This window comes from Pseudomonas sp. PIC25 (assembly GCF_002286785.1).
Lineage (GTDB): Bacteria > Pseudomonadota > Gammaproteobacteria > Pseudomonadales > Pseudomonadaceae > Pseudomonas_M.
The window spans coordinates 1-81,754 of the sequence record NZ_MUJY01000142.1 but is presented as its reverse complement, the minus strand read 5'-3'; the positions used below and the strand labels follow the sequence as shown (position 1 = coordinate 81,754).

The 81,754-nt window shown below is 64.8% G+C and carries 87 protein-coding genes; 31 read left to right on the top strand and 56 right to left on the bottom strand.

Translation table 11 applies throughout. The features are described 5' to 3' along the window. Window positions 1-210: 210 nt before the first annotated feature. The 11 genes from BZL41_RS18015 to BZL41_RS17970 all read right to left on the bottom strand — a co-directional run bounded on the left by BZL41_RS18015 (window position 211) and on the right by BZL41_RS17970 (window position 13,660). Complete coding sequence (locus tag BZL41_RS18015) at window positions 211-615, bottom strand: VOC family protein (RefSeq protein ID WP_095600580.1); 405 nt, start codon at window positions 613-615, stop codon at window positions 211-213. A 224-nt stretch (window positions 616-839) separates the two neighbouring features. Next, window positions 840-1,829: a GTP 3',8-cyclase MoaA gene (gene moaA / locus BZL41_RS18010; protein ID WP_095600579.1), complete on the bottom strand. Its 990-nt coding sequence runs from the start codon at window positions 1,827-1,829 to the stop codon at window positions 840-842. A 38-nt stretch (window positions 1,830-1,867) separates the two neighbouring features. Then, window positions 1,868-2,815 carry a peptidylprolyl isomerase gene (locus BZL41_RS18005; protein WP_095600578.1) on the bottom strand — a complete coding sequence of 316 codons (948 nt, stop codon included), beginning with the start codon at window positions 2,813-2,815 and terminating at the stop codon, window positions 1,868-1,870. A gap of 67 nt (window positions 2,816-2,882) precedes the next feature. Further along, the gene (locus BZL41_RS28610; RefSeq protein ID WP_168191030.1) at window positions 2,883-3,041 is read right to left on the bottom strand and encodes a hypothetical protein; all 159 of its coding nucleotides are present in this window, start codon (window positions 3,039-3,041) and stop codon (window positions 2,883-2,885) included. A gap of 70 nt (window positions 3,042-3,111) precedes the next feature. Then, window positions 3,112-3,915, bottom strand: a complete 804-nt coding sequence (narI, locus tag BZL41_RS18000; protein WP_095600577.1) for a respiratory nitrate reductase subunit gamma — start codon at window positions 3,913-3,915, stop codon at window positions 3,112-3,114. Beyond that, window positions 3,908-4,663 carry a nitrate reductase molybdenum cofactor assembly chaperone gene (narJ, locus tag BZL41_RS17995; RefSeq protein ID WP_095600576.1) on the bottom strand — a complete coding sequence of 252 codons (756 nt, stop codon included), beginning with the start codon at window positions 4,661-4,663 and terminating at the stop codon, window positions 3,908-3,910. The genes narI and narJ overlap by 8 nt, the downstream gene beginning before the upstream one ends. Before the next feature lie 2 nt (window positions 4,664-4,665). Further along, complete coding sequence (gene narH, locus BZL41_RS17990) at window positions 4,666-6,204, bottom strand: nitrate reductase subunit beta (protein WP_095600575.1); 1,539 nt, start codon at window positions 6,202-6,204, stop codon at window positions 4,666-4,668. Window positions 6,205-6,215: 11 nt separating this feature from the next. After that, window positions 6,216-9,986, bottom strand: coding sequence for a nitrate reductase subunit alpha (locus BZL41_RS17985; protein ID WP_095600574.1), 3,771 nt, complete (start codon window positions 9,984-9,986; stop codon window positions 6,216-6,218). A 74-nt stretch (window positions 9,987-10,060) separates the two neighbouring features. Further along, window positions 10,061-11,548, bottom strand: a complete 1,488-nt coding sequence (locus tag BZL41_RS17980; protein ID WP_095600573.1) for an MFS transporter — start codon at window positions 11,546-11,548, stop codon at window positions 10,061-10,063. 29 nt (window positions 11,549-11,577) lie between these two features. Further along, window positions 11,578-12,036, bottom strand: coding sequence for a universal stress protein (locus tag BZL41_RS17975; protein ID WP_095600572.1), 459 nt, complete (start codon window positions 12,034-12,036; stop codon window positions 11,578-11,580). Between the two features lie 22 nt (window positions 12,037-12,058). Then, complete coding sequence (locus BZL41_RS17970) at window positions 12,059-13,660, bottom strand: antiporter (protein ID WP_095600571.1); 1,602 nt, start codon at window positions 13,658-13,660, stop codon at window positions 12,059-12,061. A gap of 332 nt (window positions 13,661-13,992) precedes the next feature. Here BZL41_RS17970 and BZL41_RS17965 point away from each other — a divergent pair, with 332 nt between their 5' ends. The 5 genes from BZL41_RS17965 to BZL41_RS17945 all read left to right on the top strand — a co-directional run bounded on the left by BZL41_RS17965 (window position 13,993) and on the right by BZL41_RS17945 (window position 19,168). Next, window positions 13,993-15,876, top strand: coding sequence for a histidine kinase (locus BZL41_RS17965; RefSeq protein ID WP_256578192.1), 1,884 nt, complete (start codon window positions 13,993-13,995; stop codon window positions 15,874-15,876). A 19-nt stretch (window positions 15,877-15,895) separates the two neighbouring features. Further along, complete coding sequence (gene narL / locus BZL41_RS17960) at window positions 15,896-16,549, top strand: two-component system response regulator NarL (protein ID WP_095600570.1); 654 nt, start codon at window positions 15,896-15,898, stop codon at window positions 16,547-16,549. A gap of 93 nt (window positions 16,550-16,642) precedes the next feature. Continuing rightward, window positions 16,643-17,026 carry a putative zinc-binding protein gene (locus BZL41_RS17955; RefSeq protein ID WP_095600569.1) on the top strand — a complete coding sequence of 128 codons (384 nt, stop codon included), beginning with the start codon at window positions 16,643-16,645 and terminating at the stop codon, window positions 17,024-17,026. Window positions 17,027-17,227: 201 nt separating this feature from the next. Further along, complete coding sequence (locus BZL41_RS17950; protein WP_095600568.1) at window positions 17,228-18,013, top strand: dienelactone hydrolase family protein; 786 nt, start codon at window positions 17,228-17,230, stop codon at window positions 18,011-18,013. A gap of 432 nt (window positions 18,014-18,445) precedes the next feature. Continuing rightward, window positions 18,446-19,168, top strand: a complete 723-nt coding sequence (locus tag BZL41_RS17945) for a 4'-phosphopantetheinyl transferase (RefSeq protein WP_095600567.1) — start codon at window positions 18,446-18,448, stop codon at window positions 19,166-19,168. 234 nt (window positions 19,169-19,402) lie between these two features. On the opposite strand, the gene BZL41_RS17940 is transcribed toward BZL41_RS17945, so the two are convergent. Then, the gene (locus BZL41_RS17940) at window positions 19,403-19,651 is read right to left on the bottom strand and encodes a hypothetical protein (RefSeq protein WP_095600566.1); all 249 of its coding nucleotides are present in this window, start codon (window positions 19,649-19,651) and stop codon (window positions 19,403-19,405) included. A gap of 140 nt (window positions 19,652-19,791) precedes the next feature. Here BZL41_RS17940 and BZL41_RS17935 point away from each other — a divergent pair, with 140 nt between their 5' ends. Together BZL41_RS17935 and BZL41_RS17930 are read left to right on the top strand one after the other, a co-directional pair. Beyond that, a complete protein-coding gene (locus tag BZL41_RS17935) occupies window positions 19,792-20,535 on the top strand; it encodes a polysaccharide deacetylase family protein (RefSeq protein ID WP_095600565.1) in 744 nt (247 codons plus the stop codon). Between the two features lie 85 nt (window positions 20,536-20,620). Beyond that, entirely contained in the window at window positions 20,621-20,869 is a 249-nt protein-coding gene (locus BZL41_RS17930; RefSeq protein ID WP_256578191.1) for a hypothetical protein, read from the top strand. Window positions 20,870-20,874: 5 nt separating this feature from the next. Here BZL41_RS17930 and dgt read toward each other — a convergent pair whose 3' ends face one another. Beyond that, complete coding sequence (gene dgt / locus BZL41_RS17925; protein WP_095600564.1) at window positions 20,875-22,368, bottom strand: dGTPase; 1,494 nt, start codon at window positions 22,366-22,368, stop codon at window positions 20,875-20,877. Between the two features lie 207 nt (window positions 22,369-22,575). Here dgt and BZL41_RS17920 point away from each other — a divergent pair, with 207 nt between their 5' ends. From BZL41_RS17920 to BZL41_RS17910, 4 genes are all read left to right on the top strand, one after another. After that, window positions 22,576-23,793 carry an esterase-like activity of phytase family protein gene (locus tag BZL41_RS17920; protein WP_095600563.1) on the top strand — a complete coding sequence of 406 codons (1,218 nt, stop codon included), beginning with the start codon at window positions 22,576-22,578 and terminating at the stop codon, window positions 23,791-23,793. Between the two features lie 115 nt (window positions 23,794-23,908). Further along, window positions 23,909-24,079, top strand: a complete 171-nt coding sequence (locus tag BZL41_RS28605) for a hypothetical protein (RefSeq protein WP_168191029.1) — start codon at window positions 23,909-23,911, stop codon at window positions 24,077-24,079. Window positions 24,080-24,186: 107 nt separating this feature from the next. Next, window positions 24,187-24,465, top strand: coding sequence for a VF_A0006 family four-cysteine protein (locus BZL41_RS17915; protein WP_084338040.1), 279 nt, complete (start codon window positions 24,187-24,189; stop codon window positions 24,463-24,465). Window positions 24,466-24,746: 281 nt separating this feature from the next. Next, the gene (locus BZL41_RS17910; RefSeq protein WP_095600562.1) at window positions 24,747-25,301 is read left to right on the top strand and encodes a hypothetical protein; all 555 of its coding nucleotides are present in this window, start codon (window positions 24,747-24,749) and stop codon (window positions 25,299-25,301) included. A gap of 39 nt (window positions 25,302-25,340) precedes the next feature. Here the strand turns inward: BZL41_RS17910 and BZL41_RS17905 are convergent, their stop codons facing one another. Then, entirely contained in the window at window positions 25,341-26,897 is a 1,557-nt protein-coding gene (locus BZL41_RS17905) for an FAD-dependent oxidoreductase (protein WP_218224564.1), read from the bottom strand. 303 nt (window positions 26,898-27,200) lie between these two features. Between BZL41_RS17905 and BZL41_RS17900 the strand changes: the two genes are divergently transcribed. Together BZL41_RS17900 and BZL41_RS17895 are read left to right on the top strand one after the other, a co-directional pair. Beyond that, complete coding sequence (locus BZL41_RS17900) at window positions 27,201-27,410, top strand: cold-shock protein (protein WP_084338034.1); 210 nt, start codon at window positions 27,201-27,203, stop codon at window positions 27,408-27,410. Between the two features lie 83 nt (window positions 27,411-27,493). Beyond that, complete coding sequence (locus BZL41_RS17895) at window positions 27,494-27,673, top strand: hypothetical protein (protein ID WP_084338032.1); 180 nt, start codon at window positions 27,494-27,496, stop codon at window positions 27,671-27,673. 54 nt (window positions 27,674-27,727) lie between these two features. Here BZL41_RS17895 and BZL41_RS17890 read toward each other — a convergent pair whose 3' ends face one another. The 5 genes from BZL41_RS17890 to BZL41_RS17870 form a co-directional block, all read right to left on the bottom strand. Next, window positions 27,728-29,245, bottom strand: coding sequence for a M4 family metallopeptidase (locus BZL41_RS17890; protein ID WP_095600560.1), 1,518 nt, complete (start codon window positions 29,243-29,245; stop codon window positions 27,728-27,730). Between the two features lie 799 nt (window positions 29,246-30,044). Next, window positions 30,045-30,320 carry a DUF3509 domain-containing protein gene (locus BZL41_RS17885; protein ID WP_095600559.1) on the bottom strand — a complete coding sequence of 92 codons (276 nt, stop codon included), beginning with the start codon at window positions 30,318-30,320 and terminating at the stop codon, window positions 30,045-30,047. 263 nt (window positions 30,321-30,583) lie between these two features. After that, a complete protein-coding gene (locus BZL41_RS17880) occupies window positions 30,584-31,315 on the bottom strand; it encodes a DUF3618 domain-containing protein (protein ID WP_095600558.1) in 732 nt (243 codons plus the stop codon). Continuing rightward, the gene (locus BZL41_RS17875; RefSeq protein WP_095600557.1) at window positions 31,315-31,755 is read right to left on the bottom strand and encodes a phage holin family protein; all 441 of its coding nucleotides are present in this window, start codon (window positions 31,753-31,755) and stop codon (window positions 31,315-31,317) included. The genes BZL41_RS17880 and BZL41_RS17875 overlap by 1 nt, the downstream gene beginning before the upstream one ends. Continuing rightward, a complete protein-coding gene (locus tag BZL41_RS17870; RefSeq protein ID WP_095600556.1) occupies window positions 31,755-32,387 on the bottom strand; it encodes a hypothetical protein in 633 nt (210 codons plus the stop codon). The genes BZL41_RS17875 and BZL41_RS17870 overlap by 1 nt, the downstream gene beginning before the upstream one ends. 221 nt (window positions 32,388-32,608) lie before the next feature. On the opposite strand from BZL41_RS17870, the gene BZL41_RS17865 reads away from it, so the two are divergent. Continuing rightward, the gene (locus BZL41_RS17865; protein ID WP_095600555.1) at window positions 32,609-32,821 is read left to right on the top strand and encodes a DUF2945 domain-containing protein; all 213 of its coding nucleotides are present in this window, start codon (window positions 32,609-32,611) and stop codon (window positions 32,819-32,821) included. Beyond that, window positions 32,818-33,393: a DUF488 family protein gene (locus BZL41_RS17860; protein WP_256578190.1), complete on the top strand. Its 576-nt coding sequence runs from the start codon at window positions 32,818-32,820 to the stop codon at window positions 33,391-33,393. Before BZL41_RS17865 ends, BZL41_RS17860 begins: the two co-directional genes overlap by 4 nt. 3 nt (window positions 33,394-33,396) lie before the next feature. Here the strand turns inward: BZL41_RS17860 and BZL41_RS17855 are convergent, their stop codons facing one another. Continuing rightward, window positions 33,397-34,233 carry a S1 RNA-binding domain-containing protein gene (locus BZL41_RS17855; protein ID WP_095600554.1) on the bottom strand — a complete coding sequence of 279 codons (837 nt, stop codon included), beginning with the start codon at window positions 34,231-34,233 and terminating at the stop codon, window positions 33,397-33,399. A 395-nt stretch (window positions 34,234-34,628) separates the two neighbouring features. Between BZL41_RS17855 and BZL41_RS17850 the strand changes: the two genes are divergently transcribed. Next, window positions 34,629-35,345, top strand: a complete 717-nt coding sequence (locus BZL41_RS17850; protein WP_095600553.1) for a TorF family putative porin — start codon at window positions 34,629-34,631, stop codon at window positions 35,343-35,345. Window positions 35,346-35,432: 87 nt separating this feature from the next. Next, on the top strand, window positions 35,433-37,349 hold the full coding sequence (locus BZL41_RS17845) for a sodium:solute symporter family protein (protein ID WP_095600552.1): 1,917 nt from the start codon (window positions 35,433-35,435) through the stop codon (window positions 37,347-37,349). A 131-nt stretch (window positions 37,350-37,480) separates the two neighbouring features. Here the strand turns inward: BZL41_RS17845 and BZL41_RS17840 are convergent, their stop codons facing one another. Further along, window positions 37,481-38,635 (bottom strand): PQQ-dependent sugar dehydrogenase, encoded by a 1,155-nt coding sequence (locus tag BZL41_RS17840; RefSeq protein ID WP_095600551.1) that lies wholly within the window; start codon window positions 38,633-38,635, stop codon window positions 37,481-37,483. A gap of 148 nt (window positions 38,636-38,783) precedes the next feature. On the opposite strand from BZL41_RS17840, the gene BZL41_RS17835 reads away from it, so the two are divergent. After that, the gene (locus BZL41_RS17835) at window positions 38,784-39,494 is read left to right on the top strand and encodes an rRNA pseudouridine synthase (protein WP_095600550.1); all 711 of its coding nucleotides are present in this window, start codon (window positions 38,784-38,786) and stop codon (window positions 39,492-39,494) included. 3 nt (window positions 39,495-39,497) lie between these two features. Here BZL41_RS17835 and BZL41_RS17830 read toward each other — a convergent pair whose 3' ends face one another. After that, window positions 39,498-39,821, bottom strand: coding sequence for a protealysin inhibitor emfourin (locus tag BZL41_RS17830; RefSeq protein ID WP_095600549.1), 324 nt, complete (start codon window positions 39,819-39,821; stop codon window positions 39,498-39,500). Next, on the bottom strand, window positions 39,818-40,894 hold the full coding sequence (locus tag BZL41_RS17825; RefSeq protein ID WP_095600548.1) for a M4 family metallopeptidase: 1,077 nt from the start codon (window positions 40,892-40,894) through the stop codon (window positions 39,818-39,820). The genes BZL41_RS17830 and BZL41_RS17825 overlap by 4 nt, the downstream gene beginning before the upstream one ends. A gap of 165 nt (window positions 40,895-41,059) precedes the next feature. Between BZL41_RS17825 and BZL41_RS17820 the strand changes: the two genes are divergently transcribed. Further along, window positions 41,060-42,238: a GGDEF domain-containing protein gene (locus tag BZL41_RS17820; protein WP_095600584.1), complete on the top strand. Its 1,179-nt coding sequence runs from the start codon at window positions 41,060-41,062 to the stop codon at window positions 42,236-42,238. Window positions 42,239-42,243: 5 nt separating this feature from the next. Here the strand turns inward: BZL41_RS17820 and BZL41_RS17815 are convergent, their stop codons facing one another. Continuing rightward, window positions 42,244-43,146: an NAD(P)/FAD-dependent oxidoreductase gene (locus BZL41_RS17815; protein WP_095600547.1), complete on the bottom strand. Its 903-nt coding sequence runs from the start codon at window positions 43,144-43,146 to the stop codon at window positions 42,244-42,246. A 124-nt stretch (window positions 43,147-43,270) separates the two neighbouring features. On the opposite strand from BZL41_RS17815, the gene BZL41_RS17810 reads away from it, so the two are divergent. Beyond that, window positions 43,271-43,798 (top strand): hypothetical protein, encoded by a 528-nt coding sequence (locus tag BZL41_RS17810; protein WP_095600546.1) that lies wholly within the window; start codon window positions 43,271-43,273, stop codon window positions 43,796-43,798. 12 nt (window positions 43,799-43,810) lie between these two features. On the opposite strand, the gene BZL41_RS17805 is transcribed toward BZL41_RS17810, so the two are convergent. Continuing rightward, window positions 43,811-43,990, bottom strand: coding sequence for a hypothetical protein (locus BZL41_RS17805; protein ID WP_095600545.1), 180 nt, complete (start codon window positions 43,988-43,990; stop codon window positions 43,811-43,813). A gap of 227 nt (window positions 43,991-44,217) precedes the next feature. Here BZL41_RS17805 and BZL41_RS17800 point away from each other — a divergent pair, with 227 nt between their 5' ends. Then, entirely contained in the window at window positions 44,218-45,099 is an 882-nt protein-coding gene (locus tag BZL41_RS17800) for a DUF6279 family lipoprotein (RefSeq protein ID WP_095600544.1), read from the top strand. Between the two features lie 264 nt (window positions 45,100-45,363). Here the strand turns inward: BZL41_RS17800 and BZL41_RS17795 are convergent, their stop codons facing one another. The 14 genes from BZL41_RS17795 to flgB all read right to left on the bottom strand — a co-directional run bounded on the left by BZL41_RS17795 (window position 45,364) and on the right by flgB (window position 57,441). Beyond that, window positions 45,364-45,729, bottom strand: a complete 366-nt coding sequence (locus BZL41_RS17795; protein ID WP_095600543.1) for a histone-like nucleoid-structuring protein, MvaT/MvaU family — start codon at window positions 45,727-45,729, stop codon at window positions 45,364-45,366. Window positions 45,730-46,136: 407 nt separating this feature from the next. Further along, window positions 46,137-46,472, bottom strand: a complete 336-nt coding sequence (locus BZL41_RS17790) for a tryptophan synthase subunit beta (protein WP_084337995.1) — start codon at window positions 46,470-46,472, stop codon at window positions 46,137-46,139. Between the two features lie 240 nt (window positions 46,473-46,712). Beyond that, the gene (locus BZL41_RS17785) at window positions 46,713-47,753 is read right to left on the bottom strand and encodes a hypothetical protein (protein ID WP_095600542.1); all 1,041 of its coding nucleotides are present in this window, start codon (window positions 47,751-47,753) and stop codon (window positions 46,713-46,715) included. A gap of 157 nt (window positions 47,754-47,910) precedes the next feature. Then, on the bottom strand, window positions 47,911-48,825 hold the full coding sequence (flgL, locus tag BZL41_RS17780; protein ID WP_095600541.1) for a flagellar hook-associated protein FlgL: 915 nt from the start codon (window positions 48,823-48,825) through the stop codon (window positions 47,911-47,913). 27 nt (window positions 48,826-48,852) lie between these two features. Next, window positions 48,853-50,220 carry a flagellar hook-associated protein FlgK gene (gene flgK / locus BZL41_RS17775; RefSeq protein WP_095600540.1) on the bottom strand — a complete coding sequence of 456 codons (1,368 nt, stop codon included), beginning with the start codon at window positions 50,218-50,220 and terminating at the stop codon, window positions 48,853-48,855. Next, window positions 50,217-51,413 (bottom strand): transglycosylase SLT domain-containing protein, encoded by a 1,197-nt coding sequence (locus BZL41_RS17770; protein WP_095600539.1) that lies wholly within the window; start codon window positions 51,411-51,413, stop codon window positions 50,217-50,219. Before BZL41_RS17770 ends, flgK begins: the two co-directional genes overlap by 4 nt. Window positions 51,414-51,424: 11 nt before the next feature. Then, window positions 51,425-52,528 carry a flagellar basal body P-ring protein FlgI gene (locus BZL41_RS17765; protein ID WP_095600538.1) on the bottom strand — a complete coding sequence of 368 codons (1,104 nt, stop codon included), beginning with the start codon at window positions 52,526-52,528 and terminating at the stop codon, window positions 51,425-51,427. Between the two features lie 12 nt (window positions 52,529-52,540). Further along, window positions 52,541-53,203 carry a flagellar basal body L-ring protein FlgH gene (gene flgH / locus BZL41_RS17760; protein WP_174706182.1) on the bottom strand — a complete coding sequence of 221 codons (663 nt, stop codon included), beginning with the start codon at window positions 53,201-53,203 and terminating at the stop codon, window positions 52,541-52,543. 8 nt (window positions 53,204-53,211) lie between these two features. Continuing rightward, on the bottom strand, window positions 53,212-53,997 hold the full coding sequence (flgG, locus tag BZL41_RS17755) for a flagellar basal-body rod protein FlgG (protein ID WP_095600537.1): 786 nt from the start codon (window positions 53,995-53,997) through the stop codon (window positions 53,212-53,214). A gap of 16 nt (window positions 53,998-54,013) precedes the next feature. Then, a complete protein-coding gene (locus tag BZL41_RS17750) occupies window positions 54,014-54,745 on the bottom strand; it encodes a flagellar basal body rod protein FlgF (RefSeq protein WP_095600536.1) in 732 nt (243 codons plus the stop codon). 8 nt (window positions 54,746-54,753) lie between these two features. Next, the gene (flgE, locus tag BZL41_RS17745) at window positions 54,754-55,941 is read right to left on the bottom strand and encodes a flagellar hook protein FlgE (RefSeq protein WP_095600535.1); all 1,188 of its coding nucleotides are present in this window, start codon (window positions 55,939-55,941) and stop codon (window positions 54,754-54,756) included. A gap of 21 nt (window positions 55,942-55,962) precedes the next feature. Then, entirely contained in the window at window positions 55,963-56,643 is a 681-nt protein-coding gene (gene flgD, locus BZL41_RS17740) for a flagellar hook assembly protein FlgD (protein ID WP_095600534.1), read from the bottom strand. Continuing rightward, window positions 56,643-57,071, bottom strand: a complete 429-nt coding sequence (flgC, locus tag BZL41_RS17735; RefSeq protein ID WP_084337976.1) for a flagellar basal body rod protein FlgC — start codon at window positions 57,069-57,071, stop codon at window positions 56,643-56,645. The genes flgD and flgC overlap by 1 nt, the downstream gene beginning before the upstream one ends. Window positions 57,072-57,075: 4 nt before the next feature. Continuing rightward, complete coding sequence (gene flgB / locus BZL41_RS17730) at window positions 57,076-57,441, bottom strand: flagellar basal body rod protein FlgB (RefSeq protein ID WP_095600533.1); 366 nt, start codon at window positions 57,439-57,441, stop codon at window positions 57,076-57,078. Window positions 57,442-57,489: 48 nt separating this feature from the next. Between flgB and flgA the strand changes: the two genes are divergently transcribed. The 4 genes from flgA to BZL41_RS17710 all read left to right on the top strand — a co-directional run bounded on the left by flgA (window position 57,490) and on the right by BZL41_RS17710 (window position 61,548). After that, a complete protein-coding gene (gene flgA / locus BZL41_RS17725; protein ID WP_256578189.1) occupies window positions 57,490-58,332 on the top strand; it encodes a flagellar basal body P-ring formation chaperone FlgA in 843 nt (280 codons plus the stop codon). A 673-nt stretch (window positions 58,333-59,005) separates the two neighbouring features. Next, the gene (lafA, locus tag BZL41_RS17720) at window positions 59,006-59,884 is read left to right on the top strand and encodes a lateral flagellin LafA (RefSeq protein WP_095600532.1); all 879 of its coding nucleotides are present in this window, start codon (window positions 59,006-59,008) and stop codon (window positions 59,882-59,884) included. 372 nt (window positions 59,885-60,256) lie between these two features. After that, entirely contained in the window at window positions 60,257-61,096 is an 840-nt protein-coding gene (locus BZL41_RS17715) for a winged helix-turn-helix domain-containing protein (protein ID WP_095600531.1), read from the top strand. Further along, window positions 61,093-61,548 carry a hypothetical protein gene (locus tag BZL41_RS17710; protein WP_095600530.1) on the top strand — a complete coding sequence of 152 codons (456 nt, stop codon included), beginning with the start codon at window positions 61,093-61,095 and terminating at the stop codon, window positions 61,546-61,548. The genes BZL41_RS17715 and BZL41_RS17710 overlap by 4 nt, the downstream gene beginning before the upstream one ends. A gap of 235 nt (window positions 61,549-61,783) precedes the next feature. Here the strand turns inward: BZL41_RS17710 and BZL41_RS17705 are convergent, their stop codons facing one another. The 8 genes from BZL41_RS17705 to fliD all read right to left on the bottom strand — a co-directional run bounded on the left by BZL41_RS17705 (window position 61,784) and on the right by fliD (window position 68,015). Further along, on the bottom strand, window positions 61,784-62,725 hold the full coding sequence (locus BZL41_RS17705) for an OmpA family protein (protein ID WP_095600529.1): 942 nt from the start codon (window positions 62,723-62,725) through the stop codon (window positions 61,784-61,786). Further along, window positions 62,722-63,594 carry a flagellar motor stator protein MotA gene (motA, locus tag BZL41_RS17700; RefSeq protein ID WP_084337964.1) on the bottom strand — a complete coding sequence of 291 codons (873 nt, stop codon included), beginning with the start codon at window positions 63,592-63,594 and terminating at the stop codon, window positions 62,722-62,724. The genes BZL41_RS17705 and motA overlap by 4 nt, the downstream gene beginning before the upstream one ends. Before the next feature lie 2 nt (window positions 63,595-63,596). Beyond that, window positions 63,597-64,331: a FliA/WhiG family RNA polymerase sigma factor gene (locus BZL41_RS17695; protein WP_095600528.1), complete on the bottom strand. Its 735-nt coding sequence runs from the start codon at window positions 64,329-64,331 to the stop codon at window positions 63,597-63,599. Window positions 64,332-64,340: 9 nt separating this feature from the next. Next, the gene (locus tag BZL41_RS17690) at window positions 64,341-64,820 is read right to left on the bottom strand and encodes a flagellar basal body-associated FliL family protein (protein WP_095600527.1); all 480 of its coding nucleotides are present in this window, start codon (window positions 64,818-64,820) and stop codon (window positions 64,341-64,343) included. 63 nt (window positions 64,821-64,883) lie between these two features. Continuing rightward, window positions 64,884-65,993: a flagellar hook-length control protein FliK gene (locus tag BZL41_RS17685; RefSeq protein ID WP_095600526.1), complete on the bottom strand. Its 1,110-nt coding sequence runs from the start codon at window positions 65,991-65,993 to the stop codon at window positions 64,884-64,886. Between the two features lie 3 nt (window positions 65,994-65,996). Next, the gene (locus tag BZL41_RS17680; RefSeq protein WP_095600525.1) at window positions 65,997-66,308 is read right to left on the bottom strand and encodes a hypothetical protein; all 312 of its coding nucleotides are present in this window, start codon (window positions 66,306-66,308) and stop codon (window positions 65,997-65,999) included. Then, window positions 66,292-66,690 carry a flagellar export chaperone FliS gene (gene fliS / locus BZL41_RS17675; protein ID WP_095600524.1) on the bottom strand — a complete coding sequence of 133 codons (399 nt, stop codon included), beginning with the start codon at window positions 66,688-66,690 and terminating at the stop codon, window positions 66,292-66,294. Before fliS ends, BZL41_RS17680 begins: the two co-directional genes overlap by 17 nt. Beyond that, complete coding sequence (gene fliD / locus BZL41_RS17670) at window positions 66,687-68,015, bottom strand: flagellar filament capping protein FliD (protein ID WP_095600523.1); 1,329 nt, start codon at window positions 68,013-68,015, stop codon at window positions 66,687-66,689. Before fliD ends, fliS begins: the two co-directional genes overlap by 4 nt. Window positions 68,016-68,371: 356 nt before the next feature. Here fliD and BZL41_RS17665 point away from each other — a divergent pair, with 356 nt between their 5' ends. From BZL41_RS17665 to BZL41_RS17655, 3 genes are read left to right on the top strand one after another with little or no spacing between them, the layout of a single operon-like run. After that, window positions 68,372-69,979, top strand: coding sequence for a DUF2235 domain-containing protein (locus BZL41_RS17665; protein WP_095600522.1), 1,608 nt, complete (start codon window positions 68,372-68,374; stop codon window positions 69,977-69,979). Continuing rightward, the gene (locus BZL41_RS17660; RefSeq protein WP_095600521.1) at window positions 69,976-70,626 is read left to right on the top strand and encodes a DUF2931 family protein; all 651 of its coding nucleotides are present in this window, start codon (window positions 69,976-69,978) and stop codon (window positions 70,624-70,626) included. Before BZL41_RS17665 ends, BZL41_RS17660 begins: the two co-directional genes overlap by 4 nt. 5 nt (window positions 70,627-70,631) lie before the next feature. Continuing rightward, on the top strand, window positions 70,632-71,282 hold the full coding sequence (locus BZL41_RS17655) for a DUF2931 family protein (protein ID WP_095600520.1): 651 nt from the start codon (window positions 70,632-70,634) through the stop codon (window positions 71,280-71,282). 15 nt (window positions 71,283-71,297) lie between these two features. On the opposite strand, the gene flgN is transcribed toward BZL41_RS17655, so the two are convergent. From flgN to BZL41_RS17610, 9 genes are all read right to left on the bottom strand, one after another. Then, entirely contained in the window at window positions 71,298-71,738 is a 441-nt protein-coding gene (gene flgN / locus BZL41_RS17650) for a flagellar protein FlgN (RefSeq protein WP_095600519.1), read from the bottom strand. Continuing rightward, window positions 71,735-72,016: a flagellar biosynthesis anti-sigma factor FlgM gene (gene flgM, locus BZL41_RS17645; RefSeq protein WP_095600518.1), complete on the bottom strand. Its 282-nt coding sequence runs from the start codon at window positions 72,014-72,016 to the stop codon at window positions 71,735-71,737. Before flgM ends, flgN begins: the two co-directional genes overlap by 4 nt. Window positions 72,017-72,143: 127 nt before the next feature. Then, complete coding sequence (locus BZL41_RS17640; RefSeq protein WP_095600581.1) at window positions 72,144-72,587, bottom strand: flagellar FliJ family protein; 444 nt, start codon at window positions 72,585-72,587, stop codon at window positions 72,144-72,146. A 2-nt stretch (window positions 72,588-72,589) separates the two neighbouring features. Further along, window positions 72,590-73,915 (bottom strand): flagellar protein export ATPase FliI, encoded by a 1,326-nt coding sequence (gene fliI, locus BZL41_RS17635; RefSeq protein ID WP_095600517.1) that lies wholly within the window; start codon window positions 73,913-73,915, stop codon window positions 72,590-72,592. A gap of 2 nt (window positions 73,916-73,917) precedes the next feature. Continuing rightward, the gene (fliH, locus tag BZL41_RS17630; RefSeq protein WP_095600516.1) at window positions 73,918-74,610 is read right to left on the bottom strand and encodes a flagellar assembly protein FliH; all 693 of its coding nucleotides are present in this window, start codon (window positions 74,608-74,610) and stop codon (window positions 73,918-73,920) included. Between the two features lie 11 nt (window positions 74,611-74,621). Further along, window positions 74,622-75,686: a FliG C-terminal domain-containing protein gene (locus BZL41_RS17625; protein ID WP_095600515.1), complete on the bottom strand. Its 1,065-nt coding sequence runs from the start codon at window positions 75,684-75,686 to the stop codon at window positions 74,622-74,624. Continuing rightward, window positions 75,658-77,346 (bottom strand): flagellar basal-body MS-ring/collar protein FliF, encoded by a 1,689-nt coding sequence (gene fliF, locus BZL41_RS17620; protein ID WP_095600514.1) that lies wholly within the window; start codon window positions 77,344-77,346, stop codon window positions 75,658-75,660. The genes BZL41_RS17625 and fliF overlap by 29 nt, the downstream gene beginning before the upstream one ends. Before the next feature lie 20 nt (window positions 77,347-77,366). Beyond that, on the bottom strand, window positions 77,367-77,699 hold the full coding sequence (locus tag BZL41_RS17615; RefSeq protein ID WP_095600513.1) for a flagellar hook-basal body complex protein FliE: 333 nt from the start codon (window positions 77,697-77,699) through the stop codon (window positions 77,367-77,369). Window positions 77,700-77,716: 17 nt separating this feature from the next. Continuing rightward, window positions 77,717-79,108: a sigma-54 dependent transcriptional regulator gene (locus tag BZL41_RS17610; protein WP_095600512.1), complete on the bottom strand. Its 1,392-nt coding sequence runs from the start codon at window positions 79,106-79,108 to the stop codon at window positions 77,717-77,719. A 527-nt stretch (window positions 79,109-79,635) separates the two neighbouring features. Here BZL41_RS17610 and BZL41_RS17605 point away from each other — a divergent pair. The 3 genes from BZL41_RS17605 to fliP are packed head-to-tail and all read left to right on the top strand — an operon-like array spanning window position 79,636 to window position 81,598. Continuing rightward, a complete protein-coding gene (locus tag BZL41_RS17605; protein WP_095600511.1) occupies window positions 79,636-80,478 on the top strand; it encodes a FliM/FliN family flagellar motor switch protein in 843 nt (280 codons plus the stop codon). Then, window positions 80,475-80,843 (top strand): flagellar motor switch protein FliN, encoded by a 369-nt coding sequence (gene fliN, locus BZL41_RS17600; protein WP_095600510.1) that lies wholly within the window; start codon window positions 80,475-80,477, stop codon window positions 80,841-80,843. The genes BZL41_RS17605 and fliN overlap by 4 nt, the downstream gene beginning before the upstream one ends. Then, entirely contained in the window at window positions 80,840-81,598 is a 759-nt protein-coding gene (gene fliP, locus BZL41_RS17595) for a flagellar type III secretion system pore protein FliP (RefSeq protein ID WP_095600509.1), read from the top strand. The genes fliN and fliP overlap by 4 nt, the downstream gene beginning before the upstream one ends. Window positions 81,599-81,754: the final 156 nt, after the last annotated feature.

Here is an 81,754-nt window from a genome sequence, read left to right as displayed (position 1 = left end):
TCGCGATAGCCGACAGGCCGCTTCGCGGATAAATCCGCTCCTACAGGTGCGGGCCACACCAACCCGCTTTTCGTAGGAGCCAGCTCTGCTGGCGAAGCTTCTACGCAGACCCATTCGTGAGCAAGCTCGCTCCTACACAAGCATCGGACCTTCCTGTGGGAGCGAATTCATTCGCGATAGCCGACAGGCCGCTTCGTGGATAAATCCGCTCTACGACATCGAGGTGTCGTCAGGTTGGCGTGCGTAGCTGACGGTGAGCAGTTCCCAATGATGCCCGTCCGGCTCGTTCCAGTAGACGATGCGACCGCCGTGTTCGGTGTCGATCTGCCGGTCGACCGGGCCGTGGACGTGGCTGCGGTAGTCGATACCCATGGCGTGGATGCGGGCGAGGATGGCGTCGAAATCGTCTTCGGTGACGCGGAAGCAGAAATGCAGCCGGGGGAAAAATCCGCTCCATTCGTCGAAGTCGAGGGTCAGGCCGTCGTTCAGGTAGACGGGCACGAAGGGGCCTACGCCGGTTTCCGACCAAGGAACCCCGAGCAGCCCGGCCAATAACTTTGCCGACGCCCGCTTGTCATGAGCCGGCACCATGAGGTGATCGAGGTGAATGGCCACGGGCGTTTCCTCCTCGGGGTGGATACGTTTCAGTCTAGAAAAGACTCAGCCCAGCAAGACGGCGCCTGCACGCTCCGATGACTCGATGCGACCAACGGTGCCCATGGCGTGGCCTCGCCTGGTCGAATGAATTCGACCCTACCGGGTTACCGTTCTCACCGCCCCTTGGATCGCCCGAAAAAAAGCCGCCTCACGGCGGCCAAACGTCAGGGAGAACCGCCCGGTTATCCGCCGCTGGCATTCATGAAGCGCAGCACCTGCACTTCGCCCGCGGAGGAAAATTCGTGTCGCAGCGGCTTGCGCTGCAAGGCGCCATGGATGGCGTCGATGATCGGTATGTCGCTGGTGGGATGGCGGCGCAGCAGGCCACGCAGGTCGATGGAGTTCTCATGGCCAAGACACAGCAGCAGCCGGCCTTCCACGGTCAGACGCAAGCGGTTGCAGGTGGCGCAGAAGTTGTGCGAGTGCGGTGAGATGAAACCGACGCGGGTCTGCGGGTGTTCCAGCAGGCGCACGTAGCGGGCCGGACCGCCACTCTGTTCGGCGCTGTCGATCAGCGCGTGGCGCTCGGCGATCAGGGCGCGCACTTCGTCGCTGGAGCAGAAGCTCTCGCCGCGGTCGCGGCCGACCGCGCCCAGGGGCATTTCTTCGATGAAGCTGATGTCCAGGCCATTGGCCACGGCGTAGTCCACCAGGGCCGGCACCTCGTCGGCGTTGCGGCCCTTCATCACCACGCAGTTGAGCTTGATCCGCTCGAAGCCGGCTTCCCGCGCCGCGTCGATGCCGGCCAGCACCTGGCGCAGGTCGCCGGTGCGGGTGATGGCACGGAAGCGCTCCGGGTCGAGGCTGTCCAGGCTGATGTTGAGGCGCTTGAGGCCGGCCTTGGCCAGCGGCCGGGCCAGCTTGCCGAGCTGCGAGCCGTTGCTGGTCATCACCAGTTCGCGCAGGCCGGGCAAGGCGGCGATGCGTTCGCAGAGGCCGACGATGCCCTTGCGCACCAGCGGCTCGCCGCCGGTGAGGCGGATTTTCTTCACGCCCAGGCCGACGAAGATTCTCGCCACCCGCTCCAGCTCCTCCAGCGCCAGCACCTGCTGGCGCGGCAGGAAGGTCATGTCTTCGGCCATGCAATAGACACAGCGGAAATCGCAGCGGTCGGTCACCGACAGGCGCAGGTAATCAATCTGGCGGTTGTGGGCATCGAGTAGTGAGGCCATGGAAATGTCTCGCCTGGTTATGAGCGGCAAGCTGCTTTTTATTGCAGGAGCGGCGAATCCGCACCCTGCAAATGGATACCTTCGATATCGGCCGCACCGATCAATCCCTTGATGTACTGGGCGACGCCGATCTGCCAGACGCGCTGGTTCAGTTCGTTGCGGATCGCTGTGGCGACCGCCTCGTAGGGCAGTTGCTCGCCGTCGATGCGCTGGTCCACCGTCACCAGGTGGAAGCCGTAGCGGCTTTCCAGCGGCTGCGGGCAGAGACCGGCAGGCAGGCGGAACAACTGGCGTTCGAACTCGGGCACGGTCTGGCCCTTGCTGATCTGCCCCAGCGCCCCGCCCTGCTCCTTCGACGGACAGGCCGAGTGCTGCCGGGCGAGTTCGGCGAAGCGCTGCGGTGCTTGCAACAACGCCTCGAGCAGACCGAGTGCCAGCTCGCGGGTCTCGCCACGGGCGTCGGCATCGTCCGCCGGGCAAGCCAGCAGGATGTGCCGCGCGGCCACCAACGGCGCGCTGCGGAAACGCTGGCTGTTGCTGTAGTAGAACTGCCGGCAGGCGACGTCATCGGCCAGCGGCAATTGCACCTCCTGTTCGATCAGGCAGCGGGTGGCCGCCTCTTCCTCGCTTTCCCCGGCCTCGGGCCGCACCAACAGGCCCAGCTCGCCGATGCGCTGTTGCAGCAGCTCGCGCACCACCAGCGCCTGGGTCGCCAGATAGACCGCCTCGTCGCGGCTGTCGGCCGGGTGGTATTGCAGCTCCTGGGCGATGGCTTCCGGCGCGATGGCCACGCCGTTCACCCGTACCCGCGGCCATTCCTGCTCGCTGCTGGCGATCAGTTCCGGCCCCGCGGCGGGCGCGGCTTCGACCGCCGGCTCGAGCAGCACTTCGCGCACCACCGGCGTCTGAGCCGGGACCTCGACCGCAGGCTGATGCCCGCCACAGCCCCCCTGCCCCGCATTCGCGCCACCACATCCGCATGCCATGACCTTTACCTCTCACCTGTGAATTCTTGGCCAGGTGAAGGGCATTGCCGCTTCACCTGTTTCGCCGTTACTGCTCCGAGCCCGGCTCGGTTTCCTGCGCTTGTTCTTCCTGGGCCGGCTCCGGCACCACTTCCTGCACCGCCGGGGCCTCGGCCGCTTCGGTCACGGGCTTCTGCCCGCCGCAGCCGCCCTGCCCGCCGTTACCACCACCACATCCACATGCCATGACTGCATTCCTCTTCGTTGAAGTGATCGAGCGGGGCGGATCAGAAACGCCTCATCCACCCCTTCGTGACTCAGTTGATGCTGTCCCGTACCAGGGTCGGGGCCGGGGCGTAGCCCGGTTCGGCACTTTCCACGCGCTCGTCGCGACGCGCCATGACCGGACGCGGCGCCACCGGGCGGGAGCCCTTCTGGCGGACGATCTGATAGCGCCGGCCCAGGTACCACACCGGTGCGCTGACGATGTGCACCAGGCGAGTGAAGGGGAACAGCACGAACAGGGTCAGGCCGAGGAACACGTGGAGCTTGTAGACCAGGCTGACCGGCGCGATGGCGGCGGCGGCGGCCACCGGATCGAGGGTCACGGTGGACTGCGCCCAGTTGGCCAGCATCACCATCACCGAACCGTCGAGATGGCCGGTGGAGGCGACGATGGTCAGCAGGCCGAGCACCAGCTGCGCCAGCAGGACGAACAGGATCAGGATGTCGCTGGGGTTGGAGTTGGCCCGCACCCGCGCATCGCCGAGACGGCGCTTGATCAGCATCAGCAGCCCGATCAGGCAGAGAGTGCCGAAGAAGCCGCCGGAAACCATCGCCAGCAGTTGCTTGTTGGCGGTGCTGATCACCGAGTGGTACAGCGCCTCGGGGGTCAGCAGGCCGACGAAGTGGCCGGCGAGGATGAACAGCACGCCGACGTGGAACAGATTGCTGGCGATGCGCATATAGCGCTGCTCGGCCGCCGTGCGGTTGAAGATCTGGCTGGAGCCGGCCTTCCAACTGTACTGGGACAGGTCGAAGCGCGCCCAGCTACCGATCAGGCAGATGGCCAGGGCGATGTAGGGATAGACCCCGAACAGCAGGAAATTCAACTTAGACATTACGCACCTCCTGGGCCAGCGCGGCGGCCTGCCCGTCATGCTTGAAATCCACCCAGTGCAGCGGCACCGCGCTTTCCTCGCGGGCCTTGCCCGGCCCCATGGCCATGGAGCTGCAGCGCTCCTGCTGGCTGGCCTGGAGGAAGTTCACCTGCTCTTCTTCCCAGACCTTGTCGAGGGCCTCCAGGGAGTCGTCGCGGGTTTCCCCGGCGACCTGCTCGCGCAGTTCGGCCAGGGTTTCCTCCAGCGGCTGGCCGGCGATCTGCAGCAGCGCGCGGAAGCACGCGGCGTAGGGGCTTTCGCGCTCCTCCAGGCGCGCCGCCAGCAAGGCCAGCAGATGCGCCACGTCGGCCAGACCCTCGCGGGCCACGAGGTCGTCGCGGGTCGCCAGGTATTCCAGGTACAGCGGGATGTAGTCCGGCAGCTCGCGCACATCGATGGCGAAACCGGCTTCGGTGTACTGCGCCATCAGGTCGACCATGGCCTGGCCACGGTCGCGGGACTCGCCGTGCACGTGCTCGAACAGCAGCAGGGACAGCGCGCGGCCCTTGTCGAACAGCTCGCTGTAGCGCTCCTGCACGTCCATCAGGTCGCCGTCGGCCAGCTCGTCGAGCAGACCGACCAGCGCAGTGCGCTGGGTCGGGCTGATCTCGCGGGCCACGGTGATGACGCCGGCCAGCTCGTCGCGGTTGTCGCGCAGCAGCTCGCCGGGGTAGTCCAGCAGCAGGGAGATGACTTTCAGGATGCGCATGCTCAGTCCTCCCACAACTGGACGGTCTTGATGATGTCGCGGCGGTTGGCCTTCTTCGCGCCGAACATGTTGGTGTCCGAGGCGCCGGAGCAGCCGCTGCCGAAGCTGAAGCCGCAGCCGGAGCGCTCGGCGAAGGCGTCGCTCATGGCCTCTTCGCGGTGGGCGGAAGGGATCACGTAGCGGTCTTCGTAGTTGGCGATGGCGAGATAGCGGTACATGTCCTCCACCTCGGCGACACTCAGGCCGACCTCGTCCAGCACCGCGAGGTCCTGGCGTCCTTCCACCTGCTCGGCGCGCTTGTAGGCACGCATCGCCAGCATGCGCTTGAGGGCACGCTTGACCGGCTTCTCGTCGCCTGCGGTGAGCAGGTTGGCCAGGTAACGCAGCGGGATACGCAGGCTGTCCACGTCCGGCAGCACGCCGTTCATGGCCACCTGGCCGGACGCTGCGGCGTTCTGGATCGGCGACAGCGGCGGCACGTACCAGACCATCGGCAGGGTGCGGTATTCCGGGTGCAGCGGCAGGGCCAGCTTCCAGTCCACCGCCATCTTGTACACCGGCGACTTCTGCGCGGCGTCGATCACCGACTGCGGCACGCCGTCGGCCAGGGCCTGGGCGATGACCTTCGGATCGTGCGGGTCGAGGAAGATTTCCAACTGCTTCTCGTAAAGGTCCTGCTCGCTGGCGGTGCTCGCCACTTCATGGATGCGGTCGGCATCGTAGAGCAGCACGCCGAGGTAGCGGATGCGGCCCACGCAGGTCTCGGCGCAGACGGTCGGCATGCCGGCCTCGATGCGCGGGAAGCAGAAGATGCACTTCTCGGACTTACCGCTCTTCCAGTTGAAGTAAATCTTCTTGTACGGGCAGCCGCTGATGCACATCCGCCAGCCGCGGCACTTCTCCTGGTCGATGAGGACGATGCCGTCCTCTTCGCGTTTGTAGATCGCACCGCTCGGGCAGGAGGCCGCGCACGCCGGGTTGAGACAGTGCTCGCACAGGCGCGGCAGGTACATCATGAAAGTGTTTTCGTACTCGCCGTAGATGTCCGCCTGGACCTTGTCGAAGTTCTTGTCCTTGCGACGTTTGGCGAATTCGGTACCGAGGATTTCCTCCCAGTTCGGGCCCCACTCGATCTTTTCCATGCGCTGTCCGGAGATCAGCGAACGCGGCCGGGCCACCGGCTGGTGCTGGCCGAGCGGCGCGGTGTGGAGGTTCTGGTAGTCGAAGTCGAACGGCTCGTAGTAGTCGTCGATGGTCGGCAGGTCCGGGTTGGCGAAGATGTTCGCCAGCACGCGGAACTTGCCGCCGATCTTCGGGTTGATCGAGCCATCCGGGTTGCGCACCCAGCCGCCCTTCCACTTCTCCTGGTTCTCCCACTCCTTCGGATAACCGATGCCGGGCTTGGTCTCGACGTTGTTGAACCAGGCGTATTCCATGCCTTCGCGGCTGGTCCAGACGTTCTTGCAGGTGATCGAGCAGGTATGGCAACCGATGCACTTGTCCAGGTTCAGGACCATGCCCACTTGTGAACGAATCTTCATGGCCTTACTCCTCAGATATCTTGCGGCAGGGGTTGCGGCAGGGCGTCGCCGCCCAGGCCACCGACGTCGGTGCCGTCGAGCCAGTCGACCTTGGCCATCTTGCGCACCACGACGAACTCGTCGCGGTTGCAGCCGACCGTGCCGTAGTAGTTGAAGCCATACGCCTGCTGGGCGTAGCCGCCGATCATGTGGGTGGGCTTGAGCACCACGCGGGTCACCGAGTTGTGGTGGCCGCCGCGGGTCTTGGTGCTTTCCGCGCCGGGCACGTTCACGATGCGTTCCTGGGCGTGGTACATCAGCACCATGCCTTCCTTGACCCGCTGGCTGACCACCGCGCGGGCGGTCAGGGCGCCGTTGGCGTTGAAGCACTCGATCCAGTCGTTGTCCTCGATGCCGACCTTCTTCGCGTCGACTTCGGAGATCCAGACGATGGGCCCGCCCCGGCTGAGGGTGAGCATGATCAGGTTGTCGGTGTACGTGCTGTGGATGCCCCACTTCTGGTGCGGGGTGATCCAGTTGAGGACGATCTCCGGGTTGCCGTTGGACTTCTTGCCCTTCACGTAATCCACGGTGCGGGTGTTGATCGGCGGCCGGTAGCTCATCATCTGCTCGCCGAATGCCTGCATCCACGGGTGGTCCTGGAAGAACTGCTGGCGACCGGTGAGGGTGCGCCACGGGATGTATTCGTGGACGTTGGTGTAGCCGGCGTTGTAGCTGACGTGCTCGTCTTCCAGACCGGACCAGGTCGGGCTGGAGATGATCTTGCGCGGCTGCGCCTGGATGTCGCGGAAGCGGATCGCCTCGTGCTCCTTCGGCAGCGCCAGGTGGCTGTGGTCGCGGCCGGTGAACTCGGACAGCGCTTCCCAGGCCTTGACCGCCACGTGGCCGTTGGTTTCCGGCGCCAGGGAGAGAATGACCTCCGCCGCGTCGATGGCCGACTCGATCTTCGGCCGACCCTGGCTGACGCCCTCCTCGCGCACTTTGTAGTTCAGCTCGCCGAGGAACTTCACTTCTTCGTCGGTGTTCCAGTTGATGCCCTTGCCGCCATTGCCCAGCTTCTCCAGTAGCGGGCCGAGGGAGGTGAACTTCTTGTAGGTGTTGGGATAGTCGCGCTCGACCACGGTCATGTTCGGGCAGTTCTTGCCCGGCTGCGGGTCGACGCCCGCGGTCTTCCAGTCGCTGCCGCCGAACGGCTGGGCCAGTTCGCCGGGGCTGTCATGCAGCAGCGGCACGGTGACCAGGTCCTGCTCCACGCCCAGGTGGCCGCGCGCCATGGCCGAGAAGGACTTGGCGATGCCCTTGTAGATTTCCCAGTCGGAACGCGCTTCCCAGGCCGGGTCGATGGCGGCCGACAGCGGGTGGATGAAGGGGTGCATGTCCGAGGTGTTCATGTCGTCCTTCTCGTACCAGGTGGCGGTCGGCAGGACGATGTCGGAGTACACGCAGGTGCTGGACATGCGGAAGTCCAGGGTGGTGACCAGATCGAGCTTGCCAATGGCGCCCTCGTCCACCCACTCGGCTTCGTTCGGCTTGAAGCCGCCGCGCTTGCCGAGGTCTTCGTTCATCACGCCGTTCCTGGTGCCCAGCAGGTACTTGAGCATGTACTCGTGGCCCTTGCCCGAGGAACCGAGCAGGTTGGAACGCCAGACGAACATGTTGCGCGGGAAGTTATCCGGGTTGTCCGGCTGCTCGCAGGCAAAGCGCAGCGAACCGTCCTTCAGCGACTTCACCACGTAGTCCACCGGCGACATCCCGGCAGCGGCGGCGTCGCGGGTGATCTGCAGCGGGTTGCGGTTCAACTGCGGTGCGCTCGGCAACCAGCCGGCGCGCTCGGCGCGGATGTTGTAGTCGAGCATGTGCTCGGGGAACTGCGATTTGTCGGCCAGCGGCGAGAGCACTTCGTGGATGCTCATCTTCTCGTGGCGCCACTGCGAGCTGTGGTTGTAGAAGAAGCTGGTGCCGTTCATCTGCCGCGACGGACGGCTCCAGTCCAGGCCAAAGGCCAGGGGCAGCCAGCCGCACTGCGGACGCAGTTTTTCCTGGCCGACGTAGTGGGCCCAGCCGCCGCCGGTCTGGCCGACGCAACCGCAGAGCATGAGCATGTTGATCAGCCCGCGGTAGTTCATGTCCATGTGGTACCAGTGGTTCATCGCCGCACCGACGATGATCATGGAACGGCCACGGGTCTTGTCGGCGTTGTCGGCGAATTCGCGGGCGATCTGGATCGCCTTCTCGCGCGCCACGCCGGTGATCTTTTCCTGCCAGGCCGGGGTGCCGGGGACGCTGGCGTCGTCGTAGCTCTTGGCGACGTTGGCGCCGCCCAGGCCACGGTCGATGGCCAGGTTGCCGGCCATCAGGTCGAACACGGTGGCGACCTTGGCACTGCTGCCGTCGGCCAGGGTGATCGAGCGCACCGGCACGCGACGCAGCTGGATGGCCTCGCCTTCGGCGTGCTGGAAGTGTTCGTGGTGGATGCCGCCGAAATACGGGAAGGCCACCTCGGCCACTTCGCCGCCATCGATCTGGCTCAGCTTGAGATCGACCTCGCGGCCCTCACCGCCCTCCTTCGCCTCGATGTTCCACTTGCCCTTCTCGCCCCAGCGGTAGCCGATGGAGCCCTGCGGCGACACCAGTTCGCCCGTGGCGGCATCGACGGCGATGGTCTTCCACTCGGGATTGTTGGCCTGGCCGAGGTTGTCGGCGAGGTCGGAGGCGCGCAGGAAGCGGTCGGCGACGAAGGCGCCGTCCTTCTCGATCAGACGCACCAGCACCGGCAGGTCGGTGTAGCGCTTGGCGTAGTCGGTGAAGTAGGCGCTCGGCTTCTCCAGGTGGAATTCCTTGAAGATGACATGGGCGAAGGCCTGTGCCAGCGCCGCGTCGGTACCCTGCTTCGGGTTGAGCCAGAGGTCGGTGAGCTTGGCCACCTCGGAGTAGTCCGGGGTGATGGCCACGGTCTTGGTGCCCTTGTAGCGCACCTCGGTGAAGAAGTGGGCGTCCGGGGTCCGCGTCTGCGGAACGTTGGAGCCCCAGGCGATGATGTAGTTGGAGTTGTACCAGTCGGCCGATTCCGGCACGTCGGTCTGCTCGCCCCAGACTTGCGGCGAGGCCGGCGGCAGGTCGCAGTACCAGTCGTAGAAGGACAGGCACACGCCACCGATCAGCGACAGGTAGCGGCTACCCGCGGCGTAGCTGACCATGGACATCGCCGGGATCGGCGAGAAGCCGACCACGCGGTCCGGGCCATACTGCTTGACGGTGTAGACGTTGGCGGCGGCGATGATCTCGTTGACCTCATCCCAGCTGGAGCGGATGAAGCCGCCCATGCCGCGCTTGCTCTTGTAGGACTCGGCCTTGGCCTTGTCTTCGACGATGCTGGCCCAGGCTTCCACCGGTGCCAGGGTGCGGCGCGCCTCGCGCCACAGCTTGAGCAGCGGCTTGCGCACCTTCGGGTACTTCAAGCGGTTGGCGCTGTAGATGTACCAGCTGTAGCTGGCGCCGCGCGGGCAGCCACGTGGCTCGTGGTTGGGCAGGTCGTTGCGGGTACGCGGGTAGTCGGTCTGCTGGGTTTCCCAGGTGATCAGGCCGTTCTTCACGTAGATCTTCCAGGAGCACGACCCGGTGCAGTTCACCCCGTGGGTGGAGCGCACGATCTTGTCGTACTGCCAGCGCGAACGGTAGACGTTCTCCCAGTCGCGGGATTCGATACGGGTCTCGCCGTGGCCGTCGGCGAACTCGCCCTGCTTCCTCTTGAAGAAGCGCAGTTGATCGAGCAAGTGGCTCATTTTCTTCTCCTCTCGGCGCCGATCTGGCGGCGCCCGGTTCTCATCAGGTTCGGTGGTCGGGTCCGGTGCTTGTGTCAGTGAACGCGTTCAGCCCTCATCTCGAGTTCGCGGTCCACGGAGGACACGAAGTAGTCTTCGGAAAACGCCCCCTCGGGCTCCTTCAGCCAGAAGAAGCACACGGCGAAGCTGATGAAGGCGCCGGTGGCGATGATGAAAAAGAACTGCGAGGGCGTGACGAAGGTGTACAGGGTCAGGTAGAAGACCGCGCCGACGTTGCCGTAGGCCCCCGCCATGCCGGCGATCTGCCCGGTGATGCGGCGCTTGATCGACGGCACGATGCCGAAGGTGGCGCCCTCCGCACCCTGCACGAACATCGAGCAAGCCACGGTGATGGCCACCGCCACGATCAGCGGCCAGCTCTGGTTCATCAGGCCCATCAGGGCGAAGCCGCAGCCGATGCCGAGCATGTAGGCAAGCATCACGAAGCGGCGATTGCCAAAGCGGTCGGAGACCAGCCCGCCCATGGGCCGCGCGATCAGGTTGACGAAGGCAAAGGACGCGGCGATGAAGCCGGCAGCGGTGGGCGACAGGCTCCAGGTCTGTTCGAAGAACATCGGCAGCATGGAAACCACTGCCAGCTCCGCGCCGAAGTTGGCGAAGTAGGTGGTGTTCAGCGCGGCGACGCTGTTGAAGGGGTACTTGTCGTCCTCCGGCACGCCCTTTTTCAGGATCGGCAGGTTGACCCGCAGGATCTGCACGATCTGGTAGACCACCACCAGGGCGATCACCGCATAGCAGACCAGCGCGCCTTCGGCGGACAGGTAGCCGAGCCCCTGGATGCGCCACACCAGCACGGCGAGGATGCCGATCATGGGGATGGTGAAGAGGATCAGCTTGACCATGTCGCCCCAGGTGCTGACTTCCATGGCGCTGGCCTTGCGCGGCTTGCGGTGCACCGAGCCGGCCGGGCCGTCGGTGATCGCGAACCAGTAGTAGACGCCGTAGATCGCCATGATCGCGGCGGTGGTGGCGATCGCGTAGCGCCAGCCTTCCGGGCCGCCGAAGATGTGCAGGGCGATGGCCGGCAAGCTCATGGCGGCGGCGGCGGAACCGAAGTTGCCCCATCCGGCGTAGAAGCCCTCGGCGAAGCCGATGTCCTTCGGCTTGAACCAGAGCGCGGTCATGTGGATGCCGACCACGAAGCTGGCGCCGATGGAGCTGAGCAGCAGGCGCGCCACCAGCAACTGGGTGCGGCTGTCGCCGAAGGCGAAGGCGAACGCCGGCAGCGCCATGACCACCATCAGCACCGAGAACACCCGGCGCGGGCCCCACTTGTCCAGGGCCATGCCCACCAGGATGCGCGCGGGGATGGTCATCGCCACGTTGGCGATGGCGAACAGGCGCAGGTCCTCGGGCTTCAACCAGTTCACCGTCTTCAGCATGCTGGTGGCCAGCGGAGCCATGTTGAACCAGACGAAGAAGCAGATGTAGAAGGCGATCCAGGTCAGGTGCAGGGCCTTGATTTCAGGCCGCCGGTACTGGAACAGGTCAGAAACTTTCATGTTCGACTACTCCTCGAACGCAGGACGGATCACGGGCAGGCCTGGATCAGCACGGGACAGGGCGCGCGCCGGGCGAGGAAGGCGCTGACGCTGCCGAAGGTCATGTAATCCAGCTCATCGACGAACAGGTTCAGCGAGCGTGTCAGCAGCCCGCCGTCCGGCTCGTGGCTGTGGCGGGCGATCACCAGCATGTCGGGCTTCTTGGTCTCGGCAGCCTTGAGCAGCATCTTCCGGGCGTCGCCTTCGGCCAGGACCACCTCGGCGTCGTAGCCGCGATGGCCGACGCGGACGGCGGCCTCGCGGAGGAACTGCTGGAACTCGGCGCGGGCACGCTCGTAGTTCTCCTGGTTGGCGTCGCTGGAGTCGCGCGGCTCTTCCACCACGCCGACCAGGATCACCAGCGGCTTGAGCGGGCCGAACAGGTCCAGCGTGTTCTCCAGCGCCAACCGGGCGTTACGCGAGTTGTCGTAGGCGAGCATGATTTTCATGGTGTCTCTCCGGTCGGCGGGATCAGGGGTTGCGCACATAGGCATTGCGGCGCAGGTAGAACCACCAGTTGAGGACCAGGCACAGCGCGTAGAACACCGCGAAGCCGTACATCGCCACTTCCGGAGTGCCAGCCTTGATCTGGCCACCGATCACCACCGGCGCGACGAAGCTGCCGTAGGCCGCCACCGCCGAGGTCCAGCCGAGTACCGGGCCGGCCTTTTCGCGGTCGTAGATCACACCGATGGTGCGGAAGGTGGAGCCGTTGCCGATCCCGGAGGCGGCGAACAGCACCAGGAACAGGCCGAGGAATGGGAAGAAGTACTGCTCCGGCTGGGCCGAGCCATAGGCCTGCTGGAGCACATAGCCGAGGGCAACGGAGGCGATTACCATCACCACCGAGATGGCCTGGGTGACGATGGAACCGCCCACCTTGTCGGCGATCCAGCCGCCCACCGGACGGATCAGGGCGCCGATGAACGGGCCGATCCAGGCGTAGGTCAGCGCGCTCGGCGCATTGGGGTTGAGCACGCGGGTCACGGTGCCGTCGGCGCCCACTTCGTTGACGAAGCCGAAGATCACGGTGATCGACAGCGGCAGCGCCATGGAGAAGCCGATGAAGGAACCGAAGGTGAGGATGTACAGCACGCTCAGCGCCCAGGTGTGCTTGTCCGAGAAGATCGCGAACTGGCGCTTGATGTTCGGCTGGATGCTGCCCGGCAGCAGGCGCAGCAGGCCGAGGGTGGCGAGGATGATCAGCGCCAGCGCGGCCCACATGTTCAGCACGCCGAGGCCGAACGGCGCCGGCATATACAGGTACAGGCCGATACCGGCGGTGAGGAAGCCGACGCCATAGAGGCCGACGATCTTGCCGAAAGCGCCCAGCGGATGGCCGGGGTTGGGGGTGATCGGTTGCAGGTTGTTCAACCCGAACCAGCCGGCGAAGGCCAGCGGGATCAGAAATACCAGCCAGATCCAGCCGGCGTTCTGGATGTAGGTCTCGGCACCGGCCGGGATACGGCCGATCAGGGTGCCGCTGTCCTTCAGCAGTGCCATGGGCTCGCCGGCCGCAGCGCCGAACAGGCCGACGGTCATCACCAGCGGGATGAGAATCTGCATGGAGGTCACGCCGAAGTTACCCAGCCCGGCGTTCAGGCCCAGCGCCAGGCCCTGCTGGTTCTTCGGGAAGAAACCGCTGATGTTGCTCATCGAGCAGGCGAAGTTGCCGCCGCCGATGCCGGAGAGGAAGGCCAGCAACTGGAACACCCAGAGCGGGGTTTCCTTGCTCTGCAGCGCCAGGCCGGCACCGGCCGCCGGGATCATCAGCAGCGCGGTGGTGAGGAAGATGGTGTTGCGCCCGCCGGCGATGCGGATCATGAACGACGCCGGGATGCGCAGGGTGGCACCGGTGAGGCCGGCGATGGCGGTGAGGGTGAACAGCTCGTCCGGGGCGAAGGGGAAGCCCAGGTTGAGCATCTGCACGGTGATGATTCCCCACATCGCCCAGATGGCGAAGGCCATGAGCAGGCTGGGGATGGAAATCCACAGGTTGCGGTTGGCGACCGACTTGCCGGTGGAGGCCCAGAAAGCCGGTACCTCCACTTCCCACTTGGTGATTGTGCTCATCGCGATCCTCCTCGGTACGGGAGCCGGCACCGGATGGAACGCAACGGTGACGGCCTTTGACCGGCACCCTATGGGTCGGGGGGCGCTGCGGAATTGACTCGGGTCAAAGAAGATTCCGCGTGAAAATCAGAGACTTATCTCCCATACCCCCTTGGAGATACCTCGCTTTGAAAGAGAAAAAGCCTTTAGTTTCAGAGGCTTGCGAAGGCATCCCAGCGCAGCGGCAGAACATGCCACGCTGGCGAAGCGCTTTGGGGGTATCCGTCCGGCTCTTGCAAAGCCGTCGGTTCGGCACGAGGCTGTGGTCATCGGCGACAGCGCGGAGAGCCACCATGAACAGCACCGAAGACGCCCTGCCCGCCAGCCGTCACTCCATCGTCCTGCACACCACCCTGGCCTTCGTCATCATCATCGGCGTGACCCTGGCGAGCATGCTCGGCGGGCTGTACATGGCTGACGCCATCGAGGGCGATGCCGCGGCCATCAACAAGGCCGGCAGCCTGCGCATGCAGTCCTACCGCCTGGCGCTGCTGGCCGACCTGGGCAATCCGCTGGAGCTGAGCGAGGCCGTCGGCGAGTTCGAGCACACCCTGCAGGCGCCCGTGCTGCTGCAGGCCCTGCGCCGGCACCGCAACCAGCCTCTCACCGAACTGCACCAGCGCACCCTGCGCCACTGGGCATTGCAGATGCGTCCATTGCTCACCAGCCAGCCGGTCGACAGTGCCGGCTTTCGCCGCGAAGTGACCACCTTCGTGCAGGAGCTGAACCAGTTCGTCGGCACCTTGCAGGTGCAATCGGAAGGCAAGCTGGAAGTCATCCGCGCCCTGCAGGTGGGCACCCTGTTCGTCACCGTGCTGATCGCCTTCGTGGTGGTCTATGGCATCCACAACAACCTGGTCACGCCGCTGAAGGAACTGGTCGCCCTCGCCCGCCAGATCGGCCGCGGCCATTTCCGCGTCAAAGCCAACTACCAGGGCGACAACGAACTCGGCCTGCTCGCCGCCACCCTCAACCAGATGAGCGACGAGCTGGCCAACCTCTACGAGCACCTGGAACGCAAGGTGGACCAGAAAACCGCCGCGCTGCAGCGCAGCAACCAGTCGCTGCAATTGCTGTTCAACAGCGCCCGTGCCCTCTACACCTGTCCCGACGAACCCACCGCGCTGATCGGCAGCCTGCTCGCCGGGGTGCAGAACACCCTCAAGTCCGGCCCGGTCTCCCTGTGCCTGAACAGCGACCCGGCGTTCGGCAGCCACACGGCGATCTCCTCGGTGAACCTGCAGCCGCCGGAATACTGCAGCCTGCCGGATTGCGACCAGTGCCCGGTGAAGCAGACCGGCATGACGCCGGGCGGGACACAGACCCTCAGCTTCCCGCTGCGCGCCAACAACACCGAGCTGGGCAGCCTGCGTGTCGAGCAAACCGTCGGCGAACGCCTGGAAGATTGGCAGCAGCAGTTGCTGGCGACCCTCGCCGACCTGTTCGCCGCCTCCCTCGGCCTGAGCCGTCTCGGCCAGCAGCAGGCGCGCCTGGCCCTAATGGAAGAGCGCGCAATAATCGCTCGTGAGTTGCACGACTCCCTGGCCCAGGCCCTCTCCTACCAGAAGCTGCAACTGACCCGGCTGAAGAAGCAGATCGCCAACCAGCATTCCAGCGAAGCCCTGGAAACCACCCTGGGCGAAATCCAGGGCGGCCTGAATGCCGCCTACCGGCAGTTGCGCGAACTGCTCACCACCTTCCGTATCAAGATGGACGCCCCCGGCCTCGCCCCTGCGGTGCAGGCCACCATCAAGGAATTCGGCAGCCATTCCGGCGTGGAGATCGAGCTGGACTACGCCCTCGGCCACTGCCCGCTGAGCCCCAACGAGGAAATCCACTGCCTGCAGATTCTCCGCGAAGCCCTGAGCAACGTGATCAAGCATGCCCAGGCGAAACATTGCCAACTGGCCCTCTACCAGGATCGCCAGGGTATCGTGCACATCCGCGTGGACGACGACGGCATCGGCATTCCCACCCTGGAAAGCCCCGGCGGCCACTATGGCCTGAGCATTCTCCACGAACGCGCCGGCAGCCTGCATGGCCGGGTCGAGGTGGGCCGCCGCCCAGAAGGCGGCACCCGGGTCCACCTCACCTTCCTGCCGGGCTACCGGCGAATCAACGTAACCCCGGAGCCCGACACGGCCCCGGCCGAGCCCCTCGCGCTGCGCGGCCCGTAAGCACCCTGAGCCTGAACCTATGAGCGACGACGAAAAAACCCGCATCCTCCTGGTCGACGACCACCCCATGATGCGCCGTGGCCTGCGCGACCTGCTGGCCATGGAAGACGACCTGCTGCCGGTCGGAGAGGCCGGCAGTGGCCAGGAGGCCGTGGAGCTGGCCAGCACCCTGGATGTCGACCTGATCCTCCTCGACCTCAACATGCCCGGCATGGACGGCCTGGAAACCATCAAGCGCCTGCGCGAAGCCGGAGTCGATGCGCGGATCATCCTGTTCACCGTCTCCGACGAACACGGCAACGTGCTGGAAGCCCTGCGCAACGGCGCCGACGGCTACCTGCTCAAGGACATGGAGCCGGACGACGTCATCGACCAGATCCGCGCCGCCGCCCAGGGCAAGCTGGCCCTCAGCCCGGAGCTGACCAAGGTTCTCGCCGAAGCGCTGCGCGAACGACCCAAGCAAGGCCAGTCGGTGAGCGCCGCCAGCCTCACCAAGCGCGAAAAGGACGTGCTGCGGCAGATCGCCAAGGGCCAGACCAACAAGATGATCGCGCGCAAGCTCGACATCACCGAAGGCACGGTCAAGGTCCACGTCAAACGCCTGCTCAACAAACTCGGCATGCGCTCGCGGACCGAAGCGGCGGTGTGGGTGGTGGAGAATCATCTGCTGTGAGGGGCAATGCGGCTGCCGTGACTTGACCGTTATCAAGGCCGCCTTCGCCGCGTATCCGGACAATCGGTCCACGGTCCGCCCCGGAGAATCCCGATGCCCGACAGCGCCCTGCCCCTCGTCTACTCCTGCTCCGGCTGCTCCAACGTCGCCCAGCTCGCCAACACCCTGGCCCTGCGCCTGGACCGCGCCGGCCTGGCGGAGATGTCCTGCATCGCCGGGGTCGGCGGCGGCGTCCCCTCGCTGGTGAACAAGGCCCGCTCCGGCCGCCCTATCCTCGCCCTCGACGGCTGCCCCCTGCATTGTGTCCGCGGCTGCCTGGCCCAGCACGGCGTCGATGCCGCCGTCCACCTGACCCTCAGCCACTACGGCCTGCGCAAACGCTACGGCGAAGACTGCCGCGACGAAGACGCCGACACCCTGTTCGACGAACTCAGCCATCTGATCGCCAGCGACCACCGCTTCACCCAACCCGCTTGAGCCAACCACCTGCCCCACCGGGCGATGAATTCACCCCTACACGAAACCCGTAGGAGCCAGCTCTGCTGGAGACCGACCGGCCCATCCCGTAGCCCGGACAAGCCTTGACGCAATCCGGGGCCAACGGACTACACCCCTCACACTTGCCGCCTCTCACCCACTATGCTTGCTGCTTTCCGTTCGCCCACAAGGAGAGTTGCCATGCGCCGTTCACTGTTCGGCCTCCTCATGTTGTTCGCCGCCGTCGCCCAGGCGGAGATCAAGACCCAGGAAATCCCCTACCAGGCCGCCGACGGCACCAAGCTGGTCGGCTACCACGCCTACGACGACGCCATCGAAGGCCCTCGCCCCGGCGTGGTGGTGGTCCACGAATGGTGGGGTCTGAACGACTACGCCAAGCGCCGCGCCCGCGACCTCGCCGCCCTCGGCTACAGCGCCCTGGCCATTGACATGTACGGCGACGGCAAGAACACCCAGCATCCCGACGACGCCATGAAATTCATGCAGGCCGCCCTGGCCAGCAGCGAAGCCGCCAAGGCCCGCTTCCTCGCCGGCCTCGACCCGCTCAAGGCCCAGCCGCAGACCGACCCCGCCCGCCTCGGCGCCATCGGCTATTGCTTCGGCGGCAAAGTCGTCCTCGACATGGCCCGCCAGGGCGTCCCGCTGGCCGGCGTGGTCAGCTTCCACGGCAATCTCGCCACCGACACCCCGGCCAAGCCCGGCGCCGTGAAGGCCAAGATCCTTGTCGAACATGGCGAGGCCGACAGCTTTATCCCGCCCAAGCAAATCGGCGCTTTCAAGGCCGAACTCGACGCCGCCGGCGCCGACTACCGTTTCGTCAGCCTCCCCGGCGCCAAGCACGGCTTCACCAACCCCGACGCCGACGCCCACAAAGGCCACGGCCTGGACATCGCCTACCAGAAAGAAGCCGACGAACGCTCCTGGGCCGACATGAAAGCCTTCTTCAAGGACGTCTTCGCCCAATGACAATGGGGTTCCCCTGAACGAAAAAGCCCCGCCGAGGTGATCGGCGGGGCTTTTCCATGAGGTGGTCATAGAACCAATTGGGCACGGCTTTCAGCTCTCCGTTGAGCCGAACAGCCCGCCGAATCGGCTCATCGAGGCAAGACCGCCAAGCACGACACACTCCCGGCCTGGCAACACCGACTGCCCAAGAGCTGGCATGTAACGAACGACCAATAAAAAACGGGAGCCCCATTCGGGACTCCCGTACTCAAGCAGAGAAAACCGGAACCCACAGGATTCCGATAGCAACCTCACCTGCGCTTCCAAAGGAAACGCGGCGCTAGTCTGGCAAAACCCGGGACGGACCACCGTTTCCCTTTGTTGCCGCTTTGCAAAGAAATGTAAACGCGGCCGGGGCTGGCTGACGGAAGCGCTGCGCGGCAGAATGCGAGCATGTCAGACTTCCATCCCGCCTGTTGTTCGCCGTTCGACTCCCAGTGGCCGTTGCCCCAGACCTTGCCTGGCGCGCGTCTGGTGGCCTGTCTTTTCCAACCCGATTTGCTGATGGCGGAGGATTTTCTCCGGTGCGGCATCGAAGCGCCGGCCAGCATCCAGCGCTCCGTGGCCAAGCGGCAGGCAGAGTTCCTCGCCGGACGGCTCTGTGCGCGCGAGGCGATGCGCGGCCTGGGCGGGCCGTCCGTGGTGCCGGCACTGGGGGAAGACCGGGCGCCGCAATGGCCGGCCGGCTTCAGCGGCTCGATCACCCATGGCAAGGGTTGGGCGGCCGCAGTGGTAGCCCAGCAATCCGACTGGCGCGGGCTCGGCCTGGATGTCGAACAACTGCTCACCGAAACCCGTTCCGAGCGCCTCGCCGGGGAAATCCTCACGCCGGCCGAGCTGCAACGGCTGCGCCCCGGGCAGACGGCCTTGCAGGTCACCCTCACCTTTTCACTCAAGGAGAGCCTGTTCAAGGCGCTCTATCCGCTGGTGGGCAAGCGCTTCTACTTCGAGGACGCCGAACTGCTGGACTGGCAGCCCGACGGCACGGCGCGCCTGCGCCTGCTGTGCGACCTGTCGGACGAGTGGTGCCGAGGCGTCGAGCTGGAGGCGCAATTCGCCACCTTCGATGATTATCTGCTGAGCCTGGTGGCGGTATCGGCGCGTCCGGGCGTTTAGCCGGCAGACAGGCTTCGTCTAGGGGCGAATTTATGCGCCCAACCTACTTCGCCAGGCGAATAAATTCGCCCCTACGCAGCACTGGCCTTTCGTGTAGGAGCGAATTCATTCGCGATGGCCGGCAGGCCTCTTCGCGAGCAGAGCTCGCTCCTAAAGGAGCCCGAGTAGAGACGAATTCATTCGCGATGGGGCACCTGCGTTGGCGGCTGGACGAACGGACACTCCCCTGCGGGCTCAGTCGCTCTTGTCGCCGTCATCGGGCATGTCGGCTTCCGATTCGTCCACCGGCGGGGCCTTGGGGATGCTGGGGTCCTGGATATCCGGGTCGGGGATCGGGGCTTCAGCGGGGTCATCGCTGGTCTGTGCGGACACTGCGGTCGGCAGCTCGGCGATGTTGTCGCCGAGGTCGACCGCCGGTCGCGAGGAACCGTCGTCGAAGCCGGCGGATTGTTCGTCGTCGGGCGGATTCGCTGCGGGGTTCATGTCGGCCTCCGGTTCTGATGGCTGCTATGCATTCGAGGCCACCGCCGCTCCCGCGTTCACCCTTTCCGTCCGACCTCTCGCCAGAACCTGCAGGTACGCCATGCGTCTTAGTGGAAACATGATCTAGGGATGAAAGGCACATGATCTGGCGCCGCGCACTGTTCCTGACGGTTCCGCCGCTCGTGCTCGGCGCTCTGCTCTTCGATGCCTGGTGGCTGGTCAATGCGCGCCATTTCCAGCTCGCCGGCGAACTGGTGAGCCGGGTGGAAACCGAGCGCAAATGGGTCGCGCTGACCTTCGACGACGGCCCGGAGCCCGGCTTCACCGAGGAGCTGCTCGGCATCCTCGCCCGCGCACGGGTGCCGGCGACCTTCTTCCTGGTGGGCGAGGCGGTGTCGCGCAATCCGACACAGACGCGAGCCATCGTCGAGGCCGGACACGAGCTGGGCAACCACTCCTACAGCCACCGGCGGATGCTGTTCATGAGCCGGAAGACGGTGGCCGACGAACTGGAGCGTACCGAACGGCTGTTGCGCGAAGCCGGCTACCGCGGGCCGCTGCACTTCCGCCCGCCCTACGGGAAAAAGCTCTGGACGCTGCCGCGCTATCTCGCCGAGCGCGGCATCCTCAGCATTACCTGGGACATCGAGCCGGACACCGGCCGGAACGGCCAGCCGACGACCGAAGGTATCGTCGCCGAAGTGGTGGGCAAGGTGCGGCCGGGCTCGATCGTCCTGCTCCACGTGATGTCGCCGCAGCGCACCGCGTCGATGCGGGCCGTACCCGGGGTCATCGCCGCGCTGCGCAAGCGGGGATACCGCTTCGTGCGCCTGTCGGAGCTACTCGACGCCGGCGCGGCCGAAGAGACGGCACAGCGCCGATAGTCACTATCGAATCGAATGATTTTTGCCACTGCCACGCGGCGGATAGCCTGTGAGCACTCTTCCCCGATACGCCACAGGTGCCGCCATGATGCGCTTCGCCAGCCTTTTGCTCGCCGCCCTCGTTCTTGCCGGTTGTGCCAGTCAGCCGTCGCCGGAACAGCGCCCGTACACCGATGCCGAGATCAAGCAGTTCGCCCTGGAAATGCTCAACCGTAGCGGGCTGCCCTACGAGGATTACATGAAAATCCGCAGCGCCCTGCTCGATCCGAATCACCGGATGTCCAACGCCATCCGCGATCCAGCCGAGCTGGAGCGTCTATCGGTGGGCGGCTGAACCGATCACAGTGCCGATAGGGTGCGGTATTCGTCCAGCGCCGACTGGTCCGTCATGCTGCTGATGAAGTCCTGCAGCAAGCGGCAGCGATAGTAGAACTCCCACTGCGGACGGTTCTCGGCGGGAACCTCCAGGGCATGCAAGGCTTCGAGATAGGCCTTGATGTCTTTATCGGCCAGGCGCTTGACCAGCAAGTGCAGATGCAGCGGCTTGCGTGTCTCGCCTTGGGCCAGCTTCCTGAACGCTTCGCTATCCACTGCCAAGAGCGGCGCATAGAAATCCAGCAGCCCCTGCAGAATGCGGAAGCCCTGCAACTCCAGGGTCTCCACTTCGCGATGGCAGAACACCCGCTCCCGGGCAACCTCCTTGAAGGTGTCCACGATGGCGTTGTAGAGGCTGCCGTCTTCCATCAGCGCACGATCCAGGCGCCCGTGGTACACGGCGTCGATGTTGGCGATGAACTGCTCGGCCGCGTGCTTCACCAGCGGATGGATCATGCCGACGCGAAGCCAGATGAAGTATTCGCTGACCTTGTTGACCGGCTCGCGCCGGGCCCGGTCGCGGGCGTACTCGACAACCTCGCCGAAGGTCTTGCGCGCTTCGGGAATGGCATCCCCAGGCGCTTTCCATAACGTGGCGAACCTCTCGATCAACAGATCGCTCAGTTGCTCGATATCGAGGATGCCCTTCTCCACCGAATCCTCGATGTCCGCCAGGCAGTAGGAGATATCGTCGGCGGCTTCCATAATGTAGACCGCCGGATGGCGGGTACCGGGCTGCATCGCCAGGGCCTTGCAGAGCCCCTCGACGAAATCCTTCTCGGAGAGGTAGAAGCCCGGCTTCTTGTTCAGGTAGGGATTCGCCGCGCCCTCCTTCGGCTCGTAAGCCGGACGTACGTACTTCAGCAACCCGGCCGTCTGGGTGTAGGTCAGGTTCAGGCGCAGCAGGCGAACCACCAGGCGGATCGCCTGGGCATTGCCCTCGAAGTTCTTCAGGTCGGTGAGCATGCGCCGCTTCAACGCCGCGTCGCCCGGTTCCGGCACGGCCTGTTCGAACAGCGCATCCAGCCGGCTCTCGAACCATTGGTTGATGGCGTATTCGCCGAAATGGCCGAACGGCGGGTTGCCCATGTCGTGCATCAGGCAGGCCATTTCCACCAGGCTTTCCAGGGCTCCTTCGAGGCCATCGAGGCCGTACTCCGCCGCCCTGTCGCCCAGTTGCTTGAATAGCGTCTTGACGATGAAGCGCCCCGCCTGCATGACCTCCAGCGAGTGGGTCAAACGGCTGCGCACCGCCGCGTTGCGCTCCAGCGGGAAGACCTGGGTCTTCTGTTGCAGACGCCGGATGGCGGCGGAGTTGAGGATGCGGCCACGGTCGCTTTCGAGCTGATCGACGAGGCGCTGCACGTCGCAGTCCGGCACTTTGAAGGCCGTTTCGTTACGCGGGTGGTAGGGCCGCTGCCAACTGATCTTTTCCTTGAAATCCAACCGCTCGCCCATCGGTTCTCCTTCAGTCGATACCGGTCTCTCGCGCCGGGCAGGCGGCCAGACTAGCCAGATCGGCCGCGCATTGACAAGCCGAAGTCTTGTCATCCGGCGGTCACGCGCCCACCCTATCCTGCGCCTCGACACCCTGGCGGACGCCAACGGGCGAGCCCTGTAGGCGGTAGTTCGGCCACACCTTCGCAAGCCTTCAGGAAAATGCCCATGGCCCGCTACATTCAGGTTGCCGCTCCGCTGCTCGCCGCCAGTCTCCTGGCTTCCACCCCGATTTTTGCCGACAGCCAGTCAGCCGACATCCGCCTGCGCTACATCGGCCAGAACGTCATTCCCACCGGCACGCTGTTCGGGGACATCGAGTTCGGCGGCATTTCCGGCATCGACCGTGTCGAGGACGGCAGCCGCTATGGCTCCTACTACGCGATCTCCGATGACCGTGGCGGCGAACGCGGCATGCCGCGCTTCTACCAGCTCAGCCTGGAGTACGACGGCAATGGCTTCTACGGCGCGACGCTGTACCGCCAGGTATTCATGAAGCGACCGGACGGCACGCACTTCCCCGCCGATGCCCGCACCGTCGACCCGGAGGGCATCCGCGTGGCCCCCAACGGCAACCTGTACTGGTCCAGCGAAGGCAACTGGAATGCCGACCCGGCCCTGCGCCACCAGCCTTTCGTCCGCGAGATGCGCCCGGATGGCCGCTTCGTCCGCGAATTCCGTACCCCGGCGATGTTCGACTACATGGACAATGCCACCTGGGGGGCGCGCAGCAACAAGGTCTTCGAAGCGCTGGCCGTGGCGCCCCGCAGGCCGTTCTGGCGACCGGGCCGCGCCAGCCACCTGCTGTTCACCGCCAACGAGGACGCCTTGATCCAGGACGGCGAACTGACCAGCCTGAAAGCCGGCAGCCGGGTGCGGGTCACCGCGCTCGACCCGCTCACCGCCAACGCCCGGGCCCAGTACGTCTACGAATTGCCGCCAATTCCCAAGGCGCCCACCGAAGCGCCCGGCTTCATGGACAACGGCCTGCCCGAACTGCTGGCCCTGTCCGACCGTGCATTCATCGCCCTGGAGCGCGGCTTCGCCTCCGGTCCCGGCAACACCTTGCGACTGGCCCTGGCGAGCACCGAATGCGCCACCGACGTGCTGCGCCTGCCGAGCCTGGTCGATGCCCGCTACGTGCCGATGCACAAGCGCTACCTGCTGGATTTCGATGAACTCAAGGCGCAATACGGCCTAACCCTGGACAATGCCGAAGGGCTGTCCTGGGGCCATCGCCTGGCCAATGGCAACCGCACCCTGATCGTGGTCGCCGACAACAACTTCTCGACCGCCCAGGCCACCCAGTTCATCGCCTTCGAGGTGATCGCCACGCCGCGCCAGGGCAAGCCCGACATGCGCTGCCGCCCGCGTCCGGCGCGGTAGATCGAAAGCCCTGCAACGCTCGGCGCGGCGACTATGCTTGAAGCAGCGCTCTCGACTTCGCAGCCGGCAGGCTCAGGCAGCCTGGGGAGGTGGTAATGGCAAAGAGTGCCTATCGATGACTCGAACCCCTACCGCAACCTCGAAGGTGAACATCATGAGCAAAGGCATGGACATCAAACGGGAGACGAAGAAGAAGCCGCAGAAGACTGCCCAGGAGAAGCGCATGGCCAAGCGCGACCGGAAATCCGGGCATACGCTGCTCGGCAGCCATTCGCAGAACCCGTGAACGAACCCGCGCCCGGTGCGGCAGTGCCGGGCGCGCGCCCTCCCGCTCTGGAAAACACCTCGGTCTCTGGTGCAGACTTTCCGGCAGTTCCCTTCGACAGTCGCATCATGATCCGACACCTCTGGCTTCTCGCTCTGTTCTGTACGCCCGCCTTCGCCGACGAAGATGCCTACCACCAGTGCATCCTCACCTACCAGCGCCAGGCCAAGGAAGGACAGGCGGTCTACCTGATCGAACAGGCCTGCAACAAGCTGCACAACGAGGGCTCGTTCCTGTTCGAACGCGAAAAGGCCTACTACCGCTGCCTGCTGGAGAACCTGCCGGGGGTCGAACACAGCTTCGCCGTGCAGAAGATCCGTAGCGCCTGCAACGAGATCAATAACTAGCGCGGCTCGCTAATTGAACCGCGCGGAAGCTTCGCCAGCAGAGCTGGCTCCTACAACGGGCGAGGGCGTCGCCGCCCTCTTCCGCCAATCTTCCGGTACCCGAGCGCCATACCGCACGGGCCGCCAGCGAACCGCCCGTCCTGCCAGCGTTCGCGACAAAGTCAGAGTGCTAGACTCAACTATCCAGAGCGCACGCCATATGCGCCTTCGCGGCCTTTTTCCGGCCGCTTTCGGCAACCATCGGAACGGGGGGATTCCGTTAGACCTCGATGGAGGTGCTCATGAACCGGCACTACTACATCAGCGATGACCTGGACGAGCTGGAACAGGTCGAGCAGGAACTGGAAGCCAGCGGCATCAGCACCGAGCAGATCCATGTGCTGAGCGAGAAGGATGCCGACATGGATCAGCATCGCCTGCACAGCGTTTCCCCTTTCATGAAGACCGACGTAGTGAATTCGGGCCGGCGCGGGATTTACGTCGGCCTGGTGCTCGCCGCAGCGGTGCTGCTCGTTGCCTACTTCAGCGGCTGGACGCAGACCGTCGCTGGCTGGGTGCCCTTCGTGTTCCTCGCGCTGGTGTTGCTGGGCTTCTCGGCGTGGGAAGGCGGCTTCTTCGGTATCCAGGAACCGAACGGCTACTTCCGCCGCTTCCAGGATTTGCTGCGGGAGGGCAAGCACGTGTTTTTCGTGGATGTCGAGCCGCCGCAGGAGCCGGTGCTGGAACAGGTCATCCGCCACCATCCCCACCTGCAAGTGGCGGGGACAGGCGCGGCCATGCCCCATTGGGTGATGAGCGGGCAACAGAAGCTGCATCGCTTCCGCAAGATGATCTGATGCCTTGGCCACCGGGCGCCATTCCGGCGCCCGGCGCGCTCACTCCGACGACAGACGCCGGGCCAAAGGATGATAGGCCGGCCCTTCGATGACGCTGCCGTCGATCTCGAAGCGGCTGCCGTGACAGGGGCAGTCCCAGGTCCGGTCGCCGGGGTTCCAGTGCACCAGGCATTTCAGGTGCGGGCACACCGCCGACACGGCGCTGACCTGTCCCAACTCGTTGCGGTATACCGCCAGCTTTTCGCCCTCCTGGGCCACGATCCGCCCCTCTCCCACCGGTACATCGTCGAGGGCCTTGGCCTCGGTCGGCGTCAGGTAGTCCTGGGCCAGGTGTCTGGCTACGGCGGTGTTTTCCTTGACCCACTCCTTCATTGACTTGACCGGAGTGAAGCGGGTCGCGTCGTACAGCTCGCTCCAGCGGCTGTCGTGGCCAAGGACCAGGTCGCCGAGCAGGCGCCCGGCCACCGTGCCCCAGGTCAGGCCATCGCCGGCAAAGCCCGTGGCCAGGAATACCCGCTCGCTGCCATGGCGCCGGCCGATGTATGGCAGGCCATCGGCCGAGCCGTACTGCTGGGCCGACCAGCGATAGTCGACGGAAGCCACCAGGAATTTCGACCGCAGGTAGCTTTCCATCCGCCCGTAGTAATCGACTCCCGGCTTTCCTTCGCCGGTCTTGTGCTGCTCGCCGATCATGATCAGGTAATCCTGGCCGGCATGCTGGTAGCTGCGAATGGAGTGGAAGGGGTCGAGCACCCAGAAAATGCCCTGGGGATAGTCCTGGCCGGAGAGCCGGGCGGCGATGCCATATTCCCGCAAGGGCTCCATGCCGGTCTGCAGCAGGTTGATACCCTTGGGCGTATGGGTCGCCAGGACGATGCTCTCTGCGCTGACCTTGCCGGTGGCGGTCTCGGCCCGACAGTGGTCGAAATCGATTTCGAGCACACTGCTGTATTCATACAGGCCAACGCCCAGCCGGCCCAGCTCGCGGGCCAGCCCCTGCACGTAGCGCAGCGGATCGAACTGGGCCTGGTTGTCCAGTTTCAGGCCGCGATGGATGGGGAACGGCAAGGGCGTCTCGCTCACCAGGCTGGCTGCGAGACCGACGCAGAGCAGCGCGTCGAGTTCCTCGTCGAGGCTGTTGTTCAGGGTCGGATCATCATCGGTCAGGACCCGGTAGAGCGGACGGCGGTGGAAGGCGCAATCGATGCCAAGGCGCCGAGCCGTTTCTTCGATGTAATCGACCGCCTCGGTGCGGGAAGCAGCGACCTGGGCAATGACGGTATCGCCCCACTTCTTGCGCAAGGTCGACAGGCCCTTGGTCACCGGCGCATACAGGTTTCCGGTGGACGCCCCGGTGGTACCGCCGCCGACACGCAGTGCCTCGAGCACCGCCACACGCTTGCCGGCTTCGGCCACCTGCAGGGCCGTGGTCAGCCCGGTGATGCCGGCACCGATCACCAGCACATCGGTTTCGATGTCGCCGTCCAGCGCCGGATAGGCCTGGTTGTCGTCTTTCGCCACCTGCCAGATCGCGGCCATCGCGCTCCCCTTGCCGTTCGATGCCGGGCCGAGTGCGTCCACTGCCGCTGCAGGCATGCCCGAGATTCGTGCCTGGCGAGGACGATGGTGTTCTGAGAGTTGGGAGTGGTTGCGCCGTGGAGAGTTCACTTAAACGGCCCCGAGAACCGGCGGCACGGTTGCGGGACGAAAGACCATCCGGAAAATAAAAAAGAAAAGATTAGGTAATCGCCAAGTAGGCGCGTATGGTAGTCCCCACTGTGTTGCATGCGTCACCGAGCTGCTTAGATTTCGATCCAACGTCCATCGGTTTCACTCTCTTTGCACTCAGTCCGGCCTGGGCTTTTCCAGACCGTGTTCACTTTGTCCAAGGAGACACTCATGTCCAATCGCCAAACCGGTACCGTCAAGTGGTTCAACGATGAAAAAGGCTTCGGCTTCATCACCCCCGAGAGCGGTCCCGATCTGTTCGTTCACTACCGCTCCATCCAGAGCACCGGCTTCAAGAGCTTGCAGGAAGGCCAACAGGTTTCCTTCGTGGCCGTGAAAGGCCAGAAAGGCATGCAAGCCGATGACGTTCAGGTGATCTGACCGTCCTCCGACAAAAGAACCGGCCCCGGGGCCGGTTTTTTTATTTGGGGTTCCACCATTCCCCCAGGCAAGGAGAAACAGCCATGCGCATCAAAGGCTCGAACAGCAAACCGAAACAGGAACCCGCCGTCGAAACCCGCGAATCCATCGAAGCGCAGGTGGCCGCCTTCCTCCAGTCGGGCGGTACGATCCAGGAGATCGCCGGCGGCGTCAGCGGCCAGGTCTGGACCGGTACCCGGCAGCTCAAGCTCGGCAAGAAGTAGTTCCCCGTCCGAACGAGCGGGCGAAGGCAGATGCCTCCGCCCGCTCGCTCCCCCTCACAGGGCGCTCGGGCAGTTCACCCCCACCTGCCGGAATGCCTGCACCACGGCGCTGGTACCATAGCCGCGGTTCTGCGACGACTGGATCACCCCACAGGCCCCCCGATCGAAGGTGCTGGTTTCGGTCCAGTAGAAGCGGTTGGCATCGAGGAAGACTTCGAAGGCCTTTCGGGTATCCCAACCCGCCGTGTTGGCCAGCAGGTAGAAGGCTTTGTTGTACACCCCGCTGGAGTAGTGCACGTTCATGCCGCTGCGGTAATCGGCGGCGTGGCCGATGGAGCGTCCATCCTTGGTCGGGTCATCCATGTAGCGCAATGCCCCCGCCCCCTTGGTGATGTCGAAACCGACCTTCCAGTCGTTGCGCCCCTTCATGTAGTACTCGGCGGTCTCCCCCGCCATATCGGAGAACGCCTCGTTCATTCCGCCCGACTGTCCGTAGTACTGAAGGTTGGAGTTCTGCTCGGTGAAGCCGTGGCTGACCTCGTGGGCCACCACGTCCAGCGCGACCAACGGGTAGAAGGTCCGCGCGCCATCGCCGAAGGTCATCGATTCGCCATCCCAGAACGCATTGTCGTAGCCCCGGCTGTAATGCACCTTCATGTACAGCTTCTGGCTGAGCGGGCGCAGGCCGAACCAGTCGTTGTACAACCGGAACACCACGTTGCCGAAGTAATGGGCGTCGTTGAGCGGCGAGAAGGCGCCGTTGATCTGCTTGTAGTCGTTGTACGAGCAGGCGAACTGGAACGGCGTGCGCTTGGCGTTGCTGGTGCTGTGGTTGAGGTCCACGGTCAGCACGTCCCCGCTGTTCATATGGCAATCGTTAGTGACCACCAGGGGGCCATAATCGCTGCCATACAGGTAGCGACCGATCTTCTCGTTGCCACCGGGACCGCTAGCCTCGGTGCGATGGGCGAGGCCTTCCCATTGCTGGAGCACGCTGCCGTCGTTGGCATCGATGAGGAAGTGCGGGCGCGAGGGCACGTCCGGCAGGAAATAGGACACCACGTACACCAGGCGCGCCTTGTTTTGCGCATCCAGGTCGATGACCAGTTCGGTACGCTCGTTCTCCGTCCTGCGCCCTTGCGCCTTGAGCAGCTTCGCCTGGTTCAGCGCCTGCTCCGCGCTCAGGGTCGGCCGGGTATCGGCGACCAGATCGGGAGCGATATTGGTCACGAAGTTGCCGCGGCGCACGGGGGCCGGGGTATCGATGGAGCGCTTGGTGCGCTCGCCGTCCTGCGCTCCGCTCACTTCGGTGATGGCCTCCCCGCGGATTCGCACGCCGTTGTAGAACTGTTGGTAACGGGTGACCACTCGGCCTTTGCCGACCGCACTCTGGCGCAGCACTTTCAACTCGTCGGGGCTGGCGCCGAGATCGGCAGGCAGGCCGGCCTCACCGGCGATGGTGCGCCGTGCCTCGACCTTGGAGACATCCACCAGGTCGGCGGCGAAGGAAACGGCAGGCAGGCTCAGTGCGCCGAGGAACAGTGCGGGGATAATACGTAAAGCGTGCTTCATCTAGATTTCTCCTGAAATCGGAGGGTCGCTCCGAGATTTGCCCCGCCCCCTTTTGGACGACGGAGCCCCTTTCAGCCTCGATGACCGGCGGTAACCGCATCACCTTCGGCCGAATTGAGTTGTTATGTATAGGCAGGAGTTGAAAGAAAGTAACGGGAAGTAGGATTTTCCTGACAAATGGCAGCACATTTGCAATGACATCATGTCAATTCGATGAATATAGCTGCAAGATGCCAGCAGGCGAGAGATGGGTGGAGCGAATAAATTCGCCCCACCGATGGCTTTTTATGTAGGAGTCAGCTCTGCTGGCGAATGGTGTTACAGGGCAGCTTCGTCAGCAGAGCTGTGGGTGGTTTAAGGGGAAGTGTCCGCCCCAGCTCCGCCCCCTCACCCCCACCCTCTCCCCAGCGGGGAGAGGGGGCAATCCGTACCCCCCGTTACTCCCGCGTAAGGCGATTCATTCGCCCAAATTCCGCTCCGCCAGACGAATAAATTCGCCCAGCTCCCCTACCCTTCAAAAAAAAGCAGCTCCGCGGTGCGAAGCTGCCAAGTCTCAAGGAGAGATCGGATCGCTGGCCGGAAAGGTTTCCTCCAGCGCCTCATCCAGCTGGTCGTCATCGGCATCGGTAGGCGGCCGATCGACGACCTCGTCGTCATCGCCTTGCATGGTGCGTCCTCCGTTTGGCAACTGTTCTTTTTAGGCCCTTGCCGGACGGCAAGGTTCGCTGAAGAACCGAAGCGTGCGCCGGGAAGCCCATGGAAAAACCCGGAAAAGCAGGCTTTTCCGGGTTTTCGAAACTCACAGGTAGGTCGGCAGGCAGGAACGGCTCTGGCTCTGCAGCGTAGTGACCGACGGCGGCGGCAGCCCGGCTTCCTGGGCCAGGTCGCGGCGGATGGCGCTGATCAGCCAGTCCACCCGCTCCGGCGCACTGAACTGCGTCGAAGGGACGGCCCGCTTGAGTTCCTTGCCGTCCTGGCGTTGCAGCACCAGCAGGTAATACCCATCGGGTCGGGGCTGAGTGGCCAGTTTGAAATCGGGGAATGCGGCGGCAACTCTTTCGAATGCTTGTTTCATCTTGAGCTCCGGATAGGCAGTTGAATTCCGTGCGTATCCCTAGGAGCAGGCTCCGTGCCAATTTTTCTCAAAAAACAATTCTTTAAAAATCAAATACTTATAAAATAGCTTCACTCTTGCCATCGTGCATTTCGCAAGACTGGGCATTCGTCGGACGTGCAAATCGCGAGACCCACGTCACATAAAAAATGCAACCCATACCGCGAGATAGAGCGGATGGCGCCGCGATCGAATCATGCGACCCGACCGCGGGCACCTGCGGACTACTGGATTCCGCTATGGGTCCGACCATCCTGCCGGACCCGATCGGCCACCTCCCGGCTCAGCTCCTGGCTGACCTCGCTGGCCTTGGCGTAGCCTTCCTCGGCCAGCGCCTTGGCCTTGTCGGTCACCCGGTCGCTGGTTTCGCCCAGCAGGCGATCTTCCTCGCGGGTCGGCGGCAAGGCGGCCCCCAACAGCGCGCCCACGGCAATACCGATGGCTCCCAGCGCCAACGGCTGCTCGGCGAGCATGTGCTCCACACCATCACGGGCACGCTCGGCCTGATGACGCAGGGTATCGGCAGCCTGGTGGCTGGAGTCGCTCAGTCGCTGCCGGGTGGAGTCCCAGTTGCTGCCCAGTTCGTCACGCAACTGGCCCGCCTTGTCCTTCAGATGTTGAGCCTGGCGCTTGGCACCGGCGGCTTGGCCCGACAGGCTGGCATGGCCCGACGCGGGTGCCGAGCGGTTCTGCCCCATCATCAGCCAGGTCAGCCCCAGCGCAGTGAGCAGGGTCGGCACCGGGTTGGCCTTGACGGTCTCACCGAGATTGCCGAAGAACTCCCCGCCGTTGCCCTTGGCATAGCGCAACGCCCGGTCCAGCAGTTCGCCGGGCGACAGTTTGTTCTCCAGCTCGTGGACGATGCTGCTGATGGACTCGCGCTGCTGGTCGATTTCCCTTTCCAGGGTTTCCGGGTCCTTCTGCGCCTCGGCGGCGATTCGGCTTTGCGTACTCATCAGGCGTTCCTCCGAATGGCTTCCTGATCCTTCTGCAAGGCGTGCAGGGTTCGGTCGGGAGTGAAGGCGGACGGCTCGAGCTTCTTCTTGCCGGCCTGCACCATGGCCAGGCCGACGACGACCACCACGGCACCGACGATCAAGGCCGCCAACCATGGCTGTACCACCTGGGAAAGCCCATAGACCGCGGCCTGCAGCAGGATGATGAAGCCGGCCAGGAGCACTGCGCCGCCGCTGGCCACGCTGGCGATTCCGGCCTTGGTGGCGTGAATGGACGAGGTGATTTCGGACTTGGCCAGCGCCAGTTCCTTGGTGAAGAGCAGAGGCACCTCCCGGCCGAGCTGGTGCAACAGGCCGGTGACGGAATGCGAATCCTCCGGTTGGCTACGAGCTGGCTGGCGACGGGCACTATCGAATTGACGGGGTTGCGTCTGGCTCATCAGTGGGTTCCTCCGTTGCTGGTTTTTCCATCGCCCCGGCCGGGTGGGCAGCAGGATGCATTGGCGAAGGTCGAGGCGTTGTCCGAGGGGGTTGCCGGGCTGCTGTAGCCCGACGAACCGGGCGCCGGCCGGCTGCCGGAACTGGCGCCCATGGCGCTGGTGGGCGTGCCGGTGCCGGACATGCCGCTGCTCCGCTCGTCCGTATCACGCCTGCCGGAAGCACGGGCGAAACGCGTCAGGCCGAAGCCGAGGGCGATGCTGCCGGTGATAAACAGCGCCGGGTTGTCCCGGGCCAGTTGGCTGGCCTCGCGGAACAAGGTGTCAGCGCTCTTGCCGCGCAGGTTGTCGGCCAGCCGGCCGAGGCTGCCGGCGATATCGGCAACGTAGTGGGAAAGGAACGCGTCGTCCTGGCGCTCCAGTTCGGAGGCGGCGGCGCGGGCGCCCTGGGCCACCCGGTCGAGTTCATCGGCAGCCGTCTCGCGGTATCGGTCCAACTGCTCCTTGCCCTGGACTTTCACCTCTTCCGTCGCTTGTTTCGCCTTGTCCTGCAGTTCTTCGGTCAGCGCCTCCCTCGAAGTGCCGCCACGGGATTGGCCATCGAGACCGGGGGTCGTCTGGTTGGGGGTATGCATGGTCGGGTTCACCTCTTCGCTTGGCCGGTAACCAGAAGGCTTGGGCCCGCTGGCAAAGCCTTGTCGTTGATGGGTTGCCTCTTTCAAGGTGACAGGCCCTATTCCGACGAGTTCTAGCGAGGCGGACGCCTCGGGCGCGCTGGATCGGCCATTGCCGAAGGGGATTCATTCGCCGGTGGAAGGGTCAGAAAAAAGAACCCGTGCAGGAAGGAGGAACGACCATGTCTACACGCTTCAAGGTCGGTGACGCCGTGCGCTGGAACTCCGAGGCCGGCTGGATCGAAGGCCGGATAACCCGGGTCCACACCCGCGAGATCGAGTTTCGCGGACGCACCCGGCATGCCAGCGAAGAGGAGCCGCAGTACGAAGTGACAAGCGACAAGACCGGCCACTTGGCCATGCACAAGGAAACCGCGCTGAAGAAGATCGAATGAACATGCACCCAACGACAGGACAACCGGAACGGATCTGGACCATCGGCCACTCGACCCGCTCCTTGGAGGAATTCATCCGCCTGCTCGCCGACTACGGCATTCGCGGGCTGGCCGACGTGCGCCGCTTTCCGGGTTCGCGGCGGCTGCCGCAGTTCGCCGAAGCGGCGCTGCGCGACGGTCTGGCCGAGCACGGCATCGCCTACCGCTGGCTACCGGCGCTGGGCGGCCGCCGCCGGCCACGGCCCGACTCGCCGAACACGGTCTGGCGCAACAGCTCCTTCCGGGGCTATGCCGATCATCTGGCCAGCGCCGAGTTCGCCGCCGGGCTCGACGAACTGCTGACGCTCGCCAGCGCCCAGCCTACCGCGATGATGTGCGCCGAGCTGCTCTGGTGGCGCTGCCACCGCTCACTGATCGCCGACGTGCTGAAGGTGCGGGGTATCGAGGTCATCCACATCCAAGACCCGCACACCGCCATCGTCCATCCCTACACCTCGGCGGCGCGGGTCGAAGACAGCCGCCTCAGCTATGCCGGCGATGAGCAGGATCAGGGGGACTTGTTCGGCGGCTGAGGCTCAAATCAGCTCGATACGATCCTCACGAATCATGATCAGCCCCTGCTTGTAGAGACCACCGATGGCCTTCTTGAAGGTGCCCTTGCTGACACCGAACAACCGGCTGATGGTCTCCGGCGGGCTCTTGTCGCCGAGCGGCAACGAACCGCCATTGGTGCGCAGCTCCTGCATGATCCGCTCGCCGAGGCCGCTTACCGCCACCTGGCCGATCGGCTGCAGGCTCAGGCTGATCTTGCCGTCGGCGCGCACTTCCTTGATGAAGCCCTTTTCCTGCATGCCGCCTCGGAGGAACTTGAATACCTCGTTGCGATGGATCAGCCCCCAGTGCTTCCCTTCGATGATCGCCTTGAAGCCCATGGGCGTGGGCTCCACCACCAGCAGGTCCACCGCCTGACCGGTCTTGTAGTGGGGCGGCGTCTTGTCGAGATAGCGATCCAGCCGGGCAGTGGCAGTGATGCGGCGGGTCCGACGGTCCAGGTAGACATGCACCACGCAGTAGTCGCCGACCTGCAGCGGCCGCTTCTCTTCCGAATGCGGCAGCAGCAAGTCCTTCGGTAACCCCCAGTCGAGAAACAGGCCGATGCGATTGATCTCCACCACCTTCAGGCTGGCGAACCCGTCGACCTGCACCTTGGGCTTCTCGGTGGTGGCGATAGGCCGGTCGTCGCTGTCCAGATAGACGAACACGTTCAACCAGTCGCCGATCTCGCTCGGCTGCTCCTTGGATATGTAGCGCTTGGGCAGAAGAATCTCGCCCTCCGCACCGCCATCCAGGTAGAGCCCGAAATCGGTGTGCTTGACCACCTGTAAAGAATTGAACCGCCCGATCAACGCCATTCGTCATTACCTCGCCTGCGAGCCGCGCATTCTACCGGACAGCGCCAGAGCGGGCCGCTATTGCGGATGAAAGATTCCATGACGAAGAGGATGGCTCGGCGCCGCTGTCCGATTGAATTCATTCGCCTAGCGCAGCTCCGCCCGGATTTATTCGTCCAAGGTTGACAAACAGGCGAATAAATTCGCCTCTGGGGTTCGTCTCGAGCAAGGCAAGGACGAAAACCGACGAACAGTCCCCTGCGGGACGAATGGCGGTTCAGCCGAACGCCGGTAGCTGTTAAAAACGGGCCGGGGGCATGGGCGCGGGCCGCATGCCAGACGCGCCGGCACTTCCGCCGCGCAGGCTCCGGGGCCGCGTGACAGGCCACTCCTGTTTCACTGAAGGAGTGTGCGACGTGATTCGTCATGTGCTTTTGATCCTTCCGCTGCTCGCCGGTTGCGCGGCAGCGGTGAACCAGCCGGTCGAGCGCGAGCTGGGCGACTATGAGCTCAAGATGAGCTATGCGCCGCCGCGCAGCATGGCCCAGGGGCTGGTGCAACCGAACAGCGGCACCCTCGCCCACGGCGGGCTCGACGTGACCCACACCAGCGGCTGGTACTTCGGCCAGTGGGCCGCCAATCTCGATCCGACCGAAGGCAAGATGATCAAGCTGGACAGCTATACCGGCTTCAAGCAGCCGCTCGACGAGCGCTTCGGCTATGAATTGGGCGCACTGCTGCACAGCTACCCGACGCTCAGCCAACGCAATGTCGAGGAGTACTACGCCGGCCTGTCGGTGTTCGGCAGCCGCCTGGGTGCGGCGTTCAGCCTCGATCCCGGCCGTTCGGACCGCACCCTGCTGGCTGATCTCGACCTGCAGGACGACCTCGGTTTCAGCGTCACGCTCAAGTACGGCAACCACGCCCTGGACAACCCGGTGGGCGTCGGCAACGGGCGCAACGTGCGGGTCTTCAACGACTGGTCGATCAACCTGGTGCGCCCCTGGCTCGGCTTCGACCTCAACCTCAGCTATTCCGACTCCAGCCTGAGCGCCCTGGAATGCGCGGCCTATTCGGGCTTCAACCGCTACTGCGACGGAGCCTTGACCTTCAAGGCGTCGAGGGCTCTGTAACGTGAGTGAGCCATTCGTCAGACAGCCAGCACTTTTCCTTTCCCCAATGCTCTCTCCAAGAGTGTTCCAACGGAAAGGAATAAGAAGATGTTGGACTTACTCATCGTATTGGCATTCGTCGTCTACTCCATCGGTTCGGGCCTGCGTGCCCGGGAGCAGGCCTCACAGAACCTCGGCGAATACTTTCTCGCCGGCAAGACGATCAAGGGATGGCAGTCGGGCTGTTCGATGGCCGCCACCCAGTTCGCCGCCGACACCCCCTTGCTGGTGACCGGCCTGGTGGCCACCGCCGGGGTCTTCGCCCTCTGGCGCCTGTGGATCTACGGTCTCGCCTTCCTGCTCCTGGCATTCGTATTCGCCGTCGGCTGGCGCCGCGCCGGCGTGCTCACCGACGCCGAGCTGACCAACGTGCGCTACAGCGGCACCGGCGTCACCCTGCTGCGCCTGCTCAAGGCGATCTACTACGGCACCGTGATCAACTGCGTGGTGCTGGCCATGGTGCTGGTGGCGGCGATCCGCATTGCCGAAGTTTTCCTGCCCTGGCACGACTGGCTGCCCGCGGCGCTCTACGAACCGATACTCGGCTTCGTCACCGCCACCGGCCTCAAGCTGGGCGACAGCATGACCGGCCTCGACCCGCAGGTGATGACGACCAACAACCTCATTTCGATCCTGCTGATCATGCTGTTCACCGCCGCCTACTCCATTACCGGCGGCCTGCGGGCGGTGATCCGTACGGATGTGATGCAGCTCGCCGTCGCTCTGATCGGCACCTTCGCCTATGCCTGGTTCGTCATCGATGCAGCTGGCGGGCTCGGCGGGCTGAGCGATCGAGTAGTCAGCCTCTACGGCGAAGACCTGGCCGGCAAGATGCTCTCCTTCGGCCCTCCGGAGAATGCCAGCGATCTGCTGCTGCCGTTCCTGATGATCATCGGCATGCAGTGGCTGTTCCAGATGAACTCCGACGGCACCGGCTATCTCGCCCAGCGCAGCATGGCCTGCAGCAGCGACCGCGACGCGCGGGTCGCCGGCGTGGTGTTCGCCTGGCTGCAGATTTTTCTGCGCAGCCTGTTCTGGCTCGGCATCGCCATCGGCCTGCTGGTGCTTTACCCCTTCACACCGGAGGACATGAACGGCGAGGGCTTCACCGCCGCGCGGGAAATCCTCTTCGTCCAGGGCATCCAGGATTTGCTGCCGCCGGGCTTTCGCGGCCTGATGCTGGTGGGTCTGTTGGCGGCCCTGGCTTCCACGGTGGATACCCATTTGAACTGGGGCGCCTCGTACTGGAGCAACGACATCTATGACGGCGTGGTCTGCCAGCGCCTGCTCAAGCGCAAGCCGAAGGGCCATGAGCTGGTACTGGTGGCGCGGTTGTCCAACGTGCTGATCATGATCATCGCCCTGGCGATCATGGCCAACCTTGGTTCGATCCAAACGGCCTGGTTCATCTCCCTGCTGTTCGGCGCCGGCATGGGCTCGGTGCTGCTGCTGCGCTGGCTGTGGGAGCGGATCAACCTTTACTCGGAACTCACCGCCATGGCCGTGTCGCTGATCACCGCTCCGTTGCTGCTGTACTTCCTCGGCACCGACCCGGACGACGAGTGGATTCGCCTCGGCATCATGGCGCTGGTGACCACCAGCGCGGCGATCCTGGTGACCTTCTTCACCCCGGCCACCGATGACAAGACCCTGCAGCGTTTTTACAAGCGCGTGCGCCCCTTCGGTCTATGGCAACGGAGTTCGCGGGCCATCGGCGATGCGTCCAGTGCTCCCCTGTATGCACTGGGCGAACGCCTCGGAGCGGTGGCGGTGACCGCGATCTCGCTGTTCGCGCTGCTCGTCGGGGTCGGCCGGTTGCTGTTCCCGCCGCCGGGTAGCGGCCCGCTGTTCACTTGGATCTGCATCGGCCTCGGTCTGGTGCTGATTCCGTTCTGGCTGCGCATGCTGCTCAACGAAGCGCCGCACGAAGAACATCTGGAGGCGAAGCCGGTCATGGGTAAATGATCTGCCAGGGAGAGGCAGCGATTCGCCAGCAGAGCCGGCTCCTACGAAAGACCAGCGGCTCCGGGTAGGGGCGAATTTATTCGCCCACGAAGCCCCACCGGGCGAACTCACGAATGAGCGCCACGAAGCGCTCATTCACTCCCCTCCTCCAGCCCAACCCGCAACAGCTTGCCGTCCGCTTCGTCGGTCAGCAGGTAGAGGTAGCCATCCGGCCCCTGGCGCACGTCGCGGATGCGGCTGCCGAGATCTGCCAGCAGGCGCTCCTCATGCACCACCCTGTCGCCGTCCAGTTGCAGGCGGATCAGCGTCTGCGCCGCCAGGGCGCCGATGAACAGATTGTGCTGCCAGGCCGGGAAACGGTCGGCGTCGTAGAACGCCATACCGCTGATGGCCGGCGACTTCTCCCAGACGTAATGCGGCGGCTCGGTGCCCGGCGCGGTCTTGCCCTTGGCTTCGGGAATCGGCAGCAGCGAGTAGTTGATGCCATGGGTGGCGAGCGGCCAGCCGTAGTTCTTGCCCGCCTGGGGAATGTTGATTTCGTCGCCGCCGCGCGGGCCGTGCTCGTGGGTCCAGAGCTGGCCGGTCCAGGGATTGAGCGCGGCGCCCTGCTGGTTGCGGTGGCCGTAAGACCATATCTCCGGGCGCGCGCCGTTGCGGCCGACGAAGGGGTTGTCATCCGGCACCTTGCCGTCCGGGTAGAGGCGCACCAGTTTGCCCTGCAGCTTGTCCAGGTCCTGGGCGGTAGCCCGTTCGTTGTTCTCGCCCAGGGCGATGAACAGATGACCTTTGCCATCGAATACCAGCCGCGAACCGAAATGGATACCGGTCGACAGCTTGGGCTGCTGGCGAAAGATCACCTGGAAATCATCCAGGCGGGTGCGGTCGGCGGACAGCTTGCCGCGTCCGACGGAGGTCCCGGCACGCCCGCCCTCGCCCGCTTCGGCGTAGGACAGGTAGACCAGGCGATCCGTGGCGAAGTCCGGCGACACCGCTACATCGAGCAGGCCGCCCTGGCTGCGGGCGAAGACATCCGGCACGCCGGCCAGCGGTCTGGACAGGTTACCGCTGCGATCGAGCAGGCGCAGACGCCCCGGCCGCTCGGTAATCAGCGTCCCTTCATCGCCGGGCAGGAAAGCCAGCGCCCAGGGGTTTTCCAGCCCGCCGACCACTTCGGTAACCGTCAGCGTACCCAGTTCGCTGTCGTGCTTCGACGTCTCCGCAGCCTGCGCGCCGCCGGAGAGAAAAAGGGCGACGGCGCAGGCCATCCACAGGGTTGTCCGGGTCATGGGGCTCTCCTCGTTCGTCATGAACGGAAAACTGTAGGCGCTGCCGGACGATTGCTGGCGGCGCCTACATCTGCGGTTACAATGACGGCCCTTCCGGCACTTCGGGGTGTAGTTTTTAGAGGTGCCCCTCTCAGTCACACGAGCCCCCATGACCGACCCCATCCGTCTCTCCAAACGCCTTGCCGAACTGCTGCCCTGCTCGCGCCGCGAGGCCGAACTCTACATCGAAGGCGGCTGGGTCCTGGTTGACGGCCAGGTGGTCGAGGAGCCGCAGTTCAAGGTGGCGGACCAGCGCATCGAACTGCTGCCTGGCGCCACGCCTGCGCCGATCGAGCCGGCGACCCTGTTGCTGCATAAGCCGGCCGGGCTGGACGAGGCGGCAGCCCTGGCGCTGCTCGCCATCGACAGCCGGGCCGACGACGACAGCTCCGGTATTCGTCCGGTAAAACGCCACTTCCGCCACCTCAGTGCGCCACTGCCGCTCGATACCGATGCCAGCGGCCTGCTGGTGTTCAGCCAGCACCGTGGCGTACTGCGCAAGTTGAGCGAGGACGCCGACCGGCTGGAGCAGGAGTTCATCGTCGAGGTGAGCGGGCAGATCGCCGAGAACGGGCTCGCCCGGCTCCATCATGGGCTCAGTTATCGAGGCGTCGCGTTGGCGCCGTGCAAGGTCAGTTGGCAGAGCGAGAACCGCCTGCGCTTCGCCCTCAAGGCGCCGCGCTGCGGACAGATCCGCCATATGTGCGAAAGCGTCGGACTGCAGGTGCAGGGGCAGAAGCGCATCCGCATCGGCCGGCTGGCCATGGCCAAGCTGCCGTCGGGCCGCTGGCGCTTCCTCGGCGCTCACGAACGCTTCTGAGCCTTACTCCCCGCGCTGCTTCCACAAGCTCACCAGGGCTTCCGGCGCTTCGGTTTCCGGTACGTTGAAGCTGATCCGCTCCACTTCGAGACCCTGGAAGCTGACCTCCACACGAAAATAGCGCTGGTCGCCGCGCCCGGCCTGGCCGGGCTCGCTGGCCTTCGGCGCGGCGGTTTCAACGGCGGCGCAGGCTTGCTGGCGCTCGGCCTCGGGGCAGTTGGCCAAGTCGATGGAACAGGCCCGGACCAGGCCAGGCACATGGGCCACCCCACCTTCGCGGGTTACCCGCAGGCCGGTGGCGGCAGCCAGAGGCGGTAATTCGATCATGTCGTCACTCCCACACCATCCCAGCCGGCCTTCACGGCCTGGTGCTCGGTGCTGTTGGCCCCGAAAAGCTTAGCGGCGTTGTCCAGGGTCAGGCGAGCGAAGGCAGCGAAATCGGCGGTGCTGCCCAGGCGTTCGTCGCGCAGGGCGTCGTACCAGATCCGCCCGGCCTTTTCCCAAGCCGGGCCGCCAAGGGCAGTGGCCGTCAGGTAGAAGGCGCGATTGGGTATGCCCGAGTTGATGTGGACGCCACCGTTGTCGATCCGGGTATCGACGAAATCCTTCATGTGCCCCGGCTGCGGGTCCTTGCCCAGCACCGGGTCGTCGTAGGCGCTGCCGGGCTCGGCCATGGAGCGCAATGCACGGGCCTTGACCGCCGAGGTGAACAGGCCGGCACCGATCAGCCAGTCGGCTTCCTCGGCGTTCTGTTTCAGGCGGTACTGCTTGACCAGGCTGCCGAACACATCGGACAGGGATTCGTTGAGCGCGCCCGCCTGGTTCTGGTAGACCAGCCCCGCCTCATGCTCGATGACACCGTGCGCCAGCTCGTGGCCGACGATATCGACGGCGATGGTGAAGCGGTTGAAGATTTCCCCGTCGCCATCGCCGAACACCATCTGCTCGCCATTCCAGAAGGCGTTCTCGTAGCCCTGCCCGTAGTGCACCGTACCGATCAGCGGCAGGCCGGCGCCATCGATGGAGTGCCGCTGGTAGACCTCCCAGAACAGCGCATAGGTAGCCCCCAGGTACTCGTAGGCTTCGTCCACCGCCGGATCGCCGCTGGCCGGCTGGCCTTCGCCGCGTACCAGGGTGCCAGGCAACTGGTTGCCCTGCTCGGCACTGTATACCGCGCGCTGCACCTGGCCGGGCGACGAGGCGCGAGCCTGCGCCGAAATGCTGGAGATTCGTGGCATCCCGGCACGCAGGCCGCGCATATGCTGGTCGAGCGCCAGGGTGTCGCTGGCCAGGGCGCGCAACCGTGCGTTGCCGTGGCGGGCCACCCGATCGAGCAGATAGGGGGGCAGGACGAAGGCAGACGAAAGGAACGGGCTTTGTTGGGCGGTACGGTCACGCATGGCAATCCTCCTGATGGAAAGCGGTCCTTGCTGATCAGACCCCCGCCGGACCGATTCATTCGCTTCGCTCCGGCCGCCGTTCCAGTGTCAGCACTCGACTCAAGTCGGACGACAGCCGCCGCGCCATGTTTTATGCTGGCCATCAGCCACTCAGGGTCATCCGTCGTGCTCCGTCCGTCGCTACAGAAGCTCCGCGCCGCCTCGGCCGTCAACGACGCGCTGCAGCCGCTCGCCAGCCAGGAAAACCTCAAGCGCCTCGCGCTACTGGCATTGTTCGCAGTGCCCTTCAACCTGACCCACATCCTGGTGTTCTGGGCCAAGGTTCCTGCCAGCCCGGAAGAAGTCCTTTGGCGGCAGGGCATCATATTCAGCCATGCCGTGCTGGCATTGCTGTTCACCAGCTTCGGCCTGCTCGCCCGCCGCCTGTGCCACGGCCGTCCGCCGTCCTGGGCGGTCGGGATGCTGACGAGGCTGGCGATCGGGGCGGTACTCGCCTTTGCCGTGGCGATCGCCTGCGTCGACCAGTGGGTCACCCCGAACATCACGCCCCTGCTGCTCGGTTGCACCTTGGCCGGCCTGGCATTCCTGATGCGTCCCGGCGAGGCCGCGGCCTTCTATGCGGCCACCCTGATCGCCTTCGAAGCAGGCATGCAGTTCAGCCAGCCCGATCCGCAGCTGCGCCTGTCCAACCAAGTCAACGGGCTGAGCGCCTGTGGGCTCGGCATGCTGCTGTCGGTGATTCTCTGGCAGGGCTTCGCACGCATTCAGCGGCAACAGGAGGAGCTGGCGGAAAAGCACCGCCAACTGGAATATCTCGCCGGACACGATGCCCTCACCGGCCTGCTCAACCGCCGCGAGTTCGACCGCCTGATCCGTGCCGAACTGGCCCGCGCGGAGCGCAGCCTGCAACCCCTCAGTCTGCTGATGGTCGATCTCGACCACTTCAAGCAGGTGAACGATCGCCATGGGCACCCCGTCGGCGACAAAGTGATCCGCCAGACCGCCGACCTGCTCCTGCGCCACACCCGGGCCGGCGACAGCGTCGCCCGTTTCGGCGGCGAAGAATTCACTCTGCTACTGCCCGACACCGACGCCACGGAAGCGGCGAAACATGCCGAAAACCTGCGCCGCCTGCTGGAAGCTACGCCCGTGCAGCTCGACCACGGCGAAGTACGACTCACCGCCAGCTTTGGCCTGACCAGCCTGCCAGCGCGACATTCGGCCAGCTACGAAACGCTCTACGCCACCGCCGACCGGGCCCTCTACCTGGCCAAGGCAAACGGCCGCAACTGCGTGAAGGCCCTGGTGCCGGAAAGCGTCACGCAGGTGCGCAAGCGCGGCTGAACCGCTCAACGCCGCCAGGGATTGGCCTCCAGGCTGTTGTGAATGGATGTGGCCGCCTGCGCCGCCTGGCCGGTGGCGACGCTGACCTGGTTCAAGGAACTGACCACATCGCCCGCCGCGTAAAGCCCCGGCACACTGGTGCACTGCGCAGCATCGACGAACAGCCGACCCTCTTCGTCGCAGCGGGCCCCCAGGGACCGCGCCAGGTCGGAGCGGACCCGTGCTCCCAAAGCCGGATACACCACATCGAACCAGTACTGCTCACCCTTGCGGGTACGCATGCCGACACGGCGATCGGCAGCGATCTGCAGGCGTTCGACACGGTCGCCGATCAGCCGGATGCCATAGTGGCTCGCCAGGGCCAGGGCGTCCTCGCAGGCCTGCGAGTCGCCATGCACGATCACGGTGACCCTGTCGGTGAAGGTCCGTAGGAACACCGCGTGGCGAATCGCCCGCTCCGCCGGACCGTACACCGCCACGTCATCGCCGTTCACCTCGTAGCCGTCGCAGATCGCGCACAGACGCACGCGGGTGGAGCGAATGGCCTCCGCCGCGTCGGGAATGTCGGGCAACTCGTCTTCGATGCCGGTCGCCAGCAGAACCCGCCGAGCTTGCAATCCGCGCCCGTCGTCGAGGGTCAAGCAGAAGCCCAGCGTCTCCTGACGCAGGGCCCGGGCCTGCGCGGCAATGATCGTCGCCCCGAAATCCAAGGCTTGGCAGCGCAAGCGTTCGAGCAGCTCCGGGCCGGTGATGCCCGGCGGAAAACCGGGGTAGTTATGGGACATCGGAATCAGAGACGCCCGGCCGGGGCCGCCGTCGATCACCTGCAACGACCGGTGAAAGCGCGCCAGGTAGATGGCTGCGGTCAACCCGGCCGGGCCCGCCCCGACGATGATGCAATCCAGCATTGCCTTCCCCCTTTGGCCCGTTCGGCCCGGATCATCTTTACTCAAGCGAAGAGCCGCGCGGCGAACGCAACGGGCGAAGGACGGTCGAACCTGCGGAGCCGACGCGCCGATCATGAGGAACGCCATGAAACGATGGACCATCTTCGCTCTACTGCTGCCCCTCGCCGGCTGCGCCTCGCAGCCCTGCGACACACCCTGGAGCGAAAGCCGTTGCCGCGAAGAAAGCCTGCTCTACCAGAACGACCTGTTGCAGGCCAAATTGCTGATCGTGTCCGGCGACCCGGAAACCTACGAACTGGCCAACGTACTGCTTAAACGTGCAGCCCCCCACGACACGACAGGCGAAACCGAGTTCTACAAGGCGGTGATGCTGATCCGCATGGGCCCCCAGGTGGACGAAGTGCTGGAGCTGTTGCAACAGGCGGTCGACAAGGGTCATCCGCACGCCACGGCGCTGATGTACAAGATCTACGCCGAACCCTACCTGCTCGATACGCCCGACCCGCTCAAGGCGGAAACCTACCGGGCGCGCTACGCCGGACTGGACGTGGCGAAGAGCGGCTACCCCTCGTTCGAAAAGGCCCTGAGCCTGGTCGGCGCCCTGGTGGACCAGCCCGCCGCTCTGGCCGGTGCCCATGCACCCGATCCGTAGAGAATCGCGCAATCAGCCCAGGTCGACGGAAAACATCGAGGATTGCGCCAGCGAGGCACGTGCTTCCTCCTCCGAGGCATAGGGACCAGCCATCAGCGAACCGTCCATGACGATCGCCCAGCACACCTCCCAGGCGGGACGCCAGACCTCCGGTAGTTGGTCGCCCTTGAGCTGAATCACTTCGGTTTTCATGCCTACCTCCACAGTCGACGAGTTCATTCGATTGCCGCGAAGCATCCGCCGGCCGCCCCTGGCCCCTCGAATGGCGGCCATGGCGCCCTTCGCATTGCTCTCTTCCATCCAGACCACGCCGAATGGACCTTTGCTCACGCCAATGGTCGGCAACGCAGCGGCGGTTCCTGGAAACTCTGCGCGCCAGGGGTTTTCCTAAAGAAAACATCCGCGACGAAGAGGCCCTCATGCGCAGCATCTTTCCTCGCCTTCGCGAACGACTCCCACTGGTGGTGGCGCTCGGCGTGCTGTTGTTGCTCGTTTCCTGCACCCGGGTCGGCCTGGTCTACCGCAACCTCGACGTGCTGGTTCCCTGGTCGGTCAACGAATACCTGAGCATGACCACGGAGCAGGAGCAGACCTTCAAGACCCGTTTGCAGGAACACCTCGCCTGGCATTGCAAGACCCAGCTACCGGCCTATCTCGAGTGGCTGAACGAGATCAACCGCGAAGTCGAGACCGGGCAGGTCACCGAAGCCAATTTGCGTGCCCGCCTGGAGGAAGCCAAGGGCGCCATCGAGGAGATCGCCAAGGAAATCACCCCCTCCACCGTCCAGCTTCTGCGCAAGCTGACCGATGCCCAGGTGCAGGAATTGTATGCCTCACTGGACAAGGACATGCGCCAGCGCCGCGAGAAGCTACAGGACGAATCCTGGGAAGACCGCCTGGAGGAGCGCACCGAGCGCATGGAGAAACGCCTGGGCAACTGGCTCGGCCGGCTCAGTCCGGCGCAACGCCAGCGGGTGAGCGAGTGGGCCCAGTCGCTTGGCGACCAGAACGGCCTCTGGCTGGATAACCGCGCGCGCTGGCAGGCGGAATTCCGCGACGCCCTCGCCCAGCGCCAGGCCGACGGCTTCCCGGCCCGCATCGCGCGCCTGCTGCAGCGGCGCGAGGAACTCTGGAGCGAGCAGTACCGGCAGACCTTCGCCCGCAACGAGCAGGCCGCCATCCGTCTGTTGGTGGATGTCATGGCACTCGCCGACGACAAACAGCGCACCCGTTTGCTGAATCGCCTGGACGGCATGCATACCGACTTCGCCAGCCTGGCCTGTCTGAACGGTGGGGACTGATCGTAAGAAAAACGGGGGGCCAGAAATTGCTGCTAACAAAGTGAGTCTTCTCCCTGCACGGTTCACCTGCAACGACGGAAATATTGTCGAGAGAGAGGAGATAGCACTTTGCCAAACAGCGCGCGAGCGCTTTAACCCGGCCAATAACCGGTAGTACGCGAGTGCTTATATCGGCATGAGGCGATAGATAACGTGGAAACTTGGCAGAGGAATATTTGAAATAAAAAAGCCCCGCTACGCGGGGCTTTCTTAACGATGGTCAGATCAGGCCTGGAGCCAGCCTTCGACCTTTTCCGCACCGTACTTTTCTTTCCAGGCTTTCAGAACCTTGTGATTACCGCCTTTGGTCTCGACGACTTCACCGGTTTCCGGGTTCTTGTAGACCTTGACGGCGCGCTGGCGGCGCTGCGGGCCACGGGCGGCCTTGCCCGGCTTGACGCTGACCGGCTCCGGATCGAGGATCGCGACGATATCCCGCAAGCCCTTGTCGTAGCTTTGCATCAGCGCCAGCAGTTTTTCTTCGAACTCGAGTTCTTTCTTTAATGCCGCATCCTTTTTCAGCGATTCAAGCTGGGCCAGGTGTTCTTGAAGCGCTCTTTCGGCGGCGCGGAATTCGGCAAGCTTGGACAATCTCTTCTCTCCGAGCTAAAGGGTGGCTGACGAATGTCGGCAAACTACTGTGTCGATCCGAAAAAAACAATAGCCGGAGAAAACAAACTCCGCTCGACTCAGGATTAGCACAGGTTTAGCAAAAGAGAAAATATGTACTTCCAGTTCAAGTTCGATGAACTAAGGCTGCGTGGCGATAAGAGCGGCCATGGAATAATTGGGCTTGGTTTCTCTTCGGAAACCGGCTCGAGGAATATACGAAGTGCGGGACGGCCAGCAGCCCCCGCAGGCGAATGATTCGCCCCTACGAAGGCTTCGCTTCAGGCACAGTGGCTTTTCGTAGGAGCCAGCTTTGCTGGCGAAGCTCTCCGGGGCCTGGTTCGCCGCTCCTACAATGGCGGGGCGGCCCTACGGAGGCCAGGACTGACTCAAACGTCCTTTTCTTCGCCGAGCACGTCGGCCAAGCCTTCGATTTCGGCGCGGGCCAGGGCGCGTTGGTCGAGTTTGAGGCGTGCGGCCTCGGGAAGGTCGGTGAAGCTGATCAGCCCGCGTACCACCAGCACGCTGACCACATCTTCGAGCACGCGGATCAGGTCGAGGTCGGAACTGCGCAACGCGTCGAGGCGCGCCTTCATCTCTTCCTTGGCGGTGATCCAGCGCTGCAACTCTTCGCTTTCGACGGCCAGCACTTCGGTCATTTCGTCGAAGGGCTCGTGCTCGACCCGAAGAATGTGTCCGTCCGCGTCCCGTTGTACGTAAACCATGTTGCTCCTCGGTGTATCGCCCGAAACGGCGTCCTGATGCGGCGATCGCGCCCCGGAGCCCGAGCTTCCGGCGTCAGGAATGGCGCGACGCGGCGTCACAAGATCGCCCAGCGCGGCCTCTTCCGTCAAACTCCGCTTGTCGCGGAACAGTATGGCGAGGACTTCCGAAAGCCCGCGAAAAGCGCCGGACTTGCCGCCGCCCTTGAAAAGATCCGTTATCGGCACGACAACACCCGAACGCTAGGAAAGCAGACTGACCACGGTGAAACGGTTGATATTGGCCTGGGCGATCACGGTCTGGGTGACCGCCGCATAGCTGGATGGACTCTGGCGCATCAGGTTGAACACCAGGCTGGCGTAATCCTGCGCCCACTGCTTCTCGTCCTGATGGGACTGGCGGGCGAGAAACTCGCGGATTTCCTCCTGCCGATGGCTGAGCTGCTCGCGCAGCGAGGCGATCTTGTCCAGCGCGCGCACCACGTCGTCGAGCACCCGGCGCAGCTCGCGGAAGCTGTCCAGGCTGCTGTCCGCCGGCAGCCTGAGCAATTCGTCCTCGTGGCTGTCCAGGCGGGTCGGCTTGCCCTTGGCGAACAGCTTGCCCTCGCCCTGCACCGCCAATTGCCCCTTGAGCTGCTGCCAATCGCTCTCCTTCGCGCTGAACTTCACCGCGCCGCCCGCATCCAGCTCGGCACGGATGCCGGCCTGGCCAAGGCTGGTGTTGAAGCGGCGCAGAATCTGCTGCTCGCTCATGTCCTCGTCGAGGACCACCGCCACCGGCTCGGCCAGCGCGCGTCCGCCGCTGAACAGCAGCGTCTCCTTGCCGGCTCGGCGGATGGCGTCGATGGACTCCAGACCCTCCAGGCTGAAGCGGCTGCGCACCGGCTCGTTGAGGCGCAGTTTGAAGCTGGCGTCGAGGCTGTTGCCGGAGCGCTCGGCGCGTTGCCGGAGCAGGCTGTGGGCCTGCTGCATGGCCTGCTTCACGGCTTCCCGCGCACCGGGCTGCGAATTGCTCAGCTCGCGGCCGAGGCTGAGCTTGAGCTGGGCCAGGCGATCCGCCAGCTCGCCCAGGTAACTGTCCGCCGACTGCATCGACGACAGTTGCTGGTTGAGCTGCAGGTTGAAGTTCGCATTCTTCCCCGCGGCGCGTTCCGCCCGGTGCGTATCGACGGGATTGGCCGGGGCCTTGCGCGACACGCTCGCCGGCGCATCCGGCAGGACCGCCTGGCGCCGCTCGCGGGAATCGATGGTGGCAACGGCCGGTAGCTGCTTTTCGACCTTCATGGATTTCCTCCGCTCGCAGAGCCTGTTCAACGTCTTGCGAGCTAGAGGCATGCAAGGCAAAAACGGGCGAAGAAGCGCAGTTTACAAGTGGCAAATGAGCATTCTGAGCCTGTTTTCAACGCGACAGGCCCGACGCGCAGCAGATGCTGAACAAGCTCTACAACAGGCTGAACAACGACAGCTCATGAATCTTCAGGTAGGTCTTCTGTGTGGCCTGCAAGGACAACTGGTAGTTGTTCAGATCGATGGATGCGCCGGCGTAGTCGAGCCGGGACAGTTCGCCTTCGATCTTCTGGTTGACCAGGGAGACTTCCTCGTTGCTATCGGTGAGCAATGTCAGGGTGTTCTGCCGCCCACCCAGCTCGGTGATCGCACCGAGCACGCCGGCGTGGGTCTCATCCAGGCGCAGCAGGGTATCGTCGATCTGCTGGCGCACCGCCGGGTCGTTCGCGTCGAGAGCCGGGTCCTGCAGGGTCTTCACCAGGGCGTGCAGCTCGTTGAGCATCGGGATGCCGGCGCCGAATACGTCCAGTGCAGTGACGTTCTCCTCGACCAGCACGCCGTTGGCCACCGCCGCTTGGCGGTGCTTGCCATTGCCGGTGATGGCGTAGGTCTCGGTGGCCGCATCGAAGGTCACCGCCGGGGTGTCGCTGAGGGTGCCGGAGAACAGGTAGCGACCCTCCTCGTCACGCACGTTGGCGAAGCTGAGCAGGGTCTTCTCGATATTGCTCAGTTCGCCGGCGATGGCCGACAGATCCTCGCTGGTGTTGGAACCGTTGGCCGCCCACAGCAACAGGTCGCGCACGTTGAGCATGGCGTCCGAGGTGGATTGCAGGTTGGCTTCCTGCACCGACAGGCTGCTGGACACGTTGGCGATATTGCTGCGGTACTGCGTCAGGCTGGCCTCTTCGCGCTGCACGCGGAGGATGCGCACACTGGCGATTGGATCGTCGGAGGGCAGCATGAGGCGCTGCCCGGTGGCCATCTGCTGCATGAGCTTGCCCAGTTGCGCGGAGTTGGCGCTCATGGCGTTGTGCATCACGGCGGTGGTCTGGACGTTGGTGATCCGCATGGGGGAGATCCTGTTCCTGGGGCGCCGTCAGAACGCCGCGAGCATGTCGTCGAACATCTGGTTGGCGGTGCTGATCACCTTCATGTTGGCCTGGTAGGCCTGCTGGTAGGTCATCAGGTTCACCGCCTCCTCGTCCAGGCTCACGGCGCTGACACTGTCGCGCTGGGCCTGGGCCTGCTCGGCCACCGCCGTGGCCGATTTCAGGTCGGCCTGGTTCTGCCGGCTGGCGCTGGCGACCTGGCCGAGCAGCCCGGCATAGGCGTCGTTCAGGGTGACCTGGCTGCCGCCGAGGGTGATGGTCTGCCGTTTCAGTTCGAGCAGCGCCAGCAGCACTTCGTTGTTGCCGGTTTCTCCGGCCGTGGAAGAGAACGCCAGCTGCTCCGGGGCGAGCGCGTTGACGCTGAGCATCGCCGTGGTGCTGGCGGCGTTGTAGGCCAGCAAGGGCTGGCCGGGGTTGCCGGCGAGGTCGAAGCCGGTCACCAGGGTATCGTTGAGCATCTGCGCCAGCGCCCCGGCCATGTCGTGCAGGGCCTCCAGCGCCGGGCGCAGGCTGTCGTATTCGCTGTCGTAGAGACCGCCCAGGGCGCCGTCGAAGCCGTCCTGCTTGAGCGGGAAGCTGGTGCCGGCGAAAGACAGCGCCACCACCTGTTCGCCGCTGGCGGTCGTGTTCACCTGCAACTGCCCCGCCGTGCTGCCCGCCACTAAAGGCTGACCGTTCGCCAGGGCGACGCTGAGGGCGCCGTCCGGCGTCTCGTGGACGCGCAGGCCGGCGTACTGGCTGAGGTCCTTGACCAGGCTTTCGCGGTGGTCGCGCAGTGCCGCGCTGTCGCCGCCGACGGATTCGGTTTCGACGATCTTACGGTTGAGCAGCGCGATGTTGCCGATCAACCCGTTGACTTCGCCGGCCATGGCGCCGCGCTGTTCGTGCAGGGCGTTGAGTTGGGCGCCGATGTTGCTGCCCAGGCCATTGAAGCGCTGGCTGAGGTTCTTCGCTTCGCTGAGGATCTGCTGGCGCAGGGCGATGGAGTCCGGCGAGGCACTGGCTTCGCTCACCGCGGCGAAGAAGCGGTCGAGGCCGACGCTGATGCTCGAGCCTTCGCCCGCCATCAGGCCTTCCAGCGAGGTCAGGTACTGCTGGGCGTTGCTGTAGTAGCTCAACTCGGTGTTGGCGCGCCACAACTGCTGGTTCTGGAAGTCGTTGGCCAGCCGGCGGATGCTGGTGACCTGCACGCCGCCGCCGACGCTCAGGCCGCCCTGCCCGGCCAGCGAGCCGAACACCGGGTTGAGCCGGCTGAAGCCGGGGGTGTTGACGTTGGCGATGTTCTGGCCGGTGGTGGTCAGCGCCACCTGCGACGCCCGCACACCGCTGTAGCCGATCTGGCTCAAGATACTCACGACAAGGTCTCCTTTCGCTCGATCCGGATCGGTTGGGCAAAGGCCGCCGACAGGGATTGATGGGTGCCGGAGGCAGCGGATCGAGAGATGCTCTTCTCTTGCAAGGCGACCGGATCGGCGGCGGACTTAAATCGCGCCAGCTCGATCACCGGGCCGTTGACGGACGGTAGCTCGCGCGGCTCCTCCCGCACGGCGATGCGCTTGCCCACTGCGGCGCCTAGCAGCTCGCCCTGGCGCACGCCCTCGGCCAGCTCCACCTGGGCACGGGTCTGTGCCGTCCAGCGCGGCTGCAACGGCTGGGCCTGGGCCAGCCCGCCCGGCTCCGTCCGCGGGGTTTCGGCCAGCGGCGCGCTCCGCAGGCTGCGCAGGATACGCGTGGTGTAGTCGCGGGTTTCCTTGAACGGGATGCGTTCGATCCAGGCACCGACGCTGATCTCGCCGCGGCGCGGGTCGCCGTTGCGCTCCAGCCACTCGTCGACCCGGCCGGGACCGGCGTTGTAGGCGGCCAGGGCCAGCGCATGCTCGCCGTCGTAACGCGCCAGCATCTTGTTCAGGTAGGCGCTGCCGAGGGTCTTGTTGTAGGCCGCGTCGCTGGTCAGGCGCGCCTCGTCGTAGGCCAGGCCGAGTTCGGCGGCCATCTCGCGGGCGGTCTCCGGCATCAACTGCATCAGGCCGCGCGCGCCCTTGGACGACACCGCATCGATGCGCCCGGCGGATTCCTGGGCAATGACGCTCTCCACCAGCGCCTTGAAACCGGCCGTGCCACGCTGCCAGGCTTCCGCCAGGCCATCCATGCCGCGTCGCCAGGTGCTCGCCAGCGGCTCGATCAGCGAGCCGCGCGACAGTTCGGCGGAGCGTGCCGCCGCACCGGCCTGCTCGATGTCGGCGATGGAGGCGCCGTCACCGGAGAGCTGCTTCACCAGCAGGTCGGCGATGCCGGTCTGCTTCTTGCCGGCCAGGGTCTCGGCCAGCACTTCGTCGTAGAAGTCGCGCATGGTGTCCAGCTCGCGGCTGCGCATCGGGTTGTCCGCCGCCAGCACGTCGCCGGCCTTGCGCATCTGCTTGAGAATCTGCTGGAGGAACAGGGCTTCGAACTGTTCGGCGGCCTGCTGCAACTGCTCGCGCGGCGCGGCTCCGCCGCCATCGGCATGGACAGAGGCGGAGGTATTGCGATTCAGGGAAACGATGCTCATGGGGTCCGCACTCAGATCACGATCAGCTCGGCGTTCAGGGCGCCGGCCCGCTCCAGGGATTGCAGGATGCTCATCACGTCGTCCGGCGTGGCGCCGAGACTGTTCACCGTATTGATGATGCTTTCCAGGCTGGCGCCTTCCGGCCACTTGAACATGGCGTTCTTGTCCTGGGTCACCGCCACGTCGGACTGCGGCACCACCGCTGTCTGGCCCTGGGAGAACGGCGCGGGCTGGCTGACCTGGGGATTCTCGCTGATGGTCACGGTGAGGGTGCCATGGGCCACCGCCGCCGCCTTCACGCGCACGCCCTGCCCGACCACCACGGTGCCGGTGCGGCTGTTGAAGACCACCTTCGGCCGGACCCGGCCCTCGTCCACTTCGACCGCCTCCAGCATGGCCATGAAACCGATGCGCTGGTTGCTCGACAGCGGCGCGCGCAGCGACACCTTGGTGGCGTCGAGGGCGGTGGCAGTGCCGCTGCCGAAGCGGGCGTTGACCGCTTCCACCACCTTGCTGGCGGTCTGGAAGCTGGGCTTGCGGATGTTCAGCATGACGTCGTCGCGCTGAGCGAAATCGCTGGGGATCATCTGTTCGATGGTGGCGCCGTTGGGAATCAGGCCGGTGGTGGCGCTGTTGATCGCCACGCTGGAGCCGCTGGCACCTTCTGCCTTGAGGCCGCCCACCACCAGGTTGCCCTGGGCCAGGGCGTAGGTCTCGCCGTCCACGCCCTGCAGCGGCGTCATCAGCAGCAGGCCGCCGCGCAGACTCTTGGCGTCGCCCAGGGAGGACACGGTGACGTCGATGGTCTGGCCGGCGCTGTAGGACGGCGGCACGTTGGCGGTGACCATCACCGCGGCGGCGTTCTTCAGCTTGGGATCGGTGTTCGGCGGCAGGTTCACGCCGAACTGCTTGATCATGTTGGCCACCGACTGGCTGGTGAACTTCACCTGGTTCTTGTCGCCGGTGCCGTCGAGGCCGACCACCAGGCCATAGCCGATCAACTGGTTGCCGCGGATGCCTTCGATGTCCACGAGGTCCATCAGCGGTACGCCGTGGGCGGCCGTCTGCCAGATCAGGCCGCAGGCGGCCAGCAGGAACCGGGAAAACTGAAGCATGGGCGATACCACTCAGAGGGGGAACAGGGGGTGGGTGAAGAAACGCGTCAGCCAGCCCGCCGAATTGCTGTCGTTGAGCACGCCGCGACCGGCGTAGGAGATGCGCGCGTTGGCGACGTTCTGCGAGGACACCTGGTTGAAGCGGTCTATGTCGTCCAGGCGCACCAAGCCGGTCAGGCGGATGAACTCGTCGCCCTGGTTCAGACGCAGCGATTTCTCGCCCTTCACCAGCAGCACGCCGTTGGGCAGTACCTTGTGCACGGTGACAGCGATGGAGCCGCGCAGGGTGTTCTGCTGCGAACTTTTGGCCGAGCCCTCGAAATCGCGCTCCGCCTCCGCCGAGCTTTCCAGTTTCGGGTAGGTCTTGCCGAGCACGGTGGGCACGCCGATGCCGACGCTGGAGGACTTGCCGAAGCTGGTGCCGGCGCTCTTGCTCGACTGGGTGGATTCGTCCAGCACCACGGTGAGGATATCCCCCACCCGCAGGGCGCGCTTGTCCTGCAACAGCGAGCCGGCGTAGCCGGAGCGGAACAGCCCGCCGCGCGACGTCGGCGGCAGTCTGTAGTCCAGCTCCAGCGGCTCGTACTGGCTGGAGTCCTCGTCCGGGCGCATTTCGTCGAAGCTCTGGCAGCCGGCGAGCAGCGCCAGCAGGGCGAACAGGCTGAAGGTACGCATCATCGGCATCAAACGGTCTGGTTGAGGAACTGCTGCATGCCCGAAGCGGCGTCCAGCACCTTGGCATTGGCCTCGTAGGCGCGCTGGATGGCGATCATGTTGACCATGGCTTCGACCACCTGCACGTTGGAGCCTTCCAGCACACCCTGTTTGAGGGTGCCCAGGCCTTCCTCGCCCGGCGCGCCTTCCACCGGCTCGCCGCTGGCCACGGTTTCCTTGTAGAGATTGCCGCCCAGGGCCTCGAGGCCGGCCGGGTTGGCGAAGTTGACCAGGGTGATCTGGCCCAGCTCCACCGGCACGGTCTCACCGGCCAGCACGGCGGTGACGGTGCCGTCGCTGCCCACGGTGAAGCGGCTGCTGCCGGCCGGTACTTCGATGGCCGGCACCAGCGGCAGCCCTTGGGCATTGACCATCACGCCCTCGGCATTGAGCTGGAACTGGCCGTTCTCGGTGTAGAAAATCTCCCCGGACGGCGCTTCCACCTGGAAAAAGCCGTGGCCGATGATGGCCAGGTCCATGGGCTGGCCGGTGGTCTGGATGCTGCCCTCGGTAAACACCTTCTGCGTGCCGGCGACGCGCACGCCGCTGCCCAGCTGGATGCCGGACGGCACGGTGTTGACTTGGTCGGCCTGGGCCCCCGGTTGCAGTTCGATGGAGTAGAACAGGTCCTCGAAAACCACCCGGTCGCTCTTGAAGCCGGTGGTGTTGACGTTGGCCAGGTTGTTGGCCACCGCCGCCATGGCGGTGTCCTGTGCCGCCAGGCCGGTCTTGCTGACCCAAAGTGCCGAACTCATTTGCGCGTACTCCCGCTTAGCTGCCGCGAATCATGCGATTGCCCGCGTCGGACAGGTCCTCGGCGGCTTTCATCATCTTCACCTGGGTCTCGAACAGGCGATTGAGGCTCATGGTGCCAACCAGTTGCTCGATGGCCGAGACGTTGCTGGCTTCCAGGTGGCCGGATACCAGCACCACTTCCTCGCTGGCCTCGGCCGGCTGGCCGTCCTTGGTGCGCAGCAGGCCGCTGGCGTCCTTCATCAGGTCGGAGGCCGGCACGTCGACACGCTTGATCCGGTCCACCTCGGCCATCAGGTAATCGCCGCGCGGCATCACCGAAACCACGCCGTCGGAACCAATGTGCAGGCTGTCGTACTCCGGCAGGACGATCGGGCCGCCCTCGCCGAGCACCGGCCGACCGTTGATGGTCAGGCGCAGCTCGGCATCCACCTGGACGCTGCCGTGGCGGGTATAGACCTCGTTGCCGTCGGCGCCTTCCAGGGCGATCAGGCCCTTGCCCTGGATGGCGAAGTCGAGGTCGCGGCCGGTGGCTATCAGCGCGCCCGGCGCCAGACTCACGCCATTGCTCTTGGCCAGCGCCATGTGCCGGCTGTCGTAGCCATAACCCTGGACATCCACGGCCTTGGCCTGCTCCAGGTCGGCGCGAAAGCCGGGGGTGTTGACGTTGGCCAGGTTGTTGGCGCGCACCTGCAGCGAGGTCATGGTGCGGCTCGCGGCGGTCATCGCGGTGTATCCCAGACGGTCCATGGCTTACCTCAGATCGCGCCGAACAGCACTTGGGTGAGTTCCTTGTCGGTGGACAGCACCTTGGTGTTGGCCTGGTAGTTACGCTGTCCTTCCATCAGCCCGACCAGTTGCTGGGTCAGGTCGACGTTGGAGCTTTCCAGGGTCCCGGCACTGAGTTCGCCGAACATGCCGACGCCCGGCGCCCCCACCAGCGCCGCACCGGAATCGGAGGTCTCGCTCCAGGCGGTGCCGTTGACGTTGCGCAGGCCGCCGGGGTTGGTGAAGTTGGCCAGCACCACCTGGCCCTGCAGCATGCGCTGGCCGTTGCTGTAGTTGGCGTAGACCATGCCGTCCTTCTCCACTGCCAGGCCGGTCTGCTCGCCGGCCGAGTAGCCGGTGGCGCGGTTGGTGGTGACGACGAAATCGGAGCCGTACTGGCTGGTGCCGCTGTAGTCGATGGCAATGCTCATCGGGTCGACCCCGGCCAGCGGGAAGCCCACGGTCACCTCGCCCACCGGCGTCGCCAGCGAGCCGTTGGTGGCGAAGGTCAGCGCCTGCGGGCCGCCCACCGAGCCGCCGTCGGCGTAGTAATAGGCATCCCAGGTGTTGTCGGCGGTCTTGACGAAATACTGGGTCAGGGTGTGTTCCTTGCCCTGGGAGTCGAAGACCTTGGTGGTGTAGGTGGCGTTGTAGGTGTCCACGTTGGCCGGATCGAACGGCCCCACCGCCGGAACGCTCTCGTTGGAATCCAGGTTGGCGACGAAGGCCAGCGCATCGGTGGCCTTGGCCGGCAGGTTGGCCGATTGCAATTGCAAGTCGCCCACCGCGCCCACCAGCAGGTTGCCGGCAGCGTCCACCGGGTAGCCTTGCAGGCGCTGACCGGAGACGTTGACCAGGTAGTTGCTCTTATCGGCACCGAACACGCCGGCACGGGTGTAGTTGACGTCGCCGTTGCTCGCCTTGGTGACGAAGAAGCCGCCGCCGGAAATCGCCAGGTCCAGGCTACGGCCGGTGGTCACCAGGGCGCCGCCCTGGCTGATGCTCTGGGTCAGGCCGAGGACTTCCACCCCCATGGCCTGGCTGTCGGCGTAGATGCTGCCGAATTCGGCACGGGACGACTTGAAGCCCGTGGTGCCGGCGTTGGCGATGTTGTTGCTGATGGCATCGAGCTGTTCGGTGACCGCGTTCAGGCCGGTCAGGGCGATGTTGAAACTCATATCGATTCTTCCTGTTAGGAGCTAGAGCAGTCCGGCCACCGGGGTCTGACCGAATTCGGTGATGTTGTAGAACGGCACGGAGCCGACGCCTTCGATTTCCAGCACCGGGCCCTCGCTGCTGACCCGTACCTGCTTCACCCGGCCGGCGACCTCCACCGTCGGGTACTCGCCGCTGTCGGTCTTCGCCTCGATGCTGTACTTGCCGGGCGCCAGGCCAAGGGCCTTCGGATCGACGACGAACTCCACCGTGCCGGCCTCCTTGGAGCCGAGCGGCACCTCGGTTTTCACGCCGTTGGCGTCGGTGAGCACCAGCACCGTCTTGCTCGAGGCATGCGCCTGGGTGAGCCGGCCGCCGACGCTGTCGCCGTCGAGCTGCAGGCTGCTCGCTGCCACCTTCACGTCCTGGCCAACCAGGCCGGCCGCCGTGAGGGTCTGCAGGTTGTCGAGCAACACCAGGTTGCTCTTGGTGAGCGCCGTCATGTTCTCCATGCTTTTGACCTGGGACATGGCGGCGTACTGGTTGAGGAACTCGGTGCTGTCCACCGGCTTGGTCGGGTCCTGATTCTTGATCTGGGCGACCATCAGGCTGATGAAGTTGTTCTCCATCTGGGTGGCGTCGCTGACGTTCACCGCCTGGCTCTTCACCGCATCGATATCGATCGACGCGGTATTCGACTGGCTCGTTGCGTTGACCGTGGCCATCAGGCGTCTCCCAGCTTGAGCAGGCTCTGCTGCATGCTCTTGACCCGGTTGAGCACCTCGACGCCGGTCTCGAAGCTGCGGCTGGCCGACATCATGTCGGTCATTTCCTCGATCTCGTTGACGTTGGCGTAGAACACGTAGCCGTCGCGGTCGGCCAAGGGGTTGTCCGGCTCGTAGCGGCGCACCGGATCGCGACCGGCGGTGACCACGTCGAGCACTTGCACATGGGCGCCGCCGAGGCCGGCGTCGCGGGTCAGCTCGCCGTTCTCGTAGACCGCGGCGAACACCGGCTTGCGCGCCTGGTAGACGTCTTCGGCGCTGGTCGCGGCCGACTCGGCGTTGGCCAGGTTGCTGGCCACGGTGTTCAGGCGCACGGTCTGCGCGTTCATCGACGAACTGGCGATGCGGTAGATGGAATCGAACGACATGGCGTCAACGTCCCTCGATGGCCTGCTTGAGGCCGCGGAATTTCATGTTGAGAAAGGTCAGGCTGGTCTGGAAATCCATGGCGTTCTTGGAGAACGCGCCCTGCTCGACACTCAGCTCGACCGTGTTGCCGTCCTGCGACGGCTGGGTCGGCACGCGGTACTTCAGTTGCGGGTCGGCGCCGGCGGTAGCGACGTGCAGTTGCCGGTCGCTGTCCAGCCGCTGCATTTCGCCGGCGAAATCGATGTCCCGCGCCTGGAAGCCCGGGGTGTCCTCGTTCGCCAGGTTGGAGGCCAGAATCTCGCTGCGCTGCATCCGCAGCTCCAGCGCTCGCGCATGGACGCCCAGCGCGTCTTCAATCCGTATACTCATCACCCACACCTACCAAGGTTTCAGCATGGCCTTGCTTGAGCACAAACCATGCCCAACCTGACAAATGCGAGCATCCGATTGATTTTCCTGGATTTTTTTAGAGTCACCGAGACTCCGCGGGCCATCCTGCTTCCGCTTTCGGCGGGTTGCCGGGGCGGAAGCGGAAGCGCTCTTTCCGCCCGCAGTCGTCTGGTTTTCCTGCTCGCCGCGCTCCTGGCGCCACTGTATGCCGTCGCCGAGGCGAGGCAGCAGATCGATGAGGCAGTGCATGCCTATCTGGCGCAACGGCTGCAGGAAGAAGCCAGCCGCCAGGGTTGGCAGGGCCTGCGTTTCACCCACGACAGCAGCCCGCTGTCCGCCACGGCGGCTCTGCCCCCCTGCTCCGTCCCGCCGCAAGTGAGCGTCAGCGGCGACAACCCGTCCCTGCTGGTGCGCCAGCGCTACAGCGTGCAGTGCCCCGACCAGCCCGGTTGGACCGTCGCCGTGGTCAGCCAGGCGAACGTCTTCCTGCCCGTGGTCCATGCGCGCACGGTGATCGAGCGCGGCCAGACCATCGGCGCCGACCAGCTCAAACGGGAAGAACTGAACATCGCCAAGGCCCCGCGCGGCTTCTTCAACGACCCGGACGACGTCATCGGCCAGGGCGCCAAGCGCCGTATCCGCGCCAACCAACTGATCACCCCCGCCCTGCTCGGCACCCCGCTGCTGGTCCGCCGCGGCCAGCGCGTGACCATCGTCGCCAACCAGGACGGCATCGCCGCCTCGGCCCAGGGCGAAGCCCTGGAAAACGGCCGCGAAGGCGCGGTGATCCGGGTGAAGAACCTCAGCAGCGAAAAGGTTATCGACGCCAAGGTGCTCGAGGCGGGAGTGGTGACCAGTACGTTTCAGTGAGGGGTAGTCTGTGAGGGGGGGGTGAGGAGCAAGCGCCCCTGGCGATCCTGATCGAACGGCGCGATCCGACTACGGGCGCGCATCTGTAGGATGCCAGCTCTGCTGGCGAAGCGTCCGAGCGGTTCACTTCACGACCTTTCCAATGTACATGGCCCCCTCTCCCCTGAAGGGTAGAGGGGAGTCGTACCGCTCGGTGTAGTGCAGTGATCCTGACGCTTTGTCATTGCCAGACTTGCAGAAGAGGTTCGGCTAACTCGGACGCCCCGTCAGGAGGCCGAGCGGAATCGTCGTGTAGGGGGACGAGCGGCATGGATGCCGCGAGAGGCGCGATTGGCCAGGGATGGCCCCTCGTGCGGGACCGCCGAGGCCGGCCCCCGGAGCGGCGATGGAGGGAGGGAAGTCGAGCGAAGCGAGGCCCGGATGCCGGGGCAAGCCCTCTTGGTTACTTCTGGGGCGACTGCCAGAAGTGACTCGCCGGGGGGCGAAACAAGAAGTGTCTGCGAAACTTCAGTAATTGGTTTGGCTCAGGAGTCCTGCAACCGCCCACTTAAAAAGCCAGGACCAAAAAATTTTTCGAAGAGTCATTTAATCGGCGCCGGAAGTCGGTCGCCTTACCCCTTCAGCAGGCAAACACAGCCAGCTTCTCTCAAGCTCAAGCAGAAGGAATACCCAAATGGCTCTGTCGATCCATACCAACTACTCCTCCCTGGTAACCCAGACCAACCTGTCCAAGACCAACAACGCCCTGGGTACTAACCAGCAGCGTCTGGGCACCGGCCTGCGCATCAACTCCGCCGCCGACGACGCCGCCGGTCTGCAGATCGCCACCCGTCTGAACGCCCAGTCCCGTGGCATGGACGTCGCCATGCGCAACACCGGCGACGCCATCTCCATGCTGCAAACCGCCGAAGGCGCGTTCAACGAAATGACCGACATCCTGCAGCGCATGAAGGACCTGGCCACCCAGTCCGCCAACGGCACCAACGCCCAGGCCGACCGTGATGCCCTGCAAGCCGAGTTCGACGAACTGGGCAAAGAGCTGGCCAATATCATGACCAACACCAGCTACGCCGGCGAAAAACTGTTCGGCCTGGACGGCAGCACCGGCAAGTTCGGCGCCGCCGCCGTGGACTTCCAGATCGGCGCCACCACTGCCGAGAAGCTGACCCTGGACGTGACCACCGCTTCCGCCGCGCTGGGCACCACCCTGGACGGCCTGTCCAGCAACTACACCACCCCGGGCACCGCCGGCACCGAAATCGCCACCGCCGCCGGCGCCAACACCATGATCGACACCATCGCTTCCGCCTTGGACGACGTCGGCTCGCTGCGCGCCCAGTTCGGTGCGAACATCAACCGCCTGAACCACACCAACAACAACCTGGCCAACATGAAGGACAACACCGACATGGCCAAGGGCCGCATCATGGACGCCGACTTCGCCAAGGAAAGCGCGAACATGACCAAGAACTCCATGCTCATGCAGTCCGGCATCTCCATGCTCAAGCAAGCCGGCCAGATGCCTGGCATGGTCATGTCCCTGCTCGGCTAAGCCGCAGGACACGCGGGGGCATCCGCCACCCCGCCCCAAACGCCCCGACTGGTTCGGGGCGTTTTCGTTTGGAGGGGGAGAAGCAGAGACCCGCCCGCAGTGAACCTCACAGACGCTTCGCCAGCAGAGCCGGCTCCTGCAAAAAAGCACGCGCTCGTAGATCCTACGTTCTTGCGCAATCCAGGGCCGCGGCCGCCCGGACTTTCTTCGCTTACCCAAGCCGCTTCCCCGAACCAGACAAGCTAGGCTGACGAACCTGCCACCATCATCACACTCAAACCAGTACTTGCATCACTATTTTTCTGACGTCAAAATGCCATCACTTTTGTCCAGTATGTACGGCAATCCACCGTAAAACCGTCAGTCGACTACATGAACGCACCTTACGATCCTCAAGTGACCGGCGAAGCAGGGAATCTTTCTTGCCTGGTACTGAAAACAGGCAGGGACGATTGCTATGCGCGCTTCTATCCGGCCCTGTACCAGCTGGATCTGCAAGTGGATGGCAAACGGGAAAAAGTCGACCTCGGCTTCTCCGGCAGCCGGTTGCTGGAGCGCCTTTTGCTCGAGCCCGGCGAGGTGGTGTCGCGCGAAGCGCTGATGTCGCACGCCTGGTCGGATCGGGTCGTCGGCCAGGGCAGTCTGAACCAGCAGATCTATACCTTGCGTCAGGTGCTCGCCGACGAAAAGAAGCGGCAGATCATCCAGACCCTGCCGCGCCGGGGCTATCTGTTCAATCCGCAGTTCCTGCTGACCCAGGTGCCAGCCAACGAACCGATGGTCGAAGCGGAAGCAAGCGAAGCACCGCCAGCCTCGCCCCCGGTGGCGATGAAACGCACCGCGACCTGGCCGCTGCTCGCGCTCGCCCTGCTGGCCCTGCTGGCCCTGCTCGGCATCAACGTGGCGCAGTACATCCACCGGATCGGCCTGCAGAGCGAACTGGCCAGGAGCCATGCGCAGGTGGGAAAACTGCATGTCGAGTACATCGATGAAAAGGAACAAGTGCTCCCCGAGCTGAGCAAGGCTACCCAGGGCCTGACCACACGCATGGCGACCCTGGCGAAAAGGCCGGTCGATGTGGTGATCGCCATGACCACCGGCTTTTTCGAGGTTTTCTGCCGTCAACCGGACGGCGGCATGCGCACGCTGACGGTGAGCAGGAAACGGATCGACGACCTGCCCGACCAGATGTTGCTGGAGTGCCTGCCATGAACCTGCCGTCCTTGAACGGCCGGGGCATCGCTACCCTGTCCGGGGCCGTGGTGCTGCTCGGCGGCGGCCTGCTGGCGGCCTGGATGAACGTCAATTCCGCCGCCGAACTCAGCGGCCGCTACACCTCGGGCGGGCAGGTGCTGTCGAGCAAGGGCGAATTGACCGAGGTGCGCCACAGCATCCAGTTCAGCAAGGACCATTTCCACGCCATGACCCGCCAGGGCGACACCATCCTGGAGACCAGCGGCAGCGTCGAGTTCGGCTTTCTCGGCCATTACCTGCTGCGTGTGGAGAGCGGGCGCATTTCCGGTCTCTGGCCGAACAACGCGCTGGACGACGACCTCCTGTTCAACCTGCTGTATGTCCGCAAGCCGGGTTCGACGCTCAAGCTCGAACCGCTCCACGGCTGCCTCTACGCCCAGGAAGTCCGCCAGGTCTACTGTGCGCAGTGAGCCGCCGGGTGTGATCGCTCCCGGATACGCCGAGAGAATGAATTCGCCCCTATAAGTCGTATTGCACCGAACCCGCTTTTCGTAGGAGCCAGCTCTGCTGGCGAAGCTTTTACGTGATCCCGCTCGCGAGCAGAGCTCGCTCCTACAAGGAAAGCCCGGACCTCGTCGTAGGGGCGAATTCATTCGCCCTCCCCACCTCGCCGGGCGGATGAATTCGCCCCTGCACAAGCCAGTGTCAGAGCGGCTGCTTCTCCGCTCGTACCGGTGCCACGTAGTCGCTGCCCTTCGGCGAGTAATGCACCTGCGCCTGGGCATCGCCGAACAGTTCGCGGTATAGCGCTTCGGCGCGGGTGGTCAGCAGCAGCAGTTCGATGCGTCGGTTGGCGCCGTTCTCCGGCTCGTCCGGTCGCAACGGCATGACGTCCGCCTGGGCCGCCACCTGCAGCACGCTGGCCGACGGCAGGCCGGCATCGACCATCACGTTGCGCGCCCGCAATGCGCGGTCGCCGGAAAGGTTCCAGTTGTTGTAGCCGGCGCGCGTCCGGTACGGCGTGGCGTCGGTGTGACCGCTGATGATCAGCTTGTTGTCCACCTTGGCCAGGATGCCGGCGAGCGCGCCGAGCAGCCCCTGGAAATGCGGGTTGAGCACCGCACTGCCGCGCTGGAACATGAAGCGCCGCTGGTCGTCCTTGATCAGGATGCGCAGGCCCTGGGGCACCACGTTGACCTCGATGTTGGCCATGGCATCGACTTCCAGCGCCATCTTTTCCATCAGCGCGGCCAATTCGGCCATTTCCGCCGACGAGCCGTAGCGCTTGCGCGAGGCCTCCCCTTCCGATCGCTCCTCGCCGTCCCGTAGCGGTTTGGCATCGGCGACGGGCTGGCTGTCCTGATGCGCGGACAGCGGTACGCCATCGAGGTCGAGGGGAGTCTGGCTGGTGCCGTCGAACACGCCCGCGCCGCCGTCCACCAACGGGTTGGTCATGAGATCGGATTGCGGCGGCACCGGCGACTGGTTCTGCGGCTGGACCACCCAGAGCACCATGAATAGCGCCATCATCGCCAAGGTGAAGTCGGCGAAGGCCACCTTCCAGGCACCGCCGTGCTCCTCGTCATGCCCCTTCTTCGAGCGGCGCTTGACGATGATCTCGTGGTCCTTGTCGGAACGCTTCTTCATGCCACGTCCCTTTCATCCTCGTAGCGGTTGACCCAGGTCTCCAGCTGCTTGAAGGCAGGCTTCACGTCCTGCTCGATCAGCTTGCGCCCGGCATCCACTGCCAGCAGCGTCGGCTTGCCGGCGACATGCGCCACCAGGGTGGTACGCACGCATTCCAGGGCCGACAGCTCGGTCTTGATCCGCTGCGCCATGGCGTTGCTCAACGGGTCCATCAGGCAGTAGCAGAAGAAGATACCGAGGAAGGTGCCGACCAGTGCCGCCGCCACGTGGGTGCCGACATCGGCGACCGAACCGCCGATGTTGCCCATGGTGATGATGATGCCCATGATCGCCGCCAGGATTCCGAATCCCGGCATGGCTTCGCCGATCTTGTGCAGCGATTTCGACGGCAGCAGCAGCGTGTGCTCCATGGCCTCCAGCTCCTGCTCGAGGAAGCCTTCCAGCTCGTGGGCGCTGATCTTGCCCATGGCCATCAGGCGGAAGTTGTCGGCGATGAAGGCCATCAGGTTCTTTTCCTGGCGGATCAGTGGGTACTTGGCGAACAGTTCGCTCTGCTCCGGCTCTTCGATGTGCGCGTCGAGCACCTTGAGGCCGCCCACATCGACCATCTCCAGCAATTCATAGAGCAGCATCAGCAACTGCCGCTGGAACTCCTCGCCGCGGCGCTTGTAGACGAACACGCCCTTGATCTGCGAGCACATCTCCATTAGCACTTCCTTCGGGTTGCCGACGATCAGGCTGCCCAGGGCGGCACCCAGGATGATCACCACCTCGGCTGGCTGCCAGAGCACCCGCATGTCGCCATGGGCCATGGCGTAACCGCCCAGTACACAGGCGACGATGATCAATGCACCCAATAACTTCTGCACGTTCAGGCTCTCTCGGTCAGGTAGCGGCAGGCCTTGTTCAGCGCCTGCTTGCTCAGTTGGCATACCCGGGCGTCGCTCACGTCGAGGACCAGGGCGATTTCTTTCAGGCTCAGGTCGTGCTGGTAGTAGAGCGTCAGCACCAGCCGCTCGCGCTCGTCCAGCCGGCTCAGCGCCTGCGCCAGCAGACGTTCCTTGAGCACGCGTTCCTCGACGCCCTGGGCGCCGTCGGCGAAGGCTTCGTGGCCGTTCTGCAACAGCTCGTCCAGGCTCTCGATAGCCTCGCAGGATTCAGCCTGGAGGAAGGCCTGGTAGTCCTTCTCGGCGAGGCCGGTGGCCGCGAGGATTTCCTCGTCGCTTGGCGCCCTGCCGAGCTGTCGCGACAGTTGGCGGATAGCGTCGCGGATCTTGTGGGTCTGCTGGCGCACCTGGCGCGGCCGCCAGTCCTGGCGGCGCAGCTCATCGAGGATGGCGCCGCGCACGCGCAGGGCGGCGTAGCGGCCGAAGCCCTCGTCCGGCTCGCCGTAGCGGCGCAGGCAATCGAGCAGGCCCATCAGGCCGATCTGCTCCATGTCCTCGCGGTCGAGCACCTGGTTGGCCTGCAGCGACAGTTGACTGACGATGCGCTTGACCAGCGGCAGGTATTGCATCAGCCACTTCCGCTCGTCCTCCGGCCGCAGCAGCGCGGGCGCCGCCTGGCCGAGGGCGTAGTCATAATCGATAGCGCAGTTCGCGTTCATGATCGGCTCTTATTGCACGATGAGTTTGCTGACCAGCACGTGGACGAAAGGCACTGCGACCTTCTTGCTGGCGAAATCGTCGAGCAGGACCTTTTCCAGGGTCCCTTGCAGCTCGGTGATCGGCAGCCCGCGCAATTGGTCGAAGCTCAGGGTGGAGAGATGCGCCACCACCGAGTTGCGCACCATGGGGTCGACCTGTTCGAGCTTCTTGCGGTCGGTATCCAGCTCGGCCTGCAGCACCAAGTCCAGTACGAAGTAGTGCTCACGCCCCTTGCCGGGCAGGCTGACGATGACCTTTTCGATGGGGAAGAAGGTGTATTCCGAGGCTTCCTCCGCCTCGGCTTCGGTCCGCCCCTCGGACGACTCGCCGTTCGCCACGCCACCACCGGCCTGCAAGGTCTTGAGCATGCTGTAGTTGAATGCCAGCCCGCCCAGGGCGATGGCCGTGTTCAGGACCAGCATCAACAGGATGATTCGCGGCATCGCCATAAACAGTTCTCGACTCACATCAAAAGGAATGACTGACCAAGCCCGACCACAGCCGACGGGCGCTTACACGGTGACCAGGACATCGTCCGGCGCCGCCCGCCGGCTGCCCGACGATGTACTCTCGCGCAGGGCATTCGCTGCGATCTCGTCCTCGACCGGCGTCCAGGCCCGCCCCTGCCGGGCGTGCTGCTGCCCCGACTGGCCGTCGGCGGAAACTTGCACGCTGACCTGCAGGAAGTTTTGCCCCACCAGTTCCTGGCGCAGGCGCTCGCTGGTCTGGTTGAGCAGTCGTGCGACATCGCTCTGCGCGGCGGAAATCTGCACGTTCAGGCGACCCGACTCGTGGCTCAGGTAAATCTCCAGGCTGCCCAGCTCCGGCGGATCGAGACGGATGCTGGCGTTCTGCACGCGCTGCTGGACCTGCAGCTCGACGGTGTCGCGCAAGGCATGCAGCATCTGTTCGCCCCACTTGGCCTCCGGCGCCTCCAGCTTCAGCGTGCGTTCCAGAGCCGTCGCCGGCTGCACTGCCGCCATGGGCGAAGCGATCGGGTTGGTGCCGTCGATCACCGTTGAAGCGGCCTGCGGCAGTGACGACGCGTTGCCGGCACGTTCCAGGGGCGCGAGCAGAGTCGTCTCGCTGCCCTCGCCCGGCTGGGCAGCGTGAAGCACCATCGCGACGGGCGTTTCGGGCATAGCCAAGGCACCACTGATGCTCAACGAAGACGGCACGCTCAGCGGCTGCGCCCGCCCGTCCTGCCGCAGCGGATTCACCAGCACCTGGGGAATGCTTCGCAGGGCGATGTCCATGGTTTGCCGGGCCGGTGTTTCATCGCTGTCCTGTGCCTGCACGCGGGTCGCGCGCTGGTCGAGCATGCTCAGCAGCCAGCGCTCGGCCCGCGATTCCGTTTCCGGCGTCACGGTCGGGTCCGCCGGCAGGATATCGGCCATCGGCGGCTGCAGCTCGTCCACCCCGGATTCGGCCGGCAGCGCGTCGACGGGTTCGTCGCCGCCGCTCTCATCGGGCGCCCCGCTCTCGGGAAGCAGCGCCGTGTCGGGCAGGATGAACGTCTCGCCGGATCGGGCGACGGCCGCCCGCGGGTCGCTACCTGGCTTCGCCATGCCCTCGGCCGGCACGGCGGCAGCCGGCCCGCGCTGGGTTATCGAATGAAGCACGCCTTATCCCCCATACATCTCGGTCCGCATGTAGGCCGAGCGTCCCTCGGCATACTCCAGGTGTGTCAGCAGCAATCGCCGCAGGCGCTCGCACTCCTTGGCGCACGCCTGGAGCGCCTGGCCGTGCAGGCGCTGCAAGGCTCGCTTGGCGCGCTGCAATTCCGGCTCCGGCTCGCGCCCGGCGAGGGCCTGCAGCAGCTCGCGGATACGCGCGTCGATGGCGGCCATGCGCTCCCAGTCCTTCTTCGCCAGGGCCTCGGTCAGCTCGCCCTGCACGGCGAGCAGCCGGCGGCCGAGCTCATCCACGCCGGGCATTCACGCCATCCCAGCCTTCACGCAGCACTTCGAGCAGATGAACCACTTCATCCAGCCCCTCCAGCGACAGCGTCACGCTGACGTCGGAGAGCCGGTAGATGCAGTAGTCGTAGAGGCGCGCCAGGCCCTGGACCATCTCGCCGCCGTTCTCGTAGTCGAGGGCGCCGTTGAGGCCGTTGAGAATGTTCAGGCACTTCTCCAGCGACTGGCCCTTCTGCTGGTAGCGCTTGGCCTCGATATGGCCGCGGGCGCGGGCCAGCTCGTCGAGCAGGCCGTCGAACAGGACCAGGACCAGTTCATAGGGCGACGCCGCGGCCGCGCGGGCCTCGAGGTCGACGGAGCGGTAGCTGTCGTAACTGTCGTTCAGGTGATAGGTGCTCATGAGAACATGCCGTAGGTTTGTTCCATCGCCGCCATGGTCTGCATCAAGCCGGTGTACTGCTTGAGGTAGCGACCGTAGTAGCTGTCGTATTGCTTCTGGAGGTTGTCGAACTGGTCGTCGACCCGGCGCAGCATGGCGTTCAGGGTCTCCTTGCGGCTCTTCATCACGCCGTTGACGCTGCTGGTGTAGACCGCCAGGTTCTTGTCCAGGCTGTCGATCAGGTTGCCCTTGTCGGTGAACAGCTTTTCGAAGCCGTCAGGGTCGGCGGCGACGGCCTTTTCGAAACGTTTGGCATCGAGGGTCAGCTTGCCGTTGCGGTCGGCGACGATGCCGAAATCCATCAGCGTCGTGCCGCCGTAGGAGGTCCGCAGCACCTGGTTGAGCATGCTCTCGATGGCGCGGATGCTCGAATCGCCGGCCAGCACGCCACGGGCGGTGCTTTCGCTGCCGCTGACGGTCAGCGAATCGAAGCTGCCCATCAGCGTGTTGAATGCACTAATGAAGGCCTGCGCCTTGTCCTTGGTCGCGCTCTTGTCCTGGCCGATGTCCACGGTCAGCGGCTGGCCGCCGGCCTGGTGGGCCTGGGTGAAGGTCAGGCTGACGCCATCGATGACCTGGTCGAAAGTGTTGCTGCCGTTGGTCAGCAGCATGCCAGTCTCACCGCCGAGGCGTACCCGGGCATCCTTCGCCGCGGACAGTTCGCGCGCACTGGCCAGGGCGCTATCGAACGCACCGCCGCTGGTACCGGAGGCGGACAGACTGATGGCGTTGGCGGTACCGGTTTCCTCGCTGCCGAGCACCAGGGATACCGTGCCGTTGCTGCGTACCAGGGTGGCGTTGACGCCGGTGTTGTCCGCCGCACCGTTGATCGCCGCCGCCAGCTCCTCCAGGGAGTTGATGCCGTCGCCGTCCTTGTCCACACCGGCCAGGTCGATGCTGAAGCTGCTGCCGCCCTGGCCGATGATCAGGGTGCCGCTGGTGTCGATGTCGCTGTTCTGCAGCCCCTCTAGGGCGAGCTGGTGGCGGGTCGCCAACTGCTCGACGAAGAACTGGTAGCTGCCGGGTACCGCAGTGGCCCCCACCGTGGCGGTGGCATAGCCGCTCTGGCTGAAGGTGGCGCTGTTGACCAGCATGCTGCCGCTGCTGCCCTTGAGCCCCTTGACCACCGAGGCGAACGACTTCAACGCCGTCTCCAGTGTGGTTACGGCGTTCAGTTGAGCCTTGTAGGTGGCCTGGTTGCGGTTGGCCCGCGTCAGCGCCGACTGGACTTCATAGGAAGCCAGTTGGGTGGCCATCTGCTGTACGTAATCCGAATCTATCGCCATGGTGTCGAATACCCTTTTCTGCTCTTGAGCAATAACGATGCCAATGCGTAACCCATTGATTTAACTTGGGCTTGCTGCATGGGACGGTGAAAGACGGCTTCCGCTCGCAGGCCTGGGGCGGCGATGCGGAAGCCCTGTTTCCGCTTCCGCACGACCGCGGACTTCCAGAGGGAAAAGGCGACCCATCCACCGCCCCGCTTAAACAACCGCGAGCCGGTTCATGAAATCGGCCAAGGCTGTGCGATGCCCCACGCCGACCGACTGGGATGTCCCGCAAATCCCGACATTCGCGTTGAAGCGCAGCTCCGACGGCAGGCAGTCTGCCGCGCGGATGCCAGGGAAACAGGGAGAACGGCATGGCACGAGATACGAGGCCACTGGTCACGCATTGGGAGTGGTACAAGAACGGCCAGGGTCTGCTGGTCCGTCGGGTGGTCACCGAAGAGGAACAAGAAGCCCGACAGCGCGCCACCGAGGAAGCGCGCGCCCGCCAGGAACACTTCCTGGATGAGCAGGTCCGGATCGCCGACGAACTGGAACGGCGACGGCTCGAACGGCAGGTTGCCGTCAGCCTGCGTATCGGCGTGTTCTTCGACGGCACCGGCAACAACACCGCCAACGCCGAGGAAGGCGCCGCCTGCCGCCGTTCGCGGAGCATGCCGGAAGACCAGGCCCGCGCCATCGTCGACCGCTGCGAGCCCTACAAGCTGACCGGCAGCTATGCGAACGATGTGACTAATGTGTGGCGGTTGTACGACCTATACCCGACCTCTCGCGCACTTCAAGGCGAAGGGCAAAAGCGCTGGGCATCCTTGAGCATCTATGTCCAAGGCATAGGCACCGTAGCCGGCCAGCCGGATCAAGTGTTCAGCTCCGCGACTGGACGCGGGGAAACGGGTATTGCTACCCGTGTCTATGACGCTTTCAAGGCGATCCGGAGCGACATCAAGCAGCTGCTTCAGCAGAACGCCGACTTTCAAATCGAATCCATCACCTTCGATGTCTTCGGTTTCAGCCGTGGTGCAGTGGTCGCCCGGCATTTCGCCCACCAGCTCCTCTTCGTGAAGGACTGGCCGGTGTACGAACTGCTGTCCGGCCTGGGCAGGCACCTGGAAAGCCGCTTCGTACATCGCTTCGGCGAGGGTATTCGCGCCGGCGTGCTCGGCCTGTTCGACAGCGTGGCCGCCACCGCCGGCTGGACCGACTGGAGCGTACGCAATCCGGTGGAGCCGGGCCTGCAAATCACCCTGCCCCAGTCCCGCTTTCCGCACGTGGTGCATCTGGTCGCCGCCGACGAACAAAGGGCCAACTTCCCGCTCAGCAGCCTGGCCCCGGATCATCTGGAAATCGCCCTGCCCGGCGTGCATTCGGATATCGGCGGAGGCTATCTGGCCGAGGATCAGGAGCGTGTATTGGTCGGTCCGATGCGCGCCCAGACCGTACCCCTGCAAACGCCCATCGAAGAAACCGCCATCTATGTCGAAGCCCAGGAAGACCTGGCCCGGCAGATCGCCCAGGGCTGGCCTGCCGATGCCCTGAGCGTCCACACGCCGCCCGCCGAATCGCTGCCGGCCGATCCCCAGGATCGGCTGGCGCCCCGCCTCAAGCGGGTTTTCGCCGGCGTGGAGCTGAGCCGCCCCCTGAGCGGAAAGCTGTCGCTGGTTTACTTGCGGTTGATGCACAAGCTGGTTACCGAAAGAGGCGTACCCTTGGATGTCATCGATATCCATGATCCAAAGTATGAGATCCCCGACGAATTGGCGCCCCTCTGCGAGCGCTTCCTGGCCGGCGACTATCAAGTGACTGACGCCGAGTACCGTATGCTGCGCAGGCGCTACATCCATTGCTCGGCACACTGGACACCCATCCTCAATGGGCATTACAACCGCCTGCTCTACGTCAACACGCCCACGAACGATGGCATACGGGTCATCCATCCCCACAAGCCCCAAGGACGCCCATGAAACGACTACGGATAGCCCTGCTCGCTCTGCTCGCCGGCTGCCAGGCCGCACCCGCATCACACCCTTCCCTAAAAACGCCCCCCGAGTGGTGGCAACTGGGCTTTACCGTCCCCGACTGCATGGATGCCTGGGTCGAATGGGCCGCTGCGGAAGATATCCAGGGGCGGATATTCAACCGCATCGGCAGTGGCCTCCCCGCCTATAACTGCCCCGGCAACACCTCGACGGAAATAGCCCGGGGATGGCAAGGTCCTGGAGTAGGCGGCCGCCAGGTTCCCGGGGCGGACCTGCCCAAGCGGATCTATGTCCGCTGGCAGTCTATCGTCGAACGAAAAACCTACAGAGCATGGATCGAAATACCTGAACAGGCGCGCGCCCTGATGCGAACCAGCCAAACCCAAACCTGCCCCGATGATCCGGATTTCGGCATCCCGGGTATCTTCATCCATCTCGGCCTGGCCCCCGGTGGAGCGATAGTCGTCTGGGTACGCGACCCCTGCCTCAGCGCTGTGCAAGTCGCCAGCGCCCAAGCGGAGGAAGAGCCTCTCGGCCCACACCAAGGTGAATCAAAAGGACACTACTACCCACAAAAAGAAGCCTCCAAGCGCTACGTCGAACGCTTCGGCATTCCCTACGACAGTTGGTGAGTCTGATGAGAACTCTTCTGTGCTCGACCTTCATCCTGCTCGCCGGCTGCCAGGCCATGCACGAGCAGCCTCGGTCCTTCAGCTCGATCACCCTTCCCTGGAGAGTCGGATTCACCGTTCCCAGTTGCATGGATGCCTGGGTGGAATGGGCGGGCGCCGAGGATATGCAGGGGCGCTACCTTCGCCTGGCCGGCGGCGTCCCAGCTTACGGTTGCTCCACCACCTCGAATGAAGAACAGGCACGCGGCTGGAAAGCGATTGGCGTTGGCGGAATGGGCCTGTCCGGCTATGACCTGCCCAAGCGTCTCTATATCCGCTGGCAATCCATCGTCGAGCAGAAAACCTACAAGGCCTGGGTGGATCTTCCCGAGGAGGCACGTACACTTTTGCGGCTCAGTAATACCACTCTCTGTCCGGCAACACCGGAGGACGACGAGCCTGTAGGCATGGCAATCAACATGGGGCTTGCGCCGGGGGGGGTGATCATCGTTTGGGTGCGCGACCCTTGCTTCAAACCCATCCAAGTAGCTCGGCTCCAGGCAGAAATAGAGCCTCTTGGTCCCCACCAAGGCGAATCCGAAGGGCATTACTACCCACAAAAGGAAGCATCCAAACGCTACATCGAACGCTTCGGCATTCCCTACGGCAGTTGGTGAACGCCTCTCAGGCACTCAGCATGGCTGTGGGGCGTAGAGTTGGGCGGGGTCGGTTTCGCCGAGCAACTGGTCGAGGATTTCGTGGTGCATGGCCAGGAGCTTGCCGTTGCGTTCGTTCAAGCGCTTGCACTGGGCCGCGAGTTGGCCGAGTTGTTCCCAGGACTCACGGAGACGCGCCCGCTGGCTCGGGGGGAAATGGTCGAGCAGCTTCTGCATGCCCTCGGCGCCCTTGTCCAGGCGAAAGGCCGTGAGGATTTTGCTGCGCCGCTGCGCGCGGGCGCCCATCTGCTCCAGCATGTCGCCGATCTGCCGGTTGAGCAGGTCGATCCGTCCGCAGTCGCGCTTGAGCAACTGGTCGTACAGTTCCTGCATCAGCCCGCGCAGGCCAAGGTAATCGGCGCAGTCCTGCTGCAGGTCCTGTTCGAAGACATGCAGCAACTGGGCGGCTCGACTCACGTATCGCTACCGCTGTGGTAGGCCAGCATGCTGCCGGCGAGGCTGTCGACATCGCTGCGGATATCGCCGCGCTGGAGAGCGGCCTTGATCGCTGCGACCTTGTCCAGGTCGACGTCGGACAGGCTGCGCAGGGCGTCCTGCAGCGACTCGAGGCTCGGCTCGGCGGAAACGCGGCTGGCGGATGTGGATTTCGCCGGGCTGGTGCGATCGTTCCGGGCCACATTCGGGGCCTCGGCCTGGGCCGTGAAGCTGGATTTGAAGTGCCGGTTGATTTCCATGCTGTGATCCAAACGCTGGGTGTCACGGGGTATAAGCGACCGTCACCCGGCAAGACTTAAATGGTTTTTAGAAAATTTCTCTCTGTTTGCATTTGCTGGAGGCTCTGAGCCCAACCGATTACCGAGTTCAGCAAAGACTTCTCGTTTCGCTGCCATGCCCCCGCCACCAGCTCTGGGCGGCGAGGCCATCCTGGATTTTCTGCTCCTGCCGTGCAAGGTCTTCCTGCCATTGCGCCAGCTTCATATCGATCACCTGGGTGAGGATCTTCTCGTTGCGCATGGCTTGCAGCAGCTCGGCCTGGATGCGCGCCAATGCCGCTTCGGCCACGCTCAGCTCGCGGCGTTGCAGTTCGACCATCTTGTGCAGGGTCGCCTTGTATTTCTGCTGGTTGTCGCGCTGCAACGGCGTGGTCATAGGCACGGTGAATCCGCACAGGCGGCTGAGGCCGGCGATGTTGTTGCGGTAGCGCTGGCAGAGGTTCTGCTGGTAGGCGACGCGGCCGAGCATCTGCCGCACCTTGTTCTCGCGCAGGCTGGCCAGCCGCGACAGGGTTTCGATCTGCTCTTTCATGGTCATTTCACCAGGCTCTGCAGGGTGGCGATGCTCGGTGCCAGCTCGGCGGCGTCGCCGGTCTCCTGGCGCAGGAAGCGTTCGATGGCCGGGGCCAATTGCACGGCACGGTCGGTCTTGGCGTCCATGCCGGGGGTATAACCGCCCAAGGGGATGAGCTCCTTGATCTTGCCGTAGGTGCTGTAGAACTCCTTGAGCTGCCGGGCCGCGCCCTGGTGCGCCGGGCTGGTGACCTGGCTCATGCAGCGGCTCACCGAGGCAGCGATGTCGATCGCCGGGTAGTGGCCGACGTCCGCCAGCCGGCGCGACAGGACGATGTGGCCGTCGAGGATCGCCCGCGCACAATCGACGATCGGGTCCTGCTGGTCGTCGCCCTCGGCGAGCACCGTGTACAGCGCGCTCAGGCTACCCCGTTCGCTCTCGCCGTTGCCGGCGCTTTCCACCAGCTCCGGCAGCATGGCGAACACCGAAGGCGGATAGCCCTTGGTCGCCGGCGGCTCGCCGAGGGCCAGGGCGATCTCGCGCTGGGCCATGGCGTAGCGGGTCAGGGAATCCACCAGCAGCAACACGTCCTTGCCCTGGTCGCGGAAATAAGCGGCGATGCTGTGGCACAGCTCGGTGGCCTTCAGCCGCATCAACGGCGACTCATTGGCCGGCGCCACCACCACCACGGCCTTGCGCAGCCCTTCCGGGCCAAGGGCATGGAGAATGAACTCCTGCACTTCGCGGCCGCGCTCGCCGATCAGCCCGACCACCACCACGTCGGCCTTGGTCTGCCGGGTGATCATGCCGAGCAGCACGCTCTTACCCACCCCGCTGCCGGCGAACAGGCCGACGCGCTGGCCCTTGCCTAAGGTGAGCATGGCGTTGATCGCCCGCACGCCGACGTCCAGCGGCTCGGACACCGGCTTGCGCTTGAGCGGGTTGACCGAGGGCAGCTCGCCCGGCAAGGAATCGCGCCCGCCCAGGCGGCCAAGGTCGTCCAGCGGTTCGCCGAGGCCGTTGATGACCCGCCCCAGCCAGGACTCATCGATCTGCAGCAGGGCCTCGTCCCGCGCCGGGAACACCCGCGAGCCGGCGGTCAGGCCCATGGGCTTCTTGAACGGCATGAGGTAGGTGATGTCGCGGTTGAAGCCCACCACCTGGGCCTCCAGCATGCTACCGTCGGCCTGCTCGACGTTGCAGCGCTGGCCGGTCATGCGGCGGCAGCCGAGGCTTTCCAGGAGCATGCCGGAAACCCGTACCAGCCGGCCGCTGACCTTGGCCAACTGGACCGACTCCAGGGAGCGCAGGGCGTCGTCGAGCTTGAAGCTTTCCAGCAGCGACATGCTCAGGCCTCAGCCACATTCAGGTGTTCGGAAAGCGTGTCCATGCAGGAGTCCAGGCGCTGCTGGCAGCCGATGTCGGCCTCCGCCTGGGCGGTCACCACGCGGCACTCGCCGAGGGCCAGGCGCTCGTCGGGCACCAGCCGCCAGGCCGCTACCCGTTCGGGGGCGAGGTCCTTGATGCGGGCGCATTCTTCCGGGTTGAGGTGGATATGCACGTCGCCCTGCTCGCCCGGCATGGCTGCCAGGGCCTCTTCGGCGAGGGTCAGTAACTGGGTGGGGTTGAGGGTCAGCTCGCAGCGGATCACCTGCTTGGAGACCTTCTTCACCAGCTCCAGCAGGTCCTGGCGGCGGTTGCGCTCGAATTCGGCGAGGAAGCGGTTCAGCTCTGCGGTGATGCGGTCCAGCGGCTGGCTAGCCGCCTCGAAGGCCTGGCGACCCTGCTGGCGGCCTTCCTCACGGCCCTGGCGCAAGCCTTCCTGGCGGCCGGTTTCGAAGCCTTCGCGCTGACCGGCCTCCTGCCCTTGCAGCAAGCCCTCCCGGTAGCCCTTCTCGATGCCCTGCTGGAACCCGTCGGAGATCGCCCGCTGCAAGGCCGACGGGTCGCCGTTCCAGTCCGTCTGCGCCGGTGCGCTGCAACGCGGCGGGAAACGATAGGGCCGCCAGTTGCGGCCGTCCTTGATCACCTTGACCGTCATCGCCGCGCTCCTCATTCCACCGTCTGTTCACGGAACAGCTGGACCTGCAGTTCGCCCTGGGCCGACAGCTCGCGGACCACCGCCATGATGTCCTTGCGCACCTGCTCGACACGGCTGAGCGGCACCGGGCCCTGGCGCCGGTTGATCGACTCCATCTGCTGCGCCTGACGCTTGGGCAGCGCGCCCTGGATGGCGCGGACCAGCTCGGGCTCGGCGCCCTTGAGAGCGACCACCCACTCTTCCAGCGGGATGGCTTCGAGCAGCGTTTGCAGCACTTCCTGGTTCTGCCGGGAGAGGATGAAGAAGTCGTACATTTCGTCCTCGATCTTCTCCACCAGCTCTTCGCTGTGGGCGCGCAGCAGCTCGAACATCTGGTCGCGATTGCCCTTGAAGCGGTTCATGATGTCCGCCGCCTGCTTCACCCCGCGCACCTGCGAGCCCTGGGTGGAGAGCACCGAGAGGCTGCGCTCGATGAGCTGCTCCAGCTCCTCGATCACGTCGCTGTTGATCTCGGTGAGGTTGGCGATGCGGTAAAGCAGCTCGTCCTGGCGCTCGGCCGGCATGCACTCCAGCACCTCGCTGGCCATGCCCGGCGGCAGGAAAGCGAGGAACACCGCCTGCATCTGCGGGTGCTCCTTGGCGATCAGCGCGGCGAACTGTTTGGGATCGAGCCATTCCATCTTGGCCATCTTGGCGCGGATTTCCTCGCCGTAGATGCTGTCCAGCAGGCTGCGGGTGATGTCGCCGCCCAGCGCCTTGCCGAGCATGCGCGAGAGGTAGCTGCGCGAAGCACCCTTGATGCTGCTCTGCTCCTTGAAATCCTCGAAGAAGCGGCCGATCACCTCGGAGACCATCGGCTGCTTGATGTTGCTCAGGCGCGCCATGGCCTGGCTGATACTGACGATCTCTTCGCGGGTGAAATGGCGCAGCACGCCGGCGGAGGCGTCGTCGCCCATGCTCAGCATGAGGATCGCCGCCTGCTCGACCGAACTGAGCGGCCGGGCCTGGCTGCGCACCCTGATTTCCTTCGACGTGGACTGGCCAGTGTCAGCTTGCCGGGTTGAGGTCTCTTTCATTTCGCCCTATCCACTGCTTGATGACTTCCGAGACACGCTCGGGATCGTTCTTCGCCAGCATCTGCAGATGCTCGATCTGCATTTCCAACCCGGAATCCGGAGCCGGCAGGCGGATTTCCGAGAGCGGGCTCAACTCGCCAAGGATGTTGATGCCTGGGCGCTCCTCACCCACCTGGGCGAGCAGGCGTTCGCTGCGCTCGCTGGCCAGCGTCGCCAGGGCATCGCCCTCGGGTAGCGCCTGGGTCTCTACGGGACGCGCCGGGCTGGTCAGGTTGCGCACCGCCGGGCGGACCACCATCAACAGCAAGAGCAGGCTGATCAGGCCGAACACGCCGAGCTTGATCAGCTCGTGGATGCGGCTGTTTTCCCACCAGGGCAGCGGCTCTTCCGTCACGGCTTCGTTGGCGAAGGGGAACACGCTGACGGTGAGCAGGTCGCCACGGCTCTGGTTGAAGCCCACCGCGCTCTTCACCATGGCCTCCAGCTCCGCCCGCGCCTCGGGCGTCCAGCCGCCTTCCGGCGCGCTGGCGGCATTCAGCACCACCGCCACGCTCTGCTGGCGCAGGGCGAACGGCGCGTGCTTGACGTGAGTGACGGTCTGGTCGTAATCGAGCTGGCGGGTCGATTCCTTGCGCAGCGAGGTGGCCGCCTTGTTCTCGGCGTCCTTCTTCTGCTGCTCGTTACCGGCGTTACCGGTATTACCCTGTTCATCCTCCGGTTGCGGCACGGGGCGGTTGCTCAGGGAGCCGGGCACGCCCAGGGCCAACTGGTCCAGGGTGCTCTCGTCGCGCAGCACCTCGTTGCGCAGGCGGGGCGCGTCGCCGTATGCCTGGAAGGTCTCTTCCTTCTGGCTGAAATCGAAGTCGGCGGCGACGCTGACGCGGTAGTTGCCATTGCCGAGGATCGGCGCCAGCACCTCTTCCACGTTGGCCACGGCCTTCTGCTGGTAGTCATCCGCCACCTGCCAGCTCTGCGCCGGCCCGCCCCCGGCATTCAGCCCGCGCGACAGCAGTGCGCCGTGCTGGTCGACCACGCCGACGTCCTCCGGCTTGAGCTGCGGCACGCTGTTGGCCACCAAGTTGACGATGGCCGCCACCTGCTCCGGCTTGAGCCGATAGCCGGGCGCCAGCTGCACCATCACCGAGGCCTTGGCCGGGTCGCGCTTGCTGACCACGAAGGAACTGGTTTCCTCCAGCGCCAGGTGCACCCGCGCCGACTCGATGCCCTTGAGCGACATCACGGTACGGGCCAGTTCCCCTTCCAGGCTGCGCTTGAGACGCACGTCCTGGACGAACTGGCTGGTGCCCAGCGGCTCGTCGCGGTCGAACAGCTCGTAGCCGGCCGGCACCGAGACCTTCACGCCCTTGGCGGTCAGCAGCATGCGCGCGCGGGCCAGGTCATCCTCGCGCACCAGCACCTGGCCGCTCTGCGGATGGATGCGATAGGCCACCGCCTCGCCGTCCAGCACCTGCATCACTTCGGCGGCCGGATAGGCCTCGCCTGAGCCGTACAGCGGGCGGAACGCTCCCTGGTCGCGCCACAGGTAATACACCACGCCCACCGCCAGCAGGGCGGCCACCGCCGCCATCGCCAGCAGCGACAGGCGCGGGTCCAGCTTCAGCCCTTGCGCGGGCAGCTTGCTCTTGATTGTCTGCAGCACGGCTCAGCACCCACGCCCGATCACAGCGGCATTCTCATGATTTCGTCGAACGCATTGGTCAGCTTGTTGCGCACCTGCAGCAGCGCGGAGAAGGACACGCTGGCCTTCTGGCTGTCGATCATCGCGCCCACCAGATCCTCGCTCTTGCCGCTGTCCACCGCAGCCATCGCCGCGCTGGCCTGGTGCTGCTGGGCGTCTACGGCACGCAGCACGCTGTCGAAAGCCGCCGCGGGGCCGGCCGGCCCGGTGTCTCCCTGCAGCGCGGCGGGCTTGATCGCCGCGCCCTCGGACAGTTCTCGGATCTGATTCATCCGGTCCAGCATGTCCTGCCGGACCTGAGTGATGGATGTCATGCGGTTCTCCAATCGAACTAGACGGGTATCTGGACGCCCTGCTCGCGCATGGCGTTGAGGCGATAGCGCAGGGCTCGGGGGGTCATGCCGAGGCTTTCGGCGGCCTTGGTCTTGTGTCCGCCGAACTTGCGGATGGTGTCCAGCACGTGCTGGTACTCGGCCCATTTGCCGCTGGCACGCAGGGCCGCCTTGCCGCCTTCCGGCATGGACAGGGGGCGAACTTCCTCGCGGACCGGCAGCGGCTCGGGCGTGGCCAGGCCGAGGTCGCGGGGTTGGATGAACAAGCCGTTGCGCAGCACCAGGGCGCGCTGCACGGTGTTTTCCAACTCGCGCACATTGCCCGGCCAGTCGTGGGCCAGCAGGGCGCGGCAGGCGTCTTCGGTGAGCAGGTCGTCGTGCTTTTCCTGCGGCGCGTACTGGCGGATGAAGCGGCGCGCCAGGGGCAGCACGTCTTCCTTGCGCTCGCGCAGCGGGCTGATGTGCAGCGGCAGCACGTCGAGGCGGAACATCAGGTCGGCGCGGAAGCGGCCTTCCGCCACTTCGCTCTGCAGATCGCGGTTGGTGGCGGCGATGATGCGCACGTTGAGTTCGATTTCCTTGCGCCCGCCGAGGCGCTCCACACGCTGCTCCTGGAGTACGCGCAGCAGCTTGGCCTGCAGCCCCAGGGGCAGCTCGCCGATTTCGTCGAGCAACAGAGTGCCGCCGTTGGCCAGCTCGAACTTGCCGGGCTGGGCGGTGACCGCGCCGGTGAAGGCGCCGCGCTCGTGGCCGAAGAGAATGGATTCGAGCATCTGCTCGGGAATCGCCGCGCAGTTGACGGCGACGAAGGGCGCATCATCGCTGGCCGAGAAACGGTGGATGTAGCGCGCCATCAGCTCCTTGCCGGTGCCGGTTTCGCCGGTGACCAGGATCGGCGCGCGGGTCAGCGCCACGCGCTGGGCCATGGCCAGCAGGCGGCGGCCGGCCTGGGAACAGGAGACGAAGCTCTCCTCGGCGGCGCAGGCGAACTCCTGGCGGCGCAGCAGCGCCTCCAGTTGCGATTCGCTGAACGGCGACAGCAGGTAATCGACGCAGCCCAGCTCCAGCAGCGCAGCGGCCTTCTCCTGGTCGGCATACTCGACGATGGGGATCACGCTGAGGGTCCGGGCACGCCGCAACAGGGCGCCCACCTGGGCATACAAACTGTGCTCCGGCAGGCTGCTGGCGAACACGAAGACCAGCCCGGTACCGGCCAGGCTCTCGCTGTCCAGCTCGGCACAGGTGGCCGAGACAACGACCCGGCAACCCTGACGCACGAGGCTGTCGGCCAGCAACGAATGACTCTCTTCGCCGCTGCCGCCAACAATAACGGTCTTCTGCGCCGGCAGCTCATCATATGAATAACTCACCGATTGACTGACACGCTTCAACGTAATTCACCTGTTCGTTTATTGCCTGCCGGCAGTTGGCGCCGAGGAACATCGAAGACGTTCCGAAAGTTCTCGTGGCATTTAATCGTCTTGAACTTTGCGTCGTCTTTCCCTGGTGGCGGGAGGCGACCTTCAATGAACTCGCCTACGTTCTACAGCGTGACCAAGTTCACAGCGCGCAACCCTAACAAGCCCTCTCCGTTTCGCTTAATTACTTAGCGTCAAATCGCATCAAAAAACGGCCAGAACCTGTCAAAAACGGCTTTTGATATCTATTGATTTAATTTCCAGCCCCCTCCTCCCTAGACTGGCGACTCCCGAAAACGCCCGCCCTGCGCGGGCGCTTGCGGAATGACGGCGCGCTTCCACGCCCAAGGTCCGGAACCGGCGTCAGAAGGCCGGCAAAACAGCAAACGCTTCGCCATCGAGCCCTTATCGATGATGAGCGCGAAGAACAGAGCAACTTTCCAGAAAGAAAAACAGCGATTCGATCTTCTGCCGTAACAACCAGGAACAAAGCTCAGCACATGACCGGTAATTCGAAAGTCCACCATGGCGTGCCCGCCGACAGGCTGACCCGGTTGAAGCCGCAGAAGTTGGGTCGGCATTACCACAAGATTCCGCAGTACATCCGGGAGTTGACCAGTAAACATCCGCGGATCATCAGCGATTATTTCCTGCGCAATTACCGGATCAATCTGGAATTGAATCGGGTGGATGTGCATGAACAACAACTTCAGCGCCCGGCCGAATGCACCTATCGCTGCCCATTCGGCAAGGTGGGTTTCGCCATCGACCGCGCCCTGCTGACCGAGGCCCTGGAGTGCTATTACGGTGGCACCTGCCTGCCCAGCCACGACGAACCGCCGATCAGCACCTCGGAACAGCGGATGCGCGAACGGCTGGGCAAGGACATCGCCAACCTGTTCGCCCGCAAGCTGCTGTCCGGCGCCACCTTCGGCGAACTGGTCCGGCACGAGAACGCCTACGAGCAGGTGGAGTGGGAGTACGTGGCCGAGTTCTCCTACACCAGCCACCTCACCGGCAGCCAGTCTTCCATCTTCATCTTTCTCGACAACCCGCTGGTGGACGAACTCACCAGCCGCCTGACCGGCCCCGCAACGTCGCGGCCGACCGGCAGCCCGGCGAACAACATCCGCCACCTGCCGGTGCGCCTGGATTGCGTGATCGCCGCCCTGCAGATGCCACTGGCGCAGGTCCTCGCCCTCAAGCCCGGCGACATCCTCATGGTGCGTCTGCTGGAGCGCTGCGAGGTGCAGATCAACCAGCAGAAGCTGTTCCGCGGCAGCCTTTTCGAAGAAGACGGCGCCTTGTTCCTGACCTCTCTTGAGAGCGTGAAAAACCCATGACCGCGCAATTGACCGACAACGATTTCGAAAGCCTGATCAACGAAGGCGACCTGGGTCTCGATGCCGCCGACGAGGTGGTCAACGCCGAAGCCCCGGCGCAACTGCCGCACCAGGACCTGAGCTTCTTCGGCAAGATTCCGGTGAACGTGACCCTGGAAGTCGCCTCCACCGAGATTTCCCTCAAGGAGCTGATGGAAGTCGATACCAGCAGCGTGATCGTGCTCGACAAGCTGGCCGGCGAGCCCCTCGACGTGAAGGTCAACGGCGCCCTGTTCGCCAAGGCCGAAGTGGTGGTGATGAACGGCAACTACGGCCTGCGCATCGTCGAACTCAGCGGCACCAGCCTGAACGACCTGACCCGATGAAAAGCCTGCGTCGCCTCGCCGTCCTCGTCCTGCTGCTGGTCGCCGGGCTGTGCCCGCTGGTTGCCCAGGCGGCCGGCGGGGACATCACCCTGCTCAACCTGAACGACACCGAGAACGGCCAGGAGCTGAGCGTCAAGCTGCAGATTCTGATCGTCATGACCCTGCTCGGCTTCCTGCCGGCAATGCTCATGATGATGACGTGTTTCACCCGCTTCATCGTCGTCCTGGCCATCCTCCGCCAAGCCATCGGCCTGCAGCAGAGCCCGCCGAACAACATTCTGATCGGCATCGCCCTGTGCATGACGCTGCTGGTGATGCGCCCGGTCTGGCAGGAAATCTACAGCGACGCCTACGTGCCCTTCCAGGCCGACCAGATCACCCTGGAACAGGGCCTGGGCAAGGCCAAGCAGACGCTGTCGCGCTTCATGCTCGCGCAGACCAACAAGAACTCCCTGGAGACCATGGTTTCCCTGGCCGGCGAAGAACTGCCGCAGAACCTCGAGGAACTGGACTTCTCCCTGCTGCTGCCGGCCTTCGTGCTCAGCGAACTGAAGACCGCCTTCCAGCTCGGTTTCATGATCTTCATACCGTTCCTGGTGATCGACCTGGTGGTGGCCAGCGTGCTCATGGCCATGGGCATGATGATGCTCTCGCCGATGATGATCTCGCTGCCGTTCAAGCTGATGGTGTTCGTCCTGGTCGACGGCTGGGCCCTGATGATGGGGACCCTGACCACCAGCGTGCAGCCGTTCTAGCGAGGCCTGGCGAACATGCAGCCAATGTCCGATCGCTCCCCTGCTCCGCGAGGGAACGCAGCCCCAGACGCTCCGCGTCGACTCGGTGCCGGGCGCAACGCCTCTGCCGACGCGACCGCACTTTTTCGCGAGCAGAGCTCGCTCCTACGAAAAGCC

Excerpts from the sequence above, each read along its gene's own strand:
- moaA (WP_095600579.1), bottom strand. The coding sequence starts at position 1,829 with ATGGCCTCACTACTCGATGCCCACAACCGCCAGATTGATTACCTGCGC.
- BZL41_RS18005 (WP_095600578.1), bottom strand. The coding sequence starts at position 2,815 with ATGGCATGCGGATGTGGTGGCGCGAATGCGGGGCAGGGGGGCTGTGGC.
- BZL41_RS28610 (WP_168191030.1), bottom strand. The coding sequence starts at position 3,041 with ATGGCATGTGGATGTGGTGGTGGTAACGGCGGGCAGGGCGGCTGCGGC.
- narI (WP_095600577.1), bottom strand. The coding sequence starts at position 3,915 with ATGTCTAAGTTGAATTTCCTGCTGTTCGGGGTCTATCCCTACATCGCC.
- narJ (WP_095600576.1), bottom strand. The coding sequence starts at position 4,663 with ATGCGCATCCTGAAAGTCATCTCCCTGCTGCTGGACTACCCCGGCGAG.
- narH (WP_095600575.1), bottom strand. The coding sequence starts at position 6,204 with ATGAAGATTCGTTCACAAGTGGGCATGGTCCTGAACCTGGACAAGTGC.
- BZL41_RS17985 (WP_095600574.1), bottom strand. The coding sequence starts at position 9,986 with ATGAGCCACTTGCTCGATCAACTGCGCTTCTTCAAGAGGAAGCAGGGC.
- BZL41_RS17980 (WP_095600573.1), bottom strand. The coding sequence starts at position 11,548 with ATGAAAGTTTCTGACCTGTTCCAGTACCGGCGGCCTGAAATCAAGGCC.
- BZL41_RS17975 (WP_095600572.1), bottom strand. The coding sequence starts at position 12,036 with ATGAAAATCATGCTCGCCTACGACAACTCGCGTAACGCCCGGTTGGCG.
- BZL41_RS17970 (WP_095600571.1), bottom strand. The coding sequence starts at position 13,660 with ATGAGCACAATCACCAAGTGGGAAGTGGAGGTACCGGCTTTCTGGGCC.
- BZL41_RS17965 (WP_256578192.1), top strand. The coding sequence starts at position 13,993 with ATGAACAGCACCGAAGACGCCCTGCCCGCCAGCCGTCACTCCATCGTC.
- narL (WP_095600570.1), top strand. The coding sequence starts at position 15,896 with ATGAGCGACGACGAAAAAACCCGCATCCTCCTGGTCGACGACCACCCC.
- BZL41_RS17955 (WP_095600569.1), top strand. The coding sequence starts at position 16,643 with ATGCCCGACAGCGCCCTGCCCCTCGTCTACTCCTGCTCCGGCTGCTCC.
- BZL41_RS17950 (WP_095600568.1), top strand. The coding sequence starts at position 17,228 with ATGCGCCGTTCACTGTTCGGCCTCCTCATGTTGTTCGCCGCCGTCGCC.
- BZL41_RS17945 (WP_095600567.1), top strand. The coding sequence starts at position 18,446 with ATGTCAGACTTCCATCCCGCCTGTTGTTCGCCGTTCGACTCCCAGTGG.
- BZL41_RS17940 (WP_095600566.1), bottom strand. The coding sequence starts at position 19,651 with ATGAACCCCGCAGCGAATCCGCCCGACGACGAACAATCCGCCGGCTTC.
- BZL41_RS17935 (WP_095600565.1), top strand. The coding sequence starts at position 19,792 with ATGATCTGGCGCCGCGCACTGTTCCTGACGGTTCCGCCGCTCGTGCTC.
- BZL41_RS17930 (WP_256578191.1), top strand. The coding sequence starts at position 20,621 with ATGATGCGCTTCGCCAGCCTTTTGCTCGCCGCCCTCGTTCTTGCCGGT.
- dgt (WP_095600564.1), bottom strand. The coding sequence starts at position 22,368 with ATGGGCGAGCGGTTGGATTTCAAGGAAAAGATCAGTTGGCAGCGGCCC.
- BZL41_RS17920 (WP_095600563.1), top strand. The coding sequence starts at position 22,576 with ATGGCCCGCTACATTCAGGTTGCCGCTCCGCTGCTCGCCGCCAGTCTC.
- BZL41_RS28605 (WP_168191029.1), top strand. The coding sequence starts at position 23,909 with ATGACTCGAACCCCTACCGCAACCTCGAAGGTGAACATCATGAGCAAA.
- BZL41_RS17915 (WP_084338040.1), top strand. The coding sequence starts at position 24,187 with ATGATCCGACACCTCTGGCTTCTCGCTCTGTTCTGTACGCCCGCCTTC.
- BZL41_RS17910 (WP_095600562.1), top strand. The coding sequence starts at position 24,747 with ATGAACCGGCACTACTACATCAGCGATGACCTGGACGAGCTGGAACAG.
- BZL41_RS17905 (WP_218224564.1), bottom strand. The coding sequence starts at position 26,897 with ATGCCTGCAGCGGCAGTGGACGCACTCGGCCCGGCATCGAACGGCAAG.
- BZL41_RS17900 (WP_084338034.1), top strand. The coding sequence starts at position 27,201 with ATGTCCAATCGCCAAACCGGTACCGTCAAGTGGTTCAACGATGAAAAA.
- BZL41_RS17895 (WP_084338032.1), top strand. The coding sequence starts at position 27,494 with ATGCGCATCAAAGGCTCGAACAGCAAACCGAAACAGGAACCCGCCGTC.
- BZL41_RS17890 (WP_095600560.1), bottom strand. The coding sequence starts at position 29,245 with ATGAAGCACGCTTTACGTATTATCCCCGCACTGTTCCTCGGCGCACTG.
- BZL41_RS17885 (WP_095600559.1), bottom strand. The coding sequence starts at position 30,320 with ATGAAACAAGCATTCGAAAGAGTTGCCGCCGCATTCCCCGATTTCAAA.
- BZL41_RS17880 (WP_095600558.1), bottom strand. The coding sequence starts at position 31,315 with ATGAGTACGCAAAGCCGAATCGCCGCCGAGGCGCAGAAGGACCCGGAA.
- BZL41_RS17875 (WP_095600557.1), bottom strand. The coding sequence starts at position 31,755 with ATGAGCCAGACGCAACCCCGTCAATTCGATAGTGCCCGTCGCCAGCCA.
- BZL41_RS17870 (WP_095600556.1), bottom strand. The coding sequence starts at position 32,387 with ATGCATACCCCCAACCAGACGACCCCCGGTCTCGATGGCCAATCCCGT.
- BZL41_RS17865 (WP_095600555.1), top strand. The coding sequence starts at position 32,609 with ATGTCTACACGCTTCAAGGTCGGTGACGCCGTGCGCTGGAACTCCGAG.
- BZL41_RS17860 (WP_256578190.1), top strand. The coding sequence starts at position 32,818 with ATGAACATGCACCCAACGACAGGACAACCGGAACGGATCTGGACCATC.
- BZL41_RS17855 (WP_095600554.1), bottom strand. The coding sequence starts at position 34,233 with ATGGCGTTGATCGGGCGGTTCAATTCTTTACAGGTGGTCAAGCACACC.
- BZL41_RS17845 (WP_095600552.1), top strand. The coding sequence starts at position 35,433 with ATGTTGGACTTACTCATCGTATTGGCATTCGTCGTCTACTCCATCGGT.
- BZL41_RS17840 (WP_095600551.1), bottom strand. The coding sequence starts at position 38,635 with ATGACCCGGACAACCCTGTGGATGGCCTGCGCCGTCGCCCTTTTTCTC.
- BZL41_RS17835 (WP_095600550.1), top strand. The coding sequence starts at position 38,784 with ATGACCGACCCCATCCGTCTCTCCAAACGCCTTGCCGAACTGCTGCCC.
- BZL41_RS17830 (WP_095600549.1), bottom strand. The coding sequence starts at position 39,821 with ATGATCGAATTACCGCCTCTGGCTGCCGCCACCGGCCTGCGGGTAACC.
- BZL41_RS17825 (WP_095600548.1), bottom strand. The coding sequence starts at position 40,894 with ATGCGTGACCGTACCGCCCAACAAAGCCCGTTCCTTTCGTCTGCCTTC.
- BZL41_RS17815 (WP_095600547.1), bottom strand. The coding sequence starts at position 43,146 with ATGCTGGATTGCATCATCGTCGGGGCGGGCCCGGCCGGGTTGACCGCA.
- BZL41_RS17810 (WP_095600546.1), top strand. The coding sequence starts at position 43,271 with ATGAAACGATGGACCATCTTCGCTCTACTGCTGCCCCTCGCCGGCTGC.
- BZL41_RS17805 (WP_095600545.1), bottom strand. The coding sequence starts at position 43,990 with ATGAAAACCGAAGTGATTCAGCTCAAGGGCGACCAACTACCGGAGGTC.
- BZL41_RS17800 (WP_095600544.1), top strand. The coding sequence starts at position 44,218 with ATGCGCAGCATCTTTCCTCGCCTTCGCGAACGACTCCCACTGGTGGTG.
- BZL41_RS17790 (WP_084337995.1), bottom strand. The coding sequence starts at position 46,472 with ATGGTTTACGTACAACGGGACGCGGACGGACACATTCTTCGGGTCGAG.
- BZL41_RS17785 (WP_095600542.1), bottom strand. The coding sequence starts at position 47,753 with ATGAAGGTCGAAAAGCAGCTACCGGCCGTTGCCACCATCGATTCCCGC.
- flgL (WP_095600541.1), bottom strand. The coding sequence starts at position 48,825 with ATGCGGATCACCAACGTCCAGACCACCGCCGTGATGCACAACGCCATG.
- BZL41_RS17770 (WP_095600539.1), bottom strand. The coding sequence starts at position 51,413 with ATGAGCATCGTTTCCCTGAATCGCAATACCTCCGCCTCTGTCCATGCC.
- BZL41_RS17765 (WP_095600538.1), bottom strand. The coding sequence starts at position 52,528 with ATGCTTCAGTTTTCCCGGTTCCTGCTGGCCGCCTGCGGCCTGATCTGG.
- flgH (WP_174706182.1), bottom strand. The coding sequence starts at position 53,203 with ATGCGTACCTTCAGCCTGTTCGCCCTGCTGGCGCTGCTCGCCGGCTGC.
- flgG (WP_095600537.1), bottom strand. The coding sequence starts at position 53,997 with ATGAGTTCGGCACTTTGGGTCAGCAAGACCGGCCTGGCGGCACAGGAC.
- BZL41_RS17750 (WP_095600536.1), bottom strand. The coding sequence starts at position 54,745 with ATGGACCGTCTGGGATACACCGCGATGACCGCCGCGAGCCGCACCATG.
- flgE (WP_095600535.1), bottom strand. The coding sequence starts at position 55,941 with ATGAGTTTCAACATCGCCCTGACCGGCCTGAACGCGGTCACCGAACAG.
- flgD (WP_095600534.1), bottom strand. The coding sequence starts at position 56,643 with ATGGCCACGGTCAACGCAACGAGCCAGTCGAATACCGCGTCGATCGAT.
- flgC (WP_084337976.1), bottom strand. The coding sequence starts at position 57,071 with ATGTCGTTCGATTCCATCTACCGCATCGCCAGTTCGTCGATGAACGCG.
- flgB (WP_095600533.1), bottom strand. The coding sequence starts at position 57,441 with ATGAGTATACGGATTGAAGACGCGCTGGGCGTCCATGCGCGAGCGCTG.
- flgA (WP_256578189.1), top strand. The coding sequence starts at position 57,490 with ATGCCCAACCTGACAAATGCGAGCATCCGATTGATTTTCCTGGATTTT.
- lafA (WP_095600532.1), top strand. The coding sequence starts at position 59,006 with ATGGCTCTGTCGATCCATACCAACTACTCCTCCCTGGTAACCCAGACC.
- BZL41_RS17715 (WP_095600531.1), top strand. The coding sequence starts at position 60,257 with ATGAACGCACCTTACGATCCTCAAGTGACCGGCGAAGCAGGGAATCTT.
- BZL41_RS17710 (WP_095600530.1), top strand. The coding sequence starts at position 61,093 with ATGAACCTGCCGTCCTTGAACGGCCGGGGCATCGCTACCCTGTCCGGG.
- BZL41_RS17705 (WP_095600529.1), bottom strand. The coding sequence starts at position 62,725 with ATGAAGAAGCGTTCCGACAAGGACCACGAGATCATCGTCAAGCGCCGC.
- BZL41_RS17695 (WP_095600528.1), bottom strand. The coding sequence starts at position 64,331 with ATGAACGCGAACTGCGCTATCGATTATGACTACGCCCTCGGCCAGGCG.
- BZL41_RS17690 (WP_095600527.1), bottom strand. The coding sequence starts at position 64,820 with ATGGCGATGCCGCGAATCATCCTGTTGATGCTGGTCCTGAACACGGCC.
- BZL41_RS17680 (WP_095600525.1), bottom strand. The coding sequence starts at position 66,308 with ATGCCCGGCGTGGATGAGCTCGGCCGCCGGCTGCTCGCCGTGCAGGGC.
- fliS (WP_095600524.1), bottom strand. The coding sequence starts at position 66,690 with ATGAGCACCTATCACCTGAACGACAGTTACGACAGCTACCGCTCCGTC.
- fliD (WP_095600523.1), bottom strand. The coding sequence starts at position 68,015 with ATGGCGATAGATTCGGATTACGTACAGCAGATGGCCACCCAACTGGCT.
- BZL41_RS17665 (WP_095600522.1), top strand. The coding sequence starts at position 68,372 with ATGGCACGAGATACGAGGCCACTGGTCACGCATTGGGAGTGGTACAAG.
- BZL41_RS17660 (WP_095600521.1), top strand. The coding sequence starts at position 69,976 with ATGAAACGACTACGGATAGCCCTGCTCGCTCTGCTCGCCGGCTGCCAG.
- BZL41_RS17655 (WP_095600520.1), top strand. The coding sequence starts at position 70,632 with ATGAGAACTCTTCTGTGCTCGACCTTCATCCTGCTCGCCGGCTGCCAG.
- flgM (WP_095600518.1), bottom strand. The coding sequence starts at position 72,016 with ATGGAAATCAACCGGCACTTCAAATCCAGCTTCACGGCCCAGGCCGAG.
- BZL41_RS17640 (WP_095600581.1), bottom strand. The coding sequence starts at position 72,587 with ATGAAAGAGCAGATCGAAACCCTGTCGCGGCTGGCCAGCCTGCGCGAG.
- fliI (WP_095600517.1), bottom strand. The coding sequence starts at position 73,915 with ATGTCGCTGCTGGAAAGCTTCAAGCTCGACGACGCCCTGCGCTCCCTG.
- fliH (WP_095600516.1), bottom strand. The coding sequence starts at position 74,610 with ATGACGGTCAAGGTGATCAAGGACGGCCGCAACTGGCGGCCCTATCGT.
- BZL41_RS17625 (WP_095600515.1), bottom strand. The coding sequence starts at position 75,686 with ATGAAAGAGACCTCAACCCGGCAAGCTGACACTGGCCAGTCCACGTCG.
- BZL41_RS17615 (WP_095600513.1), bottom strand. The coding sequence starts at position 77,699 with ATGACATCCATCACTCAGGTCCGGCAGGACATGCTGGACCGGATGAAT.
- BZL41_RS17605 (WP_095600511.1), top strand. The coding sequence starts at position 79,636 with ATGACCGGTAATTCGAAAGTCCACCATGGCGTGCCCGCCGACAGGCTG.
- fliN (WP_095600510.1), top strand. The coding sequence starts at position 80,475 with ATGACCGCGCAATTGACCGACAACGATTTCGAAAGCCTGATCAACGAA.
- fliP (WP_095600509.1), top strand. The coding sequence starts at position 80,840 with ATGAAAAGCCTGCGTCGCCTCGCCGTCCTCGTCCTGCTGCTGGTCGCC.